Below are 115,343 nucleotides of genomic sequence, written 5' to 3'. Positions count from 1 at the left end.
CGATTCCCTTACGCGGGCCAGAAGTTGGCGGAATGTCAGGTCCGCCCCGGACACGTCGGTGCGCAGGACCAGTGTGTTGACGAAGAAGCCGACCAGGTCGTCGAGTGCGCTGTCCGTGCGCCCGGCGATCGGCGCGCCGAGCGGGATGTCGTCGCCCGCGCCCAGCCGGCGCAGCAGCGCGGCCGTGGCTGCCTGGAACACCATGAACATGCTGGTGCCGGTCGTGCCGGAGAGTTCACGGAGTGCCTCGCCCACCTCCGGGGCCAGCTCGCGGCGCACGGTGGCGCCGTGGCCGGTGGGCTCGGCTGGCCGTGGCCGGTCCAACGGCAGGGTCAGTTCCTCGGGCAGCCCGCGCAGGGTCTCGGTCCAGTGGGCGAGCTGCCGGTCGCCGACCTGTTCCAGGAGGGCGGCCTGCCACAGTGTGTAGTCGGCGTACTGCACGGGCAGTGGCGCGAGGCCCGGTGCGCGGCCGGCGGTCCTGGCGGCGTAGGCGGCGTCGAGGTCGGCGAGGAGGGGCCGGTCCGACCACTCGTCGGTGACGATGTGGTGCAGCACGAGGGCGATCACGCAGTTCCCGTCCGCGTCGGCGTCGGGCCGGTCCGCGGGAAGACGGAAGACCGTGGCGCGCAGGGGGAGTTCATGTGCCAGGTCGAAGGGTGCGCGCTGGGCCGCCTCGATCAGTGCGGGCAGTTCGGCCTCCGCGCAGTCGGTCACCGTGAAGGGGACTGGCGCCGCGGCCGCGGGCAGGATGCGCTGATACGGCTCGCCCTCGTGTTCCCCGAGGACCGTGCGGAGCGATTCGTGGCGTGCGGCCACGTCGTGCAGGGCGTCCCGCAGCGCGGCGCGGTCGAGCGTGCCGCGTAGGCGGAAGACGAGGGGGAAGTTGTAGGCGGCCCCGCCGCCGGTGATCCGCTCCACGAGCCACAGCCGGCGCTGGGCGGCGGAGAGCGGGATGCGTCCGGGCCGGTCGACGACGGGAGTGACGGCAGGGCGGCGCGCGGGGCGTCCGCCGTCCGAGCGCAGGGCGAGCTGTTCGGGGGTGGGGGCCTCGAAGAGGTCACGGATCGCGAGTTCGGCGCCCAGTTCGGTACGGGCCCGGCTGATCAGCCGGGTGGCGAGCAGGGAGTGTCCGCCCAGGTCGAAGAAGCTGTCCTCGGCGCCCGCTTCCGGCAGGCCGAGCACCTCGGCGAAGAGCCGGCAGAGCACCTCCTCCCGCGGGGTGCGCGGGCCCCGGCCGGTCCCGGGGGCGACGGCCGGTTCGGCCTCGGGCAGCGCGCGGGCGTCGAGCTTGCCGTTGTCGTTCATGGGGAGCCGGTCGAGGGTGACGAAGGCGGCCGGGACCATGTAGTCGGGCAGCCGGGTCCTCAGATCCTCACGCACGCCTCTGATCAGGCTGTCCCTGTCGCGGGCCGCGGTGGGCGAGTTGGCGTACGGGGGCTCGCCGCCGCCCGGCCGATAGAGCCCAGCGGTCACCCGGGCCGGCTGTCCTTCCGTTTCCTCGCGCAGGAACACCGCTTCGTAGTGGCCGAGTTCGGAGGACCAGGTGGTGAGCACCCGGTAGCCCAGGGAGGCCCCGAGCGCGTGCAGTTCCTCCGGGTCCACTCCCCCGCCGGAATCGATGCGCGGGACGGGCCGGCCCTCGTCCAGGGCCCGTCGCGCGGCCAGTTCCCCGGCGGTACGGGCGTCGGGCACCTCGGTGACACGAAGCCGTTCCGGCCGCTGTCCGCACAGCCGCGCTTCGAGGCCGCCGGACGACCAGGGCAGCTCGGGGACCGTGGTGACGTCGAGCGGGTCGGCGCCCTCGCGGTAGAGGACGGCGTCGTAACGGTGCCGGGAGAGCTCGTTGTGGTGGTGACCACGTTTGGTGCGCAGGTCGACGCCGTGGCCGAGGCCCGTGAAGTAGTCGGGGTCGACGAGGAGTTCCTTCTCCAGCCGCAGCCCGCGCTCGGCGGCCTTGCGGACGGTCTCCGGGTCGGTGTCCCCCGCCGCCCGGGTGAGCTGGACCGCGGTGTGGAAGGTCCGGGCGAGCCGGGGGTTGCGTACGTCTCCGACGAACAGCGCGCCGCCCGTCCGCAGCAGCCGCATGGCGCCCTCGATGACCTCGGTGAGGTAGTCGACGTCCGGGAAGTACTGGATGACGGAGTTGATGACGACGGTGTCGAAGTAGTCCTCGGGCAGACCGGTGGTGTCGTGCGCGGGACGGCAGCGCAGTTCGACCTTGGCGGCCAGTGCGGGATCCTGGCGCAGGTCCTCGCGGAGCTTGCGGATCACGGGCGCGGCGAAGTCGGTCGCCCAGTAAGCCTCGGTCCGGGGGGCCAGCCGCGACAGCAGCAGGCCGGAGCCGACGCCGATCTCCAGGACGCGGCGCGGGCGCAGCGACCGGATGCGGGCGACGGTCTGTTCGCGCCACTCGCTCATCTCCTCGAAGGGGATGGGCTGTCCGTCGTAGCTGCTGTCCCAGCCCGCGTAGTCCTCGGTGAGGACGGCGGTGCTGATCCGCTCGTACTCGTCGGCGTACACGTCCTGCCATTCGCCGACGTGCTCCCGGGCCGCCGACCGCCGTTCCTCGTCGCTGCGTTCGGCGGGCACGACATAGCCGATCAGGCGCCGGGTGCCGGGGGCGGAGGGGTCGTCGCGGGCGACGACGGCGGCCTGGGCGACCCGGGGGTGCTGGACGAGGGCGGTCTCGATCTCGCCCAGCTCCACGCGGTAGCCGCGGATCTTGACCTGGTCGTCGGTGCGGCCGAGGAAGTCGAGGTTGCCTGCGGGGTCGCGGCGTACGAGGTCGCCGGTGCGGTACATGCGCTCGCCGGGTTCCCCGAACGGGTCGGCGACGAAACGCTCCCCGGTCAGGGCCGGCCGGTCGAGATAGCCACGGGCCAGTCCGATCCCGGCGATGTACAGCTCTCCCGGCACGCCCTCGGGAACCGGCCGCAGCCAGGCGTCCAGGATGTGCGCGCGGGTGCCGCGGATCGGACGGCCGACCGTCGGGGTGGCGCTGTCGCGGGTGCCGCCGCCGAGGGTGTTGATGGTGTACTCGGTGGGACCGTAGAGGTTGTAGCCGTAGGTGCCCTCGGTGTCCCGGAGCCGGTTCCAGACCGACTCGGAGACCGCCTCGCCGCCGAGCAGCACGAGAGGCGGCCGGTGGCCCTCCAGCAGGCCTTCCTCCATGAGGAGATGGGCGTAGGTGGGGGTGACGTTCACGACGTCCACGCGGTGCGTCTCGCAGTAGGCGACGAGGGCTTCGGCGTCACGCCGCAACTCCTCGTCACAGATGTGCACTTCGTGGCCCTCGACCAGCCAGAGCAGTTCCTCCCAGGACATGTCGAAGGCGAAGGACACCGTGTGCGCGATGCGCAGCCGCCGGCCGCCGGCCGCGGCGACGGCGGGGGCGAAGATCTCCTTCTGATGGTTGAGCTGCATGTTCGTCAGGCCGCGGTAGGGCGTGACGACGCCCTTGGGGCGCCCGGTGGATCCGGAGGTGTAGATGACGTACGCGGGATGTTCCGGACTGAACCGCCGCCTGGTGAAGTCGCCGGGCAGCGCGTCGAGTTCGGCGGCGACCGCGGGATCGTCCAGCAGGACGCGGACCGCGTCGGGCGCGGCGCCCGTCAGCCGGGCGGAGACCGCGCCGGTGGTGAGCAGCAGGGCGGGACGGGCGTCGTCGAGCATCGTGACGAGCCGGTCGTCCGGGTGGTCCAGCTCCAGCGGGAGGTACGCGGCGCCCGTGCGCAGGACGGCGAACAGGGCGATGACCATGTCCGGCGAGCGCGGCAGCCCGAGGGCGACGACCCGCTCCGGCGCGGCGCCGCGGGCCAGCAGGAGCCCGGCCGTCCTGTTGATCCGTGCGTCGAGTTCGGCGTAGGTGAGGGTGGTGCCGCCGAAGACCAGGGCGGTGGCGTCCGGGGTCGCCGCGGCCTGGACGGCGAGCAGGTCGGCGATGGTGTCCTCGGGTGCGGGGACCCGGCCGACGGCCCGTTCACGGGCCAGTGCCCGGTGCTCGGCCGGCAGCAGTCCGTCCAGACCTCCCACCCGGGCGGTCAGGTCGCCGCCGAGCCGCTCCAGCAGCAGGACGAACCGGTCGAGGAGTGCCTGGGCCCGCGGACGGGCGACGGCGTCGGGCCGGTGGGCCAGCATCACCTGGATGCGCCGCCCCGGGGTGACGACGAGGTTGACCGGATAGTGGGTGGCGTCGACGTTGGCGACGGCGCGGGCGCCGTGCCGGTCGGCGAGTTCGGCGAGCCGCTCCTCGGTGTCGCTGTTGCGCAGCACGAAGAGGGTGTCGAAGAGCCGTCGGTGGCCGGTCTCGGCCTGGAGGACACCCAGGCCGAGGTACTCGTACGGCATCACCGCGAGCCGTTCGCGCTGGACCCGGCGCAGCAGGTCGAGGACGGACTCGGCCGGGTCGTAGGCGATGCGGGCGGGGACCGTGTTGAGGAACAGGCCGATGACGTGCTCGATGTCGGGCACCTCGCTCGGGCGGCCCGCGACGGTGGTGCCGAAGACGACGTCGGTGCGACCGGTCGCGCCGGCCAGGGTGAGGCCCCAGGCCGCGGTGAGCACCGAGTTGAGGGTCAGGCCGTGCCGTCGTGCGCGGTTCCGGAGCCGCTCCCCCAGCTCGGCCGGGAGGATCGCGTCGAGGCGCTCCGGGATGTCCGGCTCCAGCCCCCGGTCGGCGGCGGCGAGGAGCGTGGGCTCGTCGAGGCCGGAGAGCGCGGTGCGCCAGGCGCCGGTGGCGACGTCGGTGTCCTGCGCCTCCAGCCAGGTCAGGTAGTCGCGGTACGAACCGGGTGACGGCAGAACGGCCGGGTCGCCCGCGGACTCGTACAGGGCGAAGAGCTGGTCGAGGAAGGTCCACGCGGACCAGCCGTCCCACAGCAGCAGATGACGGCCCACGACGAGTCGGTCACCACGCTCCGGGCCCAGCCGGACGACGAGCATGCGGAAGAGGAGCGGGCGGGTCAGCACGAAGCGACGTGTGCGCTCCGCCTCCGTCAACTCGTCGAGCCGTACGTTCTGTTCGTCCGCGGTGAGGGCGGACAGGTCGATCTCTTCGACCGGGATCCGCGGGTCCCGGACGATGAACTGCACGGGCCGGCGCAGGCCGTCGCTGGTGAATCCGGCGCGCAGGCCCGGGTTGCGGTCCAGGAGCACCCGTACGGCGGTGCGCAGCCGGTCGGTGTCGAGCGGCGTGCTGAGGTCGAAGGACTCGTGGACGGTGTAGACGTCCAGGGCGCCGTCGTCGTAGGTCGAGTGGAAGAACAGCCCTTCCTGAAGGGGGGCGAGGGGCCAGATGTCCTCGACCGGACCGGGGCTGAGCCGGTGGACCCGCTCGGTCTCCTCGGCGGTGAGGGCGAAGGCGGAGCGCGGCGCGGCGGGCGGGTCGGCACGGTGAGCGGTCGCGGCGAGTGCCGCGGGGGTGCGGTGCTCGAAGACGTCGCGGGGGTTCAGCTCCAGCCCGGCCCGGCGGGCGCGGCTCGCGACACCGATCGAGGAGATGCTGTCGCCGCCCAGCAGGAAGAAGTCGTCGTCGACGCCGACCTCGTCGAGCTTCAGGACAGCGGCGAAGATCTCGGTGAGGGCCAGTTCACGCGGGTCGCGGGGGGCGCGGGCCTCGGCGCGGACGGCCCGCGGGGCGGGCAGGGCGGTCCGGTCGAGCTTCCCGCTGGGCGTCAGCGGCAGGCTGTCCAGGACGACGCAGGCGCCGGGCACCATGGGGGCGGGCAGCAGGTCGGCGAGTGCGGTCAGCAGTCCGGCCGGCTCCGGCGTCGCCCCGCGGGCGGGCACGACGTAGGCGACGAGGGCGTTGTCCAGTACGGTGACGGCGGCCTGCGCGACGGCCGCCTGCCCGGTCAACGCTGCCTCGATCTCACCGAGTTCGACGCGGTTGCCGCGGATCTTCACCTGGCGGTCGGTGCGCCCCAGGTACTCGACGACGCCGTCGGTACGGCGGCTGACCAGGTCGCCGGTGCGGTACATGCGCTCGCCGGGGCCGCCGTACGGGTCCGCCACGAAGCGTTCGGCGGTCAGCGCGGCGCGGGCGTGGTAGCCGCGGGCCAGCTGGACGCCGGTCAGATACAGCTCGCCGGGCACCCCTTCGGGCACCGGGCGCAGGCAGGTGTCGAGGACGCGCAGTCCGGTGTTCCAGACCGGCCGGCCGATGGGAACGGTGGTGCCTGATGTGCCGTCGTACGGGTGGTGGGTGACGTCGACGGCGGCCTCGGTGGGTCCGTACAGGTTGTGCAGCGGTACACCGGTCAGCTCGTGCCAGCGGGCGGCCGCCCTGCCGGGCAGCGCCTCGCCGCTGCTGAACACGCGGCGCAGGGAGGCGGCCCAGGTGGGATCGGAGGTGATCTCCTCGGACTGGAGGAAGGCCTCCAGCATCGACGGCACGAAGTGCAGTGTCGTGACGCGCTGTGCGCGGATCAGTCCGGCGAGATGGGCCGGGTCGCGGTGGCCGTCGGGGCGGGCGAGCACGACGGCGGCGCCCTCGCACAGCGCCCAGAAGAACTCCCAGACGCTGACGTCGAAACTGGCCGGGGTCTTCTGCAGGACCCGGTCGTCGCCCGTCAGGCCGTACTGGCCCTGCATCCACCGGAGCCGGTTGACGATGGCCCGATGGGTGACGACGACCCCCTTGGGCCGGCCGGTCGAACCGGAGGTGTAGATCAGGTAGGCCGGGTCGTCGGGCCGGGCCGGGGTCGTCGCCGCGCCGGGACCGGTCTCCTCGGGAGTGTCCACGAGCAGGGTGGTGAGTCCCGGGAGCGACGGCAGACGGGCGGCCGTGCCGGTGGTGGTGACGACGGTCGTCGTACCGGAGTCGGCGAGCATGTGGGTCACCCGGTCGGCGGGGTAGTCCACGTCGACCGGAAGATAGGCGGCTCCGGACTTCAGGACGCCCAGGAGGGCCGTCATGAGCTCGGCGGAGCGGGGCACCGCGACCGCGACGACCTCGCCCGGTCCCGTTCCCCGGGCCGCCAGTCGCCGCGCCAGCACGGACGCCCGTGCGTCGAGTTCGCGATAGGAGAGCGTTCCCTCGGGGTGGACGACGGCGAGGGCGTCCGGGGTGCGGGCGGCCTGGTCCTCGAAGGCCGCGGCCAGGGTGGTCTCCGGTGTCCGCACACGCGCGCCTGCCGGATGCGCGTCGGCCAGCTCCTCCGCCGAGAGCAGTTCCAGGGCGGCGACGGACCGGCCGGGGTCGGTGGCCATGGCGTGCAGGATCCGGGTGAGCCGGTCGGCGATCAGGCGTACGGCCTCGCCGTCGAGCCGTCGGGCGTGGTGCTTGAGCCGCAGATCGAGGCGTCGGCCCGGCTTCACGACGAGCGCGAGCGGGTAGTGGACGGCGTCATGGAACGCGTGGCCGGTGAGACGGAGCGTGCCGGAGGGGTCGGTGAGGCCGGTGGCGGCCGGGTAGTTCTCGAAGACGACCAGGGTGTCGAAGAGTTCACCGCCGCCCGCGGGTACGGCGAGGCGCTGGAGCTCGGCCAGACCGAGGTGCTGGTGGTCGAGCAGCCGTGCCTGTTCGTCCTGGAGCCGCCGGAGCAGCTCGCCGAGCGTCTCCGCCGACTGCCAACGGAAGCGGGTGGGCAGGGTGTTGATGAAGAGGCCGACCATCGACTCGATGCCCTCGACCTCGGCGTCCCGGCCGGAGACGGTGGTGCCGAACACCACGTCGTGACGGCCGGTGAGCCGGCCGGTCAGCAGACCCCAGGCGGTCTGCACGACGGTGCCGAGCGTGACACCCAGGTCCCGGGCGCGCGCGGACAGCCGAGCGGTGACCTGTTCGGAGAGCTCCACGCGGACCTGCGCGGGCTCGATCGGCCGTCCGTCGGCGGGTGTCGCGACCAGCCGGGTCGGCTCCTCGATCCCGGCGAGGGCGGTGCGCCAGGCGTCCCTGGCGGCCTCCCGGTCGGCTCCGGCGAGTGCGCGCAGATAGGCGCGGTACGGCGCGACCTCGGGCAGCGGAGCCGGCGCGTCCCCGTAGGAGGACATCAGTTCCCGGTGCAGGACCGGCAACGACCAGCCGTCGGCGACGATGTGGTGGAACGTCAGCAGCAGCCGGCTGTGGCCGTCGCCGAGGCATATCAGGGCGCATCGCAGCAGGGGCGGTGCGGCGAGGTCGAAGCGGCGGGCCCGCTCCTCGTCGGCCACGGCGTCGGCGAGCGACGCTCCGGTCCGCGGGTCCTGGCTTGAGAGGTCGATCTCGCGCCACGGCAGTTCCACGCCGGCCGCCACGATCTGCACCGGCCTGCCGTCGGCGAGCGGCCGGAAGCAGGACCGCAGGGGTGCGTGCCGGTCCAGGACGCGCTGGGCGGCCCGGCGCAGGGCTGCGGCGTCCACCGGTCCGGAGAGTTCGAGGGCCTGTTGCACGACGTAGGCGTCGCGGTCGGCGCCGTCCACGAGGGAGTGGAAGTAGAAGCCCTCCTGGAGGGGGCTCAGAGGCGTCAGGTCCTCCACGGTGAGGGGGTGATCGCCCTGGAGTCCAGTGCGTTCGGCCTCGGTGAGGCGCGGCAGCGGGCCGTCGTCCTCGGTACCGGCCGGGTGGGTCCGCTCGACGGCGGCCCGGGCGAGCTCGGCGACCGTGCGGTCCCGGAACACGTCCCGGGAGGTGAGACGCAGGCCTGCCCTGCGGGCACGCACCAGGAGCTGGATGGCGGTGATGCTGTCGCCGCCGAGGGCGAAGAAGTCGTCGTCGACGGTGACCGAGCGCAGACCCAGGACCTCCGCGTAGGCGACGCACAGCAACTCCTCGCGGGTGTCGCGCGGCGGCCGGCCGGAGCTGAGGGCGCCGTAGTCGGGCGCGGGAAGCGCGGCGGCGTCGAGCTTTCCGCTGGGGGTGACCGGGAGGCGGTCGAGCGGCACGAGGGCGGCGGGGAGCATGTACTCCGGGAGCTTCTCGCCCGCGTACGAACGCAGGCGCCTCATCAGGGAGTTCACGTCCCGGAAGGGTGCCGGGCGGTTGGCGTGCGGGACGGTGCCGTTCCTCTGGTACAGCTCCGCGTACGGGATGTCGCCGCGAGTGAACAGCACGTCGAGACCACCGTCGTCGGCGGGTCCGTTCCATGTGACGGCGACCCGGTGCCCGTGGCGGGCCCCGAGCGCGTGGAACGTCTCCGGGTCCGGGGCTCCGGCGGGTGACGCGGTGCGGCTGCTGTCCTCCAGCGTCTCCAGCGCGGCCAGGTCCTCCGCGAGCCGGGCGTTGGGCACACCGGTGACCCGGAGCGGAGCGGTGTCGTCGGCGAGTTGGTCGCCGAGGGCGTCCAGACCGCCCAGCGCGGTCCAGGACATGGTGCGCACCGGGTCTCCGGCCGGGGCGCGGGTGCCGGTCGGCCTGCGGAGCACCACGTCGTACCGGTAGCGGGTCAGCTCGTTGTGGTGGGCGCCGCGCTTGACGCGGATGTCGGCGTCGAAGCCGTCGAGGGCGGCGAAGAAGTCGGGGTCGAGGAGCAGTTCGCCCTCCCAGGCCACCGACCGCTCCACGGCGGTCCGCAGGGCCTGCTTGTCCTGCGGGTCGGCGGCCCGGCGGGTCTCCACGGCGGCGCGCAGGCAGCGCAGCAGACGGGCGTTGCGCACGTCGCCGACGAAGATGCTGCCGCCCGGGGCGAGCAGTTCACCGGCGGCGCGGAGCACCTCGGCGAGGTAGTCGGCGCTGGGGAAGTACTGGGCCACGGAGTTGAGGACGACGGTGTCGAAGTGGTGCCGGGGCAGGCCGGAGGTGTCGTGGGCCGGCCGGGCATCGAGGCGGACCCGGTCGGCGAGGCCGTCCACGCTCTCCACCTGGGTGCGCAGGGCACGGACGGCCTCCTCGGAAAGGTCGGTGCCCCAGTACTCCTCGCATCCGGGCGCGACACGGGAGAGGATCAGGCCGCTGCCGACGCCGATCTCCAGGACGCGGCGCGGGGCCAGTTCGCCGATGCGGGCGATCGTGGCCTCCCGCCACTCCCTCATCTCCTGGACGGGGAGGGGCAGGCCGTCGTACATGCTGTTCCAGCCGGCGAAGTTCTCGCGGAATCCCGCGGATCCGCCGCTGTCGCCCTCGGCGTCGTCGCGGCGCCCCTCGGTTCCCACGGCGGAGTAGAGCAGTTCGTGGAGGTCCTTCCAGGCCTGGACCTGTTCGGCCGCCTCCCGTTGCCCCTCTCCCGGCTCCGCCGTCAGCGCGGGGACGACGTAGGCGGCCAGCCTGCGGTCACCGGGCCGGTCCTCGCGGATCACTACGGCGGCCTGGTCCACGGCCGGATGCGCGCGCAGCACGGACTCGATCTCGCCGGGTTCGATGCGGAAGCCGCGGATCTTGACCTGGGAGTCGGCCCGGCCGAGGAACTCCAGCCGTCCGTCGGACTTCCACCGCACGAGGTCGCCGGTGCGGTACAGCCGCTCGCCGGGGTTCCCGAAGGGATCGGCGACGAACCGTTCGGCCGTGAGGTCCGGCCGTCCGAGGTAGCCGCGGGCGAGTCCGGCGCCCCCGAGGTACAACTCGCCGGGCACACCGGCCGGTACGGGTTCGAGACGGGCGTCCAGGACATAGGCGCGGGTTCCCGGGTCGGGGACACCGATCGGCACGACGTGGCCGGCGGGGATGTCCGGGTCGCACAGGCCGAGGGTGGAGTTGGTGGTGGCCTCGGTGGGACCGTAGGCGTTGAACATCATCCGGCCGCGTGCGTAACGGCCGACGAGTTCGGGTGAGACCCGCTCGGTGCCGGCCAGCAGTGTGGCGGGCGGCAGTTCGACGTCCTCGGGCAGGGCGGCGAGCAGGGCGGGGGGCAGGATCATGAACGTGATGCCGTGTGCGTGCGCGTAGTCCGCGAGCGGTGCGCCGGGCACCCGCAGTTCGGTGGGCACGACGACGAGCCTGCCGCCGGAGAGCAGGCCTAGGCACAGGTCCCAGAAGGCGACGTCGAAGCTCGGTGACGCGAACTGGAGGACCCTGCTGTGCGGTCCGATGCCGAACCGTTCGGTCTGGGTGGCGACGAGTTTCGCGACACCGGCGTGGGAGAGCACCACGCCCTTGGGACGGCCGGTCGAGCCGGAGGTGTAGATCACATAGGCCGCGCCCGCGACCGGCAGGGGGCCACGGTCGGCGTCGCCCGGGTCGTGTGCGGGCAGACCCGCCAACTCCCTGACGGTGTCGGGCTCGTCGAGGATCACGAGGTGCGTGCCCTCGCCCGGTGGGATGTCGTCCACGACCTCGGAGGTGGTGACGAGACAGACCGGGCGGGCGTCGGCCAGCATGTACGAGACGCGGTCGGCCGGGTAGTCGGTGTCGACCGGGAGATAGGCGGCGCCGGTCTTGAGCACCGCGACCTCGGCGACGATCAGGTCGGCGGAGCGGGGTACGGCGAGGGCCACGACCCGTTCGGGCCCGGCACCGCGGGCGATCAGGGCGTGGGCCAGGCGGTTGGCGCGTGCGTCGAGTTCGGCGTAGGTGAGCCGGGTGTCCGCGAAGACCAGCGCGACGGAGTCGGGGCGCAGTCGGACCTGCTCGGCGAACATCTCCGGCCAGGTGCGCGGGGGGAGGGCGTGCTCGGTGTCGTTCCATCCCTCCAGGACGAGACGGCGCTCCTCGGCGCTCATCAGCTCCAGCTCGCCGACGGCGGCGTGCGGCCGGGCCAGGGCGTCGGCCAGCAGGATCACGTAGTGGTCGGCGATCCGTCGGGCGGTCGCCGTCTCGAAGAGGTCCTGACGGTAGCTCACCCATAGTTCACCCGGAGCGACTTCGAGCACGAGGTCCAGCGGGGGCGCGTCGTCCCGACTGACGGCTCCCAGTGCCGGACCGGACTCCCCGCCGGTCGGGCCGCAGGGCTCCTCGTCGTCCGTGGCGGACGCCGTACCGGGCGCCTGGGAGCGGGCGGTGCCGGACGCGGTACGGCCCGTCGTGCCGCGGTCCGTGCCGGACGGAGTGCGGAACGCCGTGTTGAACAGGAGTCCGCCGCCGCGGGTGGGTTCCGCGCGCAGCCAGGCGGCGAGGGTGCCGAGTTCGGCACGGTGGGCCCTCGCCCCCGCGACGGCCTCGGCCACGCGTCGTACCAGCTCGGTGAATCCGGTGCCGCCGTCCAGCCCGACCCTGACCGGCAGACCGTCGTACCCCACGGTGATGTCGTGCCCACCGCCGTAGCGGTGCAGCAGGCCCACGTACGCGGCTAGCAGGGTCGCCTCGTCGGCCGTCGGGTCCAGTGGGCGGTTCAGGGTCCGCCGCTCCCCCGCCGGCCGTGCCGGGTACGGGAGGTCGACGGGCAGGGCGGCCTCCCGCGGAAGCGGATCGAGGCACCGGCGCCAGAACTCCGCCACTTCGCCCTCGTCGATACCGGATACACGTACTTCGATACCGGACACAGCTGACCGTGCCTTTCGAATGCGCGGAACCGGCTCGGCCGGAGGAACGCGGCCATACTAAGGTAAGGATTACCTAATCAAAAGGTCCTTGTCTCGGAGATCCGGATGGCGCCCACTACGATTAAGGCCTGCCTAACCTAAGGGAGTTGGCCGTTGGAGACCGTAAGGTGAGCGGGGGCAAGCGGATACGCCCCGTCCTTCTCATGACATCGCTGGGCACTGCCCTGGCCGGGCTCTGTCTGCTGTCGATCGCCGTCGGCGCCGCCGGAATCCCACTGGACCAGGTGGTCCGGGCGCTGTTCGGTCACCCGCCCAGCCGCCTCGTGGAGAACATCGTGTGGACGGCGCGCGTTCCGCGCACGGCACTGGGTCTGTCGGCCGGAGCGGCGCTCGGGCTGTCCGGCGCGCTGATGCAGGCGCTGACGCGCAATCCGCTCGCCGACCCCGGAGTGCTCGGGGTCAGCGCCGGAGCCTCCTTCGCCATCGTGCTGGCCGTCGGCGTGCTGGGGCTCGGATCGTTCTACGGATATGTGTGGTTCGCGTTCGCCGGCGCCCTGGCCGCCAGCGTGTTGGTCTACCTCCTCGGCAGGCTGGGGCGATCCGGTCCGACCCCGGTCAAACTCGCGCTCTCCGGAGTCGCGGTGACCTCGTTGCTGTCCTCGCTCACCAGCGCGATCGCCCTCACCGACCCGGACGCGCTGGACCGTTACCGCTTCTGGTCGGCAGGCTCCATGGCCGACCAGGACGGAGCCACCGTACTGCGCATCCTGCCCTTCCTGGCCGTGGGCGGCGCACTGGCCCTGGCCTGTGCGCCGGCCCTCAACAGCCTGGCCCTCGGCGACGACGTGGCGGCCTCACTCGGCCGGCGGCTGGGCCTGGTCCGGCTCCAGGGCGTCGCCGCGATCACCTTGCTCACCGGCGCGGCCGTCGCGGTCATCGGGCCCGTCGTCTTCATCGGTCTGGTCGTCCCCCACATCGCCCGCGTCCTCGCCCGGTCGGCGGGACTCGGCCCCGACCACCGCTGGCTGCTCCCCCTGTCGGCCGTGCTCGCCCCCTGCCTGCTGCTCGCCGCGGACATCCTCGGACGGGTCGTCGCCCGGCCCACCGAGGTGCAGGCGGGAGTCGTCGTCGCCTTCATCGGCGGCCCGTTCTTCATCGCCCTGGTGCGCCGCCGGCGGCTGGCGGAGGTGTGACATGACGGACTCCACCACCACGACGAGACCGCCGGGCTCCGCCACGGAGCGGCTGGGTCCGGCCTGGCCACCGCTCCCTTCCGGCTTCCGCGCCTACCGGCTGACGATGCCGCCCGTCTCCGGAGTCCTGCGACCGCGCCTGGTCGTTCTCTGCATGGTCCTCGGCGTCGGCACCTTCCTGCTGTTCTGCTGGGGTCTGACCATCGGCGACTACCCGATCGCCTTCGCCGACGTCGTCCGCGCCCTGGGCGGCTCGGGCGACCCCGGCACCGTGCTGGTCGTCCAGGACCTGCGGCTGCCGCGCGCCCTGGTCGGACTGCTGGCCGGGATCGCGTTCGGCGTCTCCGGCGCGCTCTTCCAGACCATGACCCGCAATCCACTGGCCAGCCCCGACATGATCGGCCTCACCCAGGGAGCGGGCACCGCCGTGGTCGCGGGCATCGTCCTCGGCTGGGACGGCGGCCTCGGCACCCAGTCCCTCGGGCTGTTCGGGGCGCTGGCGACCGCCCTGCTCGTGTATCTGCTGGCCTGGCGGCGGGGCACGACCGGCTACCGGATCATCCTGGTCGGCATCGGCGTCTCCTGGATGTGCGCGAGCGCGACCGACTACCTGATGGCCAAGGGCGGGCGGTTCGAGGCGCAGGCCGCCCTCGGCTGGCTGGTGGGCAACCTCAACGGCCGTACCTGGGGCGAGACACGCCCCCTCGCCGTGGCCCTCGCGGTCCTGCTGCCGACGGCCCTGCTGCTCGGCCGGCTGCTGCGCACCCTCCAGCTCGGCGACGACATCGCCACCGGTCTGGGCACCCGCGTGCAGTCCGTACGGCTCGCCGTGCTGCTCACCGGCGTCGGTCTGATCGCCTTCGCCACCGCCGCGGCGGGCCCCGTCGCCTTCGTCGCGCTGGCCGCCCCACAGATCGCCCAGCGGCTGGCCCGCACCGCCTGGCCCCCGACCGTGGCCTCGGGACTCACCGGCGCCCTCGTGGTCCTCGGCGGCGATCTCATCGCCCGTACGCTCGTCCCCGGCACGGAACTCCCGGTCGGCATCGTCACCGGCGTCCTCGGCGCGCCGATCCTGCTCTGGCTGCTCGTCCGCGCCGACCGCGCGGGCTCAGGAGGTTGATCCCATGTCGGTCGAACCCATGCCGGTCGAACCCTTGCCGAACGGCTCCCTGTCCACCGGTCCCCTGTCCACGGACACCCGGCCGGCCGAACCGCCACCGGCCGGCTCCCCGCCCGTCGTCCCGACCCCGGCCGCCGGTCCGGACCTGCGCGCGAGCGGGCTGCGACTCGCGTACGACAGCCGCCTGGTGGTGGACGGTCTGGACCTGGTCGTCCCGCCGGGCCGCATCACCGCGATCGTCGGTGCCAACGCCTGCGGCAAATCGACCCTGTTGCGGGCCCTCGCCCGGCTGCTCGCCCCCCGGGCGGGCAGCGTCGAGCTGGACGGCCGGACGCTGCACTCCCTGCCTTCCAGGGAACTCGCCCAGCGCCTCGGCATCCTGCCGCAGAGCCCGGTGGCGCCCGAGGGGCTGACCGTCGTGGACCTGGTCAACCGCGGGCGCTCACCGCACCAGACCTGGTGGCGGCAGTGGTCGAGGGCCGACGAGCAGGCCGTGCGGCAGGCACTGGCGGCCACCGGCATGACCGAGCACGCGGACCGCCCGGTCGACGAACTCTCGGGAGGACAGCGGCAGCGTGCCTGGATCGCCATGGCCGTCGCGCAGGGCACCGAGGTGCTGCTCCTCGACGAACCGACGACCTACCTCGACCTGGCGCACCAGATCGACGTGCTCGACCTGGTCACGGACCTCAACCGGCGGGAGGACCGCACGATCGTGATGGTGCTGCACGACCTCAACCAGGCCTGCCGCTACGCCGACCACGTCGTCGCCATGAAGTCAGGACGGATCGCCGCCGAGGGCGCGCCGGCCGAGGTCATCACCGAGAAGACGGTGGCGGACGTCTTCGACCTGAACTGCCGGATCACCACGGACCCGGTCAGCGGGACGCCGTTGGTCATCCCGATGGGGCGGCACCACGGAACGCCGTCCCCGGAGACCGCGGCCCGGACCGCCGACGGAGGCGCCCCGACCACCGGCTGAGGGGCCTGGACCTTCACCTCCTCGCCGCGCCACAAGGTGCACCTGCTCCGGCCCCGGCCCCGGCCCCGGCCCCGGGCACCATGGCGGCGGCCTGACCGGCCCGGCAGTCCGGCGCGGCGGGAGCGGCGACGCGTCCCGGGCGGCCGCACGCGAGACCCCCCGCGCGGCCGCCCCGCCGGACCCGCTCCGTGCGGACGGACCCGGACGGACAACCCGTTCGGACGGACGTCCTCGAACTCGAACTCGAACTCGAACTCGGCTACAGGAGACTCCAGTTGTACGAGTCCTGATCGCCTACACCGCGCCGTCGTCCGGCAGGACCACCGTGCCGGGGGATCCCGCGGCGCCCGTCAGCCCGTCGAGGAGGGCGTGCGGGGTGCGGCCGTCGAGCACCCGGGCCGCCGTCACCCCGGACCGGACGGCCCGCAGCCACGCCTCCATCTTCGGTACCATGCCGCCGCCCAGCCCGGGGAGCAGCACCTCCAACTCCCCCGCGGTGATGCGGTCGACGACCCGGTCGCTCGTCGGCCAGTCCGGGTACAGGCCGGGCACGTCGGTCAGCACGACCAGCGCGTGGGCCCCGAGCGCCGCGGCGACCGCACCGGCCGCGGTGTCCGCGTTGACGTTGTAGACCTGGCCGTCCTCGCCCCGGCCCACCGAGGAGACCACCGGGATGTGGCCGTGTTCCAGCAGGATGCCGAGGACCGCGGTGTGTTCACCCGGGCCACGTCCCCGACGAGTCCGATGTCCACGCGTTCACCGGCCACCTCGGCGTACCGCTTGACGGCGGTGAGGGTACGCGCGTCCTCCCCGCTGAGCCCGACGGCGTGGGGACCGTCCTCGTTGAGCAGCCCGACCAGTTCCTTCTGGACCTTGCCGGAGAGCACCATCCGTACCACGTCCATGGTCTCCGGCGTGGTGACGCGCAGTCCGTTCAGGAACTCGGACCGGAGGCCGAGCCGGTCCGGATGGGCGCCGATCTGCGGCCCGCCGCCGTGCACCACGACCGTCCCGACTCCGGCGCGCCGCAGAGTGAGGACGTCCTGGGCGAAGGCGCGCCGCAGCGGCCCGTCGGTCATGGCGTGGCCGCCGTACTTGACGACCACGGTCCGGCCGCGCAGCGGCCCCAGCGACGGGAGCCGGACGGCCGGTGCGGAGGCGCCGCTCACGGGCGGGCGGTGAGGTAGCCGCCCATGGTCCGGAAGTAGTCGGTCGCCGCGTGCTCGGCACCGTCCTCGGTGCGGACCCGCCGGACCAGCAGCCCGCGCAGCCGGCCGGTCCTCGCCCCGGCACCGGCCACGACGACGATGCCGTCCCCCTCGCGGATGAAGATCCGTCCCGGGGTGCCCCCGTAGCACCCCTGCGACACCGAGGCGTCGACGATGCGGAGGCGTGCGCCGCGATGGTGGGTGAAGGCGTTGGGATAGGGGTCGGACTGGGCGCGCACCAGGCGTTCGAGGTCCTCGGCGGGCCAGCTCCAGTCGATCCTGCTGTCCTCGGGGGACCGCTTGTGGAAGAAGCTCGCGCGGCTGCGGTCCTGCGGTATCCACCGCGCGCGGCCGGAGGCGATCAGGTCGAGGGACTCGGTCACCACCGGCGGGATCAGGTCGACGGTGCGGTGGAACAGATCGGTGACGGTGTCGGTCGCGCCGACCGGCACCGCCCGTTGCAACAGGATGTCGCCCGCGTCCAGTTCGGCGTTCATCCGGTGCGCGGTGACGCCGACCTCCCGCTCTCCGTTGATGAGCGCCCAGATGAGGGGTGAGAAGCCCGCGTAGGCCGGCAGCAGCGAGTCGTGGATGTTGAGCGTGCCGTGCGGGGGGAGTTCGAAGACCTCCGGGGGCAGGACGGTCCGCCAGTTGTTGGCGACGATGATGTCCGGCGCGGATTCCCGCAGTGCGGCGAGGAGTTCGGGGTCGTCGGGCCGGTTGCGCAGGAGCACCCGGATGCCGTGCTTCTCGGCGAGGTCGGCCACGGAGTCGTCCCAGATCTTCTCGTAGGCGTGCTCGCTCCCGGGGTGGGTCACCGCCAGCACCACCTCGTGGTCGGACTCCAGCAGAGCCTGAAGCGTGCGATGCCCCCAGGTCTGATAGCCGAACATGACGACCCGCATAGTCGATCCTCTCTTCGAGACCACCATTGCAAGGTAAGGCTAACCTTATTTACCATCAGGGGTGCCCAAGGGAAGGGAAGTTGCGGTGAACGCACTGCACGACGAACCTGACGCCATCCATGACCTGCTCGGTATCGGTTTCGGACCGTCGAACCTCGCACTGGCCATAGCCGTCGAGGAGCACAACGCCCGAGCCGCCCCCGAGGACCGGCTCCACGCGAGGTTCCTGGAACGACAGCCCTCCTTCGGCTGGCACCGCGGAATGCTGATCGACGACGCGACGATGCAGGTCTCCTTCCTCAAGGACCTGGCCACGATGCGCAACCCCACCAGCGACTTCACCTTCCTGTGCTTCCTGCGGGAACGCGGCAGGCTGGTGGACTTCCTCAACGCGAAGACGCTCTTCCCGTTGCGGATCGAGTTCCACGAGTACTTCGAGTGGGCGGCGGCCCGGCTCGCGCATCTCGCCGAGTACGACGCCGAGGTCGTCTCCGTCGAGCCGGTGACCTCGGACGACGGCGAGGTCCGCTGGTTCGACGTGACCAGTCGCGTGCCCGGCGCACCGGAGCGCACCCGCACCCGCAGGGCCCGCAACATCTCGGTGGCGGTCGGCCTGGAACCCCGTCTGCCGCCGGACACCGCCCTGTCGGACCGCATCTGGCACAACAGCGAACTGGTGCCGCGTGTCGCGCGGTTGACCGGCTCCGGCACCCCGGTCGGCCGCATCCTGGTGCTCGGCGCGGGACAGAGCGGAGCCGAGGTGGTCGACTTCCTGCACCGCTCGTTCCCCGAGACGGAGATCTGCGCGGTCTTCGCCAAGTACGGGTACACCCCCGCCGACGACAGCCCCTTCGCCAACCGGATCTTCGACCCCGACGCGGTCGACGTCTACTTCCGGTCGGCGCCCGAGGTGAAACAGTCGCTGGTCGACTACCACCGGAGCACCAACTACTCGGTGGTCGACATGGATCTGATCGAGTCGCTGTACGCCACCATGTACCGCGAGAAGGTCCTGGGCCGCGAACGCCTGCGGCTGCGCAACGTCTCCCGCATCCGGGACGTACGCACCCTGGAGGACCGCCTGGACGTCACGGTCGAGTACCTCCCCACCGGCGAACGTGAGGCGATCTCCTGCGACCTGCTCGTCCACGCGACCGGCTATCGCCCCAGAGACCTGGACGCGCTGCTGGGCAGGGCCGCGAAGCTCTGTCTGCGGGACCACAACGACGCCCTGCTCGTCGGTCGTGACCACCGGGCCGAGTCCTCACCCGAGGTGACGGCCGGCATCTATGTGCAGGGCGCGACGGAGCACACGCACGGGCTGACCTCGACCCTGCTGTCCACCACCGCCGTACGGTCCGGCGAGATCCTCGACTCCCTGCTCACCCGGCGCGCGGACGACACGGCGTCCACGACGTCCGGCCGCACGTGAACTTCCCTATGAGTCAGTTCCGTTGATGCACACGGGACGGCGCGCCGTCCGCGTGCCGTCCTGCCGAACCGGACGGGAACCGGGCAGGAACCGGGCAGGAACCGGATCGGCATCCGGCGGCGCACGCGGCCGGCACCGGGGGTTGATCCCTTCCGCGCCCAATACCGCACCGGACAGCCATACTTAAGGTAGCCTCACCTAAGTTTGTTTCGCCAGGTCCCGGAGGGGTGGGATGAGTCCTTCGTATCCGTCGGGACGCGACGTGCTGCGCGAGTCCGTCGGCGGTCAGCGCGGGCGCGTCGCGCTCAGCGCGCTCCTGGGCTCAGGACACCAGATCGGCGAGGCACTGGTACCCGCGCTGATCGGCATCGTGATCGACCACGCCGTCACGAGGTCGGACACCGGCGCCCTCGTCCTGTGGCTCGGAGTGCTCGCCGTGGTCTACGTGGGTCTCGCCCTGAGCTTCCGGTTCGGCGCCCGGTCCGGTGAACTGGCCGCCGTCCAGGCCGAACACACCCTGCGCGTCGCCCTCGTACGACGCGTCCTGCATCCCGGTGGCGGCGCCGAGGAGGGCCGGCTGCCCGGAGCCCTCGCCAACATCGCGACCGAGGACGCCAGACGGGTCGGCGCCCTGAGCATGGCGCTGATGTCCGGGATCTCGGCGCTGGTCGGCATCGCCACCTGCGCCGTCGTCCTGCTGCGCACCTCGGTCACCCTCGGGCTGGTCGTCCTCCTGGGCACTCCCGTACTGCTGTGGCTGGGACACCTGCTGAGCAAGCCGCTGGAGACCCGCAGCGAGGCCGAGCAGGAACGGGCGGCGCACGCCTCGGCCGTCGCCGCCGACCTGGTGACCGGACTGCGTGTCCTCAAGGGCATCGGCGGCGAGTCGACCGCCATCGCCCGCTACCGCACCACCAGCGACGACTCGCTGCGCGCGACCCTGCGCGCCGCTCGCGCACAGGCCTTCCAGAGCGGGATGGTGCTCGCGCTGACCGGCTGTCTGATCGCCGCCGTCGCCCTGGTCGGCGGCCGGCTCGCCGCTCAAGGCAGCATCACACTCGGCCAGTTGGTCTCGGCGGTCGGTCTCGCCCTGTTCCTGCTCGGCCCCCTCGAAGTCCTCGCCTGGGTCAACGCCGAGCTCGCTCAGGGCCGCGCCTCGGCCGCCCGGATCGCGGAGGTGCTCGCCACGGCTCCCGCGGTCACGGCGGGCGGTTCCCCGCTGCCGCGTCCGGTGCGCGGCGCCGTCCGACTGCGGGCCCTCAGCCACGGCGGGCTGCACGACCTGGACCTCGACATCGCCCCCGGCGAACTGCTCGGTGTCGTGGCCACCGATCCGGCGGACGCCGCCGACCTGCTGCGCTGCCTCTCCCGGCAGTCCGACCCCGACGCCGGGTCGGTCGACCTGGACGGTGTGCCCCTGCGTGATCTGGACCCCGCCGAGATCCGCGCCGCGATCCTCGTCGCCGAGCACGACGCGGACCTCTTCGAGGGCACCGTCCACGGGAACGTCACCGCCGCGGCCGGTTCCCGCGACCCGGAACCGGCGATGGCCGCCGCCGGGGTCGCCCAGGTCACCGGGACGCTGCCCGACGGCGCCGACACGGCGGTCAGCGAGCGAGGCCGCTCGCTCTCCGGCGGTCAGCGCCAACGCGTGGCGCTGGCACGCGCGTTGGCGGCGGACCGGCCCGTGCTCGTGGTCCACGAACCGACCACCGCGGTCGACGCGGTGACGGAGGCCCTGATCGCCACGGGCATCCGCGAGATCCGCAAGGGCCGCACCACGGTGCTCCTGACGACCAGTCCCGCACTGCTGTCCGCCACCGACCGGGTGCTGCTCATCCACGCCGGCCGGGCCGTCGACACGGCCCCGCACGACGACCTGGTACGCCGCCACGAGACCTATCGGACGGCGGTGCTGGCATGAGCGACCCGTCGGCGAACCCGAGTGAGGAGACCATGACCGTCCGTGCGCTGCTGCCCACCGCGACACCGGCCCGGACCCGCGCGGCCGTCCGCGAACTGGTCGGAAAGCAGCGGTGGCTGACTCTCGGAGGCTTCGCCACGATGGTCGCCGCGACCGCTGCCGGACTGCTGCTCCAGCCACTGCTGGGGCACATGGTGGACGTGGTCGCCGATCGCCGGCCGGCCGGGGACCTCACCCTCCCGGCCGTGCTGCTGGTCGTGGTCGCGCTCGCCCAGGGCGGCGCCACCGCGCTCGGGCTCTCCCTGGTCTCCCGGCTCGGTGAGACCGTACTGGCGCGGCTGCGCGAGCGGTTCGTGGACCGTGCCATCCGGTTGCCGGTGGAGCAGGTCGAGAAGGCCGGGACGGGCGACCTCTCGGCCCGTGTCACCCGCGACGTCTCGGTGGTCGGCGAGGCCGTACGCTCCGCCCTGCCCGAACTGGCCCGCTCCCTGCTCGCCATCGTCCTCACGCTCGGGGCGATGGCCACGCTCGACTGGCGCTTCCTGCTCGCCGCTCTGGTCGCGGTCCCCGTCCAGGCACACACCGCCCGCTGGTACGTGCGCAACGCCGTTCCCCTGTACGCCCGTCAGCGGATCGTCACCGGGGAGCAGCAGCAGCAACTGCTGGACACCATCTCGGGCGCGAGCACCGTCCGCTCCTTCCGGCTGGAGGACCAGCACACCGCCCGGGTCACCGAACGCTCCTCGGCCGCGGTCGAGTTGACGATGCGCGGGGTGGAACTGGTACTGCGGTTCTACAACCGGCTGCATGTCGCCGAATACACCGGCCTCGCCGCGGTCCTGGTCACCGGATTCCTGCTGGTGCGCGGCGGATCGGTCTCCGTCGGCACCGCCACGGCCGCGGCCCTCTACTTCCACAGTCTGTTCACGCCAGTGAACTCCGCGCTGGTCCTGCTCGACGACGCACAGTCGGCGGCCGCCGCGCTCGCCCGGCTGGTCGGGGTGGCCGAACAGCCCTCCGCGGCACCGGACTCCCGGACCCCCGCCCGAGCTCCGCTCGACGCGGCCCCGGACCCTGCCCCGGCCCCGGCCTCCGGCACGGTCGACGTGCACGGCGTCCACCACGCGTACGAGCCCGGCAGGCCCGTGCTCCACGACATACACCTCACGCTGCGGGCCGGGGAGCGGGTGGCCCTGGTCGGGCCGAGCGGGGCGGGCAAGACCACGCTCGCCAAACTGATCGCCGGCGTCCACCGGCCGACGTCCGGCTCGGTTCGGCCGGCCGGCCCCGCCGCGTCCGCCACCGGTCTTCCGGTCGCCCTGATCACCCAGGAGACGCACGTCTTCGCCGGGCCGCTCGCCGAGGACCTGCGCCTGGCGCGGGCCGCGGCCTCCGACGACGAGCTGCGCACGGCCCTGGCCGTGGTCGACGCGCTCGACTGGGTCGAGACGCTCCCCGACGGGCTCGGCACGGTCGTGGGCGAGGGCGGGCACCGCCTGACACCCGCTCAGGTCCAGCAACTCGCCCTGGCCCGGCTGGTGCTGGCCGACCCTCCGGTGGCCGTCCTCGACGAGGCAACCGCCGAGGCCGGCAGCGCCGGTGCCCGGCTCCTGGAGAAGGCCGCCGCCCGGGCCGTCGAGGGCCGCACCGCCCTCGTCGTCGCCCACCGCCTCACCCAGGCCGCCGCCGCGGACCGGATCGTCGTCATGGAGGACGGCCGGATCGTGGAGAGCGGCACCCACGCCGAACTGTGCCCGGCGGACGGGACGTACGCCACGCTCTGGCGGGCGTGGTCCGGCACGCGCGCGCCGGCCGACCAGCCCTCTCGCACCGCCACCGCCACCGCCACCGCCCCAACCATGAAGGACCACTGATGCTCGGCTCTCTCAGAGGCACACGGCTCGCCGCGGCGCTCGCCTCCGTACTGATGCTCTTCGTCACCGTCGCGGCCTGCGGCTCCTCAGGGAGTTCGGGGGCCGGGCCCGAGAAGCCCACGGCCGCGAACAAGGCCTTCCCCGTGACCATCGCGCACAAGTACGGCAGCACCACCGTCAAGGCGGAACCGCAGCGGATCGTCACGGTCGGTCTGACCGACCAGGACTCCGTCCTCGCCCTCGGCAAGGTTCCCGTCGGCACCACCGAGTGGCTCGGCGGCTACAAGGGCGCCATCGGGCCTTGGGCCGCCGCCGGTCTGGGCGGCGCGAAGGTGCCGACCGTGCTCAAGGACACCGGTACCGGCCCGCAGACCGAGAAGATCGCGGCGCTCCGTCCGGATCTGATCCTCGCGGTCTACGGCGGTCTCACCAAGACGCAGTACGAGACGCTGTCGAAGTTCGCCCCGGTGGTGGCCCAGCCGAAGGAGTACAACGACTTCGGGGTCCCGTGGCAGCAGCAGACCGAGATCATCGGCAAGGCGCTCGGCCAGGAGGCGAAGGCCAAGTCCCTGGTGGACGGCGTCGAGAAGGACTTCAAGGCGGCGACCGAGAAGAATCCGGAGTTCGCCGGGTCGACCGGCGTCGTGGCGACCCCGTACGAGGGCATCTTCGTCTTCGGCAGCCAGGACCCGCGTTCGCGCGTCCTGACCGACCTCGGTTTCACCCTGCCGACCGACCTGGACAAGGTCATCGGTGACGAGTTCGGTGCCAACATCAGCAAGGAACGCACCGACCTGCTGGACACCGACGCCGTCGTGTGGATCGCCTCCGACCCCGCGAAGGACGAGGCCAAGCTGCACAAGGACGCGCTGTACGGCGATCTCGAGGTGGCCCGTCAACACCGCGAGGTCTACCTCAAGGAGACCAGCGACTACGGCAACTCGGTCTCCTTCGTGACGGTCCTGAGCCTGCCGTACATGCTCGAACGGCTGGTGCCGCAGCTCGCCGCCGCCGTGGACGGCGACCCGGCGACGAAGGTGCCCGCCCCGGCGTCCTGAGCCCACCGCGCCCGTAGCGGACCGTGGCCGCCGTCGGAGCGTGACCGGTGCCAGGGCCTGGCCGGGGCCGGAGCGTGACCGGGGCCGGGGCCTGACCCGGGGCGGGAAGACGGGTGACCCGTGCTCCCGCCCCCGGCCGCTCCCGCTTCCCCTTCCGCTTCCCACGGGTGAAGGCACCCACGGGAAGATCGGCGCGCGGGCTCAGTTGCCGGCCAGGGCGGCGGCCCGCGCTCCGACCACGACGGCGGCCGGCGCGTCCTCCCGGCGCGCGGCGAGCCGGTCCAGCAGGTACTGGAGGGCCAGGCAGCCCACGACCCAGCCGATCAGCGCGCACAGCGACCCGGTGAGGTGCGCGTTGTCGAAGTACGCGGCGTCGCGCAGCGCGCGGATCGCGGCCGATGGCGCCAGGAGCTCGGCCAGCGGGGAGAGCCAGGCGGGCAGATAGGTGGCGGGCAGGATGCCTCCGGAGGTGGCGTTGCCCAGGATGAGCAGCAGTACGGAGGCGACCGGCATGCCGAGCGGCCCGAAGAGCCGCAGCAGGACTCCGGTGGCGGCGGCGGTCGCCCACGCGAGCAGCCCCACCACGACGGCCACGGTCAGGAAGGAGGCGGGCAGCGCGCCGAACCCGGAGTGCGCGATGAGGGCCACCGTCACACCGGAGGCGGCGGCGAAGACCAGCATCGACGCCGACCGGGCCGCGAGCGGCAGGCGCGGGGCGATCTGGTAGGAGGAGACGGCGAAGAGGAAGCCCGCGAGGACGACGCCGAACGAGGCGTAGAAGGCCGAGAGGCCCCGTGCGTCCCCGGCCGCCAGCGGGCGCACATCGCTCACGGGGACCGGGTGGCCGACCGCCTTGGTGGCGGCCGTGGCGAGGCTGGAGACGACGGAGGGGCCCTGCGCGCCGGCGGCCAGCAGACGCGTGCCGTGGGCGTCCTTGACCAGCGCGGCCGGCACCTCGTCGTGGACGATGGCGTGACGGGCGGCGGCCGCGTCCGCGTACCGGTGGAAGGTGTAGGCGTCCGGCGCCGCGCTGTTGAGCGCGAGTTCCGTGCGCGCGGCCACCGTGTCGGACGCGGCGATGCCGAGCGGCTGGTGACGTGCGCTGGGGGCGTGGAAGGCGGCCAGATAGACCGCGACGAATATCGTCCCGATCGCCAGCGCGGTGACGACGGGTACGAGCATCGCCTTACGGACTCCGGCGGCGGCCGCGAGCACCGGGGCCGGGATGCCCGGCTCGGTGTCGTCCAGCGCGTGACGGCCGTGCGCGGGGCGATGGCGGTCCGGATGCGCGGCCGGGTCGTACGGGGTGCCGTCGGGTGAGGCGACGGCGGGGAGTTCCGAACTGGGCTGCATGAGGAGAGGGCTCTCTGGGTGTCCGCGGCGTACGCGGAAGGTGATCCCGGTCGGGAACGCGACCGGTGGTCGGGAGGAGTGCGGGATGGAGTCGCCAGCGGGGTGGAGTCGCTTGCGGGTTCGGCCGTGTCGCGGCTCCCGCTCCGGCGGCGGGGCTGACGGTCTCGGCCAGGACGATCCGTGACGGTCCCGGTCAGGACAGTTCGTGACGGTCCCGTTCGCGACGATCCGTGACCGTCCCGATCAGGACGGTCCGTGTCCGGCCGCAGGGGTGTGCCGGTGCGACGCACTCGCCAGGGGCGAACGGGATGCCGCCCGCACCAAGGGCGTGTGCGCCGGCGTCCGGCGGCCCGCCGAGCGAGCGGCGCCGGTGTCAGCGCCGGGGCGACGGCGCCGGCCCGCACGGGGACCGACCGGTGCCCCGGCGTACCCACGCGACGACCCGTGCGCCGGTCACCTCCGTGGCGTCCCGGCGGCTGGTCGCCACCGCCCCGCCCTTGCAACGTGCCAGCTGCACGGTCGTCACCGCTTCTCATCTCTCGCGACAGGTCTGGAGTGCCGCGAGTGACACCGTCGGCGCCCGCGACGCGCACCGGCCCGCGGTACGGGGACACCCCGCGCCGAAAGGCGCACGCACACGGCGTGGCGCCCGAGCCGACCTGATCGACGGTACACTAAACGCAGAAAATCCTGCACTTGTTGTGCTGTGGCCCCCGCCACTGCCGTAATCTCGAACCGTCCGCCGGCTCGGACCACGGAGGGCCGGTCCACGCGGAACCGGTACACGCGGAGCCGTCCACACCGCACCGACCAGAAGGCGACGGGCCCCCGGTGACTCGCAGCGCAGCGCACGAAGACGGCCGACCGCGGTTGCGGGCGGACGCCGCGCGCAACCGTGCCCAGATCCTGGACGCCGCGCGTGCCGCCTTCCGAGAGCTCGGCACGGCCGCTCCCCTGGACGAGATCGCCCGCCGCGCCGGGGTGAACATCGCCACGCTGTACCGGCGTTTCGCCGACCGTGACGCCCTCATCCGCCAGGTCGTCGTGGACGGCTTCGCGCTGGTCCTCCGCACCGTGCGCCGGGCGCTGGAGGCCGCGCCCCGTGACCCGCTGGCCGCCATCGGGGAGTTCCTGCTCACGCTGGTCGAGGAGCGGGAGATGCTCGTCCTGCCCCTGATCGGCGGGCCGGTCACCGACGATCCCGAGGCGGCGGCCCTGCAGCGGGAGATCGTGGCCGCCCTGGAGGCGCTGCTGGCCACGGCCCGCGCCCAGGGGGTGATCCGCGCGGACGCCACCGCGGTGGACCTGATCGCCACCGGAGCGCTCTCCTGCCGCCCGCTCCCCCACCTCCCGGCCGACCAGGCCAGCGCGCTCGCCGCCCGTCACGTACGCATCTTCCTCGACGGCCTGCGGCCGGACGGTGCCCGGCCGCTCCCGCCTGCCCCCACGAACGAGGACCTCACCGTCCACCTGCACCCCGTGAAAGGCCACGGACGGCGGACCGGCCCCGGCGAGGTGTGACCGTACGGGGACGGCTCACGTCCCTCAGTCCGTCGCCTGCGGCTCCTCGTAGGGGATGCGCGAGAGGTGCAGGACCTCGCCGAGCGTCCCCCACTCGTCGCCGCCGAGCTTGGTCAGCGGCCGAAGCCGTGCGGAAGCGGGCCGCCGGCCGGCCATGAACTCCTCGTGGACCGCCATGTGGAGCACCCGCCCGAAGACCACCGTGGAGTTCCCGAGCCGCAGCGTCGTGTGCGAACGGCACTCCAGGACGACCGGGGAGGCGGCGACCCTGGGCGGCCGCACATGCAGGCTGGGTTCGCGTTCGATGCCCGCGTAGCCGAACTCGCTCACGCTCCGCGGGAAGTCCGTGGCGGTGGCGTTGATCTGGTGGAGCAGGGGCTCGGAGGCGAAGTTGACGACGAACTCCCCGGTGTCCTCGACATTCCGCAGCGAGTCCTTGCGGCCGATCGAGGTGAACTGCAGGATCGCCGGATCGGTGCTGGCGATGGTGAAGAAGGAGTGCGGTGCGAGGTTCTCCGTGGCCCCGTCCGGTGTGACGGTGGAGATCCACGCGATCGGACGAGGCACCACGACGGAGGTCATGAGCCCGTAGAAGGACGTCCTGTCCATGGCCTCTGGATCGAAGTCGACGCGCATGGCCTCACCTTCCACGGACGGTGCGGCGGGTGAGGCGTTCGACACGCGGGCCCCCGGAGCGTCTCACCGGCGCCCGGCCGCGCACGCTCGGCGCGCCGGCCGTTCCGCGTCGCTGGGGCGCCGGACGCACGGGTGGTCCGGCACCGCACCGGCGGGCAGCCCCCGCGGGGTCAGAGCGAGGTCATGACGTGCTTGACGCGGGTGTAGTCCTCGAAGCCGTAGGCGGACAGGTCCTTGCCGTAGCCGGACTTCTTGAAGCCGCCGTGCGGCATCTCGGCGACGAGGGCCATGTGGGTGTTGATCCAGACACAGCCGAAGTCGAGGTTCCTGGACATCCGCATCGCCCGTGCGTGGTCCTTGGTCCACACCGAGGAGGCCAGGGCGTAGTCGACTCCGTTGGCGTACCGCACGGCCTGCGCCTCGTCGGTGAACGACTGCACGGTCATGACCGGTCCGAAGACCTCGTTCTGCACGATCTCGTCGTCCTGCCGCAGACCGGAGACCACCGTCGGGGCGTAGAAGTAGCCCTTCTCTCCGACCCGGTGTCCGCCCGCCTCCACCCGGGCGTGCTCGGGCAGGCGCTCGATGAAGCCGCTGACCTGCGCGAACTGGCCCGCGTTGTTGAGCGGTCCGTACAGGACGTCCTCGTCGTCCGGCCGCCCGGTCCTGGTGGCGGCCGCGGCCGCGGCGAGGGCCGCCACGAACTCGTCGTGGACCGACTCGTGGACGAGGACGCGGGTCGCGGCGGTGCAGTCCTGACCGGCGTTGAAGAAGCCGCCGACCACCAGGTCCTCGACCGCCTTGGCCAGGTCCGCGTCCTCGAAGACCACCGCGGGCGCCTTGCCGCCCAGTTCCAGGTGGACCCGCTTGAGGTCCTTCGCGGCACTCCGCGCCACCTGGACGCCGGCGCGTACCGAGCCGGTGATGGATGCCATCGCCGGCGTCGGGTGCTCCACCATGAGCCGGCCCGTGTCGCGGTCGCCGCAGACCACGTTGAAGATCCCTCGCGGCAGGTCCAGCTCCTCCAGGACACCGCCGATGATCCCGGCGAGCAGCGCCGTGGAGGCCGGGGTGGTGTCCGAGGGCTTGAGGACGACGGCGTTGCCCGCGGCGAGCGCCGGAGCGAACTTCCACACCGCCATCAGCAGGGGGTAGTTCCACGGTGCGACCTGGGCACAGACACCGACCGGCTCGCGACGGATCATGGAGGTCATGCCCTCCATGTACTCGCCGGCCGAGCGGCCCTCGAGCATGCGCGCGGCGCCCGCGAAGAAGCGGACCTGGTCGATGGCGGGGACGATCTCCTCGCTGCGGGTGAGGTGGAGCGGCTTGCCGGTGTCGCGGCTCTCGGCGGCGACGAGTTCGTCCGCCCGCGCCTCCATGGTGTCAGCGATCCTCAGCAGCACGCGCTGGCGCACCGACGGTGTCGTGTCGCGCCAGACCGGGAACGCCGCGGCCGCCGCGGCCATCGCCGCGTCGACGTCCGCCGCCCCCGAGAGCGGCGAGGTCGCGTACACGTCTCCGGTGGTGGGGTCCACCACGTCGAGCGTGCGGCCGTCGGAGGCGTCGGTGAAGGCACCGTCGATGTAGTTGCGGAACGTGGTGCTCATGGAACGTCTCTCCCGGTCAGGCGGTGGTACGTGCGGACAGGTGCTCGTGGACGGCGGTCCAGCCACCGGTGCCGGCGCGGGTGAAGACGATGGTCTCCCGCTCGTGGAGCGTCTCCTCCCCCGCATGCGTGGCGACCCGTGTCGCCACGTCGTGGCTGAAGACGGCCGTGTCCCCGAAGTCCTGGACCAGCCGGCCGGACGAGACACAGCCGAGGACGCGGAAACCGTCCTCTTCCACCCATCGCTGCCAGAGCGCGCGGTAGTCGGCCGCCGAGCCGAGCCGTTCCGGGGTGGTGTGGAAGACGAAGGTCGCGTCCGGGGCGAAGGCGCCGAAGTAGTCGTCGAGCCGGCCCTCGGCGAACGCCGCGACGAGCGCGTCCGCGGCGGCCCGGACTTCCTGGACGGTGGTGGTGCTCATGGTCAGCTCCTGGTCACGGGCGTACGGCGGGGGCGCGACGCGCGGGGCCGGTCACGGGGATGCGGTGGCGGTCCGGCCTCCGCGTCCCGGTCGCGGGTCTCGATTCAGGTGACCGAGGCCGCCACGGGCACTCCGCCCTCCGTGCACGGGCGGGGCGGTCCCAGCAGTCTGTGCCGCCGGACGATCACCGACAATTGTGTCCGCCACGGAGATGTAGCGTTGCTGTTGTGGCTGCCGACAAACTCACGGTCGAGGACCTGCTCTCCTACCCGGCGCTCCAGCTCTCCGTGAAGGCCGGTCGGGGCGGCCTGGGCCGTTCCGTGTCCTGGGCGCACGCCAGCGAGCTCGCCGATCCGACACCCTGGCTCCTGGGCGCGGAGGTGATCATGACGGCGGGTCTCGCGGTCCCCGGCACCGCGGCCGGACAGCGCGCCTATCTGGAGCGGCTGGACGACGCCGGGGTGTCCGCCCTCGCCCTCTCGGCGCAGCTGCACATGCCCCCGCTTCACGACGCCTTCTTCCAGGCGGCGGAGGAGCGCGGTTTCCCGGTTCTCGAGGTGCCGCTCGCCGTTCCCTTCATCGCGGTCTCGCAGGAGGTGGCCGCCTCGGTCCAGGAGGACGCCCGGCACCGGCTGGGGGCGCAGCTGCAGGTCTTCGGCTCGCTGCGCTGGCTGGTCGCGGAGGATCTGGACACACCGGCGCTGCTGCGCCGCCTCGAAGGTCTGTCGGGATACGACGTGTACCTCTGCACGCCCCAGGGACGTCCGCTGCTGCCGGGCGTCCCCACGCCGGACCCCGGGGTGCTGCCCGCCTCCGTCGACGCTCCGCCGACGATCCCCGGCGGGTTCGTGCTGCCGGTTCCCGCGCCGGGCGGTCCGGCGGGCTTCCTGGTCGCCCACGAGCGGCGGGGCGCCCAGCCCGCGGGGCTCGCCGTCGTCCAGCACATCGCCACGGTGGCGGCACTGCGGCTGGCGATGGTGCGCAACGAACGCGAGACGCTGCGCCGTGAGGGCGCGGAGACGCTGGCCGAGCTGTTGCAGGAGGTGCTGGACCCGGAGGCGGCCCGGCGCCGGCTGGCACGGCACGCGATCGAGGGCGACGCGGTCCTGCTTGTGGTCCGCCGCACCACCGACGAGGCGCTGCTGCGCTGCCTGGAGAACCGTCCCCATCTGCTGCTGACCCGGGGTGAGGACCGCTATGTGCTGGGGGCGCCGGAGCTGTCGGAGGCGGTCGGCGGACTGCCGGACGTGGCGGCCGGGATGAGCCGCCCCTTCGCGCCCGGTGCCGCGCTGAGGGTCGCCCAGCGCGAGGCGCTCTGGGCGGTCTCGAAGGCCGCCGAGTCGGGCCGGTCCGTCGTCCGCTACGGCGACGACTCGACGGGCCGCTGGCTGCCCGACGACCCCGCCGTCCTGACCGCGCTGGTCGAGCATGTGCTGGGGGAGGTCCTGCGCTACGACGCGGCCCACGACGCGCAGTTGCTGGTCTCCGCCCGCACCTGGATGGAGCGCGACCGGCGCACCGAGACGGCCGCGGCGGCGCTGCACATCCACCCCAACACGCTCTCCTACCGCCTGCGCCGCTTCGGCACGCTCGCCGGCCGCGATCTGACGTCGACGGGGGCGCTGGCGGAGGTCTGGCTGGCCATCCAGGCGGCGGGGACCCTGGGTCTCACCGACTGACGGCTCCGGCGACGGACGGCGGCATGGGCGGAACGGAGCGTAATGGACCGGAACGTACGGGAGGGCGGCGGAGTCCGTCGAGAGATCCTCGGTCGACGGGCTGGCATCGCCAAATGCCCTTTGCCTAGGATGTATTGTCTGTCAAGCCAAGCCACTTGAAGCAGCTTGGAGCTGGGGGAACGATGCAGGCTGGAAAGCAGTTGTCCACGAAGATCGACGCCACGGTACCCACCGCCGCCCGCATGTACGACCACTATCTGGGCGGCAAGGACAACTACGCTGCGGACCGTACGGCCTGCGCCGAGCTGGACAAGGTCGTGCCGAGCACCCGCGTCCTGGCGCTGAACAACCGGCGGTTCCTGCAGCGGGTCGTCGGGACGCTGGCGGCGGACTACGGCATCCGGCAGTTCCTCGACCACGGGTCAGGCCTGCCCACCCAGGACAACGTCCACCAGGTCGCCCAGCGTGTCGATCCGGAGTCGCGGGTCGTGTACGTCGACAACGACCCGATGGTGCTGGTGCACGGCCGGGCGCTGCTGGACCAGAACGACCGCACCACGGTGATCCACGCGGACCTGCGGGACACGGAGAAGATCTTCTCCCACCCGGACACCCAGCGTCTGATCGACTTCTCGCAGCCGGTCGCCGTCCTGTTCAACTCGGTCTTCCACTGCATCCCGGACAGCGAGACCGACGGCCCGCTCGCCGTGGCCCGCAGAGTGGCCGAACGGCTGGTTCCCGACAGCTGCATGGTGATGTGTCAGCTGGTGAGCGAGGACGCGAAGGTCCGGGAGTTCGTCACCGACTTCATGGACAAGGCGACCCAGGGACACTGGGGCAGGGTCCGCGAGGAGAAGGACGTGGCCGAGTGGTTCGCGGACCTGGAGGTCCTGGAGCCGGGTCTGGTCGAGGTGTCCACGTGGCGGCCGGACAGTGAGGTGGCACCCCGTCAACTGACCCAGGAATGGGTGGAGTTCGGCGGCGTCGGACGCCTCAGGTAGGAAAGGCCGTCATCGTCGCGCGTGGGCTCCACCGGCCGAGGCCGGTGGAGCCCACGGCCGTTCAGGAGGCGGAGTACCGGTCGTCGACCGTCTTCTGAAGCAGGGTCAGGGTCTCGCGCGGAGTGAGTGCCTCATCGCCCAGCCGGTCCAGGGCGAGGCGATACTCCTCGGTCTCGTCCCGGTCCTCCAGGAAGTTCGCGCTCCTGATGTGCTCCAGGTAGACGATGTCGGGCAGGTCGAGGCCGCCGAAGCGCAGATAGGTGACCGGAATGGCGGGCGCGGAGGCGTTCGTCACGTCCAGGGGAACGATCTGCAGCGTCACATGCGGACGCTGGGCCATGTCCACCAGGTATTCCAGTTGCCCACGCATCACATCGCGGCTGCCCAGCACGCGCCACAGGACCGACTCGTCGATGACCGCCCACAGTTGGGGGGCGTCCTCGCGCAGCAGCAGTTCGCGGCGGCGCGTGCGCAGTTCCACGCGGCGCTGCACCTCTGCGGCAGGTGCGGTGGGCAGACCCCGTTCCACCACCGCTCTGGTGTAGTCCGGGGTCTGGAGCAGACCGGGAACGTACTGGATCTCGAAGGTCCGGATGGCGGCGGCCGCCTCCTGCAGTCCGACCAGCCGGTCGAACCACTCGGGCATCAGCCGCTTGTCGTAGCGCTGCCACCACCCGGGCTCACCGGCCCGCCGCAGCAGCTGGAGCAGGACCGACGCCTCGTGGCCGTCGGTCTCGTAGTGGTCCAGCAGCGCGCGGACGTCCGCCTCCGTCGGGGGCCGCCGCCCCTTGCCCGCCTCGATGCGCGACAGCTTCGCCGGGCTGAACCCGAGGGCCCGCGCGGCCTGTTCCTGCGAGAGACCGGCGTCCTCACGGATGCCCGCGAGCTGGACGCCGACCAGCATCTTCAGCAGGGTCGGGGCGGGCTCGGTGCGCTGCAGATACGGTTCGAGGCGGGAGGTACGAGGTGACTCGGCGGACATCCTTGCTCCCTGTGGACCGGCAGACGAGAAGAACCATCCTCGCATCATTCGGCCCTCTGTCGCATACTCCCGCAGAAGTGGAACCACGCGGCTCCGCTTCAGACCAGGTGATCGAACTCCCCGTCCTTCGCTCCGGCCAGGAAGGCGGCCAGTTCGGCGGCCGTGTAGATGAGGGCCGGCCCGTCGGGGTCGCGCGAGTTACGCAGCGCCACTCCCCCCTCGTCCAGCGGCGCCACCTCGACGCAGTTGCCCTCGGCGTTGCTGTGCCGGCTCTTGACCCAGCGGACACCCAGCGAACTGGCCCGCGTTCCGTTTCGCACTGATGGCACCGGACTCTCCTCGCTCACGTTCCACCACGGTGTACCCGTCGGCCGTCCCGGGTCGGACCGGTCCCACGCGGTCCTGTTCCAGCCACAACCTCTGCAATTTCCCGTGAAATTGCACGCCGGGCGTCGACAGGATGGATAATAGCCGGGTCGTCAACCGCACCGTTGGCGCACCGGACCTGACGTCGCATCAGGGAGATGTCGTGTCGTTATCCGCACCCCAAGCACCAAGTCCCGCAGGTGGAACGGCCGTGCCGTGGTCGGGTCGGACGGCTCCGGCCGGTTCCCCCGCGGACGGAGCGCCCGCCGGCCTCCCCGGACGGGAGCGCGCCGGAAGGGACGAGCCCAGGGGCCACGTGCCCAGATCCGCGAGCCTGCGCATCACCGAGTCCCCTCAGGGATTCGCCCAGGCACGCGACTTCACCCGTCGCACCCTCGGCGGCTGGGCGCTCGGCGACCGCAGCGACGACGCCGTGCTCGTCGTCACCGAACTGGCCACCAACGCGGTGCTGCACGCGGGTCCTGAGTCCCTCGACGGGCAGTCGGATGTGTGGCTGAGGCTGTCCCTCCGCCGCGCTCACGTCGTGTGCGCCGTCACGGACCAGAGCGACAGTCCTCCCCTGTGTCCCCGTACGGACGACACCATGGAGGTCCACGGCCGCGGACTGCGTATCGTCGAGGCGCTGTCCGAACACTGGGGCTGGACCAGGTCACCCGTGGGCAAGACCGTCTGGGCCATGCTGCAGGCCCCTCCCCGGCAGGCGTCTCCGGCCTGGCAGGACCCGGCATGACGCACGCCACGGCGGCGGAGCGACCCGCCGCTCCTCATCCCCCAACTCCTCACGCGGGAGCGGACATGGAGACAGCTCTCAAGGACCTCGAAGACATCCCCTGGCGCGAGCTCCAGGACTCCACCGGGGTGGCCACCGCCATCCCCTCGCTGCTCACCGCCCTCATGTCGGGCGACGAGGCCACCGCCTTCGCCGCACTCGCGCGTCTGCGGCAGCGCATCTGCCAGTACGGCTTCGTCGTGGACCAGGCCACCGCCGCCACCGTGCCCTTCCTGTGGGAGCTCGCCCAGCTTCCCCAGGTCGCGTGCCGCGTGCAGATCCTCCGGCTGCTGAAGAACATCGCCGACGCCCGGCAGTGGGAGAGCACGGCCATGGCCTATCCCAAACTCCTCAACCGCCGCGAAGACTACGTGGGTTGGGAGCGCGCGGCGCGCCGCGCCGTACGGGACCATCGCGAGAGCATCCCGCGCCTGCTCGCCGAGCCGGACAAGGAAGTCGTCCGGGCGACGAGGGAACTCGCCTCCGCGCTGACCGACTGACGCACCGTCCGGCGGGCCTTCCGCCCGGTCGCCCCACGGGCGGTCGCGGGTCAGGCACCGGCCGTCGGAGACAACAGCGGTGGCGAACCCGGGCCGTGTCAGTGGGCCGAAGCGGTCCCGCCCGTCGATGTGGGCCCCCGTCGGCCGCCGTTGCGCGCACGTCCTCGGCGTCCACGGTCTCTTGCCGAGGACAGCCCCGCGATCGGCCTCCGGCCCACCGACGCCCGTCCCGTCCGGCCACAGCCCGGTGCGCACGGGCACACCGGGGGTTCCCGCTCCGGGGCAGGAACCCCCGGATCGCGCGATGACTCAGGGGACGATGGGCGCGATGTCGGCGGTTCCGTCGTGGTTGTCGTAGAGACAGAAGGTCGTCTTCATCGGGATGTCGAAGACGATGCCTCCCGTCGCCACGCACTGCGCCTTGGTGACGGCCGGCCGGGAGGCGGCGTCGGCGGCGGCCCCGGTGGCCAGGACGAGGCCCAGGGCCCCGAGAGTCGCGGCCACGGCCGCGGCGGCAGAGCGAGAGCGCATGTCTGTCTCCTTCTCCTGTCGGTCCGTACGTCGGCATGATCCGAACGTCGGCAGGAGCAAGCCTGCGGCACCCCTCGCGAGGAATTCCCTAGTGTGGGCGCACACGGGCGACCCGCGTTCCACGCCCCTGGGCGGCGCCGCGTGGTGCACCGGGTCGTCGGTACCCGGTGCACCACGTCATGGCCGGCGGCACGGTGCGCCGCCGGATCGGGTCAGCGCGCGGACGTCGAGGCCATGGCGGCCCGGGCGGCGCCCTCCACCAGCGCGACACCGTCCTTCATCGAGGTACTGCCGTCCGAGAGGACCGCGACGAGGTAGTGGTGTCCGCCGACCACGATCCGTCCCACGCTGTTGACGTCCCAGAGCCCGGTCGTACTGCGCTGCAGCCAGCCGTTCTTCAGAGCCCACCCGGCGTCCGCGGCCGCCGACACACCCCACGCCTGCTCGTCGGCGACACCGGCCATCAGGGCACGGACATAGGTCCGGGACTCCTGGTCCAGCCCGCCGGTCCCCGCGTTCGCGTGCGCAACCGTACCGAACACCGCGCGCAACAGCCGGATCTGGTCACTCGCCGTCGTCCGGGTCAGCCCCCAGCGTGTGCCGGACCCGCCCTCGGTCTCCGTCAGGCCCAGCCGCTTGTTCGCCGCTTCCAGACCCGGTGCCCGGCCGATCTCGCGCCACAGCGCGTTCGCCGCCGCGTTGTCGCTGTCGCGGATCATCGGTTCGGCCTCCGCGCGTTCCGCCGCGGTGAGACGGCGTCCGGCGTCCTGTGCCCGGAGCAGCAGGGCCGCGAGGATGTCGACCTTGATGATGCTCGCCGTGTCGTACGTGACGTCGTGGCCGTACACAGTGGGTCGCCGGCCCGTCCCGTCGAGGTCGAGCACCGCCGCGGTCACCCGTGCCGCCGCCCGGGGCGCGGTCGTCGCCGGGCGGACGGTGTCGGCTCCGGCCTGCGCGGGGGCCCCGCCGAGGGCGGCGGCCGCGGGTGCGGCCTGCGCCGTACCGCTCGCGAGGAGGGCCGTCGACAGGGCGAGGAGCACACCGGCGCCGGCGAGAACGCGACGGCCCCGGTGTCTCGCCCGGGTCCGCGCGGGCTGGTGGGGGCGCGGTCGGTTCGGCATCTTCAAGCGAGCCTCGACAAGTGGTGTGGAAGGGTCACTGAAGAGCGAACATAAACAAATCGCGCACCACGCGGGGTGACCGGGGTCACGGAGTGCGTCTTCCCGGCCGGAATGTGAAAAGAGCCATAGCCGGGGGCCGCCGGATCGGACCCTCGGCGGGACCGGGTTCTCCGCGCGTGGCCCCGAACGCTCCCGGCCCGCGAACGTGGTCTCCGCCCCTGACCCCGTGTTCTCGGTCGACCTGCCTGGCTCGCCACCTGGCGACCCCGGGATTCACCGCCCCGGGTCCCGGCAGCCCTCCGCCCGCGGAAGCCGGCAGGTCCCCGAACCCTCCACCGCGAGAAGCCGCCCGACGCCGGACGCCCCGCCCGCTCAGCCCGGAGGCGACGCCTGGCGCGCTCGGGCCAGTGGCGCGCGTTCTCCGCTGCGGCGGATGGCGATGAGGGCCGCGTCGTCGCCGAAGCGTCCCCCTGCGTGGGCGAGCAGATCGCCCTGCACCCGCTGGAGGAGGGCCTCCGGCGGGTGACCGGCCCACTGGGCGACCCGTTCCGCGAGCGGGTAGAAGACACCCGCACGGTCACGGGCCTCCACCACACCGTCGGTGAACAGCAGCAGGGTGTCGTCGACGGCGAAGGGCAGCACGGCGACCGCGACCTCGCCGGGATCGGTGAGACCGACGCCGAGCGGGGGCGCGGGGACCAGATCCGGGGCGCTCACCGCGTGCCCCCGCTGGAGCAGCAGCGGCGCGAGATGGCCGCAGCTGACCATCCGGACGACGGGTTCGTCGTCCGGGATCTCCAGCAGGAGCGCCGTGACGAAGCGTTCCCCCGCCTCGTCCGTCGGCTCGAAGTCGTCGAGGTATCTGCTGAGGCTCCGCTCCAGGGAGCCGGCCAGCGCGGGCAGGCCGGCGTTCTGGTGCACGGCCTCGCGGAAGGCGCCGAGCAGGAAGGCGGCCTCACCGATGGCCGGCAGGCCCTTGCCGCGTACGTCGCCGATCACGACACGGGTGCCCTGCGGACTGCGGGCTGCCGCGTAGAGGTCGCCGCCGATCTCGGCCTCCTCCTCGGCGGCCAGATAGACGCAGGCGAGCCGCAGTGTGCCGATCCGGCTCGGGAGCGGCCAGAGCAGCACCCTCTGTGCGGCCTCGGCCACCGACCGCACCCGGGCGAGTTCACGGGTGTGCCGGTCGCGGACCACGGACAGGATGACGATCAGCGCCGAGAGCACGGCCAGGGCGAACAGCTGGACCAGCACGTTCCGTGACAGGAGAAGTCCCGAGCGCCAGCCGATGAACGCCTGGGCCGCCACCGCCGCGGCCCCGACACCGCCCGTGACCAGGGGGCCCGCACCCCACGCGGTGATCGCGGGGGCGATGACCAGCAGGGGGCCGAGCACGATGTCGGACGGCGCGACGATGTCGGCGACCGTGATGAGGACGATGAGCGCGACAGGGATCAGCAGCAACAGACGGCTGGTCCGGCCCGCCTGCGCAAAGCCCCGATTCCACGCCGTCATGGTTTCCACAGTGCACCGCGGCGGCCGCTGTCGCGAACCCGAGGATCACCCGCGGCCGACGACGTCTTCCTGACTTCTTACCTGCCGTGACGGCTGGTCGTCCGACGCCACCGCGCGCGGTCGCCGCCGAGGGCTCCGTGCCCGGAACAGGGCGCGCCCCCGGCACGCCTCCTCCTTGCACCGCTCACCGGGATCCGAAGGTAGGAGTCTGGTGAGGGCCGACGGTCCGCGGCGCCCTCTCCGCGGACTTCCCGTCCGCCACGCCTTCCGGCACGGACAGCCGGCACCCGAGACCCGCCGACGGTGATCGCGGCGTCCGTTCCGGAGCTCCGCGCACCACCCCCTTGCGCAATGGTCAAGAATCGTTGACCATTACTCGCATGCCTACCGATGACCTTCCCGCCGGCCTTCCCGAGACGTTCCACGTCACGACGGACGAGCAGTTACGCGCCGTCTCCAGCCTCACGCGCCACCGGATCATGGCCGTCCTCCGCTTCGAGCCCGCGACGATCACGCAGATCGCCGAGCGAGTGGGCCTCGCGAAGGGGAGCTCCAGCTACCACGTACGGCTGCTGGAGCGGGCGGGCCTGGTGAAGGTGGTGCGGACGCGGAAGGTCCGCGGGGTCACCGAGCGGTACTACGCGATGGCCGCGCGGTCGATCGAGCTGCCGGATCCGGGCGAAGGCGGCCCGGACGTGCTCATGCGGCACGCGGTGGCGGACCTGGAGGCTTCGCCGGCGGACGGCACACGGCACGTACGGATGGCGCATCTGCGGCTCACCGAGGAGCAGTTCGCTCAACTGGGCGCACGCCTGGAGGCGTTGGCGGACGAGTACCGGGCGCTGTCCGACCCGTCGCTGCCGGACGCGTCACTCGTCTTCGCCCTGTTCCACCCCACATCGAGCGAGCGGACCGAAGGAGACGCCAGGTGACCTCGGACATCCGGAAGCTGCCGACCGGGTTCGGACGGCTGTGGACCGCTCAGACGATCTCCTCGCTCGGCGACGGGGTCACCCATGCCGCACTGCCGCTGCTCGCGCTGACGCTGACGCGGGACCCGATGGCGCTCGCCGTCGTCGCGGCCGCCGGGACGCTGCCGTGGCTGCTCTTCGGGGTGCTCGGCGGTGCGCTGGTGGACCGCTGGGACCGCCGGCGCACGATGTGGGTCGCGGACACGGCACGTGCGGTGCTGCTCGCAATACCGGCGGTGGCGGCCGCGCTCGACGCCCTGAGCATTCCGCTGCTGGCGGCCGTCGCCTTCCTGCTCGGCCTCGGCGGACTCTTCTTCGACACGGCCGCCACGGCCTATCTGCCGGATCTGCTCCGCCGCGACCCCGCACTCCTCGAACGCGCCAACTCCCGCCTGCGCGGAGCCCAGACCGCCATGTCCGGCTTCGCGGGGCCGCCCGCGGGCAGTGCGCTGCTCGCGCTCGGACGGGCGGTTCCGCTGCTCACCGACGCGGTGTCGTTCCTGTTCTCCGCACTGCTCGTGCGTACGCTGCCCGCCCTGCCCCGGCCCGTGCCGGAGGTCCGCGAGTCACTGCTCCGGCAGGCGCGGGCCGGAGCCTCGTACGTCTTCCGGGACCGGGTGCTGCTCGGGCTCGCACTCCGCCCGGCGGTCGGGAACGTCTCCTTCCTCGCCGTGGAGACCGTCCTCGCCCTCTTCGCGCACGACCGCCTCGGCATCGACACCTACGGCTTCGGCCTGCTCCTCACGGCGGAGGCCACCGGCGGCCTGGTCGGTGCGGGCATCGCCTCCGCCCTCGGCCGACGGCTCGGCACCGGCACCGCGCTGACCTGCACGGCCGCGGTCGAGGGGCTGGCCATCCTGGGCCTGGCCGCTGCTCCGGACCCGTACGTGGCCGGGCTCGCGCTCGCCGTCTGCGGGGCCGGCATGGGCGCCACGATGGTCCTCGCGCCCTCCCTCCGGCAGTCGATCGTCCCGGCCCAGCTCATGGGCCGGGTCGCTTCCACCTCCCGCATGCTGGCCATGTGCGCCGCCCCCGTCGGGGCCTTCCTCGGCGGCTGGCTGGCCACCGCCTACGACATCCGCACCCCGCTCTACGCGGCCGCCGCGCTCCTCCTGGCCATGACGGCCGTCACGGCGTCCATGACCAGCAACCGGCGGGTCGAGGCGGCGCTGCGTGCCGCCGCCCGGACCGAGGGTCCGGACCGGCCCCCGGTCCGGAACCCCGCCCAGGAGAGCGCAGCCGATCTGGTGTGACATCCGGCGTGGAAGCGTCGCCGCGCCCGTCGGCTGCACCGGTGGCGTGCGCGGCCGCACCGTTCGGGACCCGCCCGCCCTCGGACACCGACAGCGGGCGTTCGGCCGCGGTACGGACCTGCGGGGCCGGGACCGACGGAACAACCGCCGCGGCTCAGTGCGTGCGCGCACCTGCGTGATGGCGCCGGAACCGGTGCACGGTACCGCCGACACCGCCTCGGCCGTCACCGCCGCGTCGGCGCACCGTCCGGGACACCTTCATCGGGACCGCGTCATCGGGATCTAGCTCTCACGCCGCCTCATCTGCGCCGACGCCTCGCGCCACGGCGGGAGTTGCCCGCCTCGTCGTCGCGGCGGGCGGACCGGCCGGACCGTTGCCGGGCAGACCGGGGAACGGGACGCGCGCTCCGACTCGCCCACCGTGCGGCGGCCGCGGACGGAAGCCCCTCGGCGACGTGGCCGGGCGGCACCATCCGCCCGCCGAGCGGGTCCCTACGGGCTCACTCCGCTCGACGACGGAACGGAACGCACGCGCGATGCGACGCGTGGCGGGATCAGCCGCCGCTCTTGCGACGGAAGGACCGCTGGCTGGACGCCGGGCCGTGCGCTCCGCGGATCTTCGACGCGTCCGGTTTGCCGTTGCCCCCGGCGCCGTCCGCCTGCATCCCGCGCTTGCGGTCCAGGGCCTCCCGGAACTTGCGCTTCAGGTCGTACTGCCCGTCGTCGTCGGGCGTCAGGGCGGGGCTCTCGGCCTCGGTGGGCTCCGAACCTTCTTGTGGCTGTGACTCGGCAGTCATGCTGACCTCCTGGGTTCGGGCGCTGGAGAGTACAGCTTGTCATGCCGCCGGCGTGCGGACCGCCGTCGCCGACACGGCACCCCGCCAGGCCGGGTGCGCGCCGGTCCGGCGGACCGGCGTCGCGGCGGCAGTGCCTGTCGCCGCGATCGGGCGACACCGGCGCACGGTGTACCGTCGGCCGGCCCGGGCGGGGCAGGGTGCGCGCTGCCGCGCGGCAGCGGGGACCGCGGCGCGAGGGCTCCCGGATGCACCAGGTCGAACGGAAGGGACCCGGTGACCGCCGCCCGCGGCGCGGACAGGCACGGAGGGCCCCGCGCCCCGCCGCCTGATCCGCACGGAAGTCCTTAACACGGAGGGTTCCCGCGCGTGACCCGGGGAGGTGTGTGCCATCGGGGAACGAGGAGATGTGAGGATGTCTTCATGAGCGACAACGTCTACTTCGACATCACCATCAACGACGAGCCCGCGGGCCGCATCGTCTTCAAGCTGTTCGACACGGAGGTCCCCAAGACCGCGCGGAACTTCCGCGAGCTGGCCACCGGCGTGCACGGCTTCGGTTACGAGGGTTCGAGCTTCCACCGGGTCATCCCGGAGTTCATGCTGCAGGGCGGCGACTTCACCCGGGGCGACGGCACCGGCGGCAAGAGCATCTACGGCGAGAAGTTCGCCGACGAGAACTTCCAGCTCAAGCACACCAAGCCCGGTCAGCTGTCGATGGCGAACGCGGGACCGAACACCAACGGTTCGCAGTTCTTCATCACCACCATCGTGACCGACTGGCTGGACAACAAGCACGTCGTCTTCGGCGAGGTCGTCGAGGGCATGGACATCGTCAAGCAGGTCGAGGCCCTCGGTTCCCGCAACGGTGCCACCAAGGCGAAGATCACCATCGCCAAGTCCGGTGTCGTCGGCGCCTGACGCCCCCTTCCCCGCCGTCTCCCCCGAGCCAGCCCGGGACGGCTCGTCCGTCCCACCCGGACGCCGGACTCGGGGGAGCCCGCACATCGGCGAACACCTCCGCCGGCCCGTGATCAAGCCGGACCGGCGGCCCGGGGCCCGGCGTGCCGGGGCCTTCCGGCGCGCCCGCCCCCGGCAGGGCTCGCGGAGGCGCGGCACCGGGCCTCAGGGCTCGATCGGATGGCCTCCGTCGCCGTCCACGACGACACGGTCCTCGCCTGGCTCCTCGGCTCGTTCGACCATCGTGACGTCCACCTGCCCGTCGCCCGTCGTGTCGAACTGGTAGAGGTCGGCCTTGCCGTCTCCCGTGGTGTCGGTCATCCACACATCGGGCTTGCCGTCACCGTTGGTGTCGGCGCTGAGGACGACATGGTGCTCGTCCCCCCGGGTCTCGATCGTCTCCGCCTGGTCCTCACCGTTGTTCATAGCGGCCGGTTGCCCTCGCGCGCCGGTCCGAAACAGCCCCCGACGGAACGCGTCCGCGCCGGAACACGGATCTCGGCCCGCCGCTGACACCGACGTCCGCGCAGGCACCCACGCAGTCCGCCGCCGCGCACTCAGGAATTGAAACCGTTCAATCGGCGACCTCATCAGGCACACGGCAACCACCGCAAGCGCGTTCCACGGTGACGATGCGTCAAGAAAGTCCCTGCACACTCATTGACCCTCACCTCGCGCACCCCTACGTTCACCTACGGCAACCGATGTGAATCGATTCATCATTCCTACGTGAGGGGTCGTAGTGATCAGTAGGAGGAACATCCTGGCGGGCGCGGTGGCCACGGTGGGTGCCATGGCCACCGGAGCCGGACCGGCCGTGGCCGCACCGTCCGGGTCCGCCGCCGCGGGGGTCCGGCGCGGCGCCCCGCGCATCACCGCGCCGACCGTCGAGTACGTTCAGCACCCCTTGGGCCTCGACGCGCAACACCCCCGGCTGAGCTGGCCGGTGACCTCGGACGGGCCGGGCACGCGTCAGAGCGCGTACCAGATCCGCGTCGCCTCGAGCGCCTCGCGTCTGTCGCACCCGGATGTCTGGGACAGCGGGAAGGTGACCTCCGGCGACTCCGTGCTCGTCCCCTACGCGGGCCCTCGACTCGCGCCGCGGACACGGTACTTCTGGACCGTGCGCGTCTGGGGTGCCGACGGCGGTGTCTCCGGCTGGAGCGAGCCGTCCTGGTGGGAGACCGGTCTCATGGACGCGGCGCAGTGGTCCGCCGAGTGGATCTCCGCTCCCCCGGCCCTCACCGACGCGCCGTCCCTCGAAGGCAGCGCCTGGATCTGGTTCCCCGAGGGCGAACCGGCCAACAGCGCCCCGGCGGCGACCCGTTGGTTCCGCCGGACTGTCGATCTCCCGGCCGGGATCACCGCGGCGACCTTGGCCATCACGGCGGACAACGTCTACGCCGTCTCCGTGAACGGGACCGAGGTGGCCCGGACCGACCTGGCGACGGACAACGAGGGCTGGCGCCGTCCGGCCGTCGTCGACGTCCTCGCCCAGGTGCGGTCCGGCACGAACGTCCTCGCGGTAGCGGCGACCAACGCGAGCGAGGGGCCGGCCGGTCTGGTGGCGGTCCTCACCCTGCACACCGCGTCCGGCGAGCAGCGGGTGCTCACCGACGCCTCCTGGAAGTCGACGGACAAGGAGCCCGCCGGAACCTGGCGCGAGACCGGTTTCGACGACAGCGCCTGGCCGGCGGCCAAGGAGGCCGCCGCGTGGGGCGCCGGACCATGGGGCAGGGTCGTTCCCGCGTCGTATGCCGCCAACCAGCTGCGGCACGAGTTCGCGCTGCCTCGCAAGAAGGTCTCCCGCGCGCGCCTCTACGCCACCGCTCTCGGCCTGTACGAGGCCCACCTCAACGGCCGCCGCGTGGGCCGGGATCATCTCGCTCCCGGCTGGACCGACTACCGCCGACGCGTCCAGTACCAGGCGTACGACGTCACGTCGCTGGTGCGCTCGGGCGGCAACGCCCTCGGTGTGTACGTGGCGCCCGGCTGGTACGCGGGCAACGTCGGTATGTTCGGGCCTCACCAGTACGGTGAACGGCCCGCACTGCTCGCCCAGTTGGAGGTCGAGTACACCGACGGCACGAGTGAGCGGATCACTTCGGGACCGGACTGGCGGGCCGCCTCCGGGCCGATCGTCGCCGCGGACCTGCTGGGCGGCGAGACGTACGACGCGCGCAAGGAGACCCCCGGCTGGACCTCCCCCGGCTTCGACGACCGGGCCTGGCTCGCCGTGCGCGGCGCGGGCGACGCCGCTCCCGCCCGGATCGTGGCGCAGGCGGACGGCCCGGTGCGGGTGGCCGAGGAACTCCCGGTCAGGAAGGTGACCCAGCCCCGGCCGGGCGTCTTCGTCCTCGACCTGGGCCAGAACATGGTCGGTTCCGTGCGGCTGCGGGTCTCCGGCAGGGCGGGCACGACGGTACGGCTGCGGCACGCCGAGGTCCTCAACCCGGACGGCACCCTCTACACCGCGAACCTGCGTACGGCCGCGGCGACCGACACGTACACGCTCAAGGGCGGCGGCGAGGAGACGTTCGAGCCCCGGTTCACCTTCCACGGCTTCCGCTACGTCGAACTGACCGGCTTTCCCGGCACCCCCTCGGCGAAGGCGGTGACCGGGCGCGTCATGCACACGTCCGCCCCCTTCACCTTCGAGTTCGAGACGAACGTCCCGATGCTCAACCAGCTGCACAGCAACATCACCTGGGGACAGCGCGGCAACTTCCTCTCCGTCCCGACGGACACCCCCGCGCGCGACGAACGGCTGGGCTGGACCGGCGACATCAACGTCTTCGCACCGACGGCGGCCTACACGATGGAGTCGGCCCGCTTCCTCGCCAAGTGGCTCGTGGACCTGCGTGACGCGCAGACCGCGGACGGCGCGTTCACGGACGTGGCCCCCATGGTCGGCACGGTGGGCAACGGCGTCGCCGGCTGGGGTGACGCGGGGGTCACGGTCCCCTGGTCCCTGTACCAGGCCTACGGGGACGGGCAGGTGCTGCGGGACGCGTGGCCGTCCGTCCAGTCCTGGCTGAAGTACCTGGAGAAGAACAGCTCCGGGCTGCTGCGGCCCGCCGGCGGCTACGGAGACTGGCTGAACGTCGAGGACGAGACGCCCAAGGACGTCATCGCCACCGCGTACTTCGCGCACAGCGCCGACCTCGCGTCGCGGATCGCCCAGGAGATCGGCGAGGACGCCGCGCCCTGGCTCGACCTGTTCGGCCGGATACGCGAGGCGTTCCGGAACGCCTATGTGACCGCCGACGGCCGGGTGAAGGGGGACACGCAGACCGCGTACGTCCTCTCCCTGTCCATGAACCTGCTCCCGGACGCGCTGAGAAAGGCCGCGGCCGATCGTCTCGTCGCCCTGATCGAGGCGAAGGACTGGCATCTGTCGACGGGCTTCCTCGGTACGCCCCGGCTCCTGCCCGTCCTCACCGACACCGGGCACACCGACGTCGCCTACCGGCTGTTGCAGCAGCGCACCTTCCCCAGTTGGGGCTACCAGATCGACAAGGGCTCCACGACGATGTGGGAACGCTGGGACTCGATCAAGCCCGACGGGAGTTTCCAGACACCCGACATGAACTCCTTCAACCACTACGCCTACGGCTCGGTGGGTGAGTGGATGTACACGAACATCGCGGGCATCTCGGCGGGCAAGCCCGGCTACCGGGAGATCGTCGTACGGCCGCGTCCCGGTGGTGACGTCACCTCCGCCCGCGCCACGTTCACCTCGGTCTACGGGCCGATCTCCACACAGTGGCGCACACGCTCCGGCCGCTTCGCCCTGACCTGTGACGTGCCTCCGAACACCACGGCGGAGGTGTGGATCCCCACGGCTGACCCGAGGGCGGTGACCCACGACCACGGCACCTTCCTGCGTGAGGAGGACGGCTGCGCGGTCTACCGGGTCGGTTCCGGCACCCATCGCTTCAGCGCGTAGCGTCTGCCCGGCCCGCGCCAGGTGCGCGGGCCGGGCTCCGGCCGCCCGCTCCCCGCCCCCTCGTTCCCCTCCTCACCCCCCCACGACCACGGGGTGAATCGGTACGAGGAGGAGGACCCCGGGGGTCGAGTAGCCGTCCACGGCGAGGACAAATAGCCTGGGACCAGGCGGTCCGACCCGTCGGGACGCCGTGTGCGCCACGTGGGGGATGCCTTCCGTCAGGAGTCCACCGTGATGTCCACGCTCCGCTCTCGCACCGCCCGCGCGCTCGCCGCGGGCGCCCTGTCCGCCGCTCTGCTGTCGGCGGGCACCGCCGGCGCCCTCGCCGCCGGGCCCACCGGTGTCCCGCACGCCGGTCTCACCGCGGCCGGCGCCACGCGGGCCGCACCGTCCGACAAGGGATCGATCACCATCAAGGCCGGAAAGACGGAGGTGAAGGCGGGAGAGTCGGTCACCTTCACCGGACGCTCCAAGGGCTTGAAGATCAACACCAAGGTGACGCTCCAGCACAAGAAGGACGACAAGTGGAACTCGCTGAAGGCGAGCACCACGATCAAGAACGGCAGCTCCTACATCCTGGACGCCAAGCTCCACACGAAGGGCAAGGAGCAACTGCGCGTCAAGGCGGACAAGACCGTGTCACCGGCCGTCACGGTCACCGTGAAGTAGCCCGGTCCGTCACGCCGTTCGCGTCGCCGCCTCTCCCCACCGTCCGGCGCGGTGCGCGGCACCGGACCGCGGGCCGGCCCGGCCCTCGCACGGCTCACCGCCGCCCGGCCGCACCGGTCCCGCGCGAGCCGGTGGGCCACAGGGGACCACGCGTCCCCGGTCGGCGGGCCGTCGCGCCGAAGTCCTGCGTCCAGTAGCTCCCCGGGCGGGCGAGGCCGACGCCGATCTCCCGGAACGCACAGGTCAGAATGTTGCGTCGGTGGCCGGGGCTGGCCATCCAGGCGGCCATGACCGAGGCGGCGGTGGGATATCCGTACGCGACGTTCTCGCCGTACGCGCTCCAGTCGTACCCGGCACGCGCGATCCGTCGGCCCGGCCCGGAACCGTCGGAGCCCCGGTGCGACATGTTCCGGTGGTCCGACATGTCCGCGCTGTGGTCCCGAGCGGCCTTCGAGAGCTTCGCGTTCAGGCTCACCGGGGAGCAACCCGCCCTGTGGCGGGCCCGGTTGACAAGGGCCACCACGTGCGCCTCGGCCACGGACACCCGTACCGCCGTGCCCGCGGGGGCCGCCGGGTGAGCCGAGGACACGGTCCCGGTCCCCGGTGTCTCCGGACGCGCCAGGGCCGCGGACGGTGTCGCCAGTACACTCGCGGCGATCACGGTGATGACCGCCGTCCAATGGCGGGGCCTCCTGCGGTGCTTCCTCAAGCGGACCTCTCCGGGTGTCACGGGGTGTCCCCGGTGCGGCCGACCCGATATCGGCACCGGGGCCGAACTGCGCGGACACCGGACGGGGCGGGCTGGTCGGAACCCGTGCGCGTGGGGGACGACGGACATCGCCCCTACCCGTCCCGGTGGTGCGCGACGACGCCTCGGCCGGGTGCGCGGGCGCGCGGACCCGGCTCGCCGGAGCGTGCCCCGACCGGTTCGCTCTCAGGACGCCCTGTCCGCGCCACGAGGCGCGCGTTTCCCTAAGGGTCGCCAACCGGGCCGGGTCACCAGGCGGTTGAGGGATCATGGAGCGGGGAGACTTCTACAGCACTGTAGATTTGGGCTGCGCCGTCCGGTACGCCGTATCGCGCGGCGTCCGCCACCGAGAGAGAGCAGACCTGATGTTCGGCATGAGCGAACTGACCGTGATCCTGCTGGTCGTCGTCGTGGTCCTCGGGATCAGGAAGCTGCCCGAGCTGACCCGGTCCGCGGGAAGGGCCGCCCGGATCTTCAAGAGCGAGTCCCGGGCCCTGAAGGACCAGAGGACGACCGACGGCGCGGCGGGGCCGGGACGGGTCGTGCGGGGCACCGTCGTGGACGGGGAGGCACCGCGACCGCGGCCCTGACGTGCACGGGGTGAGGCGCCGGCACCGCGAAGTGCGCGCGGCCCGGCGACCGGCGGCGGGGCGCGCGGGCCGTTACACGCGCGCCCGCACCGTCAGGACGGACGACGCCCCGGCGCGGGCGACGCCAGGGGCCGGGGTGAAGTCCCCGCAGCGCGCGGCGTCACCCCGGCCCCGGCACGGCGCTTCTCAGACGTTGACGCCGAAGTCCGCGGCGATCCCGGCCAGACCGGAGGCGTACCCCTGGCCCACGGCACGGAACTTCCACTCGGCACCGTTGCGGTACAGCTCGCCGAAGACCATCGCGGTCTCCGTCGAGGCGTCCTCGGACAGGTCGTAGCGGGCCAGTTCGGCACCGCCGGTCTGGTTGACAACCCGGATGAAGGCGTTGCGGATCTGTCCGAAGCTCTGCCCACGGGCCTCGGCGTCGTGGATCGACACGGGGAAGACGATCCTGTCGACGTCGGCGGGTACGGCGGCGAGGTTCACCTTGACGCTCTCGTCGTCCCCCTCGCCCTCACCGGTCAGGTTGTCGCCGGTGTGCTCGACCGAACCGTCGGGGCTCTTCAGGTTGTTGTAGAACACGAAGTGCTGGTCCGAGACGACCTTGCCCGACGCGTTCAGCAGGAGCGCGGAGGCGTCCAGGTCGAAGTCGGCGCCGGTGGTGGTCCGGACGTCCCAGCCCAGGCCCACCAGCACCGCGGTCAGACCCGGCGCCTCCTTGCTCAGCGAGACGTTGCCGCCCTTGCCCAGGGAAACACCCATGGCCGATCCCTCCACGTAGTCGGTCGGTTCGGGTCCGTCGAATGGACCTGTTCAGAATCTACAACACTGTAGAAATCAAGGCGGGGGTGGTGCGGGCCGGCATCGTCACCGTGCCGCGCCCCCGAAGGCCGAGGTGGCGGCCGGAGGGTGAACGCCGGACCGCTCCGGAGCGTAACTCCAGGGCAGCTGCGTAGAGTTCGAGGCCCACGTGGCCGGACGGTCGTGACAGCGTGGCATCCGAGCGGGCGATCGGGCCGGAGGTGGTCGGGGTGGGACAGCGGGGCGTACAGCGATCGGGAGGTCCGCGCACCGGGCGACCGCGAACCCTGCTGTGGGTCGCGGGAGTCCTGTCGGCGATACTCCTGGGCGTCGCGGGCGTAGGCGCGTGGGTCTACCAGGATCTCGACGGCAACATCCACGCGGCGGACCTCGACAACAAGCTCGGGGAGGGCCGGCCCGCGAATCTCAGTCCGGGCTCCAAGAACATCCTGCTCGTCGGTTCGGACACCCGCGCGGGCGGCAACGCCAAGTACGGCAAGGGCCTCACGACCATGCAGTCGGACACCCTGATGGTGCTGCACATCGCCGCCGACCGGAAATGGGCCACCGCCGTCTCCTTCCCCCGCGACTCCTGGGTGCGGATCCCCGCCTGCGACAAGGGTGACGGCAGTACGTCCACCGCGCACCGCTTCAAGATCAACGAAGCGTTCGCGATCGGCGGGAGCACCGGGAAGGTCGCCGACGCCGCCGCCTGCACCATCAGAACGGTCGAGCGGAACACCGGGCTGCGCATCGACCACTTCATGTCCATCGACTTCCAGGGCTTCAAGGGCATGGTCAACGCCCTGCAGGGAATCGAGGTCTGCCCGAAGACGCCCATCCACGACACCAAGGCCCATCTCGACCTGAGGGCCGGCTGCCAGACCGTCAAGGACGAGAAGGCGCTCGGCTACGTCCGCGCCCGCTACAGCGTCGGCGACGGCTCGGACCTCGGACGCATCGGCCGCCAGCAGGAGTTCATGCAGGCCCTCGGCGAGAAGGCCCGGTCGAAGCTCACCAGTCCGAGTTCCCTGTACGGCTTCCTGCAGTCCGCGACCAAGTCGCTCACCACGGACCGGGACCTGGCGGGCATCAAACCCCTCTACGGTCTGGCTTCCCAGGTCAAGGGCATCCCGAGCGACCGTCTCGCCTTCCTCACCGTGCCGAACTACCCGCGCGAGGCCGACGCGCCCACCGACAAGGCCAACGTCGTGTGGCAATACCCGCAGGCCGCCGACCTGTTCACCGCGCTGGCCAAGGACCACGAAGTCCGCAAGAAGCAACTGCAGAGCAGGGCAGAGGACTTGGTGTACGCCTCCTCCGTCCGCGTCCGGGTGCTGAACGGCACCGGCATCGGCGGACGGGCCGCGGCCGTCGCGGAGCAGCTCCGCGAGTTGGGCTTCACCGTCGTCGCCACCGGCAACGCGCCCTCCCCCGTCCGCACCACGACGGTCCGCCACCCGCGCGAACTCGCCCGGCAGGCCGCCGTGCTCACCTCCCGGCTCCCCGGCGTCTCCGCCGAACAGGACGACACTGCGACCGGCGGCGCGGTGACCCTGTCGGTCGGCCCGGATCTCGAGCTCGACGGCGTGCGATAGCGGGTACGCGCGGGGCGGGACGGTCGCACGACGGCTGACCCGCGCCGCACGGGAGCGGGCGCACCCGGCGCGGCAGTGGGTCTACGCAGCGCGGGACCAGCCCGCCCCCGCGCGACGAACGGGGCGCGGTCGAGCGGAGTCGCGGGGCGAGCCGGGCCACGGGTCGAACGGGGTCGCGGGAGGCGGCTCGCCCCCTGTCCCGCCCGCTCGTGCGGGCGGCGCCTCCGTCAGCCCCCGACGTAGGCCGCGAGGTGCTCGCCGGTGACCGTGGAACGGGCGGCGACCAGATCCGCGGGGGTGCCTTCGAAGACGACGCGTCCGCCGTCGTGACCGGCGCCGGGGCCCAGGTCGATGATCCAGTCGGCGTGCGCCATCACCGCCTGGTGGTGTTCGACGACGATGACCGACTTCCCCGAGTCGACGAGCCGGTCGAGCAGGCCGAGCAGCTGTTCCACGTCGGCGAGATGAAGGCCGGCGGTCGGCTCGTCGAGGACGTACACGCCGCCCTTGTCGGCCATGTGCGTGGCCAGCTTGAGCCGCTGCCGTTCGCCGCCGGACAGGGTGGTGAGCGGCTGGCCGAGGGTGAGATAGCCGAGCCCGACGTCGGCGAGGCGCCCGAGGACGCGCTGCGCGGCCGGCGTGCTCGCCTCGCCGGTGCCGAAGAACTCCTGGGCCTCGCTCACCGACATCGCGAGGACCTCGCTGATGTCGCGGCCACCGAGCCGGTACTCCAGCACCGACGAATCGAACCGCTTGCCCTCGCACTCCTCGCAGGTGGAGGTGACTCCGGCCATCATCGCCAGGTCGGTGTAGATGACCCCGGCCCCGTTGCACTGGGGGCACGCCCCTTCGGAGTTGGCGCTGAACAGGGCCGGCTTCACGCCGTTGGCCTTGGCGAAGGCCTTGCGGATCGGGTCGAGCAGTCCGGTGTACGTCGCCGGGTTGCTCCGCCGCGAGCCGCGGATCGCGCTCTGGTCGACCGACACCACGCCCTCACCGGCGGGGATCGACCCGTGCACGAGCGAACTCTTGCCGGACCCGGCGACGCCCGTGACGACGGTGAGCACCCCGAGCGGGATGTCGACGTCGACGTCGTGCAGGTTGTGCGTCGACGCGCCACGGATCTCCAGCGCTCCGGTCGGCTCGCGCACGGTGTCCTTGACGCGGGCCCGGTCGTCGAAATGCCGTCCGGTGACGGTGTCGCCCTTGCGCAGGCCCTCGACGGTGCCCTCGAAGCAGACGGTGCCGCCCCCCGTACCGGCGCCGGGCCCGAGGTCGACGACGTGGTCGGCGATCGCGATCACCTCGGGCTTGTGCTCCACGACGAGCACCGTGTTGCCCTTGTCCCGCAGCCGCAGCAGGAGGCCGTTCATGCGCTGGATGTCGTGCGGGTGCAGGCCGGTGGTGGGCTCGTCGAAGACGTACGTGACATCGGTGAGCGAGGAACCGAGGTGACGGATCATCTTGACGCGCTGCGCCTCGCCGCCGGACAGCGTTCCCGAGGGACGGTCGAGCGAGAGGTAGCCGAGGCCGATCTCGTCGAACGAGTCGAGGGTGTGCACCAGCGCGGCCAGCAGCGGCGCGACGGAGGGCTCGGCCAGACCCCGCGCCCACTCGGCGAGGTCGCTGATCTGCAGGGCGCAGGCGTCGGCGATGCTGATCCCGCCGATCTTCGAGGAGCGGGCGGTCTCGCTCAGCCGTGTGCCGTCGCACTCCGGACAGACGGTGAACGTCATCGCCCGCTCCACGAACGCGCGGACGTGCGGCTGGAGCGCGTCGACGTCCTTGGAGAGCATCGACTTCTGGATCTTCGGAATCAGCCCCTCGTACGTCAGGTTGATGCCGTCGACCTTGATCTTGGTCGGCTCCTTGTGCAGGAGGTCGTGGAGCTCCTTCTTGGTGTACTTGCGGATCGGCTTGTCCGGGTCGAAGAAGCCCGAGCCCTTGAAGATGCGGCCGTACCAGCCGTCCATGCTGTAACCGGGGACGGTGAGGGCACCCTCGGAGAGCGACTTGCTGTCGTCGTACAGCTGGGAGAGGTCGATGTCGGTGACCGTGCCGCGTCCCTCACAGCGCGGGCACATGCCGCCGAGGCGGTTGAAGGTCGCCTTGACCGTCTTCTTGGCGCCCCGCTCCACCGTGATCGCGCCGCTCGCCCGGACCGAGGGGACGTTGAAGGCGAACGCGCCCGGCGAGCCGATGTGCGGCTGCCCGAGCCGGCTGAACAGGATGCGGAGCATCGCGTTGGCGTCGGTGGCGGTGCCGACCGTGGAGCGCGGGTCGGCGCCCATGCGCTGCTGGTCCACGATGATCGCGGTGGTCAGGCCTTCGAGGACGTCGACCTCGGGGCGCGCCAGCGTCGGCATGAAGCCCTGCACGAAGGAGCTGTACGTCTCGTTGATCAGCCGCTGCGACTCCGCGGCGATGGTGCCGAAGACCAGGGAGCTCTTGCCCGAGCCGGAGACCCCGGTGAACACGGTCAGGCGACGCTTCGGGATCTCGACACTGACGTCCTTGAGGTTGTTCACACGCGCGCCGAGCACGCGGATCAGGTCGTGGCTGTCGGCACCGTGCGGCGCCGGCGACTGCGTGCCCGTCCTCGTGGCCTTGCTCATCGTGTCTCCCTCTGTCGCGCGGGACCCGTGCTCGCGGTCCCGTCCGGCGTCGCCCGGCTCGATCCAACCATCTACCGGCCCCGCGTCCCGGTGTGCTCCCGTGCGGTCCACGGGCTCCGGGCCCCGGCCGCTCCGGGGACCGTCAGGGCGCCCGTGCGGTGACCCTCCTGCGGTGCCTCGCGCCCGAGGAGGTCCGAACGGAGGGGGCCGTCCATGGCCGACACGTTAGCCGCGGCGCGCGGCCCGGGGCTTCTCGATTCCTGATCGATCCGGTCGGAGACCGAGCCGGGAGGTCAGCCCCGCGGACCGCCGCCGACGATCCGGTTCCACAGCGACCGCGTGGCACCGAAGCCGCTCTCGTGGACCCAGACGTGCGTGCACGACGGGCACTGCAGGTGGAGCAGGCTGCCGGTGTTGGTCAGCAGGTAGCGCCAGTGCTCGGAGCAGGTCCGCCGCTGCGCGCACGGCTCGCATCCGCGGCTGTCGTCGCAGTTCGGACAGGCCACCCACGCCCGGCGTCCACGGTCCGCCTGCGGGTCAAGCGGCAGCATGACCGCCGCCTCGGCGGGGCAGTACACCGGCCGCGACGAGTTCGTCGTACACCCGCTGCTGCTCCTGGTCGAGACCGGAGTAGAGGAGGTCGTACGCCGCCTCCTCCCCGCTCAGCGCCTCCACCGGACTCCAGTCCGCGCCGAGGGCGTCCAGGACGTGGGCCTGCCGGAGCACCTCCTGCGAGGTGAGGTCGACGGAGAAGTCCACGAGCCCGGCGTCCTCGGACCGTGCGCCCTCCGGCCGGGGCCGGCCGGCGGCCTCGTCCGGGCCGTGCGGATGTGGGGGGTTATGTGAAGCCATGCCAGAGAACTTAGGTTTGCCTTTCTTGTCGGGGCAAGGGGAGGTGGGAGAAGTCACAGCGGGCCTGTGACGTTGCCGACATCACGCGTCACCCACGGCGACGGCCGGTCGGCGCGACGCGCGCCGGCCGCGGCGACGACGGGCGCCCCGCCGCTCCCCATCCACGGCGATCCCGGCCGAAAGAGGATCATACCGGGCGACACCACCGCCTTCCCGGACAAGCGGACCCGCGGCGGCTCCCCGTTCCCGGCGCCGCGGCGACTTCCGGATCCCGGCCGCCGCGCGGCCCGGATCGCCCACCCGGCGCGGACGGCCCCGCCCGCGTGAGGCCGGTCGGGCGCCTGACCTGCCGTCAGGACCGGGCGGCGCGCGCCTTCTTCCGGTCTCCGGGGCGGCCCGCGGACCCCGCTGCGGCGTTCCGGCCACTCCGTCCCCGACGCTCACCGGGCCCCGGGGCACCCGGCATTGTCCGACGCGCACGGGTTCCCGTGCCGGAGAACCGGCCGAACGGCCAAAAGATATGAGAAGAGTGCTAGGTCACAGCCGTGCCCTCTGCTGCACCTTTGTAGGTCTGCCCTAGCATCCGAGCATGACGGTCCTGCCTGACGACGAGTTTTCGCTGGCCGCCGAGTTTCCTGACGCGACTCATGAGCAGTGGCAGCGCCTCGTGGCAGGCGTCCTGCGCAAGTCGGGCAAGGAAGTCTCGGGCTCAGCGGCCGAAGACGCCCTGTCCACCCCGGTGGAGGACGGGCTCACGACCCGTCCCCTGTACACCGCGCTCGACTCCGCCCCCGATCCCGGCTTCCCCGGCTTCGCACCCTTCGTACGCGGGGGCCGTGCCGAGGGCAACACCACCGGCGGCTGGGACGTACGGCAGCGGCACGCGGCGGTGGCGGACGGCGCGGTGCTCGCGGATCTGGAGAACGGCGTCACCTCGCTCTGGCTGCTCGTCGGCGAGAGCGGCATCCCGGTGTCGTCGCTCCCGAGCGTCCTGGACGGCGTCTATCTCGATCTGGCGCCCGTCGTCCTGGACGCGGGGCACGAAACCGAGTCCGCGGCCCGGGAGTTGCTGGCGCTGTACGAGAAGCGCGGCGTGGCGGCAGGTGACGTGCGCGGAAACCTCGGCGCCGACCCGCTGGGCCACGAGGCCCGTACGGGACGGCCCTACGGATTCGCGCCGGTGACGGAGCTCGCGCGACGCTGCGCCGCGGAGCACCCGGGGCTGCGGGCGCTCACCGTGGACGCCCTGCCGTACCACGAGGCCGGCGGCTCCGCCGCGCAGGAGCTGGGCTGCTCACTCGCCACCGGCGTCGCCTACCTGCGGGAGCTGACCACGGCCGGAGTGCCCGTCGAACTCGCCGCCGGGCAGATGGAGTTCCGCTACGCGGCCACCGCCGACCAGTTCCTCACCATCGCCAAGCTGCGGGCCGCCCGCAGGCTCTGGGCGCGCGTCGCGGAGGTCTGCGGGGCCCCCGGCGCGCAGCTCCAGCACGCCGTGACCTCGCCGGTGATGATGTCGCGGCGCGACCCGTGGGTGAACATGCTGCGCACGACGGTCGCCACGCTGGCCGCCGGGGTCGGCGGCGCCGAGGCGGTCACCGTCCTCCCCTTCGACGACGCGCTCGGCGCGCCGGACGCGTTCGCGCGGCGCATCGCCCGCAACACCTCGACGATCCTGGTCGAGGAATCGCACCTGGCCCGGGTCATCGACCCGGCGGGCGGGTCCTGGTACGTGGAGAAGCTCACCGACGAACTGGCCCACGCCGGCTGGGAGTTCTTCCAGCAGATCGAGCGAGCGGGCGGCCAGGCGGCCGGGCTGCGTTCGGGCCGGATCGGCGAGGAGCTGGCCGCGACCTGGGCCGCGCGCAGCACGAAGCTCGCCCGACGGCGCGAACCCATCACCGGGGTCAGTGAGTTCCCGCATCTCGCCGAGCGCCTCGTGGAACGCGAACCGGCGCCCGCACCGCCGTCCGGGGGTCTGCCCCGGGTGCGGCGCGACGAGGCGTACGAGGTACTGCGCGCCCGCTCCGACGCCCATCTCGCCGCCACCGGCGCCCGGCCGCGGATCTTCCTGGCCACGCTGGGCCCGGCCGCCGCCCACACCGCCCGGGCGACCTTCGCCTCGAACCTCTTCCAGGCGGGCGGCATCGAGCCGGTCACCGGGGAGCCCACTGCCGAGGCGTTCCGCGCCGCCGGTGCCACCGAGGTCTGTCTGTGCTCCAGCGACGCGCTGTACGAGGAACAGGCCGAAGCGGCGGCCGCGATGCTCAGATCGGCGGGCGCGCGGCAGGTGTTCCTCGCCGGGCGCCCCGGGCAGTACACCGATGTCGACGCGTACGTGTTCGCGGGCTGCGACGCCGTGGACGTACTGACCACCACCCTCGACCGCATGGGAGTGTCCTGATGGGAATCCCCGACTTCACCGGGATCGAACTGGGGACGCCCACCGCCGAGGGCGGTGCCGACGAGTGGCGCGCCGCCGTCAAGGGGGCGTCCGGAGGCGACGACCTGCTCTGGGAGACGCCCGAGGCCATCGCGGTCAAGCCGCTGTACACCGGCCGTGACCTGGAGGGCCTGGACTTCCTCGGCACCTACCCGGGCATCGCGCCGTATCTGCGCGGCCCCTACCCGACGATGTACGTGAACCAGCCCTGGACGATCCGCCAGTACGCGGGCTTCTCCACCGCCGAGGAGTCCAACGCGTTCTACCGGCGCAATCTGGCGGCCGGTCAGAAGGGCCTCTCCGTCGCCTTCGACCTGCCGACCCACCGCGGCTACGACAGCGACCACCCGCGGGTGACCGGTGACGTCGGCATGGCGGGTGTCGCCATCGACTCCATCTACGACATGCGGCAGCTCTTCGACGGCATTCCGCTGGACAGGATGACGGTGTCGATGACGATGAACGGCGCGGTGCTGCCCGTGCTGGCGCTGTACATCGTGGCCGCCGAGGAACAGGGTGTCCCGCCGGAGAAGCTGGCCGGGACCATCCAGAACGACATCCTCAAGGAGTTCATGGTCCGCAACACCTACATCTATCCGCCGAAGCCGTCGATGCGGATCATCTCCGACATCTTCGCCTTCACCTCCCAGCGGATGCCGCGCTACAACTCCATCTCCATCTCCGGGTACCACATCCAGGAGGCGGGCGCGACGGCCGACCTGGAGCTGGCCTACACCCTCGCGGACGGCGTGGAGTACCTGCGGGCCGGGCAGGAGGCGGGTCTGGACGTGGACGCGTTCGCGCCCCGGCTCTCGTTCTTCTGGGCGATCGGCATGAACTTCTTCATGGAGATCGCCAAGATGCGGGCGGCCCGGCTGCTGTGGGCCAAGCTGGTCAAGCAGTTCGACCCGAAGAACGCCAAGTCCCTCTCCCTGCGCACGCATTCGCAGACCTCCGGCTGGTCGCTCACCGCGCAGGACGTGTTCAACAACGTGACGCGCACCTGTGTCGAGGCGATGGCGGCCACCCAGGGCCACACCCAGTCGCTGCACACCAACGCCCTCGACGAGGCGCTCGCCCTGCCCACCGACTTCTCGGCACGGATCGCCCGCAACACCCAGCTGCTGATCCAGCAGGAGTCGGGCACCACGCGGGTGATCGACCCGTGGGGCGGCAGCGCGTACGTGGAGAAGCTGACCTACGACCTGGCGCGCCGCGCCTGGCAGCACATCCAGGAGGTCGAGGCGGCGGGCGGCATGGCGCAGGCCATCGACGCGGGCATCCCGAAGCTCCGGGTGGAGGAGGCCGCTGCCCGCACCCAGGCCCGGATCGACTCGGGCCGTCAGCCGGTCATCGGCGTCAACAAGTACCGGGTCGACAGCGACGAGCAGATCGACGTCCTCAAGGTCGACAACTCCTCCGTACGGACCCAGCAGATCGAGAAGCTGCGGCGGCTGCGCGCGGAGCGCGACGAGGCCGCGTGCCAGGACTCGCTGCGGGCGCTGACGGCGGCGGCCGCCGGCACCGGCAACCTGCTGGAGCTGGCGGTGAACGCGGCCCGCGCCAAGGCGACCGTCGGGGAGATCTCCGACGCCCTGGAGAAGGTGTACGGGCGGCACGCGAGCCAGATCCGTACGATCTCGGGTGTGTACCGCAACGAAGCAGGCGAGTCGCCTTCCGTGGATCGCACCCGCACGCGGGTGGACGCCTTCGAGGAGTCCGAGGGCCGACGGCCGCGCATCCTGGTGGCCAAGATGGGCCAGGACGGCCATGACCGCGGACAGAAGGTCATCGCCACCGCCTTCGCCGACCTCGGCTTCGACGTGGACGTCGGCCCGCTGTTCCAGACCCCGGCCGAGGTCGCGCGGCAGGCCGTGGAGGCCGACGTGCACATCGTCGGGGTGTCCTCGCTGGCGGCCGGGCACCTCACCCTGGTCCCGGCGCTGCGCGAGCAGCTCGCCGAGGAGGGGCGCGAGGACATCATGATCGTGGTGGGCGGGGTGATTCCCCCGCAGGACGTACCGACCCTCCTGGAGATGGGCGCGGCGGCCGTCTTCCCGCCGGGAACGGTGATCCCGGACGCGGCGTACGACCTGGTGGAGCGGCTGGCCACCGGTCTCGGACACGGCTGAGGGCCATGGCGATCGACCTGGACTCCTATGTGAAGGGCGTACTCGACGGGAAGCGCGCGTACATCGCGCGGGCCATCACTCTCGTCGAGTCCACCCGGGCCGACCACCGGTCCCTGGCACAGGCCCTGCTCACCGAGTTGTTGCCGCGCGGCGGCAACGCCCGGCGCATCGGCATCACCGGGGTGCCCGGGGTGGGCAAGTCGACCTTCATCGACGCGCTCGGCACCCTGCTCACCTCGCTGGGCCACCGGGTCGCGGTGCTCGCCGTGGACCCGTCGTCGACCCGTACGGGCGGTTCGATCCTGGGTGACAAGACCCGGATGGAGCGCCTGGCGGTGGACCCCGCCGCTTTCGTGCGGCCTTCCCCCACCGCCGGCACGCTCGGCGGCGTGGCGAAGGCGACGCGCGAGTCGATGGTCGTGATGGAGGCGGCCGGCTACGACGTGATCCTGGTCGAGACGGTGGGCGTCGGCCAGTCGGAGACGGCGGTGGCGAACATGGTCGACTCCTTCCTGCTGCTCACGCTGGCCCGCACCGGCGACCAGCTGCAGGGCATCAAGAAGGGCGTCCTGGAGCTCGCGGACGTGATCACCGTCAACAAGGCGGACGGCCCGCACGAGCGTGACGCGCGGTCCGCGGCACGGGAGTTGGCGGGCGCCCTCCGGCTGATGCACCCGGTGGACGCGGCCTGGACGCCGCCCGTGCTGAGTTGCAGCGCCCGCGAGTCGACCGGTCTGGACACCGTCTGGGAACGGCTCGAACAGCACCGCGCGCTGCTCGAGTCGACCGGCCGCCTCGCCGCCAAGCGCCGCGACCAGCAGGTCGACTGGACGTGGACGATGGTCCGTGACGAGCTCCTCGGCCGCCTGCACGCGGATCCCGCGGTACGGGCCCTCACGCCCTCCCTGGAACAGCAGGTACGGGACGGGGAGTTGACGGCCACGCTGGCCGCCGAACGCATCCTGGGCGCCTTCGGCGGCGCGACGGACTGACCCGGCTCGGCAGCACTCCGCCCGTGTCCGACGGACCCCGGTGCCGTATCCCTACGACGGACCCCGGTGCCGTATCCGTGTATCCGTACGTCGGACCCCGGCACCGTGTCCGTACGAAGGCCACGGTGCACGCCCGCGCCGTCCTCCGGCGCGCCCGGGCGGAGCACGTCCGGTGTCCCATGTCACCGTCCGCGATGTGAGCCGCTCCCGCCGCGGGAGCGCGTCGCCCTCTAGGCTGGCCCGTGCAGCTGGTTCGCCCCGTCCGCCAGGCGGGATGCGTCGTAAGAGGGAACCCGGTGGAAATCCGGGACTGCCCCGCAGCGGTGAGCGGGAACGACCGCCGTCATACGCACTGGGCCCGACCGGGCCCGGGAAGCGACGGCCAGTAGGTGGACTCCCTCCGGGGAGGCCGTGCCCGCGAGTCCGAAGACCTGCCCGTTGCCCGCACGCGACCGCTCGCGCGCGGACATCCCGGTGACCTCGTGGGCGGGTCGGCGTACATACCGGCGGACAGCCCTGCCTCCTGGTGCGGGCGGTCTCCGTCCGGTTCGTCATCCCTTCGCGCGCACGTCCCGTCCCCGGGATCTCAGGAGACATCTCGCGAAGGAGATATCCGTGACAGCCAAGCCCGCGACCGCGGCGGCACGCGCCACCGTGTACGGCTACCCCCGCCAAGGTCCCGACCGTGAGCTGAAGAAGGCCGTGGAGGGCTGCTGGAAGGGCCGGACCACGGCCGACGCCCTCCGGGAGACCGCCGCCGGTCTGCGCCGCTCGAACTGGCGGCACCTGACGGAATCCGGCATCCACGAGGTGCCCACCGGCGACTTCTCGTACTACGACCACGTCCTAGACACCACGGTCATGGTCGGCGCGATCCCCGAGCGGCACCGCAAGGCCGTCGAAGCCGACCCCCTCGACGGGTACTTCGCGATGGCGCGCGGCACCCAGGACGTGGCGCCGCTGGAGATGACCAAGTGGTTCGACACCAATTACCACTACCTGGTCCCGGAGTTGGGGCCGGACACGGTGTTCAGGACCGACTCCGCCCAGCAGGTCGGGCAGCTTCGGGAGGCGGTCGCCCTGGGGCTCGCGGCCCGGCCCGTCCTCGTCGGCCCGGTCACCTATCTCCTGCTCGCCAAGCCCGCGCCCGGTGTCGACCCGGACTTCGAGCCGCTCACCCTGCTGGACCGGCTGCTGCCCGTGTACGCCGAGGTGCTCGCCGACCTGCGCGCGGCGGGGGCCGAGTGGGTTCAACTCGACGAGCCCGCCCTGGTCCAGGACCGCACCGCGGCCGAACTCGACGCCGCCGCACGCGCGTACCGCGGCCTCGGCGCGTCGGACGACCGTCCGAAGCTGCTGCTCGCCTCGTACTTCGACCGGCTCGGCGACGCACTGCCCGTCCTGGCCAGGACCCCCGTGGACGGCCTGGCACTGGACTTCACCGGCGCGGCCGCCGCCAACCTCGACGCCCTGGCCGCGGTGGGCGGGCTCCCCGGAAAGCGTCTGGTCGCCGGGGTGGTCGACGGCCGCAACATCTGGGTCAACGATCTGGCGAAGTCCCTCGGCACCCTGGGCACCCTGCTCGGGCTCGCCGACCGGGTGGACGTCTCCGCCTCCTGCTCACTCCTGCACGTCCCGCTCGACGCGTCCGTGGAACGGGACATCGACCCCCAGATCCTGCGCTGGCTCGCCTTCGCCCGCCAGAAGACGGCGGAGATCGCCCTCCTCGCCAGGGGCCTCGCCCGGGGCACCGGCGCCATCGCCGCCGAACTGGCCGCCAACCGGGCCGACCTCGCCTCCCGCGCCGCCTCCGTGATCACCCATGACGGCGCCGTACGGGCCAGGGCGGCCGCGGTCACCGACGCCGACGGCCACCGCTCCCTGCCGTACGCCGAGCGGGCCGCCGCCCAGCGCGCCCGACTCGGTCTTCCGCTGCTGCCGACCACCACGATCGGTTCCTTCCCGCAGACCACCGAGTTGCGCACGGCCCGCGCCGAACTGCGCGGCCGGCGGCTCGACACCGACGGGTACGAGGAGCGGGTCAGGAACGAGATCCGGCAGGTGATCTCCTTCCAGGAGGAGGCCGGTCTCGACGTCTTCGTGCACGGCGAGGCCGAACGCAACGACATGGTCCAGTACTTCGCCGAACAGCTCACGGGCTACCTCGCCACGCGGCACGGGTGGGTCCAGTCGTACGGCACCCGTCACGTCCGTCCGCCGATCCTGGCCGGCGACGTCTCCCGGCCCGAACCGATGACCGTGCGCTGGACGACGTACGCGCAGTCGCTCACCACCAAGCCGGTCAAGGGCATGCTCACCGGCCCGGTGACCATGCTCGCGTGGTCCTTCGTCCGTGACGACCAGCCGCTCGGCGACACCGCCCGCCAGGTCGCGCTCGCCCTGCGCGACGAGGTCCAGGACCTGGAAGCCGCGGGTACCCCGGTCATCCAGGTCGACGAACCCGCGCTGCGCGAGACCCTGCCCCTGCGCGCGGCCGACCGGCCCGCCTACCTGGAATGGGCCACCGAGGCCTTCCGGCTGACCACCGGCGGCGTACGGCCGGACACCCAGATCCACACCCACATGTGCTACGCCGAGTTCGGCGACATCGTGCGGGCCATCGACGACCTCGACGCGGACGTGATCAGTCTGGAGGCCGCCCGCTCGCACATGCAGGTCGCCCGCGAACTCGCCGCCCACGGCTACCCCCGCGAGGCCGGACCCGGCGTGTACGACATCCACTCGCCCCGCGTCCCGAGCGCGGCCGAGTCGGCCGGACTGCTGCGTACGGGGCTCCGGGCCATCCCCGCCGAGCGGCTGTGGGTCAACCCCGACTGCGGCCTGAAGACCCGCGCCTGGCCCGAAGTGCGGGCCGCGCTGGAGAACTTGGTGGCGGCGGCCCGTGAAGTCCGCGGCGATCTGACGCCGACGGACTCCTGAGGCCGGGGCGGCCGGCACGGGCCGGGCCGCGGTCCGCGCCGGCCGCCCTCCACCCGCGTCGGCCGTCGCCCGCGATCTCCGTCCTCAACGGTGGTCCCGCGCGCCGGTGTTGAGGGCGCGGGACCACTCCTCGACGGTGGTGACCTCTCCGCGCCGGGCGAAAACGGAGTTCACGAGGGTGTCGTGGAGCGCGGTGTCGGGGTCGGCGCAGGCGTCGGACAGGACGGTGACCCGGTAGTCGAGGTCGGCCGCCTGAAGGGCGGTGGACAGGACGACCCCGCCGGTCGCGATGCCGGCCAGGACAAGGTGATCGATGTCCTGGGCGGCCAGGATCTGCCGGAGGTCGTTGCCCGCGAAGGCACTGACGCGGTTCTTGTGGACGACGATCTCGCCGTCCACGGGAGCGGCATCGGGGTGGAGGGCGCCGCCGGGGTCGTCCGCGGTGAAGAGCGCGGGCGGGAGCGAGCCGAAGACCTTGTTGCGGGGATGGGCGTCGAGGTGGCCGGGGCGCAGCCGGAGGGCCACGTGGACGACGGGGACGCCCGCGGCACGCGCCGCGCCGAGTGCGGCCACGGCGCGCGGCAGGTAGTCGTCGGGCAGGTGGGCGAGGTGGTTGAGCTGAAGGTCCAGGGCGAGGAGGGCCGTGCGGGGCATGGTCTGCGCTTTCGTTCGGGTGCGCCGGGACGTGTTCGCGGCCACCGGTGGTCTATGCGGTCCGCGGTGCCTCGGCCGGGGTGTCCCGGTCCGCCGCCGCGCGGCCGAGCGTGCGGTCGAGGACGGTCAGGAGGAGGTAGACCACACCGGCGCCGAGCATGACCCAGGCCAGGTGGTGCATGCCGCCGGTGTCCGCGCGCCGTCCGAAGGAGGCGGCCGTCGTGGCGGAGGCGACCATCGAACCGACGTAGGCGAAGGTGCGCAGCAGGCCCGCCGAGGAGGCGGTGCGCTCGGGATCCGCCTGGAAGTAGACGGAGTTCTGCAGGGCCAGGCTGTTCAGTCCCTGCGGGACACCGAAGACGAGGGCGACGAGCACCAGCGTCCACACGGGGCTGTCCCCGGTGAGCGTCAGCATCACCACGCAGGCGACGATCTGTCCGACCCCGCCCACGAGCAGTTTGCCGCGCACGCCCTGGCGGCGTCCCGAGAGGAGCGAGACGCCGATGGCCACCAGGAACATGGGGATCTGCGCCAGCCCGGCGTGGAGGGGCGACAGTCCGAAGCCCTCCTCCGTCCACTGGGTGAAGCCGTAGAGGAAGGCGTAGGAGACGGTGTAGGCGACCAGCGCACGCCCGTACGTGGCGAGCAGCGGGGTGTTGCCGCCCAGGACCCGCAGGTCGATGAAGGGGGTGGCGGCCCGCAGCTCCCACGCGGCGAAGGCCGCGCTCGCGGCGAGGGCGGTCACCGGCAGATACCAGTCGCGCAGGTGCAGGTTCATCAGGAACAGCAGCAGCGACACCAGCGTCACGGCGAACAGGGCCATGCCGGGCAGGTCGAGCCGGGCCGCGAGGCGGCCACGCTGCGGGGACTCGCCGGTGCCCGCCTCCCTCGGCAGCCGGAGCAGACCCAGCAGGACGGCCGCGGCGGCCAGCGGTACGTTCAGCGCGAAGGTGGCGCGCCAGCCGCCGAGACCGATCAGGAGACCGCCGAGCAGCGGGCCGATCACGGCGATGGTCTGGTTGGTCACCGCCAGGGCGGTGAGCACCCCGCCGGGACTGTCCTTCCCGGTGCGCCTGGCCTCGCTGAGCAGCAGCGCCATCGCCGCGGGATATCCCGCGCAGGTTCCGAATCCGAGCAGGACCCGGGAGGCGATCAGTACGCCCAGGTCCGGGGCCAGCGTGCCGACGACGCCGGCGACCCCGACGAGGCTCGTACTGACGAGGAAGAGCCTGCGCGGCCCGAAGACGTCGATGAGCCGGCCGACGACGGGCTGTCCGAGGGCGGTGGCCAGATAGAGGGCGGAGACCAGCCAGGCGGTCTGCGAGGGCGGCGCCCCCAGGGCGTCGCCGATGGGTATGAGCGAGACGGCGATGATGGTCGAGTTGACCGGGTTGAGGACCGAGCCGAGCATCATCGGCGGCAGCAGCCGCCGGTCGAAGCCCGCCGGCGCCTCCGTGCCCCGGTCCTCCGTCTTCTGTTCAGTCATGCGTGAGTCGCTCCAGTACCGTCATTGCGGCCATCACGGTTCGCCGTTCCTCTTCCGTGCACCGTTCCTGCAGCCGGCCGGCGAGCCATTCCTGCCGGACCTGTCGCCCTTCGTCCACGCGCCGGTACCCCTCCTCGGTCAACGCGATCAGCAGACGGCGCCGGTCGTCGGGGTCGGGCCGCCGCTCCACCAGTCCGAGGACGGCCAGCGAGGCGACCGTCGTCGTCATCGACTGATGCCGTACCCCCTCGGCCGCGGCGAGCTCACTGGCCGTGACGCCGCGCTCGCCCGCGAGACGGGTGAGGACGGACGCCTGCCCCAGCGTGATGTCCTCGGCCTCCGCGGCGTTCAGGATGCGGCGCCGCAGGCGGCTGATGACCGTACGGACCTGTCGCGAGGCCTGAACCGCCGATGGCGACAGACGCGGGCTCTCCTTCATGCGCTCCACACTAGAACCCGCAGCTTTAGTTGTACAGTTTTGACTGCACAAACCGCTTCCGCCTTCGCTCGAAGAGGCCACCTGACGTCCGAGATGCGTCGCGATCCCGGGAGGCGGAGAGTTGAGACATGTCACAGCCATTGGTGCCACCGGGCGAAACCCCTCCGGCCGAGGGTTCGACCGCCGAGGCACATCAGGAACGACCGGACGGCGGGGTGTGGGAACACCCCCTGTGGTGGCTCGGGCTGATCGTCATCGGGTCGATCATCGTGGCGGCCTATTTCGCCGCTCGCATCATCGGTTACTGACGTCACCGGGACCCGTCCCGTTTCGAGCGCCCTCCTTCCGCGCGGGCGCTCCGGGACGTGCCGCCTTCACGCCCGACGGCTCTCGGCAAGGCCTGTCGGCGGCTCACGCCCGCGACGGCGGGAGCGTCACACGGGTCCCGTGAAGATTCGGTTCTCCCTTCCCCACCAAAAGCGCACTGGCTAGGCTCACCGCGCGCACAGGGCGCGAGCGGGCGGGGTGGGGGACATGGCGGAGGGTTTCACCGACGATTCCAGAAAGGCCCCGAACCCGGGGCTGCAGGCCGTCGCGGCGGTGGTGCTGGTCGCCGCCGTGGTGGGCGGCGTATGGAAGCTGGGGGGAGGGTTCCGGCAGCAGTCCGGAGACGGCGGGCAGGCCGCGTGCTCGCGCTCGGACGACTCCCTCCCGGCCAAGTACGTGTCCGGGGCCCGGCTCTGCGAGGCGCTGAACCGGCCCGACCTGCCGACGCTCCTCGGAACGCCCGAGGACCGCGCGGTGGCCGCCTGGGGCAGCGGGAACTGGGTCACCCTCGCGGGCGGCGGGAAGATCGCGTCACCCGAGGCGACGGTCACCCTCAAGACGTACTCCGTGAAGGTCGAGGCCTCCTACGACCGGCTCCCGGTCGCGGAGGCGGCCCGCCTCCTCGGCGGGGACGCGCAGCGGACGACGCTGTCCGGACACCCCGCGGTCCTCTACTCGGACCGGACGTTCTCGCTCGGCTTCGACGGCAGCAGGGCCACCACCGGCCCCGGCAGTGCCGCCCGCTGCCTCCTCGTCGCCCGGGACGCGAAGGACGGGGGCGGTTCCTTCGAGGTCACCGTCTGGCGTCAGGACACGGGCCTGCCCGACGACGCGGCACTGCGGCGCGTCGCCGAACGGGTCCTGCCGTCGGTACCGGGGTGGACCGGAGCCTGACCCCGCGGACGACGCAGCGGTCGGAGCGGGGCCGGGCCACCGCGACAGACCGTGGCAGGCGTCGGCTCCGTGGCGGGCGCCTTCTCCTTGGCGGGCGGTCTTCGCCCGCCTGCCGACGCGCGGACCTCATCAGAGCCGCGCGAACGTCACCCATTCCGCGCGGAGTTCATCCGTGCCGCGCGAACGTCACCCGTGCCGCGCGGAGTTCACTCGCGCCGCGCCGTCCGCGCCCATGGACCACGGTCGGCCGCACCGTGCGCTCCTCGACCGTGGACGACGGTCCGCCGAGACGCTCGCGAAAAAGTCCGCGCGGCACCCAACGGCCCCGCACCACAATCCAAGTGACGCCCCGTCGGCTCCGGTGGGCGGCGGACGCGCCCCTGGGTCCGGCCACCCTCAGCCGTGGGGCCGGGCACCCGGGCCGGGCAGGACCGTGACCTCTCTCGGAGTGAGCGCGACGTGTTCCTCGGCGCACTCCACCACGACCCGCACCGGTGCCGCGCACTCGCTGTGCCGGATGTCGAGCACCGGGCCCCCGGGGTCGGCGACGTACACCTCGCCCCACTGCCGGAGCGCCACCAGGACGGGCCAGAGGTCCCGGCCCTTCCGGGTCAGCCGGTACTCGTGCCGCGTGCGGCTGCCCGCTTCCCGGTAGGGCTCGGTCCGCAGGACCTCGGCCGCGACCAGCTTGCGGAGCCGGGCGGCCAGTACCGCTTCCGAAAGCCCCACATGGCGGCGGAAGTCGTCGAACCGGCGCACGCCGTTGAAGGCGTCGCGCAGGATCAGCAGCGTCCACTTCTCGCCCACCAGGTCGAGCGTGCGCTGCACCGTGCAGTTCTCCGTGCTCACCTCGAGCCACTCCATAGAGCCATCATAGGCGAGCTGGCTTCGTCGTTGACAGTCAGCCGACGCCACGGCTAGCTTCGACTGACGTAGTCAGATGAGGAGAGCACGCATGGGCCGGTCACGTACGTACGAGTGGGAAGACCCGTCGGTCTCGGCATCCGAGGTCGGACGCGCCAGTGGGCTCGACTTCCTGCGCGCGCTGATCGCCGGCCGGATCCCCGGTCCGCCCATCGGCGCCACGATCGGGTTCGTGCTCGAAGAGGTCGACCACGGACACGCGGTGTTCTCGCTGGAACCGGGTGAGGAGCACTACAACCCCATCGGCAGCGTGCACGGGGGGATCTACGCGACCCTGCTCGACTCCGCTGCGGGTTGCGCCGTCCAGACCACGCTTCCGCAGGGCATGGCCTACACCTCGCTCGACCTGACCGTGAAGTTCCTGCGTCCGGTCACGGTGGACACGGGCAAGGTCCGCGCCGTGGGCAAGGTCCTGAACGGCGGGCGCCGTACCGCGCTGGCCCAGGCCGAGCTGTTCGACTCCGCCGACCGGCTGCTCGCGCACGCCACCAGCAGCTGCCTGCTGTTCCCGGCGCCGACGGCCTGATCGGGGCTGGGGCGACGGGACCTTTCGTCGCCGTAGGGCTTGCACCCCTCGCGGGGGCGTCGCTCCGACGTCCCCGGCTGCCGTCATGGCGCCGTGCCGCACGGGGGTTCACCCAAGGGACGGAGCATGTTCCGGCCGGGACCCCGCGGACGACCGGATGTTCCGGCGGGCGCCGGCCGGTTCCTTCGTCATGTGTCGGCGCTCCGCGCCGGGACCGCCCGTGCCCGCGGAGTCTGCACTCCGCGGGCACGAACGGTCCGCCCTGCCGATGATCAGGCGGGGGTGATGTTCTCGGCCTGGGGGCCCTTCTGGCCCTGGGTCACGTCGAACGTGACGGCCTGGCCCTCCTGGAGCTCACGGAAGCCACTCGAGTTGATGTTCGAGTAGTGCGCGAAGACGTCGGGGCCGCCGCCGTCCTGCGCGATGAAGCCGAAGCCCTTTTCCGAGTTGAACCACTTCACGGTTCCGGTGGCCATGTCAATGCCTCTCAGTCGATTTCGGATCCGCACCGCGCGGATCCGGAGGTGATCGCCCTGGTCCTCAGGCACTGCACAGCAAAAAGCCCGCACCGGAGCGCGGGCAGGTACTGCGAACCACGACATCTGCGAGCGACGCTACACGGCGAATCCGCCGACCACCAGAGAGCAACGGCCATCAGGAGACGGAGCCGCCTCCGAGGCGGCACGGCAAAGGCCCGCAGTTCGGGCCGTTTCACACCGGGGAGTGACGGCCGAACGACGGTCGGACCGCGCCTCCGTACGAGACGTCACCACGCTTTCCGCACCACCGGCCGGGTGAGTGAACCGGAACCGTCCGGACGCGGACGCACTCCACGGCCGGTGCACCCGGGTGCTTCACCCAACCGGCGGCGGCCCTGCGGGGACGCCGCGGCGCGCCGGCCGCGCCCCCTCCGCGACCCGAGGGGGCACTCGTCCGCCCAGGAGACCTCAGGAGGGTGCGCCGGTCAGGATCTCCACCTTGCCGGTGTCCAGCGAGTAGTAGGCGCCGACCACGGCGAGGACGCCCTTCTTCACGAGCGGTGCGAGGTCCTTGTTGGAGCGCAGATCGTCCGCGGTCAGCTTGACCTGGGCGCGGGCCATGGTCTCGACCGGGTCGGACCCGCGGTCCCGGGCCGTCCGCTCGTACGCCGGACGCAGCGCCTCTACGATCGCCTGCAGCTTGCCCGGCAATGGTTTGCTGTCGCGAATCGACTTGTACGCGGCCGCGACCGCGCCGCACCGCTGGTGTCCGAGGACGACGACGAGCGGGGTCCCACTCGTCATGGGTCCGTACTCGACCGACCCGATGACCACCGGGCCGACCGCCTCCCCGCCCGTGCGCATCACGTAGAGGTCGCCCAGTCCGGTGTCGAAGAGCAGCTCGGGCGGCACCCGGGAGTCGATGCACGACAGGACCGAACCGAAGGGCACCTGCTCCTGGGCGACGAGTTCCCGCCGGTCGGGGTCGCGGTCGGGGTGCTCGAGATGCCCGCTCACCCAGCGCTTGTTGCCGTCCATGAGCCGCGTGAAGGCCTCGGCGGGCGTCTTCGGCCGCGGTGTCGGTGACGCGCCGGCCGTCGCCGGAGCACTGGTGGGCGGCGTCGACGGCGCACTCGGCGTCGGCGTCGGCGTCGGCGGTGTCCCGGCGGGCGACACCACTGAATCCCTGGGGGAGCATCCCGCGGCCGCGACCGCCGCGACCGTGAAGGCACCGGTGAGAAGCGCTCTGCGCCGCGGCTGTCCCGGCCGGTCCGATTCTCCGTGGTCCCGCGGGTGTTCCGGTCGTCCCGGCTGTTCCTGGCGTCCGTCCCTGTCCATCGTCGTTCCCCTCGTCACCGCTCCTGGACGTCTGCGCGTCCTGACCAGGGCGATTGTTCAGCGCGGCACGTGCGCCCCGGCGGCAGGCGCCAGTGGGCGGGGGCCGCATTGCCACCAACGGCCCACGGATCCGGGCCGGACACGGCCCACCGATCAACGTCGGACACGGCCGTGCGACCCGAGCCGGACACGGCACGGTGATCCAGGTCGGGCACGGCCCGGTGATCCAGGTCGGACGGCGTACGGGTCATCGCCCCGCGCACGCGGCCGGGTCGCGGGGGGGGGGGAGAGAGAGAGTCAGTGCGTACCGATGGGACCGGTCCGGGCCAGCAGCAGGGTGGCGTCGTCGGACGGGGAGGGGGTGCGGCGGGCGGCGACGGCCCGGTCGCACAGCTCCTCCAGGGGCAGCGCCGGGTGGGCCAGGGCGGCGGCGAGGCGGCATATCCCGGACTCGATGTCCTCGGTCGGGAATTCGACCAGTCCGTCGGTGTACAGGGCGATCAGGCTCCCGTCGGGGATCGCGATGCGGACGGACTCGAAGTGCCCGAGACCCAGGCCGATCGGGGCGCCGGACGGGATCTCCGTGACCGTCGCCCGGCCGGCGGGACTCACGACGACGGGCGGGGGGTGACCGGCTCCGGCGATGTCGACGAGTCGCCCGGCCGGGTCGTAGACGATGTACAGGCAGGTCGCGCCCACGCCGGAGACGGTGGCACCCGGGGTGTCCGCGTCCTCCTGGGTCAGGCGGCCGACCGTGCGGTCCAGGCGCGTCAGCAGCTCGACGGGCGGCAGGTCCTGGTCCGCGAGCGTACGCAGCGCGGTGCGCAGCCTGCCCATCGCGGCCGCCGCCTGGATGCCGTGACCGACCACGTCGCCGACGACCAGGGCCACGCGGTCGCCGGGGAGCGCGATCACGTCGTACCAGTCGCCGCCCACCCCGTGGTCCAGGTCGGCGGGCAGATAACGTGAGCTCACCTCCAGGGCCGGTCCTCCGGACAGCCGGGGCGGGAGCAGGTTGCGCTGCAGGGCCAGGGCAGCGATGTGTTCGCGAGTGTAACGATGGGCGTTGTCGAGACTCAGGGCCGCGCGGTCGACGAGTTCCTCCGCGAGGACCAGGTCGTCCTGCTCGAACGGGGCGGGATTGTCGGTCCGGACGAAGACGGCGATTCCGAGGACGACGCCCCTCGCCTTGATCGGCACCATCATCACGGTGTGCATGTCGGTGGTCCGGATGACCCGGGTCCGCTGCGGATCGCACCGCAGCCAGGTGCCGAGGGATCTCCGCAGCATCGGTTCGAGGAAGGACCTGCCCGTCGTCAGTACCGTGGTGAAGGGTGAGGCGGGCGGTACGAAGACGGGCTCCCCGCGGTCCCACAACGACTCGGGGATGCCCTCGTGGATGGACGCCACCCCCGCTCGTCGGAAGACGGGGACGCGTCCGGCGTCCCGCCCGAGCCGTGCCAGGGGTTCCTCGCCGAGGAACACGGAGTCCACCAGGTCCACGGTGACGTAGTCGGCCAGCCGCGGGACGGCGAAGTCGGCCAGTTCCTGCCCGGTCTGCATGACGTCGAGGGTGGTGCCGATCCGGGTGCTGGCCTCACTCAGCAGGGCCAGGCGCTCGCTCGCGAGCCGTCGCCGGGCGTCGGGATGGGGGTCGAACGCGGCGAGCCACCGGGGTGCGCCGTCCCGTGCGGCCAGTCGGGAGATGCGCAGCTCTCCCTCCAGCCGGTGCCCGCGCCGGTGACACAGCTGGGGAGCCCCGGTGGGAGCCAGCAGATCCGCGAACGGACGGCCGAGAACCTCCTCGGGCTCGTAGCCCAGGAGCCGTTGCGCGCCCTGGGTCCATCCCGCGATGGTCCCGTCCGCGTCGACGACCGCCGCCGCCGTGCCCTCCGGCTCGGCCCATTCCGGCGCGACGGGTTCCGGCGCGACAGGTTCCGCCTCGGTGGACTCCGCGTCGGTTGACTCCGGGTCAGGGGACTCCGGCTCGGCCGACACCGTTTCCGCGGGGGTGACCCGCGTGCCGTCGCCTCGGCCCCGCGCGGCTCCCTCGTCGGTGCTCATCGCTGCCTCCCGGTGAGCGGACCGGTCACCGCCCCCCGCGGTGCCGAGCCGGCCGCTGCCGTGACGTCCCGGCCGCGGGGGCCGGGAGGCCGAACTCGGCGCCGGGTAGGCGTTCTTGAGGGAGGTGCGCTCACCGAGGGCCCGCGAGGGTCACGGGATGAGCCCGAGCTGGCGGAGCATGCCGAGCTCGTCGCTGCTGCCCCAGCGTTCGACCATCTTCCCGTCGGCGAACCGGCTGATCTGCATGCCCCGGTAGCTCACCGTCCTGCCGGTCGGGCTGTAGCCCATCAATTCACCGAGATGGGTGCCCGTGATGGTGTACGCGAAGGCGATCTCGTCGTCGGTCGCCATGACGTGTTCGACCTCGATGTGCAGATCGGGGAAGGCCCGTCTCATCGTGGCGAACATCTCCTCGTAGCCCTCGGGTCCGGGGGCCTGGCCCGGGGCGGGGTCGTGGTCCACGGAGGCCGGCGCCACGTATTCGTCCAGCTCGCCGAGATGGTCACTGTTCACCGCTGACCCGAAGTTCTCCAGGACGGCGAAGTTGCTGCTGCGCGACATGACGCGCTCCCTGAGGTCGGGGATCTCGGGCGCACACCTCCCGGGTGTGCGGTCGCATGTTCCTCCTCTCCACGATAGGTCTGGCGGACCCGGGTGGCCTGCTGGACACCGGGGGCCCGCCGCAACGGGAGACCGGGCCCCTGTCGGGTGCGCCGGGGGCGAGGTGACGGACACCCGCCGGTGGGCGCCCCTCCCCCCGGTCCCCCGGGCGGACCCGTCGGTACCCGGCTCAGCCCCCGGACCCCTGCTCCGCCGTGCTCCGGAAGCGGGCGCGGTAGACGGTGGGGGCGACACCGAGGAGGTGCTGGAAGCTGCGCCGCATGGATTCGGCGGAGCCGAAGCCGGAGCGTTCGGCGACGGCGTCCACCGAGTCGTCGCCGCTCGTGAGCAGGGCCTGCGCGGCTTCCACCCGTACCAACTCCACATACCGCCCGGGCGTCATGCCCACCTCCGTGCGGAAGAGCCGGCTCAGATGCCGGGTGCTGACGCCCGCCTGCAGCGCGAGCGCGTCCATGTGATGGGCCTCCGCCGGGTCGGCGGCGATCGCGTCCATGACGCCGCGCAGCGTGGGATGTCCCGAGCGGCGCGGGGTCATCCGGGCGCTGAACTGGGACTGACCGGCCGGGCGGGCCATGAAGACCACGAGTTGCTGGGCGACGGCGCGGGCGAGGTCCGCGCCGTGGTCCGCCTCGACGAGGGCGAGGGCCAGATCGATGCCGGTCGTGACACCCGCCGAGGTCAGGACGGCGCCGTCCTGGACGAACACGGGGTCCGCCTCCACGCGCACCCGGGGGTAGCGCGCGGCGAGTTCGGCCGCGAGGCGCCAGTGGGTCGCGGCCCGGCGGCCGTCCAGGATCCCGGCCTCGGCCAGCAGGAAGGCGCCCGCGCAGACCGACGCGGTGCGCGACGCGCGCGCGGAGAGCGTCGTCACCAGGTCCATCAGAGGACGGTCACCGACCGCCCGCCGCCAGTCGGGGCGGCCGGGCACCACGAGGGTCCCGAGCCGCCCGGGCAGCTCCGCCGCCGCCGTGTCGGCGCTGAGCCGCACCCCGGAGGAGGTGCGGATGTCCCCGCCGGTCTCCGACACGATGCGTACGTCGTAGTCGGCACCGTCCTCGTTCGCCGTGGTGAACACCTCGGCGGGGCCCGCCACGTCGAGCAGCTGCACCCCGTCGAAGGCGAGCACCGCCACCGTGTGCCGCGGACCCGCCGCGCGGATGCGGTCGTCGGCCCTCACTCGGGCCACGGCGAATCCAGGATGGTGCTGACGAAGTCGCCGCGCTCGAAGCCGGGGACGTAGTGCGCGAGGACGTCGGCCTTGACGTTGCCGAAGGTGGTGTCCGGCTTGTTCCGGACGCCTTCGGTGAAGGCCTCGAGGATGCGGTGCTTGAAGTCGGGCCGGGGATGCAGCGCGGTGACGGCCGCGCGGTCCTCGTCGGAGACGCCGTCGTAGCCGATGCCGAGGACGTCGTACTCGACCCCTGCGGTCACCAGGGCGACCTCGGGTTCCATGAACTCCGGTACGCCCGGGGTGGTGTGCAGGGCGATGGCCGTCCAGACCCTGCGGACGCTGTCCTCGGGGACGTCATGCGCGCGCAGGAACCGGCGGGCCTCGTCGGCGCTGTCCACCTCGAACCGGCGGCCGCTGTGACGGAAGCGCTCGGCGAGCCCCAGGTCGTGGAACATGGCCCCGATGTAGAGCAGCTCGGGATCGAAGCTCAGGTCCCGGTTGCGTCCCTGGAGGCTGCCGAACCAGAACACCCGGCGCGAGTGGTGGAAGAGGAGCTCGGTCGAGGTGTCGCGCACCAGCTCGGTCGCTTCGCGCGCCAGGCGCGTGTCGGGCACCGTCACCCCGGCCACTGTGTCCGTACGACTCGCCATCACGTCCGCCTCCTTGTCACCGTCCGCCGGACCGGGCCGGGGACCTTCCGTGTTCCTCCTCAAGGGTCCGCTCGGAGCGCGGGAGCCGCCATGTCGCCGGAGCCATATGTCCCACAGATCCGGACACCGGTCCGGGACGCCACGGCGGTCCGACCTGGAAGACTTTGCATGGCCATGCGTTTCAATGCATACTCTTCCTATGTCTAAGGTCCTCACCTCCCTTCCGGCCGACGAGCGCGTCGGCATCGCCTTCTCCGGCGGTCTCGACACCTCCGTCGCGGTCGCGTGGATGCGCGACAAGGGGGCCGTCCCGTGCACCTACACCGCCGACATCGGCCAGTACGACGAACCCGACATCGCCTCGGTGCCGGGCCGCGCGAAGACCTACGGCGCCGAGATCGCGCGCCTGGTCGACTGCCGTGCCGCACTGGTCGAGGAGGGCCTGGCGGCGCTCACCTGCGGGGCGTTCCACATCCGCTCGGGCGGCCGCGCCTACTTCAACACGACCCCGCTGGGGCGCGCCGTCACCGGCACCCTCCTGGTCCGGGCGATGCTCGAGGACGACGTCCAGATCTGGGGCGACGGCTCGACGTTCAAGGGCAACGACATCGAGCGGTTCTACCGGTACGGGCTGCTCGCCAACCCGCACCTGCGGATCTACAAGCCGTGGCTGGACGCGGACTTCGTGACCGAGCTCGGCGGCCGCAAGGAGATGTCCGAGTGGCTCGTCGCGCACGACCTGCCCTACCGTGACAGCGCCGAGAAGGCGTACTCCACCGACGCCAACATCTGGGGCGCCACGCACGAGGCCAAGACCCTGGAACACCTCGACACCGGCGTGGAGAGCGTGGAGCCCATCATGGGCGTCCGGTTCTGGGACCCCTCGGTCGAGATCGCCACCGAGGACGTCACGATCGGCTTCGACCAGGGCCGCCCGGTGACGATCAACGGTGAGAAGTTCCCCTCCGCGGTGGAGCTGGTGATGGCCGCCAACGCGATCGGCGGCCGGCACGGCATGGGCATGTCGGACCAGATCGAGAACCGGATCATCGAGGCCAAGAGCCGCGGCATCTACGAGGCGCCCGGCATGGCCCTGCTGCACGCGGCCTACGAGCGTCTGGTCAACGCGATCCACAACGAGGACACCGTCGCCCAGTACCACAACGAGGGCCGGCGTCTCGGCCGGCTGATGTACGAGGGCCGCTGGCTGGACCCGCAGGCGCTGATGGTGCGTGAGTCGCTGCAGCGCTGGGTCGGCGCCGCGGTCACCGGCGAGGTGACCCTGCGGCTGCGGCGCGGCGAGGACTACTCGATCCTCGACACCACCGGCCCCGCGTTCAGTTACCACCCGGACAAGCTCTCCATGGAGCGCACCGAGGACTCGGCCTTCGGCCCCGTGGACCGGATCGGCCAGCTCACCATGCGTAACCTCGACATCGCCGACTCGCGCGCCAAGCTGGAGCAGTACGCCGGCCTCGGCCTGATCGGCACCTCGCCCGCGATCGGCGCCGCGCAGGCGGCGGCCACCGGGCTGATCGGCAGCATGCCCGAGGGCGGAGCCGAGGCCATCGCCTCCCGTGGCGAGGTCTCCGAGGACGACGAGATGCTGGACCGCGCCGCGATGGAGTTCGGCACGGACTGACCGGCCCCGGCCGCGCACGGCGTCCCCGGGGAGGCCGCGCGTCAGGGGAAAGGAGGGGGAGACGGACCGCGTCCGTCTCCCCCTCCTCCGTTCCTCCCCACGGGAACCACCGGGCGGCACGCCGGCGAACCGCCCGCCCCTCCGACGGCCCGTCCGCCCACCCCTCCGACGGCCGGTCCGACGCCCTGTTCGACGGCCCGTTCGAAAATCCCTGGCACCTCGCGGCGCGGGACGGCTACGATCCCGGCGATGCCGACTCACTCTGTTCTCAGATTGGGGGCCCCGTCCGCGCAAGGTGAGTGCTGATGCTCACTCACACCGCGAACGGGGACACCCGCCTTTCCCTCTGGCTGCGCGTGCGCGAGTTCGCCGTGCCGCCCTCCATGATCGAGACGTCGACCGCCCGCCGCCTGGCCGGTGACTGGGCGGGAGCGTGTGCCGCCGCGCGTATCGACGTCGACCTCGGCCCGCGTTCGGTGGCACGCACCCACGGCCGGGACCTCGCCACCCAGATCCGGGCCGATCTCCGCCGGCTCGCCCCCGACCTGCTGCGCTGGCACATGCCGAGGATCGCCCCGGACGGGCTGCTGCGCCCCGGGCTGACGCTCGCTCTGGCGCGCTACGACGGTGCCGGACGGGACGGTACGAGCCCGGTGCACCTCGTCGCACGGACCCCGCCGGGCTGGGCGGACGCCGGCCAGCGGATCAGCCTCGCGCTCTGGGACGCCTCCCGCCCCGACGCCGGGGACCGTCGCCACCCCCATCCTCATCCCGACCGGCGGTTCCGGCTCGATCTCCACCGGCACCTGTGGGACGCACGGCGGACGGACGAACTGCGGACGCGTTCCGGTGCCGATCAACTGACAGCCGAAGAAGGCCTCTTGGCGGGTACGGACGCCTTGGCCGGGGTGCCGGGGCTGCACCGGTGCGCCCTCGGCCGATGGGCGGCCGAGGCGGCGATCCTGCTGCGTGCCGAGGGTCCGCCCCACGGCAGCGGCAGTGACGCTGCCGCCGTCTCCGTGCGGATCGGGGCCCGGCACCGGATGGTGCTGCACCTGGCCGGGGACGCGGGCGGCGACGGGCCGCCTCCGGTACGGATCGCGCCCTCGTCCGCTCAGGCCGGCACGTCCACCCTGCCGGTCCTGCCCGACGCGGCGACCTGGGTGCTGCCCGACCTGGACCTGATCCGCGCCGGCGCGATCGAGCTGGACCGGCTGCACCCGCTGGTCGCCTCGGCGCTGGCACCGGGGACACCGGGCCCGTCCGCCGTACGCCCGCCCCCGCCCATGGACCCGCGGGGACAGCCGCACCTCGTCGAATGCCGGGGCTCGCAGCACCGGATCGGCCTGGTCGACGGCGTACTGGCCCCGCTGGACCATGACCCGGACGAGATCCGCCGCGAGGAACTGCTGGCCTCGCTCACCGGCACCCCGCTTCCCTGCCTCCGCGCCATCGACACGGCACACCGCCGTCCGGACTGTCTGGCCGGCGTACGTGAGCGGCTGGACCACGGCGACACCGCGGGGGCCCTGGCCGTCGTCGAAGGTCTGCTCGGCCCCGACGCGCTGCTGCGCGCCGGAGCCCTGCGGGACGAACTGGAGGCGGCGGCGCGGGGGCGGATCACGTACGGCCTCTACCGCGCCGGCCTGATCGGCGACGGACCCGGCACCGGACCCGGGTTCGCCGCCGAACCCGGCTTCGCCACCGCGTCGGGACGCGACGGCGATCGGGTCCGCCGCGGTTCTCGCCGGGCCGGTCCCGGCCGCCCGCACCCGCGCCACGCGACCTTCCGCTGAGCCAGGAGCCCGTCCCTCCGTCCTCCGCCGTGCCCGAGGCCTCTCTCCTCGGCTTCCTCGGCTTCCACGGCTTCCCCGGCTTCCTCCATCACACCCGTCTCCCCACCACTCCTCCGCCCACCCCTCCCCCGTCCCAAAGGTGATCATTCATGCCCGTACCCGCCGTATCCCGCCCCACCGCAACCGGTGCCGTACCGGACCGGCCCGCTCAACTCGATGTCGCCGGAGCGTTGTCGAGCCTGCTGCGCGACACGTCCACCGAACCGCGTCCCGACAGCCGGCTGGAGGCCCTCACGCTGGCCGTGGCCGCCGACCTGCCCATCCTGCTGTGGGGTGAACCCGGGATCGGCAAGACCGCGGCGCTCACCCAGCTCGCGGCGGCCCTCGATCTGCCGTTGACCACGGTGATCGCCAGCGTCCACGAGCCGTCGGACTTCTCGGGGCTGCCCGTCGTCGGCGACGATCCGGCGGAACAGGGGGTGCCCATGGCGCCGCCGGACTGGGCGGTGCGGCTGGTCCGGGCCGGCAGCGGACTGCTGTTCCTGGACGAGCTGTCCACCGCGCCACCGGCCGTGCAGGCCGCCCTGCTCCGCCTCGTCCTCGAACGGCGGATCGGCACGCTGCGGCTCCCGCCCCGGGTCCGTATCGTGGCCGCCGCCAACCCGCGTGCCTCCGCCGCCGACGGCTGGGAACTGAGCCCGCCCCTGGCCAACCGGTTCGTCCATCTTCAGTGGACGCACGACCACGAGGTGGTCGTCCGCGGGCTCGGCGGGACCTGGCCCCGGGCCACGCTCCCGCGGCTCGACCCCGAACGGCTCCCGGAAGCCGTGGAGTTCGCCCGTCGCGCGGTGTGCGGGCTGCTCGCCGCGCGCCCCGGGCTCGTGCACCGCCTGCCCAACGACGAGACACGCAGGGGCGGCCCCTGGCCCTCACCCCGGAGCTGGGAGTCGACCCTGCGTCTGATCGCGTTCGCGACGGCCGCGGGCTCCTCCCGCGAAGTGCTCTCCCTGCTGGTCCGGGGCACCGTGGGGGACGGCCCCGGGCTGGAACTGCTGGCCGCCATCGACCGGATGGACCTCCCGGACCCCGAACTCCTGCTCGCCGACCCGGCGAACGCCGTCCTGCCGGAACGGGGGGATCTGCGCCAGGCCGTGCTCGACGGTGTGGTGGAGGCGGTCCGCGGACGACCGGAGAGGTCACGCTGGGAGGCGGCCTGGGAGCTCCTGGTCCGGGCGGTGGAGACCGGAGCCCCGGACCTGGTGGTCGTGCCCGCGAACACGCTCGCCTCCCTGCGCCGGGAGGACTGGGACGTTCCGCCATCGATCGACAAGCTCGCCGGAGCGGTGTCCCTGTCCCGCCGGGCCGACCGCGCCGCGGCCGCCGTGCCGGTCGGCCGGTGAACGCGTACGGACCGGGCGCGCCCCGGGCGCTGGACCGCGACAAGCTCTTCGCCGCACGGCTGCACGCCGCCCGGGTCCGGCCCTACCTGGCGACGGCGCTCTTCGCCCTGCACACCGTGGAGTCGCGGCAGGTGCCGACGATGGCCGTCGACCGGTACTGGCGCTGCTACGTTTCGCCGTCGTTCGTGGACCGGACGTCGGTGGAGGAGCTGGCCGGGGTGTGGGTGCACGAGGTGTCGCACCTGCTGCGGGACCATCACGGGCGCAGTGACCGGGTCGCGCGGGAGCGTGGTCTGACCGGGCCGGGGGAACGGCTGCGGATGAACATCGCGGCGGACTGCGAGATCAACGACGACGCGTTCGGCGAGGGACTCCTCCGGCCCGAGGGTGCCGTCACCCCCGAGACCCTGGCGCTGCCCGGGGGTGAGCTCATGGAGGACTATCTTCGCCGGTTCCGGCTCGGGCCGCGCACGCAGAGCCTGGTCTGGCTGGACTGCGGCAGCGGCGCCGACGGACTGGACCGGGAATGGGATCTCGGCCCGGACGGAGCGTACGGCCTCAGCGACCAGGAGCGTGACGCCGTCCGGTTCCGCGTGGCGCGGGGCATCACCGGGCGTCCGGGCAACGCCCCCCGGGGATGGCGTCGTTGGGCGGAGGAGGCGTTCCAGCCACCGCAGCCGTGGCGGGAGCTGCTCGGTGCGGCCGTCCGTTCGGCCGCCTCCGGCTCCGGCACGGGCGAGGACTACACGTACGGGCGGCCGTCCCGGCGCTCGGCGGGGCTGCCCGGTGTCGTCCTGCCGAGCCTGCGGCGCAGACCTCCGCGGGTCTCCGTGATCATCGACACGTCCGGGTCGGTCAGCGACGCCGAACTCGGCAGCGCACTCCGGGAGGTGACGGCGATCTGCCGCGCGGTGGGCGGCCGCCGCGACCTCGTCACCGTGCTGCCGTGCGACGCGTCCGCCCGGCTCGTGCACTCGCTCTGCCGGGCCGAGGGCATTCCGCTGGTCGGCGGCGGGGGCACCGACCTGCGGACGGGCTTCGCCCGGGCTCTCCGCCGGGGTCCCCGGCCCGACGTCGTCGTGGTGCTGACGGACGGTCAGACGCCCTGGCCGAGGAACCGGCCGCCGTGCCGGACCGTGGTCGGTCTGTTCCCCCGGCGGCACGACTCCCACTCGTGGGACGAGAACGATCCCGACTACGTCCCGGACTCCCCGCCCGAGTGGGCACGGGTGGTCGTCATCGAGCCGACTCCCGGCGCCGGGTGAGCGGTTGACCACGCCTGTCCCGGAGTCCCGGGGATCCCTGCGTCCTCCGGCCGCGCCCATCTCCCCTCCGTGCCCGTGCCGCGGCCTCGGCGCGAGGGTCGGCGCGGGGCCGCGGGCCGTGAGGGGTCGACGGGCTCAGAGGTCAACGGGCCCTGGTCTCCTCGGCGTCCAGGCCGCGGTCGACGCCGTGGGCGACGACCTTCTGGCCCGGCTCGATCTCCAGCCGACGCCCGTCGAGGCGGACCTCGACCTGGTCCGGCTCGAAGGAGACCATGTCGTCGATGCGGCCGACCTCGCTGTACGCGTCGCGGTACGACCAGGCGGCGCGGTGCGCGGTGCCGATGTCGTAGTAGTCGCACAACCCCTTGTACGGGCAGAAGGTCTGCCCCTCGACGGGACGCAGCAGGCTCTCGTCGATGTCCGTGCGCGGGACGTACCAGCGCGGGGCGAAGCCGGACTCGTAGAGCACGACGGGGCGTTCCGAACGGGCCACCACGGCGTCCGCCGAACGGACCTCCAGCGTGCGGGAAGTGGTGCGGATGTCGATGCGGTGGTACGCGTCCGCCGCGTGACCGAGGACGCGTTCGTCCTCCTCGTAGAAGGCGTCCATCGCCCGCCAGGCGAAGGCGACGCGGTCCTCGAACTCGGCGGCGTACCCGGGCGGGGTGGTGAGCTGCCAGGCGGCGCGTTCGGTGGTCCGGTCGCCCGCTCGCACGGTGAACCACGCGGTGTCGCCGAGATCCTGATGCCGGGTCACCTTGTCGCTCTCGACCAGGGCCCGGGGATCCACGTCCGCGCGAGGGAAGTAGGCGACCGGGTAACGGCCCGGTTCGTGCAGCAGCAGCACGTTCTCGCTGTCGGCGATCCACTCCCCGTTGAACCGCACGCGCATACGGCGGCGCAGGCGCTCGGCGAACAGCAGGCGCCGCGGCAGGGGTTCGGGGGTGAGGAAGTGTCCGATCGCGCTCGTCGAGAGAGGCCCTTGCTGCCAGGACAGTCCCATGGCTCGTTCCTTCCGGGTGCGGGGTGCCGGGGTGGGGTGGGTGGGACGGACACCCATGAGGGCGGGGCCGGCCGGGGCTCGCGCGCCGTTCCGGCCGCCCCGGCCCTGGAGCGTCAGGCGACGACGCGGCCGAGGAAGTCCCGGATGTACTGGGTGATGTTCTCCAGATGGCTCTCCAGGGCGAAGTGCCCGGATTCGAGCAGGTGGACCTCGGCACGGGGCAGGTCCTGCCGGAACGCCTCCGCGCCCGCGGGACCGAAGATCTCGTCGTTGGCGCCCCAGACCGCGAGCACCGGCACCTGGGAGTCGCGGAAGTACTGGTGCACCTTCGGATAGAGGTCCACGTTGGTCGGGTAGTCCCGGAAGAGCCTGAGCTGGATCTCGTCGTTGCCGGGCCGGTCCAGCAGAGCCTGGTCATGCACCCAGTTGTCGGGGCTGACGAGACTCGGGTCGGCGACGCCGTTCAGGTACTGCCACCGGGTGATCTCGGGCGTCAGGGCGCCGCGCATCGGGGCCTCGGTCTCCGGTCCGGGCGCCTCGGCGTAGGCGAACACACCGTCCCAGAACGGTTTGACGAAGCCCTCGACATAGGCGTTGCCGTTCTGGGTGACGATCGCGGTGACGCGGTCGGGGGTCTGCAGCGCCAGACGCCAGCCGATGGGCGCCCCGTAGTCCTGCACGTACATCGCGAACCGGTCGACGCCCAGCTGCTCCAGCAGGTCGGAGGTGACCTGGGTGAGCGCCTCGAAGGTGTAGGGGAAGTCCTGCGGGGAGGGCATCGCCGACTGACCGAAGCCGATGTGGTCGGGGGCGATGACGTGGTAGCGGTCGGCGAGCGCCGGGATCAGGTGGCGGAACATGTGCGAGCTGGTCGGGAAGCCGTGGAGGAGGACCAGGGCCGGCGCCCGCGGGTCGCCCGCCTCCCGGTAGAAGACGTCCAGGCCACCGACGGTGGCCGTGCGGTGATGGACTACGGAAGTCATCTCTCTAACCTCTCACTTCACCTTCAAGGGTTATGCGCTCAGTCGACCATGCTCGCCCTAACCTGTCAACACCGTTTTAACGGTTAGATGCGTGCCGGTCCGCTCTTCGGGGCGGGCGCGAGCCGGACACTCCCCTCCAGCGTCCGCCCGTGAGCGCCCCCGGGCCACCGAGCCGGTACGACCGCTGCCGAAGAACTAAAATCGGCCATGACGCGAGAGGAGCCCCGCGCGAGAAGAGCCGACAGAAATCCGCTCCCGTCCGGCCACCACCCACGCAGGAGTACGCAATGGCGACGCTGCTGTCCGTGAACGTAGGGAAGCCCGAGGACGTCTCGTGGCAGGGAAGGACGGTCCACACGGGCGCGTGGAAGTCACCCGTGCACGGCCGCCGGATGGTGCGCCACCTGAACATCGACGGGGACGGGCAGGGCGATCTCGCGGGGCACGGCGGCGAGAACCGGGCGGTCCTCGTCTACCAGGTGCAGTCCTACCGCTACTGGGAGAAGGAACTGGATCGCCGGGACCTCACCCCCGGCAGCTTCGGGGAGAACTTCACCGTCGACGGGCTCCCCGACGACGAGGTGTGCATCGGCGACCGCTACCGCATCGGCGAGGCGGAGTTCGAGGTCACCCAGCCCCGCGTCACCTGTTACCGCGTCGGAATGCGCCTGGGGGAACCCGCCATGGCCTCCCTCCTGGTCGCCCACCACCGCCCCGGCTTCTACCTGCGCGTCATCACCGAGGGAGAGGTGACGGCGGGCGACGCCATCACCCGCACCCGACGAGGTCCGCAGGCACTCAGCGTCGCCGACACCGACGCGCTGCTCTACCTCCCCGGCCGTGATCCCGCGAAGCTGCGCAGCGCGCTGAGCATCCCCGCCCTGAGCCCCGGGTGGCAGCAGTCGTTCCGCGAACTCTCACAGGGCGAACCGCGGAGACGGGAACCGGGATGGCCCGGCTTCAGGACCCTGCGGGTGGCCCGCAAGGTCGCCGAGACCCCGGGCGTCACCTCGTTCCACCTGGACGCCACCGACAGCACGCCGCTGCCCGAGGCGCTGCCCGGCCAGTACCTGTCCGTCCGGGTCACCCCGGGGAAGGACTCCCCCGCCGTACGGAGCTACTCCCTCTCCTCCGCGCCGGGCGCCGGCACCTACCGCATCAGCGTGAAACGGGAGCCCCACGGCCGGGTCAGCGGATATCTCCACACCTGCCTGCGGCCCGGTGACCTGGTGGACATCGCGAGCCCCCGCGGGACGTTCGTCCTCCAGGAGGGCACCCGCCCGGTCGTCCTCGTCTCCGCCGGGATCGGCGCCACCCCCGTGCTGGCGATGCTGCACGGGCTCGCCGCGGCCCGGGACCCCCGCCCGGTGTGGTGGATCCACACGGCCAGGGACCGCACGCGGCACGTCTTCGCCGCCGAGACCCGGGAACTGCTGGCCCAACTCCCCGACGGCCGCGCGTACATCTCCTACACGGCCGGCGCCGACGACCCCCGGCACGACGACGAGCCGCACATCCGCCACGGCCGGCTCACCGCCCGGTCACTGGCCGACATGGCCGTACCCGCGGACGCCGACGCCTACCTCTGCGGGCCGCCCGCCTTCATGGACGACCTGGGGAGTCATCTGCGCGCGCGGGGGCTGAGTCCCGAGCGGATCCACACCGAGGTGTTCAGCGCACTGCCCGCCGTCAACCCCGGGATCACGGACACGCCCGCGGTGCGGCCGCACCAGCCGGACGGGCCCGCGGCGACCGGCCCGCGCGTCACCTTCGCCCGCAGCGGCATCTCCACCCCCTGGTCACCGGAGCGCGCGTCGCTCCTCGACCTCGCCGAGGCCTGCGACGTCCCCACCCGCTGGTCCTGTCGCACCGGTGTGTGCCACACCTGCGTCACGCCGGTCGTCTCGGGCGACGCCGCCTACACCACCGAGCCCCTCGAACCTCCCGAGGCCGGTACGGTCCTGATCTGCTGCAGTCGCCCCACCACCGAGATCGTCCTCGACCTGTAGGACTCGGGCGTGGTCCGGCCACCGTACGGAGGTACACGACGCGGTCGGCAGCCGGCCGGGCGGCCGCGTCCACAGGCCCCTTGAGCGGGTCACTCCCGGTCACCGGGCACGACATGCGTGCTACCCCGAACGGCCCCATACTCGAAGAACGGCACCACGGCGGCGCACAGATTGACTACCCCCTGGGGAGGTCCTGTGATCATGCTTGCTTTGCTAGCGCCGGGTCTCATGATGGCGTTCCTCTTCGGGATGGACGCCCTCGAGGACCGGCTCGTCCCACGCCCGGTCCCGGTCGACGACGGCGAAGGCTCCCCGGTCCCCGAGGACGTGCCCCCACCCGTGGCCTGACGGCCGCCCACCCGCCCGTACCGGTACGGGCGCGCGACCTCGGTGACGAGGAAAGGACGCGGAACCGGCACCGGCTGCGAGCGGCCGGGAGCAGCGCAGGAATCTGGTCCGCCACCACGCCGAGGCGGCAGGCGGCGGCCAGGGAGGTCGGGTGACGCGGACAGGTCAGCGGCGCAGGACGCCCTCGGCCGCGAACGGTGCGAGGGTCGGACGCCGGACCGGCACGTCGCCGAGCGCGGCGTCGACCGCGGCCAGTACGTCGTCGGAGAGCCGCACACCCGCGGCCGCCGCGTTGGCGTGGACCTGCTCGGGCCGCGAGGCTCCGGTGATCGCCGACGCGACCTCACCGCGGCGCAGCACCCAGGCCAGCGCGAGCGTCGGCAGACTCACACCGGCGCCCTCGGCCACGGGGACGAGCCGCTGCACGGCCTCCAGGGCGGCGTCGTTGAGGACGAGGTCCTTGGAGCCGCTCATCGCGTCGTTGGCGAAACGGCTGTCGGCGGGGAGCGGCCGGCCCGGCTTGTACTTGCCGGTCAGCACTCCCTGGGCCAGGGGGGACCACACGATGTGCGAGATGCCGTCGGCCGCGCACACCGGGAATACCTCCGCCTCGGGCGCCTGCCACAGCATCGAGTACTGCGGCTGCGACGAGACGAACAGCTCCGGCCCCGCGATGTCGACGGCGGTCCGGATCTGCTCGGGGGTCCACTCGCTGAATCCGAGGTAGCGGGCCTTGCCCTGCCGTACGACCTTCTGCAGCGCCTCGACGGTCTCCTCGATCGGCACGGTCACGTCGAAACGGTGTGCCTGGTACAGGTCGACGTGGTCGGTCCGCAGCCGCCGCAACGAGGCGTCGATCTGCTTGCCGATCTGCTCGGCAGAGAGGCCCTGGTCGGTGTCCGACATCTGACCCCAGACCTTGGTCGCCAGGATGTAGGAGTCACGGGGGTGCTGGGAGAGGATCTCGCCCCAGGCCGACTCGGCCGCGCCCCGGCCGTAGACGTTGGCGGTGTCGAAGAAGTTGATGCCCACGTCGAACGCGGCCTCGGTGCAGGCGCGTGTCTGCTCGGCCTGGATGCCTCCGGAGTAGGTGAGCCAGGAGCCGAGGGAGATCTCCGAGACCTCCAGGTCCGAGCTGCCGAGCTTGCGAAAACGCATGACGGTTCCCTTCCGTGGTTCCCCGCGACGGGGTGGACGATCACCATGAAACCGCAGGAACCCAGGGGAAGTGCTCGTGGTCGGCGCGCCGGGGCCGCCTCGGGCCGGGCGTGGCGGTCGGTCGGTCGGTCGGTCGGTCAGGGAGCGTCCGTCAGGTGCGGTCGCCGAGGTCATGCGCCGTGGCCGTCGAGGTCATGCGCCGCGGTCCGCCGGCCGGCACCGACAACTCCCCGGAGCGGGCGGCCCGTCGGCGCGGCCCGTGCACGTCGCGCGGCGGCCGACGGACCCGGTGGCGCTGTCCGGCGCGGAGACGGGATCAGGAGAACTTCTGCGCGGCGGCGCGGCGCTGCCGCTTGCCGAGAGGTGCCTGGGAGAGATCCTCGGCGCTGGAGCGGAGGTTCTTGTACGGATAGCCGCGCTGGGTCAGCCACGCCTTCGCCGCCTCTTCGGCGCGCTCGGTCGCCTCCAGGATGTCCTCCTCCTCTTCGCCCGAGTCCACGAAGCGGAAGGTGAAGGCGGACCGCGCGGCCAGGTCGTAGCTGAGGTGACCCTCCGCGGTGAACGCGGCGCGCAGCACGTCGTGCTCCGCCGCCCGGGCCAGGAGCTCGGCTCGCTGATCGGTGCCGAGGCCGTCGAAGACACCGCGAACGGTGATACGGAAGGTGCGCGTACTCATTCCGCGAGCCTAGCCAGCGACGCCCCGCGGCCTCCACCGCTTTTCCGCGCCCTCGGCGGACGGGCCGGACGCCGTCGCGCGGTGTCGGGCCGGGACGCGGTCGCACCGGATCGGGGACGCGCCGGCGCGCGTTCCGGATGTCCTGCCCGCCCGTGAAGTTCCGGATCCCTCGCCGGGACCGGCGGAACCCTGCCTGGGCGTCACCGGGAGTGAAACGCCTACCCTGCACGGGTGGAGAGGCGGCCGCAGGAGAGAGGGAGCCGGGCATGACAGGCGACCGACGGGGCGCGATCGGTGAGGCACCGCGCACCCCCCACCCCATCCCGCCGGGCCAGCGCAGGGTGCAGGGCCGGCCCGTCTCGCACTACGGCCCGGTTCCCCGGTTCCGCCCGAACGCTGGGACCTGCGGGTCTTCGGCGCCACCGCGGCGGGCGAGGAGCGTTCGTGGTCCTTCGACGACCTCACGGTGCTCCCCCACGTCACGGTCGTCGCCGATCTGCACTGCGCGACGGGACCCACGTCGACGGACCACGAGTGGTACGGGATCGCCGCCGCCACCCTGCTGGACCTGGCGCCTCCGGCTCCCGAGGCCACCCATGTGATGGCCTGGGCGGAGTACGGCTACGGGGCCAACCTGCGCCTCGCCGACTTCACGGCCGGGCAGACCCTCCTGGCCACCCACCACAACGGCGAGCCGCTCACCGCCGAGCACGGCTTCCCGCTGCGCCTGGTCGTTCCGCACCTCTACGGCTACAAGAGCGCCAAGTGGCTGCGCGGCATCGAGTACATGACCCGGGACCGGCGCGGACTCTGGGAGGACCGCGGGTACCACCACCTCGCGGACCCCTGGAAGGAACAGCGCTACTCCCACCAGGAGCAGGAAGGGGACGGCCCGGCCTGACCGGCCACCCGTCGCATCCGCGACATTGGTCGCCTTATCGACTTTGGCGGCCTCCATGGTCTTCATGGTCTCCGCGGCGCCGATCGTCCGCCGTCCGCCATCCGCCGTCCGCCATCCGCCATCCGCCATCCGCCATCCGCCATCCGCCATCCGCCATCCGCCATCCGCCGGACACTGTCCGACGCGCACCGCCGGGCGGCGCGGTCCTGCCGCACGGCGGAGCGCGTCACCAGCTCGGGGTCATGGGGTCATCATCATGGAGGTAGGAACCGCGGCGTCGGGAGAGCACATGGATCTGCGGCAGATGGAGGTCGTGGTCGCGGTGGCCGAGGAGGGCGGCTTCACGGCCGCGGCGCAACGGCTGCACGTGGTGCAGTCCGCCGTGTCGAGCACCGTACGCGCGCTGGAGCGTGAGCTGGGGACGGCGCTGTTCGACCGCACCACCCACCGGGTGTCGCTGACCCCGGCCGGTGAGGCCTTCGTACCGGCGGCCCGGGCGACCCTGCGCTCCGCCGAACAGGCCCGCTCCGCGGTCGACGTGGCCCAGGGACGGCTGCGGGGTCGGGTGACCGTCGGCACGATGCAGGGGGTGTGGGCCGATCTGCACCTCCCGCTGGCCGCACTGCGGGCGGAACATCCGGAGGTGTCGGTCCGGCTGCGGCAGGCGGCGGTGACCGACATCCGTCAGGCGCTGCGCGAGGGCACGGTCGATCTGGCCGTTGTCGCCCTCGACCGCCAGCAGCAGCGCGGGCTGGTCACCCGGCTGCTGTCCCGCGAGGAGATGGTGCTGGTGTCGGCGCCGGAGCGGCCGCTCGCCGGGTCCGGCGCGGGCGGGACGGTCACGCTTGCCGAGGCCGCCCGGCTGCCGATGGTGGAGTTCACCCCCGGCTGGGCGATCCGGCTCTCCGTCGACCGGGCGTTCCGCGCCGCCGCCGTCGAGCGCGAGCCGACCTTCGAGGTCAACGACATCGTGGCGGCGTCCGAGCTGGTCCGTAACGACCTGGGGGTCTGTGTCATGCCCGGTTCGATCGCTTCCCGCTTCCCCGACCTGCGGACGCACCGGTTCGACCGGCACGCGCCGAGCTGGAAGGTGATGGTGGTCCGGCCGCGTGGCGAGGCGTCGCCGGCCGTCGCCGCGCTGCTGCGGCACATGACCTGACCGGGCGCGGAGCCGGGCCCCACCCGTGTACCGGCACGGGTCGGCTCAGTCATCTCTCATCGAGATGACAGACATCTTCGATCATCGTCCCGGAGAGGGAAGCAATGAGGGCGCCCCGGCGCTGAGGCAACCGTGCGAGCGACAAGGAAGCCGCTCCCCCGTCACCCGGTCCGTCCCCGAACCGTCCCTCCGGTTCCCCTTCCCGAGAAGGTGCCCGTGTCCGCATCCCCCGAACTGAAGCGCTCGGACCCGACCTCCACCGGCACGACGGCGCACGGCGTACCCGGATGGCTGGTCGCGCTCTTCGCGGTCGCCTCCGGCATGACGGTGGCCAACCTCTACTACGCCCAGCCGCTGCTGTCCTCGCTCCGAGACGTCTTCCACGTCGGCACGGCGGCCGCCGGCGGCCTCATCACCGTCACCCAGGTCGGCTACGTGCTGGGCATGCTCTTCCTGGTGCCGCTCGGCGACCGGCTGGAGAAGCGCAAGCTGATCACCGTACTGCTGACGATCACCACCTTCGCCCTGGTCGCGGCCGGACTCGCCACGAACTTCCCGATGCTCCTGATCGCGTCGCTGATCAGCGGCGGCACCTCGGTCGTCGCCCAGATCCTGATCCCCTTCGCCGCGAGCCTCGCCCCCGATCACGCCCGCGGCCGGATCGTCGGCCGGGTGATGAGCGGCCTGCTCACCGGCATACTGCTCTCCCGCACCCTGAGCAGTCTGGTCTCCGACGTGGCCGGCTGGCGCGTGGTCTATCTCGGCTCCGCCGTGCTGATGGCCCTGCTGGCCCTCGCGCTGCGCGCCGCCCTGCCGCAACATGCGCCGACCACGACCGTCCCGTACGTCCATGTGCTGCGCTCCACGCTGCAACTGGTGCGCACTCACCCGGTGTTGCTGCGCCGGGGTCTCTACCAGGCGGCGATGTTCGGTGCGTTCAGCGCGTTCTGGACGACCGTGTCCTACGTCCTGACGGGCCCTCACTTCCACTACTCCGCTGTCGGAGTGGGCCTGTTCGCCCTGGTGGGTGCGGCGGGCGCGGCCGTCGCCCCGCTCGCCGGGCACTGGGCCGACCGCGGACACGTCCGTCCGGTGACCGGTCTCGCGTTCGTCGTCGCGGCCGTGGCCTTCGCGGCCGCGGGCTTCGGTCAGGAGTACGTCGCCCTGCTCGCGGTGGCCGCGGTCCTGCTCGACATGGCCGTGCAGACGACCCTGATCCTCGGCCAGCACACCATCTACCAGCTCGACGCGAACGCCCGGGCCCGGCTCAACAGCGCCTTCATCGCCACGTTCTTCGTCGGCGGGGCGCTCGGGTCCCAGTTCGGGTCGATCGCCTACCACGCGGCCGGCTGGACCGCCGTCAGCGTCCTCGGCGCCGCTCTGCCCGCCCTGGCTCTTCTCTACTGGACCACGGAGCGCAGGGCCGCCCGCCGTACCGCCTGATTCCCCCACCACGGCCGTTCGGCCGGCCGTACCGGCCGGACGGCCCCGTGACGCCGCGCACACCGCCTGTGCCGCGTACACCGCCTGTCAGGAACCGGCTTCCTTCCGGAGGAAGTTGCTCACCTGGCAGGCGAGGCTGTCCCCGCCGAGATCGGCGCGGGTCTCGGCGTCGACCAGGCCCTCGGACAGGTCGATGCCGCCCGCCCAGAGGTACCGGTCGGTCCACTCGTCGTCGACCTTCAGCTGGATCTGGATGTCCACCCGGGGCAGCGAGGCGTCCGGCCCCGCGGCGTAGAGGACCGCGGTGGCCCGGCGCAGGGGGTAGACGTCGTAGCCCTCGATGAACTGCGAGTTGCGCCAGTCCAGGAGGGCACTCTCGCCGTCGGAGCCGATACGGATGTCGATCTGACCGTCCTCTAGGTGGATACCGAAGTGTTCGCCGCCCCGGTTCTCGACGGTCACCCGGCAACGGAAGTAGGTCAGCCCTTCGGCCGCGTCGTCGCGTCCCCGCGGCGGCTCCGCCGCCTCCACGCCGTGGACGCGGACGCGCAGGCCGGCATGCTCGTCGTACTCCTGCCAGTCCCCGACCACGTTCGGCTCGTGCACAGTCCACCTCTCCACCTCAGAGAGCTGTTTCCTATCTGTGCTCTCAACTGGGTGTCAAATGCGTCGAACATGCCGTGGCCAGCGTTTTTGCCCTCGTAGATCGGCGATCAAGCCGTGCCCAGCCAGAACCCGCGCCCGGGCCGTCACGGGACATTTCCGTGCGTGCTGCACATCACGTTCCTCAGGCGTCGCGGCGCGCCCTCCGGGCCCGCCCACCGGACGACCCGGGCCGGCGCGCCGGCCCCGTGCCCGGAGGGTCCGGGGGCGCCGGCTCCGACGCGCGCCGAGGTCCGGCCACGGCCGCACCGGCTCCGTGCGGAGGCCGGTGCGGGGGGGGCACGACCGTCAGCGGGAGGCGGGGAAGCCCAGGTCCGGGCCGGCCGCGGTCTCGGCCGGGTCCGGCCAGCGGGTCGTGACGACCTTGCCCCGCGTGTAGAAGTGCACGGCTTCGCTGCCGTACATGCGGTGGTCACCGAAGGCCGAGTCCTTCCAGCCGCCGAAGGAGTGATGGCCCACCGGCACCGGCATCGGCACGTTCACGCCCACCATGCCGACCTCGGCCTCCAGCTGGAAACGGCGGGCGGCGCCTCCGTCGCGGGTGAAGATCGAGCCCGCGTTGCCGTACGGCGAGCCGTTGACGATGTCCATGGCCTCCTCGTAGGTCTCCGCGCGCAGCACGCACAGGACGGGGCCGAAGATCTCGTTCCGGTAGACGTCCGAGTCCGTGCCGACCCGGTCCAGGAGCGTGATGCCCATCCAGTGTCCGTTCTCCCGGCCCGCGACGGTGAAGTCCCTGCCGTCGAGCACCACGTCGGCGCCCTGGGCGGCCGCGCCCGCGACGTGGCGCGCGACGTCGTCGCGGTGTGCCCGGGTGACGAGCGGGCCCATCTCGGACGCCGGGTCGTCGCCCGGGCCGATCCTGACCGCGGTGGCCCGCTCGGCGATCCGGGAGACCAGCGCGTCGCCCGCCGAGCCGACCGCGACCACCACGGAGACCGCCATGCAGCGCTGGCCCGCGGAGCCGAAAGCGGCGGTCACCGCTGCCTCGGCGGCGGCGTCGAGGTCGGCGTCCGGCAGGACCAGCATGTGGTTCTTCGCGCCGCCGAGGGCCTGGACCCGCTTGCCGTTCGCGGCGGCCCGGCCGTAGACGTGGCGGGCGACCGGCGTGGAGCCCACGAACGACACGGCCGCGACGTCCGGGTGGTCGAGCAGCGCGTTCACCGCGGTCTCGTCGCCGTGCACGATGTTGAGCACACCGTCGGGCACGCCGGCCTCGGCCGCGAGCTCCGCGAGCAGCATGGAGGCGGACGGGGCCTTGCTGCTCGGCTTGTGGACGAAGGTGTTCCCGCAGGCGATCGCCATGGGGAACATCCACATGCTGATCATCGCGGGGAAGTTGAACGGTGAGATGCCGACGACCACGCCGAGCGGCTGCCGGACCGACGCCACGTCGACGTGGTCCGACACCTCCGTGGACGTCTCGCCCTTGAGCGCCGTGCCGAGTCCGCAGGCCAGTTCGACGATCTCGAGGCCACGGGCCACCTCGCCGAGGGCGTCCGCGTGGACCTTGCCCTGCTCGGCGGTGATCAGCGCGGCGAGGTCGTCGCGGCGCGCGTTCAGCAGCTCGCGGTAGCGGAAGAGGATCGCGGTCCGCCGCGCGAGGGAGGACGTACGCCACCCGGTGTAGGCCTCCTTCGCCGCGGCGACGGCGGCGTCGACCTCGTCGGCGCCCGCCAGCGCGACCCGCGCGGTGACCTCGCCGGTCGCCGGGTCGGTCACCGGGCCCCAGGTGCCGGAGGCGTTCGGACCATCCCCGTAGGGCTTGCCACCGATCCAATGCGTGACGGTCTTCATCGGCGGGACTCCTTCAATGATGACGGCGATGGGGTGCGAGGTCGCCGTCGATGGACCTCGCGGGCCTCGACGCGGCCGGACGGCCCCACGGTCTCGGCCACGGGCACGTCCCGCCACGCCGGTGGGGCGGGACTGCTCGTTCAGCATCCCTCCGCGCGGGGCCCGCAGCGGCTCCTGAGCCCGTCCGGGCCCGAAGTGCCTCCCTCAGGTCCCGTTCCGTCGTGGCACGGGTCACTCCTGCGCCGGGCGCCGCGTCCCGCCACCCGACGTCGCCCTCGGTGCGACGGGCAGGGGGCAGGCGGGCCTGCCGGTTAAGGCCACGGTGGTGCCGCGTCGTCGGCCGGCGACCGGTGACCGGTGACCGGCGCCAGGAGGAACGGGACACACCGGCCGCCGACGGCGGCGCCGGGCACGACGGGCACGACGGCGCCGGTGGGACGGCCGTTCTCACGGACGCGGATCGGGACGGCGTCCGGGACACCGGCCTTGGGCAGGTCGGTGCGCGCCGGAAGGCGGTGAGGACTCCGGCGACCGCGTCGGCGGGCCGGTCGGTGGGAAGGCGGAAGACGTCGGGGAAGGAGTGCTGACCGACGTAGTCCGGGCTCGCGAGGAAGCGCGTGTCGGCCCGGGCGGCGGGATCGGGCCAGAAGCGTGTCGGCCGGGTCGAAGGTCGGCACGACGCCGAAGCCGGCCGCCAGGGGGTGAAGGAGGGCGCGCCTTGCCGTCCCCCGACCGGTCGCCGGGAGGTCGGTGACGTGCGGCGTCGGTGATCGGTTCGGTGACCGCGTCGGGCTCCGCGACCGGGGAAAGGTGCGGTGCGTCGATCTTGACGGTGTGCGCGTGCGCGCGCTCGGCCAGCTTCGGGTGCTCGCCCGGCGGCAGCACCCGGTCGGCGGTTTCTGCCGCCGTGCGCCGGGCGTCGCGGCCACCGGGGCGCGATGCGTCCGCGGTCCGCCGCGGCGGTGCACGCGGTGTGGCGAGGTGAGGACAAGGCCCGTGGGGCCGTCCGGCTGCGGGCTCGCCGACGGGCTCGGCGACGCGTCCGCGATCGGCCGTCGCTCGCACAACCGTCGCTCGCACAACCGTCGCTCGCACGGTCGTCCGCCGTTTCTTCCGCTGGGCCGCCCTTGCGATGACGGCTGGAATCCGGGCCTGGTGAAGCGTCCGTCAGGGCCCGGCAGGGCGTCGAGGGTGTCGCCTGCGAGCCGACCTGTCGCGGCCGTTGATCCGCAGGTCACCTCTGGGATCGACCCGGTCGCGCGCGGTTCGGCGATGGAGTCGGTTTCACCGCACCTCTGTTGGGCGGAATCGGTCACGATGTTCCGGCAGAGCGACGCGTGAGGAGGAGAGGTCCGACCCGCACCCGGCCGGGTGCCCGGTCCGGCCCGACGGAGTCAGGGCGCGACGACGGTCTCGACCTCGCCGGTGGCCACGTCGTAGAGGAGCCCGGAGACCCGCACCCCTTCGAGCCGTGTCTCGGCGCGCAGTTCGGCCACGTCATGGGCGACGGCCGCGCGCGGATCGCCGATCGCCTGCCCCGCGAGCCCCGCCTCGTCGGTCGCGAAGTAGGGGGTGAGCAGTTCGGGACGGTCCTGCAGCAGGGTGATCCCGCAGTGGGTGTGCTGCAGGACGATCAGCTCCCAGCCGGGACCGAGGTCGCCACCGGCCGCGCGCGTCACCTGGCGCAGCATGACCAGTTCCTCCAGCGTCCGCCGCGTGACCCGGCCGCCCACGTTGCGGATGGCCGCGATGTCTCCCGGCTCGGCGCCCAGGACCGAGGCCGGGTCGACGCGCGGGTCCACGCACCCGATCACGATCGTCTTGAGGTTCGGCATCATGCGCAGGCCTTCGGTGAACCGCGTCGCGGCGAAGTCGGCGTTGCGGTCGGTGAGGGTTTCCACGACACCCATGGCGTACTCCTTCATCAGGTGAGTCCATTTTCTGGACTGACGGAGGTGTACCCTAACAGGGTGAGTCCAGAATCGATACCCACCCCTCGGCAGTGCTCGATGAGCGACGCCCTCGAGATCCTCGGCGACCGCTACTCACTGCCCTTGCTCCGCGAACTGCTCTACGGCTTCCACCGCTTCTCCGACCTGGCCAAGCTCACCGGCGCCCCGCGCACCCTGCTGTCCGGACGTCTGCGCCGGCTCGAGGAAGCCGGGGTCATCGTGCGGCGGCAGTATTCGGAGCGCCCGGCACGTTTCGAGTACCACCTCACCCAGGCCGGAGTGGACCTCGTCCCGGTGATCCTCACGCTGAAGGACTGGGGTGAGCGCCACACCGGCGACCAGGAGCCCAAAGCCGTGTTCCGGCACCACTGCGGCGCCGAACTGCATCCGCTGACGACCTGCGCCGGCTGCCACGAGGAGATCCGCCCCGGAGAGTTCGACGTGGCGGGCGGCACGCACCCGCCGGTACTGCAGGGTTAAGCACTTCCCCCCACCTCGGCCCCGCCACCGGCCTCCGGAAGCCGGAACCGCCGCCCCCCGTACCACCACGCACCCCCGCCCCGCGCACAACGACGCGCGGCAGAAGGGCACTTGGGTGCGGGGGATCGGCATGGACCGCGAAGCGGCCGTCCGCGGCCTCACGCCACGCCCGGACCGCGACCGGCCGGCCCCGCGCCCGGCCGCACCAAGAGGAGGCAACCATGCCGGCTGACACCAGGACCGTCCTGATCTCGGGGGCGACGGGGAACACGGGACGGGCGGCGGTGCGCGCATCGCTCGCGCTGGGGATGAACGTCCGTGCGCTCGTGCACCGCATCGACGAGCGGTCGGACGCCCTGGCGGAGTCGGGGGCGGAGATCGTGACGGGCGACCTGCTGGACATCAACTCCCTCCGCCCCGCGATGGAGGGGACCGCGTACCTCGTGTGCCGGTCCAGCCGCACCTGATCCACACCGCCGTCAACTTCGCCCGGGCGGCGAAGGAGACGGGCGTCGGCACGGTGATCAACCTCTCGCAGCGTTTGAAGGGAACGAGGACGACGGTGCCGGACCGGCGGGGTGTCCCCGGCCGGCCGGGGACACCCCCGGCGAGCCTCGCCCGGCCAGGGCCCGGCGGCGCCCGTTCCACCCGCACACTGAACAGCCCGGACACGCCCACAGCGCCGCACACGTCGAAGGATCCCCATGCATCCCACACTCGCCGCGGACCACGCCCGTCTCGCGGAGTTGCTCCAGTCCGTTCACGCCCTCGCCGCACGGGAGTTGGCCGGTCTGGACGAGCGGCCCGCCTGGCAGCCCCACCCCGCACCGGCGCCGGAACCGCTGCCCGCCGAAGGGTCGGGCACCCAGGGCGCGCTCGACCGGTTCGCCGAGCGATGGGCTCCCGGATTCTCCGGCAGCGCCGGTCCTCGCTACCTGGGATTCGTGACCGGCGGCGCGACGCCTGCCTCGATCGCGGCGGACTGGCTCACCAGCGTCTACGACCAGAACGCGGGTGGCAGCGGCGGCTCCTCCGCGGCCGCGCTCGAGCGCCAGACACTGACCTGGCTGCGCGAACTGTTCGGTCTCGGCGACGCCCACAGCGGGGCCTTCGTCACGGGCTCGACCATGTCGAACACCGTGGGGCTGGCCGTCGCGCGCGAGTGGTTGGGTGAACAGCGCGACGTATCCGTCTCGGAGGACGGAGCGGCCGCGCTCGGTCCGGTCACCGTACTGTCCGGAGCGCCGCACTCGAGCATCACGAAGGCCTCGTCCGTCCTGGGATTCGGCCGCGCCGCCGTGCGCCGGACGCCCCTCCTGCCCGGCAACCGCGAGGCCGTGGACGTCACGGCGCTCGCCCGCGAACTGGCGGAACTGGACGGCCGCCCGGCCGTCGTGGTCGCCAACCTCGGAACCGTCGACACGGTCGACTTCGACGACCTGCGTGCCATCGCCGCCCTGAAGGAGCGCTACGGCTTCTGGCTCCACGCGGACGCCGCCTTCGGCGCCTTCGCCGCGCTGCTCCCCTCGCACGCGCACCTCACCGACGGCCTCGATCTCGCCGACTCCGTCTGCGTGGACCTGCACAAGTGGTTCAACGTCCCTTATGACAACGCCGTCCTGTTCACACGGCGGCAGGACCTCCAGGTCCGGGTTTTCCACAACTCCTCGCCCTACCTGGGCCTTCCCGCCCTGCCCGACCCGGACTTCCTGCATCTGACACCGGAGAACTCCCGTCGGCTGCGCGCCTTGACGGCATGGTTCTCCCTGGTCGCCTACGGGCGCGAGGGCCACCGCGAGATCGTCGCCCGGAACATCGCGGCCGCCGCCGGCCTCGGCGACGCCCTCGCCGAGGTCCCGCATCTGCGCCTGCTCGCGCCCGTCCGGCTCAACGTGGTCTGCTTCACCCTCGCCGGCTCCCCCACCCCGGAGGCCGTCCGAGCAGCCGTCGACGCCGTCGCCGCCACCGGCGAAGCCTTCGTCACGCCCACCTCGTACCGAGGTGTGCCCGCCCTGCGCGCCGCCTTCAGCAACTGGCGCACGACACCGGCGGACACGGAACGGGCGCTCGCGGCGATCACGGAAGCCACCCTGCCCACGGCGTGACCGGTGCCGACGGCGTGAACGGTCCGCACCTGGTGAACGGTGCCCGCTGCGGACCGCCGGATGCTGCGGCTGCGGACACTCAGGCGCACGGAGCGCCTGGCGTCCGGTACGGATCCGGTCGTCACGCGGCCTTGGTCGCGTAAGGGAGTTCGAACAGCGAACGGTGCTCCTCGAGGAAGTCCTGGACCGTCTGGAGAGGCCGGCCGGTGATATGGGCGGCGGTGTCGGTCACGCCCGCCAGCCGGCCTTCCTGCTGGTCGATGGTGACCGCCTCGAAATGCCTCAGCTTGGCCATGTCGTCCGGGATGCCGATCAGTTCCAGGAAGGTCGCGACCGTGACCCGTTCGAACGGCAGCTCCCGGCCCAGCACACGGCTCACCTCGGCCGCGAGTTCTTCGTGGCTGTACTCGACCGGGCCGGTGAGCGTCAGCGCCTGGCCGGCGTGCTCCGCCGGGTCGGTGAACAGCTTGGCGGCGGTCAGGGCGATGTCGTGGCCGGTGATCGGGGCGAAGCGGCTGTCCGCGTCGAAGGGCATGACGTAGCGGCCGTAGCGGATCTGCCCGGAGATGTAGAGCAGCCACTGGGTGAAGAACGTGATCCGCAGGTGGGTGGTGGGCACTCCGGACCAGGTGAAGACCTGCTCGGACAGCCAGTGGTTCTGCGTCGCCTTGCTGCGCGCGTCGGGACGCGACTGGATGTGAGACATGTTCACCACGTACTCCAGATCCTGCTCCTTGGCGGCCTGCGCGAACATCACCGCGGCTTCCACCAGGCCCTCCCCGACCGGGTAGTTGAAGTACGCGCGCCGCACACCCCGCAGGGCCACGCGGACGTCACGGAGGTTGAGGAGGTCACCGATGACGACCTCGGCTCCCCTGTCGCGCAGCCGCTGCGCCCGTTCGTCGTCCGTGCGGACCATCGCCCGCACCTGGAAGCCCTCGTCGATCAGGTGGTCCACCATCGGCCGGCCGGTCTCACCGGCGGCCGTCGTGATCAGAATCGTGGTCATGGTCGCTTCCTCGCCGTGTCCTTGGGGTCCCCGGCCAAATCCCGTGGGATCGCCGGTGGAGGCGCTTCGGTCACGCCCTGCCGCCACGTCGTCGGCCGGTCCGGTCACTGGGTGAATCCCGGCCTGACGAGGCGACCCATCTTAGATTACTACTGTCATCTAAGATGGGCAAACGACACCCCGGCACCCGTCACTTGATAGGCAAGCCGTCACTTGCCTATGGTGAGGTCATGGCGGACGACGTCTTCAAGGCGCTGGCCGACCCCACCCGCCGGCGCATCCTCGACGAGCTGGCGGAACGGAGCGGCCAGTCCCTGTTCGAGATCTGTGCGCGGTTGACGACCAAGCACGGCCTGGGGCTGTCCCGCCAGGGAGTCAGCCAGCACCTCGCCGTACTGGAAGCCGCCGGCCTGGTCCGGACACGCCGCGAGGGCCGTTACAAATTCCACGACCTGAACACCGAACCGCTTGAGCGCATGATGACCCGCTGGCTCAGGCCCGACGCGCCGGAGAACACCCCATGAAGATCAATCTCACCAGCGTCTTCGTCGACGACCAGGACAAGGCGCTGCGCTTCTACACCGAGGTGCTGGGCTTCGTGAAGAAGACCGAGGTCCCACTCGGAGAGCACCGGTGGCTGACCGTCGTGTCGCCCGAGCAGCCCGACGGAACGGAACTCGTCCTCGAACCCGACGGCCACCCCGCGGTCAAGCCGTACACGGAGGCACTGGTCCACGACGGGATCCCCGCCACCTCCTTCGCGGTGGACGACGTGCGTGCCGAGTTCGATCGACTGCGTGGCCTCGGCGTGCACTTCACCCAGGAGCCGGTGGAGATGGGTCCGGTCATCACCGCGGTCCTCGACGACACCTGCGGCAACCTCATCCAGATCGCCCAGTACAAGTAGCGTCCACGGTGCGGGCGGCACGGGGAGCCCGGTGCGCCGCCCCGACCGCGACAGGCCGTGGGGCGCTCCGCGGCCGCCGGCACCGAAGGTCGGTCCCCGGGCACCTCCCTCGATTCCCGATGCCTACGCCAGGGACTCACCGACGGATTCACGGGCCGTCCGCAGGATCTCGTCCGACAACTCGGTGGAGGACGTGGCCCGCGCCAGCAGGATCGCCCCCACCAGGGTGCACGTGGCGAGAAGGCCGTCGTCCTCACCCTCGGCCATCCAGTCCGCGAACCGCCGCACCCCCTCGGCGTAGGTCCGCTGCGAGGTGACGTTCCCCTCGTACGCGGCCTGCGCCAGGGCGCCGGCGAACCCGGCGGACGGACACCCCGTCCCCGGCTCGTCGCGGTGCTCGGGCGAGAGGTACTCCTCCACCATGACCCTGCGCGCGTCGGCCCGGTCGGGATGCCCCGCGTCCAGACCCGCCAGATAGGCGTCCCTGTCGAGGAACGCCCGCTCGGCGGCCTCGGTCACCAACGCCTCCTTCGAGGCGAACTGCTTGTAGAACCCGCCGTGCGTCAGTCCGACCGCCTTCATCAGGTCGGCCACGCTGACGCCCTGGACACCCCGCTCACGAAAGAGCCGCGCCGCCGCGGCGACCACACCGGCCCGGTTCTCCTCGGCCTGAACCCTGGAAACACGGCTCATGCGAGCACCCACCCTTCCGGTTACATGGTGACTGACATCTATAATAGGGCATCCTCGTCACCGGCCTGAACGGTGACATGCGGCGACCTTGACCCTTCGAACAAAACAGACTTTCTTGCGTAAATCCGACCCTCGGTTCTACTCTGGGCCAGACTGAGGCTCAGCACGCCGGAGGCATGCCGGACCGCCGATAGTCGACGGCCCCGCGCGGGGCAGGCGCGACCTGCCACAGCCGGCGTCACCCTGCCTCGCAAGGGCGTTCGCCCCCACCCGAGCGGTCCGTCGGCCGCCCCCGAGCCACGGTGCGGGACGATCGCCGCGGTTCACGTGTCCTGAGGATCGACACAGCGGAGACATAGATGGTGAAACATGCTGGGCAACGTCGTAGGCAGAGTCCGCAAGCGCCGCTCTGAGCACCGCCGGAGCCACCCGGGGACCACTCGCTCCGACGAGGCCGGGGGAGGGCGCGTACGAGCCGACCGTTCTCCGCGCCCCGCCCGCATGACGCAGAACACCACCCCTCCCCGCACGGCGCGATCGGCTCGGATCAGGGCCGCGGGGCACGCCGTGACCGCGAGCCGCTACGGCCCGTTCCTCTTCGCGATCGCCATGATCGCCGCGATCCTGGGCTTCGGCTTCATGCTGCCGACGTCGGAACACCTGGGTTCCCTCATGGCCACGGTTCCCGCGGCGACGGCCGCCCTCGCCGGAGCACGCGTCACCACGGCGGTTGCCGGCCTCTCGTGCGGGGCCTGCGTCCTGCTCGACGGGCATGACGGACTCATCGGCACCTCGACGTTCGTCGTGCATCTCGTGGCGATCGCCCTCGTCTCGCTGTGCGTCATCACCTTCCGCACGCTGCGGGAACGGTCCACCCGGGAACTGCTCGGAGTCCGGGCCGTCGCCGAGGCGGTCCAGCGGGTCCTGATTCGTCCGCTGCCCCCGTCCATCGGTGCGCTGCGCATCCGGGCGGAGTACCGGGCCTCCCACCCCCAGGCCCACGTGGGGGGCGACCTGTACGCGGTCGCCTGCGCCGACGGAACCGTCCGCTTCCTGATCGGCGACGTCAAGGGGAAGGGCCTCGCGGCCGTGGACGACGCGGCCGCACTGCTCGGGGCGTTCCGCAGTTCGGCCCGCCGGACGCGGTCCCTGGCCGAGCTGATGGCCCTCCTCGACGAAGCCGTGCTGGCGCACTTCGAAGAGGTGGCGGTCACCGACCCCGACGCCGCCGAACGCTTCATCACCGCGCTCCTGCTGGAGATTCCCGCCGACGGTTCGTACGTGAGGATGATCAACTGCGGACACCCTCCCCCGTTGCTGGTCGAGAAGGACACGGTCCGGTCCGTTCCGACCGGGCGCCCCGCGCCACCCCTCGGGCTGAACTCCAGCGGCGCACCGGGTTACGTCACGACGGAGCTCCCCCTGGCCGAGGAAGCACTGTTGCTCCTCTACACCGACGGTGTCATCGAGGCGCGCGACCACAAAGGCACCTTCTTCGACCTCGAAGCCCGGATCGCCACGTGGCCGGGCAGGGAGCCCGACGGGTTCCTGCCGTACATCCTCGACGGTCTCAGCGCTCACGTGGGCGGGAACACGCGCCTCGACGACGACGCCGCCATGGTCACGGTCCAACGCCTGCGCAACGGTGCCGTCCGGAGGCAGCACGACGGCAGGGACGAAACGCCGTCCACCCTGAAGGACGGCACCCGGACCACGAGATCGTTCCCGGCCCCGGCCGCTCCCCCACTCCCCGTGACGGACCTGACCGGCGCCCCGGGGACACCGTGACGAACCCGCCCGGTGCCCGGCAGGCGCTGTGACAGGGGTTCTCGTGCCACCATGGACACAGGGGGACCCGGCCTCAGGAACCCTTCCGTAGGGATGCCTCAACTACCGTGCGCCGGGCCGGTCTTCCCCCTCGGCCGCAAACGGGGGGAGACGGCATGACCAGCGACGGACGTGACGGGCTGTTCTTCATCGGATGGCTCCTGACCGGGGCCGGCTACCTGTTCGCCCTGCTGACCGTGCTGTCGATCGGGATCTTCATCCTCCCGATCCCCCTGATCGCCACCGTGGTGCTCGCGACGCGACGCGCGGCCCCGCGCTGCATGCTCGGCCTGGTGTCGAGCGCGAGCCTGCCGCTGTTCCTTCTCACCTACCTCAACCGGAACGGCCCGGGCACTCACTGCACCGCCTCTGCCGGCGGCAGCAGCTGCACCGAGGGGCTGCTCGACCCATGGATCCTTCTGGCCTTCGGCATTGTCGTCCTCGCCGCCGGGATCGCGCTGTTCCGGTTCAGGAGAACGGGTCCCGGCCCGGGTTCCGCGATCCCTCACTGAGGGTGTCCTCTCCGGGACGCCCCGAACCGCGCGGCGGAGCACCATCGTCCGGCTGCGATCCGGTTCTACGCTCTCTGTTCATGGCGACTCCCGATTGCTATGCGTGCGGCCAGGAGGCGGAGTTCGACGACCTCCCGCCACGCGAGCGTGTGGTCCACGACGAACTCTGGCGGGTGGCCCACGCGTTCGGTACGTCGGTACGTGGCTGGCTGGTCCTGCTCCCGCGCCGCCACGTCACCGCGGTTCATGACCTCACCGACGCCGAAGCCGCCTCCCTCGGGGTGTGGCAGGTCAGGCTGTCCCGGGCGCTGCGGGGCGTGACGGGTTGCGGCAAGACCTACGTCGTGCAGTTCGCCGAGGCGGAAGGCTTCGCGCACGTCCACTTCCACCTCGTACCGCGCATGGCCGACCTCCGGCCGGAGCACCGTGGGCCGGGCGTCTTCGAGCTGCTCCGGGGACCGGAGGAGGGCCGGGTGACACCTGGACAGGCGGACCGGGTGGCCCGCTCGCTGCGCGCCGCCCTGCGCCCGGCGCCTCTCCCCGGCGACACGTACCGGCGCGGCCGGGGGCACCGACCGGGGTGAGGAGTCCCTCCGGAGGACGTACGGAAGCGGGCGGCCGGCGCCCGGTCGCGCCCCGGCGGGGTCACGAGCCGGGGCGGCTCACCGGTCCAGGCCGCGGACGAAGTCCGTGACGATACGCGTGTACTCGTCGGGGTGGTCGAGGTTGGGGAAGTGCGCGGCGTCGTCGATCGCGGTCATCCGCCCCCGTGGAGCGGTGCGGGCGACGGACTCGGCCAGGGCTCGCAGCTCGGGAGCGTCCTGCGCGCCGTTGAGCGCCAGCACGGGGACCGCGATGCGGTCGGCGCGGGCGTCGAGGTCCCGCACCGGGATGTGGTGATCGGGTTCGTCGAGCGTGTGCTTGCCGATGGTGCGCAGACGCATCGCCCGCAGCTTGGCGTAGGTCTCGGAGCGGACGGCGTCACGCGGGCGCTCGGGGCCGTGCACCCAGGAGTCGGAGGTGTCCTGCCATCGCTCGATGTCGCCGGCGGCCAGTGCCTCGAACTGCGCGGCCTGGGCCTGCTGAGACCACGGCTCGGTGAACTCGCGGGCGTCGCCACCCCCACCGGAGACGACCAGCGCGCGGACCAGTCCAGGGTGTTCCAGCGCGGTTCCGACCGCGATGGTCGCGCCCATGGAGACACCGACCAGGACCGCGGGGCCGGTGTCCAGGTGGCGAAGGAGGTCCGCGAGGTCGTCGACCTGCCGGAAGGGGCGGCTCGCGTTGGCGGACCGTCCGTGGCCGCGGGCGTCCGGCGCGACGACGCGGAACTCCCGGGCGAGGACCGGTATCTGCGCGTCCCACATGGTGTGGTCGACGTAACCCGCGTGCAGCAGGACGACAGGGCGACCCGTACCGCCGGTGTCGCGGTAGGCGAGCTCGCCGTCGGAGGTGGCGAGGGAGTGGAGGCCGTGCACTGCATTCATGACAACCAAGTTGTCATGAATGCAGTGACATGACAACCCAGTTGTCATCTACCATCGACGGGTGTCTGCTCCGGAAAGCCCGCTGCCCCCCGACGAGGCCGGTTCGCGGTTGATGGAAGTCTTCGCCCTGGTCGGACCGCTCTACCGGCGCGTTCACCGCAAGGTGGAACAGGAGGCCGCCCGGCGGGGCCTGTCCGTGGGGGTGCGCGCGGTGCTCGACCTCCTGCGCGAGCACGGACCGATGACGGTTCCCGACATGGGGCGAGCGCAGTCGATCAGCCGCCAGTTCGTCCAGCGGATGGTCAACGACGCCGCGGCGAACGCCCTGGTGGAGGCCGTCCCGAATCCGGCGCACGCCCGGTCCTCCCTGATCCGGCTGACGGACACCGGCCGCACCGCGATCGAGGCGGTCGTCGCCCAGGAGCACGCGGTACTGCGCACGGCGGCGGCCGACCTCACCACCGGGGACGTGGACACCTGCGTACGAGTCCTCAGCCGGATGCTCACCCTGTTCGACGACGTCGACGTCGTCGGCGACCAGGGCCCGGACCGCACCACCGGGTCACCCGGTCCGAGCCGCACCGCACCCCCGGACGAGGACCCCGCCCAATCGGGCTGACACACCCACCAAGTCCACGAGTTCCACCACGAAGACGCCTCCGAACGGCACACACCGCGTTCGCTCGGCGACTCAAAGTATCCGACGCCTCACGCGACGCTCTCGCCCGTCGGGCACGGCGGATCACCACACCGCGACGGGAGCCACGCTTCGCCTCCGCCGTCCAACGATTCCCTCGCACAACGCCACTTGCCCTGATCACGACCGGGTCACTAGAGTGCGGTTCCGAACCTTTGCTCGGGTGTTCGCTCGTTGGGAGTGACGGCGGAGGGGCACCGCCCGTCGGCGTCTCGGCAGGCGGCTGGAGGAAGAAGGAGCTCGCCTTCGTGGCGTCCCACCGTCGACCCAAGCAGCCGAGCCGCACCCGCGTGACCGTGCTCACCACCGCCGCCGCGGCAGCCGTGGCCCTCAGCGCCAACGCCGCCAACGCCGCGCCCAGCGAGAAGCCGAGCAAGGACCAGGTCAAGGCGAAGGTCGACGCCCTCTACGAGCAGGCGGAGAAGGCCACCGAGAAGCTGGACGGGGCCAAGGAGAAGCAGGACACGCTGGAGAAGCAGATCAGCGCCCTGCAGGACAACGTCGCCCGCGGCCAGGAGGAGCTCAACGAGCTGCGTGACGGCCTGGGTTCGATGGCCAGCGCCCAGTACCGCACCGGCGGCATCGACCCGTCCGTGGCGCTCTTCCTCTCCTCGAACCCGGACGACTACCTGGACAAGGCGTCCGCGATGGACCAGCTGAGCGGTCAGCAGGTCGAGGCGCTGAAGAAGGTCCAGGAGAAGCAGCGCGAACTCGCCCAGCAGCGCCAGGAAGCGTCCGCGAAGCTCAAGGACCTCTCCGACACGCGCGCGGAGCTCAAGAAGAAGAAGCAGGAAGTCCAGGGCAAGCTCGCCTCCGCGCAGAAGCTGCTCAACTCCCTGACGGCCAAGGAGAAGGCGGCGCTGGCCGCGCAGGAGCAGGACCGCGCCACCCGGGCCAGCCAGCGCGTCGACCTCGGCAACTCCAAGGCCGCCTCCGGGCGGGCCGGCGCCGCGTTCGCCGCCGCTCAGAGCGTGATCGGCTCCCCGTACGTCTACGGCGCCACCGGCCCCGGCAGCTTCGACTGCTCCGGCCTCACCTCCTGGGCCTACGCCCAGGCCGGCGTCTCCATCCCGCGCACCTCCGAGGCACAGGCGAACGCGGGCACCCGCATCTACTCGCAGAGTGCCCTGCAGGTCGGCGACCTGGTCATCTTCTACGGGGACTACCACCACGTCGGCCTGTACGCGGGCAACGGCCAGGTGCTGCACGCCCCGCACACCGGCGCGTCCGTCCGCTACGAGGCGATCGGCAACATGCCGTTCCAGTTCGGCGTCCGTATCTGACCGGAAGGCTCGGCCCTCAGGTCTGGCACTGCCTCGTGGACGCGGGGGACCAATTGCTCCACGCGGCGCCGTCGGCCCGAGCGTGCACCCGGATCTCCACCTTCACGGGGCCGCACACCCGGGTGGTGCTTCCTACTTCGACCGGTCCGACCGACTCTCCCGCGCGGACATGGGCGCGACCGCTGCCCACCTTCACCCAGTGGCCGCCGTCGACCACGCGGAAGAAGGCCTCGTAGGCGATGTTCAGCGCTCTCGGCCCGGTGTTGCGGGCGTTGATATGGGCCGTGATCTCCCGGGTCATGACTCTGCCGACGGATCCCCGCTGGGCACTGACGCAGCCGTTGACGACCACCCGGCCGGTCGCCACGCCTCCGCCGCAGGCGATCGCCGCGGCGTGAGCCCCGACGGACATGGCCGGCATGATGAGCGCGACCGCGCTCAGAACCGTTCCGACACGCCTCAACCGCACTGCCTCGTCCCTCCGTCAGGCCTTCTTCCTTGAAGAGACCATGACTCGCCTCGGGGGCGTGGCGGGCGGATACCTCGGACTCTTCACCCTCATGGGTCCCGGTATGCGTTGATATGACTGGCACTCACGCGTTCTTGGGTGTCCGGCCGCCGGACACCAGCACGGTCCCTCAGGTCATCCCGTGGACCACCAGCGTGAACCACACCTTCTTTCCCGTGGTGCCCGGGTCGGGCGGTGCGATGCCCCAGTCGTCGGTGAGCGCGGCCACGATGGCGAGGCCGCGCCCCGACTCCGCCGCCGGGTCCGTCGTACGGGGCCGCGGCGCGACACAGGAGCGGTCGGCGACCGTCACGCGCAGTTCGTGCCCGGTGCGTTCGAGGGTGACCGTGACCGTGTCGGCGGGGTCCGGACTGCCGTGTCCGACCGCGTTGGCGAACAGTTCCCCGGTGGCGAGGACAGCGTTGTCCAGAGGCTCGGGAGGCAGCCGCAGACCGGTGAGACACGCGGCGACCATCGTCCGTACGCAGGCCGCGCGCGAGGCCTGCGCGGGGACCGTGGTCCGCAGGAGACGAGGCGCCACCGCCGGGTCGCCGGACCGGACCGCGCGGTCGGCCGGAGGACCGGACGCCACGGGAGTGCCGCGCGGCGGCTCGTGGCGCGGAGTTCCGGACGCGGTCATCGATCCTCCTCCGCGCGCAGCTCGGGTGGGGGACGTGTGCGGTGGCTGCTCCAGCAGCCAACAGCCCGCGGGCACGGGCCTGCAAGGGGGCAGCGGGGTTGTCCGGTTGCGGGTCCGTAGTGGTGCGGTAGGTATGTTCGAGCACGCCCGGGTGGACAAGGAGGGGCCCAGTGACCGGGCCGGCGCCGCCGGACCAGCCGTTGACGAGATGCGTCCGTCCGTCTCGCCCTTTGCGGACAACTTCCCTGCCCCACCGCCGAGATGGCCAAGATCGCGGAGCGGTAGGCTCGTTGCGCAACACGACGCGAAAGGAAGCTCAGTGGCGCGGGTTGCGGTGATCGGTGGAGGTATCAGCGGGCTGGGGACGGCGCTCATGCTCGGCCGACGGGGCCATCCGGTCACGTTGTTCGAGCAGGACGCGAGACAGGCCGGGGAGGATCTGGACGGGGACTTCTTCCACTGGCACAGGCCTCGTACCCCGCAGGCCGTCCAGCCCCACTCGCTCCTCGCACCGGTGCGCACCGTCCTGCGCGCCGAGGCCCCCGACGTGTACGCGGACCTGTTGACGCGCGGAGCCCGGGAGTACCACGAGTTCGACTGGTTCGGTGAGCACCCGCCGCACCGCGACGGCGACGACGACCTGGTGACCCTGCGCAGCCGCCGCATCGTGCTGGAGGCCGCCCTGACCGCCGCCGTGCGGCGGGAACCCACCGTTGTCGTGCGGCGGGGCTGCAGGGTGCGCGGTCTCACCCTGCGGGAGGGCCGTCCCCCACGGGTCACCGGCGTACGGGTCGGGGCGGAGACCCTCCGGGCGGACCTCGTCGTCGACGCGTCCGGGCGTCGCTCGGCGGTTCCCGACTGGCTGGTCGCGGCCGGTTGCCGCCCGCCGGTGGTCGACAGCCATCGCACCGGGATCGCCTATCTGTGCCGCTGGTACCGCCTGCGGGCGGAGGGTCCGCGTCACCCGGGACGGGTGAAGAACGGTTCGACGGCGGCGTTCGCGCTGGCGGGTGTCTTCCCTTCCGACAACGACACGTTCGCGGTGAGTCTGGTGCTGTCCACAGGGGATCCGACCCGTGGCGCGCTCACCGACCCCGCCGTGTTCGAGGCCGCCGCCCGCCGTTTCCCGGCCACCGCCGCCTGGCTCGCGCTGGACCCCGAGCCGCAGTCGGCCGTCCTGCCGATGGCCGGTCTGGACAACCGCTGGACGGCCCTCGTCGACGACGAAGGTCCTGTCGTCACCGGCCTGGTCAACGCCGGGGACAGCCTCATCCACACCAATCCCACCTTCGGTCATGGCGTGGCCCTCGGCCTGCGCGCCGCCCAGCACCTCGCCGTCCACGCCGACCGGATCGCCGAGGACCCCCTCGCCCATCACACCTGGGCGACGCGGACCCTGCGCCCGTGGTTCGACGCGCAGGTGACCGCCGACCGGGCCGACGAGCGACGTCTCGCCGGGAGTCCGCCACCCCTGGACCGGCGGGCCGCCGCCCGGGCCGTCTGCGCCTTCGAGGACCCCGTCGTCATGAGGGCCCGGGCGCAGGTGCGCCATCTCCTGCTGCCCGCCCAGGACGCGTACGGCACCGACGAGGTGGACCGTCACGTCACCGCCTGGCTCGCCGCGCACCCGGACTTCACGCCGGGTCACGACGGACCGACCCGCGACGAGTGGGAGACGCTCGTCCCGCGCTGAGCGCCTGCCCGGCACCGCGTCGCCGGCCCGCGTCCGCGTCGGACCGCGGGGCACCCACCGTTCAGGGGCCCTGCTCCACAAGGGCGTGGAGTCCGTTCACAAGGGCGGTGGGTCCGGGCCACAGCCCCCGCGTCGGATCGGAACGAGTCGAGTCACGTCGCGTCGGATCGACTCGTATCACGTCGAGTCACGTCACGTCGGATCGATTCATGCCCGTCACGTCGCGTCGCCGCGGCGACCACCCGGCTCCCCCGGCGGCGGACGCGGGACCGGGTCACGCCGACATGGCCTGCTCGCCGTCCCCGGAGTCCTCCGCGCAGGCGACGGCCAGATCGTCGAGCGACAGGTGCAGGGCGTGCGCCAGGGCCGCCACGGTGAAGAAGGCCGGGGTCGGGGCGCGGCCGGTCTCGATCTTGCGGAGGGTCTCGGCGGACACACCGGCCGCCGCCGCCACGTCGACCATGCTGCGGTCGCCGCGGGCCTCGCGCAGCAGCGCGCCGAAGCGCTCTCCGCGCTCCCGCTCCTGAGGGGTCAAGGGAACTCTCACCATACTCGTGATACTAATACCGGTATAAGTATTGGACATCACCGCATCGCGAGGAGTCACGGACCATGGTGGAGATCAAGACCGACACGGCACTGGAGGCCATGCGGGAAGCCGGGCGCGTCGTGGCCGACGCGCTCGCGGCAGCCCGCGCCACCGCGGCCGTGGGCGTACGGCTGCGGGAGCTCGACGAGGCCGCCCGCGCCGTTCTCACCGAGGCCGGCGCGAGCTCGCCGTTCCTCGGCTACCAGCCCTCCTTCGCCCCCGTCCCCTTCCCCGCCGTGATCTGCGCGTCCGTCAACGACGCCGTCGCGCACGGCATCCCCGGCGACTACCGCCTGCGCGACGGCGACCTGGTCAGCGTCGACTGCGGGGCCGAGCTCGACGGCTGGACCGGCGACGCCGCGGTCAGCTTCACCGTCGGCACCCCCCGCCCCGCCGACCTCGAACTGATCGCCGCGACCCAGCAGGCCCTGGACGCGGGCATCGCCGCCGCCACCGTGGGCCACCGGATCGGGGACATCTCCCACGCCATCGCCACGGTCGCGGGCAAGGCGGCCTGCGGCATGCCGGCCGACTTCGGCGGCCACGGCATCGGCCGCCGGATGCACGAGGACCCGCACGTCCCCAATCACGGACGGCCCGGCCGCGGCTTCCCCTTGCGCCACGGCCTCACGCTCGCCCTCGAACCGATGCTCATGGCCGGCGGACGCGACGCCTACTTCACCGACTCCGACGGATGGACCCTGCGCACGATCGACGGCAGCCGGGCCGCTCACATCGAACACACCATCGCAGTCACCGAGGACGGACCCCGCGTCCTCACCCTGCCCTGACCCCGGATCCGCACCCGCCCGGCAGCCGGACTCCTCCGTCGTGCCCGCCGATCACCGGCCGTCGTGCCCGCCGATCACCGGCCGCCGGAGCCACCGGGCACGCCGGGCCCCCGGGTCAGGCCACCGCTCCGAGGACCCCCCGGGACCTGCGCTCGAAGTCCTGCACCAGAGGTTCGTGACGGCGGGGCTCCAGACGTCTGCGGAAGTCGCGCAGTGCCTGGATCGACCGTTCACTGTGCACGGAACTGAGGGTGTCGAGCGCCTCGGTGGCGGTGCCGACCGCTTCGTCGAGCCGGTCCTGCTGCAGATGGGCGGTGGCCAGGACGGACCGGCTGATGGCCTGGCGCCTGCGCCGGTCGGCGTCGGCGCCCAGTGACTCGCTCGCCGTGCGCTCCGCTTCCGCGGCCAGGCCGAGATCACGGAAACAGAGCGCGGACTCGGCCTGGAGGTAGTGATGGTCGAGATAGCGCACCCATACGGATTCCTGGGCGGCCCCCCGGCTCACCGCCAGCTGCCGATCCGCCAGCCCCAGCGCCTCGGACGTCTCCCCCGCGTGCCCCTGGGCCGCGTGACCGCGCGCCGCCATGGCGTACAGCCTCATCAGTCCGAGCGGGCTGCCCGAGCCCTTCGCGGTGGCGACGCCCGCCCGGGCCAGCGCCACCCCCTCGTCGGGGCGGCCGAGGCTGGTCGCCAGATGGGAGAGCCCGGCCAGTATCTGACCCCCCAGGACGCGGTCACCTCCCTCGGCGCACAGGCGCAGCCCCTGGGTCATGTAGCGCTGCGCGAGGCCGTACTCCCCCGCGTCGTACGAGCTCCAGCCGGCCATCGCGGCCAGGCGCGCGGCGGCGGCGTACAACTGGCGCCGCAGGGACGGTGGTGTGCCACGGCGCTGGAGCATGGGCACGACCTCGGTGGAGAGGTAGTGCACGATGCTGGTGCGGACCCCGCCGCCGCCGAAGTGGTTGTCCATCCGGTCGAACATCGAGATCATCGCGTGCACCTGCTCGACCGGACCACCGCCGGCCGGCGACGTGGACCTCGGGTCTTCCCGGTGCTCCGACAGCCACAACAGCCAGTCGCGCTGGGGTCCCGTCAGCGCGGCGGCGACGAACGGGACCGGGCCGAGGAGGCTGCGCCGCGAGATGTCGGTGGATCCCAGTTCGGCCAGGGTGTGCAGGGTCTCCGCCACGTCCTCGCCGTAGCGGAGCGCCCGGCCGGCGACCGGACGCCGCTGTTCGGAGTGGAAGCCGAGTTCGGCGGGCGACAAGGGACGGCCGCACCGCTCGGACAGTACCGCGGCGATCAACCCCGGTGTGGTGCCACGTGGTTGCTGGCCCTGTAACCAGCGGGTGACCGAGGCCTTGTCGTAGTTGGAGTCGATGCCCTGGCGGCGGCCCAGTTCGTTGACCCGCAGGGCGAGCGAGGCGTACGAGCAGCCCGCGTCCCTCAGCGCGGCCGCGAGGGCCTTGTTGGCCCCGGCGGTGGCCTTGGCCGTGCCCCTTGGTCGTCCGTCGGTCACGGTGGCGCTCCAGGTCTCGCGTCACGATCGTCCGTGATGCCGCATCCCCTCCGCCGGACGGTCGACGTGTCGACCGATTCCCTTGTGGAACAGCAGAGTTGAGTAGCCGTCACCGACCTCTCCGCAGCGGGTCACCCGATCACTATGGTCTCCGCCGGGCTGGACACGCAACCGGCCTCTCATCCATTCCCCGCCCGGCTCGCGACACCGGTACGGCCGGCCCCGCGAACCCGCGCCGGTGCCACACCGGTCACAGAGGGACGAGCACCTCACCGCACCGGGCACGCCGACGGCGACCGCACCACTACGCCCGCACAACCGCACAGCCGACGCGCGCACTCCCGCCGTACGGGACGCCCAGGGACACTGGGGACATCGGTCCTCCTGGAGGGAGCGGCATGCGCACCGGCCCCTGTCCCGAGGTGCGGGGATGACCCTCCACCGGGCTCCGCAGCAGCCCCTCCACCCAGCTCTCCGCCTGGCCCTCGCACGGTGCCGCACCCTGGTCGTCGAGGGCCCGGACGGCATCGGCCGGGGCGCCCTGATCGCCGAACTGGCCCGCCAGGGGTTCCTCGTCCGGCGGGCGAGCGGTCCCCTGCACCATGTCGACCCCACCCAGCCGTACCGTGAACTCCTGGCCGCGCCAGGCCGGTTGGCCGTGGACGGGAGCCTGGTGCACGAGCTGGTCTACGGACCGCTGCGCCGCGGTCGCTCCCGGGTGACCTGGATCCAGGCCCTCGACTTCGCCGAGGCGGTGGCCGAACGCGACGGCGCCGTCCTCCATGTGACGGGCGCGAGGGACGACGCCGAGGCCGTGGAGGGGTACGAACGTGCCCTGGGCACCCTCGGGCAGCACGTCCCCGTCATCACCCTCGACGCCCGGAGCGTCGGTCTCCCGGTACGCGGACCCGCCCACACGTCCGCCGGCGACCCGCGACGCCCGCCGGGGAGTTGACGGCCGGCCGGCGTCCCGGAGCACCGGAGGTCAGTCGCCCTGCACCGGGCGGATGTTCTGGTTGACGCGAAAGAGGTTGGCCGGGTCGTAGGCGGCCTTGGTCCGGGCCAGGCGGGGGTGGTTCCCGCGGTAGCCGGCCCGTACCCTCTCCTGCCCTTCGTCCATCATCATGTTCACGTAGGCGCCGCCCGCGGAGTACGGGTGCAGGGCGTCGGAGTACTCGACGCTCCAGTTCCTCACCAGTTCCGCGTTGGCCGGGTCGGAGTCGACGCCCGCGAAGACGGAGGCCCAGCCCGTGTCGCGGTAGCCCCACGCGGTGTCCGTCGGCGCGAGGTCGTGGACGGCGCCGTCGATCGGGTACAGATGCATCCCCGACTTCCAGGTCGGCGGCTCCGCGCCGAACCGGGCGTGCAGCGCGACGGCTTCGGCGGGGATCTCGTCGACGAAGTCCGCGCGCCAGTACCACTGGTCGCCCGGGGGATAGACCGCGTCGAAGGCGGTCTGCAGGACGGGGTGCGGCATGGGCGCCGGTGCGTGCAGCAGCGGCGCGGGCAGCGCGGCGAGCAGGGGCGCCGTCTGCGCCGCCATGCGTGCCGCGTCGTCCCCGACGCGGCACCACATCACGCCGCATATCCTGCGCAGGCGGAGCTCCTCGGGGAACGGCGGGGCGGGCGGGACGGAGCCGAAGAGGAAGAAGCCGTTCAGCTCGCGGGGTGCGTGCGGGATGAAGTCGCGGTAGGCGGTCAGCACCTCGGCCCCGAGTTCGGCGGGCCAGAAGGTGGGACCTGCGACCACGGTGCCCACCTCGTGCAGCCGGAACAGGAACGAGGTGACGACTCCGAAGTTGCCGCCGCCACCCCGGATCGCCCAGTACAGATCGGGGTTCTCGGTGTCGCTCGCCCGCACCCGTTCGCCGCTCGCCAGGACGAGGTCGGCCGCCAGCAGGTTGTCCACGGTCAGTCCGTGGGCGCGGGTGAGATGTCCGAGGCCACCGCCCAGCGTGAGCCCGCCGACTCCGGTCGTGGAGACGATGCCGGCGGGGGTGGCCAGGCCGTACTCGTGGGTGGCGCGGTCGACCTCGCTCCACACGCACCCGCCGCCGACCCGTGCCGTACGGGCCTCGGGGTCGACCTCGACGCCCTTCATCGGCGCGAGGTCGAGGACCATGCCGTCGTCGCAGACCCCCAGTCCCGCGCCGTGGTGGCCCCCGCCGCGCACGGCGAGGACCAGCCCGTGGTCGCGGGCGAAGCCGACCACGGCGGAGACGTCGTCCGGACCGGTGCAGCGCGCCACCAGGGCGGGGCGCCGGTCGATCATCGCGTTGTAGACGGTGCGCGCCCGGTCGTACCCGGGGTCCTCGGGTCCGGTCAGCCGGCCCTCGAATCCGGTCAGCTCCTGTCGCGCCGCCTGTACCGGTGTGACGGTCATGCGCACCCCCGGGTCCGGGGACGGTTGCGGGACCCCGGCGGACGGGGTCGTCGTTCCAGTGTCCCTCCGACGGGTGAGCCGCGCGCGTTCCGCTCCGGTTCCCGCCCGCCTCAGCCGCCGGTGCCCGTCCGGGGGGACCTGGAGAGCAGCAGCAGACTGCGCGCTTCGAGACGTACGTCGGTGTCGGCCTTGCGTTCCCGTTCGTCGGGGAGGGCCGCCGGATCGGCGGTGTCGATCCGTGCCGTCCACCGTTCGCCGTACTCGGTGCCCGGAAGACGGAAGACGACGGGTTCCCAGTAGCTGTTCAGGAGCAGCAGGAAGGAGTCGTCGACCACCGGGCCGCCGTACGGGTCGGGCTCGGCGATCGCGTCACCGTTGAGGAACACGGTGAGGGCGTGCGCGTCGGCGCGCCGCCAGTCCGCGTCCGTCATCTCCCGGGCGTCCGGTCGCAGCCACACCAGATCGGGCAGCGGCTGATCCGCGTGGGTGACCGTGTCACCGAGGAAGAAGCGACGGCGGCGCAGCACGGGGTGGGCGGCGCGCAGGGCGACGGCGCGCCGGGTGAACTCGACGAGTTCGCGCTGCTCGTCGTCCAGCCGCCAGTCGATCCAGGAGAGTTCGTTGTCCTGGCAGTAGGCGTTGTTGTTGCCCTGCTGGGTGCGGCCCAGTTCGTCGCCGTGCGCGAGCATCGGGATGCCCTGGGAGAGCAGCAGGGTGGCGAGGAGGTTGCGCTGCTGGCGGGCCCGGAGTTCGAGGATCGCCTCGTCGTCGGTGGGACCCTCGGCACCGCAGTTCCAGGAACGGTTGACGCTCTCGCCGTCCCGGTTGCCCTCGCCGTTGGCCTCGTTGTGCTTGTCGTCGTACGAGACCAGGTCGCGCAGGGTGAAGCCGTCGTGCGCGGTGACGAAGTTGATTCCCGCGCGCGGCCGGCGCCGGTCGTGCTGGTAGAGGTCGGCGGAACCGGTGAGGCGGGAGGCGAACTCGCCGAGCGTGTGCTCGCCGGAGCGCCAGAAGTCCCGGACGGCGTCCCGGTACTTGCCGTTCCACTCGGACCACAGGGGCGGGAAGTTGCCGACCTGGTATCCGCCGTCGCCGAGGTCCCAGGGCTCGGCGATCAGTTTCACCCGGCCGACCACCGGGTCCTGCTGGATGAGGTCGAAGAACGCCGAGAGGCGGTCCACGTCGTGGAACTGCCGGGCGAGGGTGGCGGCGAGGTCGAAGCGGAAGCCGTCGACGTGCATCTCCGTCACCCAGTACCGCAGCGAGTCCATGATCAGCTGAAGGACGTTCGGGTGCCTCGTCAGCAGGCTGTTCCCGGTACCGGTGGTGTCGTAGTAGTGCGCCGCGTCCCCCTCCACCAGGCGGTAGTAGGAGGCGTTGTCGATGCCGCGGAAGGAGAGCGTGGGGCCGTTCTCGTTGCCCTCGGCGGTGTGGTTGTAGACGACGTCGAGGATGACTTCCAGGCCCGCCGAGTGCAGCGCCTTGACCATCGACTTGAACTCGGTGACCTGTTCTCCGCGGGTGCCGCTCGCGGCGTAGGCGTGGTGCGGCGCGAAGAAGCCGATCGTGTTGTAGCCCCAGTAGTTGGACAGACCCCGGTCGCGCAGGAACCCGTCCTGGGTGAACTGGTGCACCGGCATCAGCTCGACCGCGGTCACGCCCAGCGACGTCAGGTGCCCGACGACCGCCGGATGGGCCAGTCCCGCGTAGGTACCGCGCAGTTCCACGGGGACCTCGGGGTGGGTCCGGGTCAGGCCGCGCACATGGGCTTCGTAGATCACCGTCTCGGCGTACGGCCGCAGCGGCGGGCGGTCCTCACCCCAGTCGAAGGCAGGGTCGGTCACCACACCCAGCATGGTGTGCCCGGCGCTGTCCGCGGGATCGGGCCCGTCGGCGGCGCGCTCGTAGAGCGAGGCGTGGTTGTCGATCTGTCCGTCGACCGCTGTCGCGTACGGGTCGAGCAGCAGCTTCGCCGGGTTGCAGCGGTGTCCGGCCGCCGGGTCCCACGGTCCGTGGACCCGGTAGCCGTACCGCGTGCCCGGCCCGGCATCGGGCAGTCGGCAGTGCCACACGTAGCCGTCGACCTCGGTCATGGT

Annotated in this window: 90 protein-coding genes, 3 pseudogenes and 1 riboswitch (2 of these 94 only partly in view); of the genes and pseudogenes, 48 read left to right on the top strand and 45 right to left on the bottom strand. The window is 72.3% G+C overall.

Features of this window, described 5'->3' with window-relative positions; translation table 11 throughout:
- Nucleotides 1–12,330: the 5' portion of a non-ribosomal peptide synthase/polyketide synthase gene (locus tag OG776_RS38390; protein WP_329323381.1), read on the bottom strand. 9,915 nt of this gene lie to the left of the window's left edge; only the first 12,330 of its 22,245 coding nucleotides appear in the window; it begins with the start codon at nt 12,328–12,330; the stop codon falls past the left edge of the window.
- Nucleotides 12,331–12,533: 203 nt separating this feature from the next.
- Here OG776_RS38390 and OG776_RS38385 point away from each other — a divergent pair, with 203 nt between their 5' ends.
- From OG776_RS38385 to OG776_RS38375, 3 genes are all read left to right on the top strand, one after another.
- Complete coding sequence (locus OG776_RS38385; protein WP_329323380.1) at nt 12,534–13,523, top strand: FecCD family ABC transporter permease; 990 nt, start codon at nt 12,534–12,536, stop codon at nt 13,521–13,523.
- A 106-nt stretch (nt 13,524–13,629) separates the two neighbouring features.
- Entirely contained in the window at nt 13,630–14,643 is a 1,014-nt protein-coding gene (locus OG776_RS38380) for a FecCD family ABC transporter permease (RefSeq protein ID WP_261994364.1), read from the top strand.
- A 4-nt stretch (nt 14,644–14,647) separates the two neighbouring features.
- Nucleotides 14,648–15,625 carry an ABC transporter ATP-binding protein gene (locus OG776_RS38375; RefSeq protein ID WP_329323379.1) on the top strand — a complete coding sequence of 326 codons (978 nt, stop codon included), beginning with the start codon at nt 14,648–14,650 and terminating at the stop codon, nt 15,623–15,625.
- A gap of 294 nt (nt 15,626–15,919) precedes the next feature.
- Here the strand turns inward: OG776_RS38375 and argB are convergent.
- Nucleotides 15,920–16,704, bottom strand: a pseudogene (argB, locus tag OG776_RS38370) (acetylglutamate kinase).
- Between the two features lie 86 nt (nt 16,705–16,790).
- Entirely contained in the window at nt 16,791–17,738 is a 948-nt protein-coding gene (locus OG776_RS38365) for a methionyl-tRNA formyltransferase (RefSeq protein WP_329323377.1), read from the bottom strand.
- Nucleotides 17,739–17,823: 85 nt separating this feature from the next.
- On the opposite strand from OG776_RS38365, the gene OG776_RS38360 reads away from it, so the two are divergent.
- From OG776_RS38360 to OG776_RS38345, 4 genes are all read left to right on the top strand, one after another.
- A complete protein-coding gene (locus tag OG776_RS38360) occupies nt 17,824–19,170 on the top strand; it encodes a lysine N(6)-hydroxylase/L-ornithine N(5)-oxygenase family protein (protein ID WP_329323376.1) in 1,347 nt (448 codons plus the stop codon).
- A 232-nt stretch (nt 19,171–19,402) separates the two neighbouring features.
- Nucleotides 19,403–21,094 (top strand): ABC transporter ATP-binding protein, encoded by a 1,692-nt coding sequence (locus OG776_RS38355; RefSeq protein ID WP_329323375.1) that lies wholly within the window; start codon nt 19,403–19,405, stop codon nt 21,092–21,094.
- The gene (locus tag OG776_RS38350; protein WP_329326600.1) at nt 21,091–22,968 is read left to right on the top strand and encodes an ABC transporter ATP-binding protein; all 1,878 of its coding nucleotides are present in this window, start codon (nt 21,091–21,093) and stop codon (nt 22,966–22,968) included. The genes OG776_RS38355 and OG776_RS38350 overlap by 4 nt, the downstream gene beginning before the upstream one ends.
- Nucleotides 22,968–24,026: an iron-siderophore ABC transporter substrate-binding protein gene (locus OG776_RS38345; RefSeq protein WP_329323372.1), complete on the top strand. Its 1,059-nt coding sequence runs from the start codon at nt 22,968–22,970 to the stop codon at nt 24,024–24,026. The genes OG776_RS38350 and OG776_RS38345 overlap by 1 nt, the downstream gene beginning before the upstream one ends.
- A gap of 201 nt (nt 24,027–24,227) precedes the next feature.
- Here OG776_RS38345 and OG776_RS38340 read toward each other — a convergent pair whose 3' ends face one another.
- Nucleotides 24,228–25,379, bottom strand: coding sequence for an ABC transporter permease (locus OG776_RS38340; RefSeq protein WP_148009815.1), 1,152 nt, complete (start codon nt 25,377–25,379; stop codon nt 24,228–24,230).
- A gap of 831 nt (nt 25,380–26,210) precedes the next feature.
- On the opposite strand from OG776_RS38340, the gene OG776_RS38335 reads away from it, so the two are divergent.
- Nucleotides 26,211–26,900 carry a TetR/AcrR family transcriptional regulator gene (locus OG776_RS38335; RefSeq protein WP_148009814.1) on the top strand — a complete coding sequence of 230 codons (690 nt, stop codon included), beginning with the start codon at nt 26,211–26,213 and terminating at the stop codon, nt 26,898–26,900.
- Nucleotides 26,901–26,924: 24 nt separating this feature from the next.
- Here OG776_RS38335 and OG776_RS38330 read toward each other — a convergent pair whose 3' ends face one another.
- The 3 genes from OG776_RS38330 to OG776_RS38320 all read right to left on the bottom strand — a co-directional run bounded on the left by OG776_RS38330 (nt 26,925) and on the right by OG776_RS38320 (nt 29,564).
- On the bottom strand, nt 26,925–27,536 hold the full coding sequence (locus OG776_RS38330) for a flavin reductase family protein (RefSeq protein WP_329323371.1): 612 nt from the start codon (nt 27,534–27,536) through the stop codon (nt 26,925–26,927).
- Nucleotides 27,537–27,706: 170 nt separating this feature from the next.
- Nucleotides 27,707–29,146, bottom strand: a complete 1,440-nt coding sequence (locus OG776_RS38325; RefSeq protein WP_329323370.1) for a gamma-aminobutyraldehyde dehydrogenase — start codon at nt 29,144–29,146, stop codon at nt 27,707–27,709.
- A 16-nt stretch (nt 29,147–29,162) separates the two neighbouring features.
- The gene (locus tag OG776_RS38320) at nt 29,163–29,564 is read right to left on the bottom strand and encodes a nuclear transport factor 2 family protein (RefSeq protein ID WP_329323369.1); all 402 of its coding nucleotides are present in this window, start codon (nt 29,562–29,564) and stop codon (nt 29,163–29,165) included.
- 227 nt (nt 29,565–29,791) lie between these two features.
- On the opposite strand from OG776_RS38320, the gene OG776_RS38315 reads away from it, so the two are divergent.
- On the top strand, nt 29,792–31,243 hold the full coding sequence (locus OG776_RS38315; protein ID WP_329323368.1) for a PucR family transcriptional regulator: 1,452 nt from the start codon (nt 29,792–29,794) through the stop codon (nt 31,241–31,243).
- 182 nt (nt 31,244–31,425) lie between these two features.
- The gene (locus OG776_RS38310) at nt 31,426–32,244 is read left to right on the top strand and encodes an SAM-dependent methyltransferase (protein ID WP_329323367.1); all 819 of its coding nucleotides are present in this window, start codon (nt 31,426–31,428) and stop codon (nt 32,242–32,244) included.
- A 61-nt stretch (nt 32,245–32,305) separates the two neighbouring features.
- Here OG776_RS38310 and OG776_RS38305 read toward each other — a convergent pair whose 3' ends face one another.
- Together OG776_RS38305 and OG776_RS38300 are read right to left on the bottom strand one after the other, a co-directional pair.
- Nucleotides 32,306–33,226, bottom strand: coding sequence for a helix-turn-helix domain-containing protein (locus OG776_RS38305; protein WP_329323366.1), 921 nt, complete (start codon nt 33,224–33,226; stop codon nt 32,306–32,308).
- Nucleotides 33,227–33,324: 98 nt separating this feature from the next.
- The gene (locus OG776_RS38300; RefSeq protein WP_187285659.1) at nt 33,325–33,555 is read right to left on the bottom strand and encodes a DUF397 domain-containing protein; all 231 of its coding nucleotides are present in this window, start codon (nt 33,553–33,555) and stop codon (nt 33,325–33,327) included.
- 353 nt (nt 33,556–33,908) lie between these two features.
- Between OG776_RS38300 and OG776_RS38295 the strand changes: the two genes are divergently transcribed.
- Both OG776_RS38295 and OG776_RS38290 read left to right on the top strand, forming a co-directional pair.
- On the top strand, nt 33,909–34,343 hold the full coding sequence (locus OG776_RS38295) for an ATP-binding protein (protein WP_443077317.1): 435 nt from the start codon (nt 33,909–33,911) through the stop codon (nt 34,341–34,343).
- Between the two features lie 65 nt (nt 34,344–34,408).
- Nucleotides 34,409–34,882 carry a hypothetical protein gene (locus OG776_RS38290; protein ID WP_187285658.1) on the top strand — a complete coding sequence of 158 codons (474 nt, stop codon included), beginning with the start codon at nt 34,409–34,411 and terminating at the stop codon, nt 34,880–34,882.
- 309 nt (nt 34,883–35,191) lie between these two features.
- On the opposite strand, the gene OG776_RS38285 is transcribed toward OG776_RS38290, so the two are convergent.
- The 3 genes from OG776_RS38285 to OG776_RS38275 form a co-directional block, all read right to left on the bottom strand.
- Nucleotides 35,192–35,413, bottom strand: coding sequence for a hypothetical protein (locus OG776_RS38285; RefSeq protein ID WP_148009807.1), 222 nt, complete (start codon nt 35,411–35,413; stop codon nt 35,192–35,194).
- Between the two features lie 212 nt (nt 35,414–35,625).
- On the bottom strand, nt 35,626–36,534 hold the full coding sequence (locus tag OG776_RS38280) for a serine hydrolase (RefSeq protein ID WP_329323362.1): 909 nt from the start codon (nt 36,532–36,534) through the stop codon (nt 35,626–35,628).
- Between the two features lie 372 nt (nt 36,535–36,906).
- Nucleotides 36,907–38,049 carry a PP2C family protein-serine/threonine phosphatase gene (locus OG776_RS38275; RefSeq protein ID WP_148009805.1) on the bottom strand — a complete coding sequence of 381 codons (1,143 nt, stop codon included), beginning with the start codon at nt 38,047–38,049 and terminating at the stop codon, nt 36,907–36,909.
- A gap of 380 nt (nt 38,050–38,429) precedes the next feature.
- Here OG776_RS38275 and OG776_RS38270 point away from each other — a divergent pair, with 380 nt between their 5' ends.
- Both OG776_RS38270 and OG776_RS38265 read left to right on the top strand, forming a co-directional pair.
- Nucleotides 38,430–38,981, top strand: coding sequence for an ArsR/SmtB family transcription factor (locus tag OG776_RS38270; RefSeq protein WP_329323361.1), 552 nt, complete (start codon nt 38,430–38,432; stop codon nt 38,979–38,981).
- A complete protein-coding gene (locus tag OG776_RS38265) occupies nt 38,978–40,273 on the top strand; it encodes an MFS transporter (RefSeq protein ID WP_329323360.1) in 1,296 nt (431 codons plus the stop codon). The genes OG776_RS38270 and OG776_RS38265 overlap by 4 nt, the downstream gene beginning before the upstream one ends.
- A gap of 554 nt (nt 40,274–40,827) precedes the next feature.
- On the opposite strand, the gene OG776_RS38260 is transcribed toward OG776_RS38265, so the two are convergent.
- Entirely contained in the window at nt 40,828–41,070 is a 243-nt protein-coding gene (locus OG776_RS38260; RefSeq protein ID WP_148007280.1) for a DUF5302 domain-containing protein, read from the bottom strand.
- Between the two features lie 420 nt (nt 41,071–41,490).
- Between OG776_RS38260 and OG776_RS38255 the strand changes: the two genes are divergently transcribed.
- Nucleotides 41,491–41,988 (top strand): peptidylprolyl isomerase, encoded by a 498-nt coding sequence (locus OG776_RS38255; protein WP_148007281.1) that lies wholly within the window; start codon nt 41,491–41,493, stop codon nt 41,986–41,988.
- 204 nt (nt 41,989–42,192) lie between these two features.
- Here the strand turns inward: OG776_RS38255 and OG776_RS38250 are convergent, their stop codons facing one another.
- A complete protein-coding gene (locus OG776_RS38250; protein ID WP_148007282.1) occupies nt 42,193–42,453 on the bottom strand; it encodes a hypothetical protein in 261 nt (86 codons plus the stop codon).
- Between the two features lie 316 nt (nt 42,454–42,769).
- Here OG776_RS38250 and OG776_RS38245 point away from each other — a divergent pair, with 316 nt between their 5' ends.
- Both OG776_RS38245 and OG776_RS38240 read left to right on the top strand, forming a co-directional pair.
- A complete protein-coding gene (locus tag OG776_RS38245; protein ID WP_148007283.1) occupies nt 42,770–45,976 on the top strand; it encodes an alpha-L-rhamnosidase in 3,207 nt (1,068 codons plus the stop codon).
- Between the two features lie 234 nt (nt 45,977–46,210).
- On the top strand, nt 46,211–46,645 hold the full coding sequence (locus OG776_RS38240) for a hypothetical protein (protein WP_148010968.1): 435 nt from the start codon (nt 46,211–46,213) through the stop codon (nt 46,643–46,645).
- 94 nt (nt 46,646–46,739) lie between these two features.
- Here the strand turns inward: OG776_RS38240 and OG776_RS38235 are convergent, their stop codons facing one another.
- Entirely contained in the window at nt 46,740–47,234 is a 495-nt protein-coding gene (locus OG776_RS38235) for a CAP domain-containing protein (protein ID WP_410093226.1), read from the bottom strand.
- A 533-nt stretch (nt 47,235–47,767) separates the two neighbouring features.
- Here OG776_RS38235 and OG776_RS38230 point away from each other — a divergent pair.
- On the top strand, nt 47,768–47,983 hold the full coding sequence (locus OG776_RS38230; protein ID WP_315986913.1) for a twin-arginine translocase TatA/TatE family subunit: 216 nt from the start codon (nt 47,768–47,770) through the stop codon (nt 47,981–47,983).
- 186 nt (nt 47,984–48,169) lie between these two features.
- On the opposite strand, the gene OG776_RS38225 is transcribed toward OG776_RS38230, so the two are convergent.
- A complete protein-coding gene (locus OG776_RS38225) occupies nt 48,170–48,745 on the bottom strand; it encodes a TerD family protein (RefSeq protein ID WP_148010965.1) in 576 nt (191 codons plus the stop codon).
- A 269-nt stretch (nt 48,746–49,014) separates the two neighbouring features.
- On the opposite strand from OG776_RS38225, the gene OG776_RS38220 reads away from it, so the two are divergent.
- Nucleotides 49,015–50,382, top strand: coding sequence for an LCP family protein (locus OG776_RS38220; RefSeq protein WP_443077394.1), 1,368 nt, complete (start codon nt 49,015–49,017; stop codon nt 50,380–50,382).
- Nucleotides 50,383–50,609: 227 nt separating this feature from the next.
- On the opposite strand, the gene OG776_RS38215 is transcribed toward OG776_RS38220, so the two are convergent.
- The 3 genes from OG776_RS38215 to OG776_RS38205 all read right to left on the bottom strand — a co-directional run bounded on the left by OG776_RS38215 (nt 50,610) and on the right by OG776_RS38205 (nt 53,849).
- A complete protein-coding gene (locus OG776_RS38215; protein WP_148010964.1) occupies nt 50,610–52,997 on the bottom strand; it encodes an ATP-binding cassette domain-containing protein in 2,388 nt (795 codons plus the stop codon).
- Nucleotides 52,998–53,290: 293 nt separating this feature from the next.
- Complete coding sequence (locus OG776_RS38210; protein WP_148010963.1) at nt 53,291–53,548, bottom strand: hypothetical protein; 258 nt, start codon at nt 53,546–53,548, stop codon at nt 53,291–53,293.
- On the bottom strand, nt 53,535–53,849 hold the full coding sequence (locus OG776_RS38205; protein ID WP_148010962.1) for a DUF6400 family protein: 315 nt from the start codon (nt 53,847–53,849) through the stop codon (nt 53,535–53,537). Before OG776_RS38205 ends, OG776_RS38210 begins: the two co-directional genes overlap by 14 nt.
- A gap of 589 nt (nt 53,850–54,438) precedes the next feature.
- Between OG776_RS38205 and OG776_RS38200 the strand changes: the two genes are divergently transcribed.
- From OG776_RS38200 to metE, 4 genes are all read left to right on the top strand, one after another.
- Nucleotides 54,439–56,253 carry a methylmalonyl-CoA mutase subunit beta gene (locus tag OG776_RS38200; protein WP_329323358.1) on the top strand — a complete coding sequence of 605 codons (1,815 nt, stop codon included), beginning with the start codon at nt 54,439–54,441 and terminating at the stop codon, nt 56,251–56,253.
- Nucleotides 56,253–58,424, top strand: coding sequence for a methylmalonyl-CoA mutase (scpA, locus tag OG776_RS38195; RefSeq protein WP_148010960.1), 2,172 nt, complete (start codon nt 56,253–56,255; stop codon nt 58,422–58,424). The genes OG776_RS38200 and scpA overlap by 1 nt, the downstream gene beginning before the upstream one ends.
- Before the next feature lie 5 nt (nt 58,425–58,429).
- Nucleotides 58,430–59,416, top strand: coding sequence for a methylmalonyl Co-A mutase-associated GTPase MeaB (meaB, locus tag OG776_RS38190; protein ID WP_148010959.1), 987 nt, complete (start codon nt 58,430–58,432; stop codon nt 59,414–59,416).
- A 232-nt stretch (nt 59,417–59,648) separates the two neighbouring features.
- Nucleotides 59,649–59,869, top strand: a riboswitch (cobalamin riboswitch).
- 162 nt (nt 59,870–60,031) lie between these two features.
- A complete protein-coding gene (gene metE / locus OG776_RS38185; RefSeq protein WP_148010958.1) occupies nt 60,032–62,356 on the top strand; it encodes a 5-methyltetrahydropteroyltriglutamate--homocysteine S-methyltransferase in 2,325 nt (774 codons plus the stop codon).
- 84 nt (nt 62,357–62,440) lie between these two features.
- Here metE and OG776_RS38180 read toward each other — a convergent pair whose 3' ends face one another.
- From OG776_RS38180 to OG776_RS38170, 3 genes are read right to left on the bottom strand one after another with little or no spacing between them, the layout of a single operon-like run.
- Nucleotides 62,441–63,010, bottom strand: coding sequence for a cysteine hydrolase family protein (locus OG776_RS38180; RefSeq protein ID WP_148010957.1), 570 nt, complete (start codon nt 63,008–63,010; stop codon nt 62,441–62,443).
- A gap of 52 nt (nt 63,011–63,062) precedes the next feature.
- The gene (locus OG776_RS38175) at nt 63,063–64,496 is read right to left on the bottom strand and encodes an MFS transporter (RefSeq protein ID WP_329323357.1); all 1,434 of its coding nucleotides are present in this window, start codon (nt 64,494–64,496) and stop codon (nt 63,063–63,065) included.
- Nucleotides 64,489–64,935, bottom strand: coding sequence for a MarR family winged helix-turn-helix transcriptional regulator (locus OG776_RS38170; RefSeq protein ID WP_148010956.1), 447 nt, complete (start codon nt 64,933–64,935; stop codon nt 64,489–64,491). The genes OG776_RS38175 and OG776_RS38170 overlap by 8 nt, the downstream gene beginning before the upstream one ends.
- Before the next feature lie 128 nt (nt 64,936–65,063).
- Here OG776_RS38170 and OG776_RS38165 point away from each other — a divergent pair, with 128 nt between their 5' ends.
- Nucleotides 65,064–65,243, top strand: coding sequence for a DUF6480 family protein (locus tag OG776_RS38165; RefSeq protein WP_148010955.1), 180 nt, complete (start codon nt 65,064–65,066; stop codon nt 65,241–65,243).
- 226 nt (nt 65,244–65,469) lie between these two features.
- Nucleotides 65,470–66,156 (top strand): DUF6215 domain-containing protein, encoded by a 687-nt coding sequence (locus OG776_RS38160; RefSeq protein WP_148010954.1) that lies wholly within the window; start codon nt 65,470–65,472, stop codon nt 66,154–66,156.
- A gap of 396 nt (nt 66,157–66,552) precedes the next feature.
- On the opposite strand, the gene OG776_RS38155 is transcribed toward OG776_RS38160, so the two are convergent.
- Nucleotides 66,553–67,020 carry a winged helix-turn-helix transcriptional regulator gene (locus OG776_RS38155; RefSeq protein WP_148009848.1) on the bottom strand — a complete coding sequence of 156 codons (468 nt, stop codon included), beginning with the start codon at nt 67,018–67,020 and terminating at the stop codon, nt 66,553–66,555.
- Between the two features lie 91 nt (nt 67,021–67,111).
- Between OG776_RS38155 and OG776_RS38150 the strand changes: the two genes are divergently transcribed.
- On the top strand, nt 67,112–67,606 hold the full coding sequence (locus OG776_RS38150) for a PaaI family thioesterase (RefSeq protein ID WP_148009847.1): 495 nt from the start codon (nt 67,112–67,114) through the stop codon (nt 67,604–67,606).
- A 272-nt stretch (nt 67,607–67,878) separates the two neighbouring features.
- Here OG776_RS38150 and OG776_RS38145 read toward each other — a convergent pair whose 3' ends face one another.
- The 6 genes from OG776_RS38145 to OG776_RS38120 form a co-directional block, all read right to left on the bottom strand.
- On the bottom strand, nt 67,879–68,082 hold the full coding sequence (locus OG776_RS38145) for a cold-shock protein (protein WP_148009846.1): 204 nt from the start codon (nt 68,080–68,082) through the stop codon (nt 67,879–67,881).
- A gap of 471 nt (nt 68,083–68,553) precedes the next feature.
- Nucleotides 68,554–69,123 (bottom strand): carbonic anhydrase, encoded by a 570-nt coding sequence (locus OG776_RS38140; RefSeq protein ID WP_148009845.1) that lies wholly within the window; start codon nt 69,121–69,123, stop codon nt 68,554–68,556.
- A gap of 597 nt (nt 69,124–69,720) precedes the next feature.
- Complete coding sequence (locus OG776_RS38135; RefSeq protein WP_329323355.1) at nt 69,721–71,487, bottom strand: SpoIIE family protein phosphatase; 1,767 nt, start codon at nt 71,485–71,487, stop codon at nt 69,721–69,723.
- 150 nt (nt 71,488–71,637) lie between these two features.
- Nucleotides 71,638–72,048, bottom strand: a complete 411-nt coding sequence (locus OG776_RS38130) for an ester cyclase (protein ID WP_148014898.1) — start codon at nt 72,046–72,048, stop codon at nt 71,638–71,640.
- Nucleotides 72,049–72,277: 229 nt separating this feature from the next.
- Nucleotides 72,278–73,294, bottom strand: coding sequence for a GlxA family transcriptional regulator (locus OG776_RS38125; RefSeq protein WP_261995034.1), 1,017 nt, complete (start codon nt 73,292–73,294; stop codon nt 72,278–72,280).
- A complete protein-coding gene (locus OG776_RS38120; protein WP_148014302.1) occupies nt 73,282–73,929 on the bottom strand; it encodes an HD domain-containing protein in 648 nt (215 codons plus the stop codon). Before OG776_RS38120 ends, OG776_RS38125 begins: the two co-directional genes overlap by 13 nt.
- A gap of 199 nt (nt 73,930–74,128) precedes the next feature.
- Between OG776_RS38120 and argG the strand changes: the two genes are divergently transcribed.
- The 4 genes from argG (at nt 74,129) to OG776_RS38100 (ending at nt 80,032) form a co-directional block, all read left to right on the top strand.
- Nucleotides 74,129–75,571 carry an argininosuccinate synthase gene (gene argG, locus OG776_RS38115; RefSeq protein ID WP_148014301.1) on the top strand — a complete coding sequence of 481 codons (1,443 nt, stop codon included), beginning with the start codon at nt 74,129–74,131 and terminating at the stop codon, nt 75,569–75,571.
- Between the two features lie 305 nt (nt 75,572–75,876).
- Complete coding sequence (locus tag OG776_RS38110) at nt 75,877–77,367, top strand: hypothetical protein (protein WP_329323354.1); 1,491 nt, start codon at nt 75,877–75,879, stop codon at nt 77,365–77,367.
- 149 nt (nt 77,368–77,516) lie between these two features.
- Nucleotides 77,517–78,767 (top strand): AAA family ATPase, encoded by a 1,251-nt coding sequence (locus tag OG776_RS38105; protein ID WP_148012933.1) that lies wholly within the window; start codon nt 77,517–77,519, stop codon nt 78,765–78,767.
- Nucleotides 78,764–80,032 (top strand): vWA domain-containing protein, encoded by a 1,269-nt coding sequence (locus OG776_RS38100; protein ID WP_222723863.1) that lies wholly within the window; start codon nt 78,764–78,766, stop codon nt 80,030–80,032. Before OG776_RS38105 ends, OG776_RS38100 begins: the two co-directional genes overlap by 4 nt.
- 142 nt (nt 80,033–80,174) lie before the next feature.
- Here the strand turns inward: OG776_RS38100 and OG776_RS38095 are convergent, their stop codons facing one another.
- Together OG776_RS38095 and OG776_RS38090 are read right to left on the bottom strand one after the other, a co-directional pair.
- The gene (locus OG776_RS38095) at nt 80,175–81,035 is read right to left on the bottom strand and encodes a DUF427 domain-containing protein (RefSeq protein WP_148012932.1); all 861 of its coding nucleotides are present in this window, start codon (nt 81,033–81,035) and stop codon (nt 80,175–80,177) included.
- Between the two features lie 113 nt (nt 81,036–81,148).
- Entirely contained in the window at nt 81,149–82,018 is an 870-nt protein-coding gene (locus OG776_RS38090; protein ID WP_148012931.1) for an alpha/beta fold hydrolase, read from the bottom strand.
- 287 nt (nt 82,019–82,305) lie between these two features.
- Here OG776_RS38090 and OG776_RS38085 point away from each other — a divergent pair, with 287 nt between their 5' ends.
- Entirely contained in the window at nt 82,306–84,027 is a 1,722-nt protein-coding gene (locus OG776_RS38085; protein ID WP_329323353.1) for an MOSC and FAD-binding oxidoreductase domain-containing protein, read from the top strand.
- A 201-nt stretch (nt 84,028–84,228) separates the two neighbouring features.
- On the top strand, nt 84,229–84,375 hold the full coding sequence (locus tag OG776_RS38080) for a hypothetical protein (RefSeq protein WP_329323352.1): 147 nt from the start codon (nt 84,229–84,231) through the stop codon (nt 84,373–84,375).
- A gap of 165 nt (nt 84,376–84,540) precedes the next feature.
- Here OG776_RS38080 and OG776_RS38075 read toward each other — a convergent pair whose 3' ends face one another.
- Together OG776_RS38075 and OG776_RS38070 are read right to left on the bottom strand one after the other, a co-directional pair.
- Nucleotides 84,541–85,533 (bottom strand): aldo/keto reductase family protein, encoded by a 993-nt coding sequence (locus tag OG776_RS38075; RefSeq protein WP_148014951.1) that lies wholly within the window; start codon nt 85,531–85,533, stop codon nt 84,541–84,543.
- 316 nt (nt 85,534–85,849) lie between these two features.
- Nucleotides 85,850–86,209: a DUF6204 family protein gene (locus OG776_RS38070; RefSeq protein WP_329323351.1), complete on the bottom strand. Its 360-nt coding sequence runs from the start codon at nt 86,207–86,209 to the stop codon at nt 85,850–85,852.
- 266 nt (nt 86,210–86,475) lie between these two features.
- Between OG776_RS38070 and OG776_RS38065 the strand changes: the two are divergent.
- From OG776_RS38065 to OG776_RS38055, 3 genes and pseudogenes are all read left to right on the top strand, one after another.
- Nucleotides 86,476–87,110 (top strand): annotated as a pseudogene (locus tag OG776_RS38065) (molybdopterin-dependent oxidoreductase).
- A gap of 256 nt (nt 87,111–87,366) precedes the next feature.
- Nucleotides 87,367–88,269, top strand: coding sequence for a LysR family transcriptional regulator (locus tag OG776_RS38060; RefSeq protein WP_261995121.1), 903 nt, complete (start codon nt 87,367–87,369; stop codon nt 88,267–88,269).
- 216 nt (nt 88,270–88,485) lie between these two features.
- Nucleotides 88,486–89,712 carry an MFS transporter gene (locus OG776_RS38055; protein ID WP_261995120.1) on the top strand — a complete coding sequence of 409 codons (1,227 nt, stop codon included), beginning with the start codon at nt 88,486–88,488 and terminating at the stop codon, nt 89,710–89,712.
- 87 nt (nt 89,713–89,799) lie between these two features.
- Here OG776_RS38055 and OG776_RS38050 read toward each other — a convergent pair whose 3' ends face one another.
- The 3 genes from OG776_RS38050 to OG776_RS38040 form a co-directional block, all read right to left on the bottom strand.
- Nucleotides 89,800–90,318 carry a hypothetical protein gene (locus OG776_RS38050; RefSeq protein ID WP_148014948.1) on the bottom strand — a complete coding sequence of 173 codons (519 nt, stop codon included), beginning with the start codon at nt 90,316–90,318 and terminating at the stop codon, nt 89,800–89,802.
- 345 nt (nt 90,319–90,663) lie between these two features.
- Nucleotides 90,664–92,172: a CoA-acylating methylmalonate-semialdehyde dehydrogenase gene (locus OG776_RS38045; RefSeq protein ID WP_329323350.1), complete on the bottom strand. Its 1,509-nt coding sequence runs from the start codon at nt 92,170–92,172 to the stop codon at nt 90,664–90,666.
- A 1,394-nt stretch (nt 92,173–93,566) separates the two neighbouring features.
- Nucleotides 93,567–94,082, bottom strand: a complete 516-nt coding sequence (locus OG776_RS38040) for a carbonic anhydrase (RefSeq protein WP_148014946.1) — start codon at nt 94,080–94,082, stop codon at nt 93,567–93,569.
- A gap of 60 nt (nt 94,083–94,142) precedes the next feature.
- Here OG776_RS38040 and OG776_RS38035 point away from each other — a divergent pair, with 60 nt between their 5' ends.
- The 3 genes from OG776_RS38035 to OG776_RS38025 all read left to right on the top strand — a co-directional run bounded on the left by OG776_RS38035 (nt 94,143) and on the right by OG776_RS38025 (nt 96,709).
- Nucleotides 94,143–94,604 carry a winged helix-turn-helix transcriptional regulator gene (locus OG776_RS38035; protein WP_222723904.1) on the top strand — a complete coding sequence of 154 codons (462 nt, stop codon included), beginning with the start codon at nt 94,143–94,145 and terminating at the stop codon, nt 94,602–94,604.
- A 221-nt stretch (nt 94,605–94,825) separates the two neighbouring features.
- Complete coding sequence (locus tag OG776_RS38030) at nt 94,826–95,071, top strand: SDR family oxidoreductase (protein WP_222723879.1); 246 nt, start codon at nt 94,826–94,828, stop codon at nt 95,069–95,071.
- Nucleotides 95,072–95,308: 237 nt separating this feature from the next.
- On the top strand, nt 95,309–96,709 hold the full coding sequence (locus OG776_RS38025) for a pyridoxal phosphate-dependent decarboxylase family protein (protein ID WP_148014470.1): 1,401 nt from the start codon (nt 95,309–95,311) through the stop codon (nt 96,707–96,709).
- 121 nt (nt 96,710–96,830) lie between these two features.
- Here OG776_RS38025 and OG776_RS38020 read toward each other — a convergent pair whose 3' ends face one another.
- A complete protein-coding gene (locus OG776_RS38020; protein ID WP_148014471.1) occupies nt 96,831–97,718 on the bottom strand; it encodes an NmrA family NAD(P)-binding protein in 888 nt (295 codons plus the stop codon).
- A 230-nt stretch (nt 97,719–97,948) separates the two neighbouring features.
- On the opposite strand from OG776_RS38020, the gene OG776_RS38015 reads away from it, so the two are divergent.
- Together OG776_RS38015 and OG776_RS38010 are read left to right on the top strand one after the other, a co-directional pair.
- Nucleotides 97,949–98,242, top strand: a complete 294-nt coding sequence (locus tag OG776_RS38015) for an ArsR/SmtB family transcription factor (protein ID WP_148014472.1) — start codon at nt 97,949–97,951, stop codon at nt 98,240–98,242.
- On the top strand, nt 98,239–98,625 hold the full coding sequence (locus OG776_RS38010) for a VOC family protein (RefSeq protein WP_148014473.1): 387 nt from the start codon (nt 98,239–98,241) through the stop codon (nt 98,623–98,625). Before OG776_RS38015 ends, OG776_RS38010 begins: the two co-directional genes overlap by 4 nt.
- 123 nt (nt 98,626–98,748) lie before the next feature.
- Here OG776_RS38010 and OG776_RS38005 read toward each other — a convergent pair whose 3' ends face one another.
- Entirely contained in the window at nt 98,749–99,318 is a 570-nt protein-coding gene (locus tag OG776_RS38005; protein WP_148014474.1) for a TetR/AcrR family transcriptional regulator, read from the bottom strand.
- A gap of 567 nt (nt 99,319–99,885) precedes the next feature.
- Between OG776_RS38005 and OG776_RS38000 the strand changes: the two genes are divergently transcribed.
- The 3 genes from OG776_RS38000 (at nt 99,886) to OG776_RS37990 (ending at nt 102,241) form a co-directional block, all read left to right on the top strand.
- Nucleotides 99,886–101,106 (top strand): PP2C family protein-serine/threonine phosphatase, encoded by a 1,221-nt coding sequence (locus OG776_RS38000; RefSeq protein WP_329323348.1) that lies wholly within the window; start codon nt 99,886–99,888, stop codon nt 101,104–101,106.
- Nucleotides 101,107–101,261: 155 nt separating this feature from the next.
- Nucleotides 101,262–101,657 carry a hypothetical protein gene (locus OG776_RS37995; RefSeq protein WP_148014476.1) on the top strand — a complete coding sequence of 132 codons (396 nt, stop codon included), beginning with the start codon at nt 101,262–101,264 and terminating at the stop codon, nt 101,655–101,657.
- 80 nt (nt 101,658–101,737) lie between these two features.
- Nucleotides 101,738–102,241: an HIT family protein gene (locus OG776_RS37990; protein WP_148014477.1), complete on the top strand. Its 504-nt coding sequence runs from the start codon at nt 101,738–101,740 to the stop codon at nt 102,239–102,241.
- Nucleotides 102,242–102,319: 78 nt separating this feature from the next.
- Here the strand turns inward: OG776_RS37990 and OG776_RS37985 are convergent, their stop codons facing one another.
- A complete protein-coding gene (locus OG776_RS37985) occupies nt 102,320–103,144 on the bottom strand; it encodes an alpha/beta fold hydrolase (protein ID WP_148014478.1) in 825 nt (274 codons plus the stop codon).
- 112 nt (nt 103,145–103,256) lie between these two features.
- On the opposite strand from OG776_RS37985, the pseudogene OG776_RS37980 reads away from it, so the two are divergent.
- Nucleotides 103,257–103,673: pseudogene (locus tag OG776_RS37980) on the top strand (MarR family winged helix-turn-helix transcriptional regulator); the annotation flags it as partial.
- Nucleotides 103,674–104,089: 416 nt separating this feature from the next.
- Entirely contained in the window at nt 104,090–105,124 is a 1,035-nt protein-coding gene (locus OG776_RS37975) for a C40 family peptidase (protein WP_329323347.1), read from the top strand.
- Nucleotides 105,125–105,140: 16 nt separating this feature from the next.
- On the opposite strand, the gene OG776_RS37970 is transcribed toward OG776_RS37975, so the two are convergent.
- A complete protein-coding gene (locus OG776_RS37970; RefSeq protein ID WP_261995053.1) occupies nt 105,141–105,536 on the bottom strand; it encodes a hypothetical protein in 396 nt (131 codons plus the stop codon).
- Nucleotides 105,537–105,762: 226 nt separating this feature from the next.
- Nucleotides 105,763–106,272: an ATP-binding protein gene (locus tag OG776_RS37965; RefSeq protein WP_148014481.1), complete on the bottom strand. Its 510-nt coding sequence runs from the start codon at nt 106,270–106,272 to the stop codon at nt 105,763–105,765.
- 319 nt (nt 106,273–106,591) lie between these two features.
- Here OG776_RS37965 and OG776_RS37960 point away from each other — a divergent pair, with 319 nt between their 5' ends.
- Entirely contained in the window at nt 106,592–107,965 is a 1,374-nt protein-coding gene (locus tag OG776_RS37960) for an FAD-dependent oxidoreductase (RefSeq protein WP_329323346.1), read from the top strand.
- 274 nt (nt 107,966–108,239) lie between these two features.
- On the opposite strand, the gene OG776_RS37955 is transcribed toward OG776_RS37960, so the two are convergent.
- On the bottom strand, nt 108,240–108,515 hold the full coding sequence (locus OG776_RS37955) for a helix-turn-helix domain-containing protein (RefSeq protein ID WP_148014483.1): 276 nt from the start codon (nt 108,513–108,515) through the stop codon (nt 108,240–108,242).
- A gap of 62 nt (nt 108,516–108,577) precedes the next feature.
- Between OG776_RS37955 and map the strand changes: the two genes are divergently transcribed.
- A complete protein-coding gene (gene map, locus OG776_RS37950) occupies nt 108,578–109,345 on the top strand; it encodes a type I methionyl aminopeptidase (protein WP_148014484.1) in 768 nt (255 codons plus the stop codon).
- Nucleotides 109,346–109,460: 115 nt separating this feature from the next.
- On the opposite strand, the gene OG776_RS37945 is transcribed toward map, so the two are convergent.
- Nucleotides 109,461–110,864 carry a hypothetical protein gene (locus OG776_RS37945; RefSeq protein WP_329323344.1) on the bottom strand — a complete coding sequence of 468 codons (1,404 nt, stop codon included), beginning with the start codon at nt 110,862–110,864 and terminating at the stop codon, nt 109,461–109,463.
- 430 nt (nt 110,865–111,294) lie between these two features.
- Between OG776_RS37945 and OG776_RS37940 the strand changes: the two genes are divergently transcribed.
- Nucleotides 111,295–111,819, top strand: coding sequence for a hypothetical protein (locus OG776_RS37940; RefSeq protein ID WP_329323343.1), 525 nt, complete (start codon nt 111,295–111,297; stop codon nt 111,817–111,819).
- A 30-nt stretch (nt 111,820–111,849) separates the two neighbouring features.
- On the opposite strand, the gene OG776_RS37935 is transcribed toward OG776_RS37940, so the two are convergent.
- Together OG776_RS37935 and glgX are read right to left on the bottom strand one after the other, a co-directional pair.
- Complete coding sequence (locus tag OG776_RS37935; protein ID WP_329326599.1) at nt 111,850–113,247, bottom strand: FAD-binding oxidoreductase; 1,398 nt, start codon at nt 113,245–113,247, stop codon at nt 111,850–111,852.
- A 110-nt stretch (nt 113,248–113,357) separates the two neighbouring features.
- Nucleotides 113,358–115,343: the 3' portion of a glycogen debranching protein GlgX gene (gene glgX, locus OG776_RS37930; RefSeq protein ID WP_148014488.1), read on the bottom strand. The gene runs 138 nt beyond the window's last position; 1,986 of the gene's 2,124 nt are visible here — the last part of the coding sequence; its start codon lies off the right edge, out of view; it ends in the stop codon at nt 113,358–113,360.

The organism is Streptomyces sp. NBC_01689, from assembly GCF_036250675.1.
Lineage (GTDB): Bacteria > Actinomycetota > Actinomycetes > Streptomycetales > Streptomycetaceae > Streptomyces.
Note: the sequence above shows the minus strand (reverse complement) of the source record. Positions and strands in the feature narration are given on the sequence as shown.

What these genes read in the sequence shown, in the direction of transcription:
- OG776_RS38385 (WP_329323380.1), top strand. Translation starts at nt 12,534, where the DNA reads ATGACATCGCTGGGCACTGCCCTGGCCGGGCTCTGTCTGCTGTCGATC.
- OG776_RS38380 (WP_261994364.1), top strand. Translation starts at nt 13,630, where the DNA reads ATGCCGCCCGTCTCCGGAGTCCTGCGACCGCGCCTGGTCGTTCTCTGC.
- OG776_RS38375 (WP_329323379.1), top strand. Translation starts at nt 14,648, where the DNA reads ATGTCGGTCGAACCCATGCCGGTCGAACCCTTGCCGAACGGCTCCCTG.
- OG776_RS38365 (WP_329323377.1), bottom strand. Translation starts at nt 17,738, where the DNA reads ATGCGGGTCGTCATGTTCGGCTATCAGACCTGGGGGCATCGCACGCTT.
- OG776_RS38355 (WP_329323375.1), top strand. Translation starts at nt 19,403, where the DNA reads ATGAGTCCTTCGTATCCGTCGGGACGCGACGTGCTGCGCGAGTCCGTC.
- OG776_RS38350 (WP_329326600.1), top strand. Translation starts at nt 21,091, where the DNA reads ATGAGCGACCCGTCGGCGAACCCGAGTGAGGAGACCATGACCGTCCGT.
- OG776_RS38345 (WP_329323372.1), top strand. Translation starts at nt 22,968, where the DNA reads ATGCTCGGCTCTCTCAGAGGCACACGGCTCGCCGCGGCGCTCGCCTCC.
- OG776_RS38340 (WP_148009815.1), bottom strand. Translation starts at nt 25,379, where the DNA reads ATGCAGCCCAGTTCGGAACTCCCCGCCGTCGCCTCACCCGACGGCACC.
- OG776_RS38330 (WP_329323371.1), bottom strand. Translation starts at nt 27,536, where the DNA reads ATGCGCGTCGACTTCGATCCAGAGGCCATGGACAGGACGTCCTTCTAC.
- OG776_RS38325 (WP_329323370.1), bottom strand. Translation starts at nt 29,146, where the DNA reads ATGAGCACCACGTTCCGCAACTACATCGACGGTGCCTTCACCGACGCC.
- OG776_RS38320 (WP_329323369.1), bottom strand. Translation starts at nt 29,564, where the DNA reads ATGAGCACCACCACCGTCCAGGAAGTCCGGGCCGCCGCGGACGCGCTC.
- OG776_RS38310 (WP_329323367.1), top strand. Translation starts at nt 31,426, where the DNA reads ATGCAGGCTGGAAAGCAGTTGTCCACGAAGATCGACGCCACGGTACCC.
- OG776_RS38305 (WP_329323366.1), bottom strand. Translation starts at nt 33,226, where the DNA reads ATGTCCGCCGAGTCACCTCGTACCTCCCGCCTCGAACCGTATCTGCAG.
- OG776_RS38290 (WP_187285658.1), top strand. Translation starts at nt 34,409, where the DNA reads ATGGAGACAGCTCTCAAGGACCTCGAAGACATCCCCTGGCGCGAGCTC.
- OG776_RS38285 (WP_148009807.1), bottom strand. Translation starts at nt 35,413, where the DNA reads ATGCGCTCTCGCTCTGCCGCCGCGGCCGTGGCCGCGACTCTCGGGGCC.
- OG776_RS38280 (WP_329323362.1), bottom strand. Translation starts at nt 36,534, where the DNA reads ATGCCGAACCGACCGCGCCCCCACCAGCCCGCGCGGACCCGGGCGAGA.
- OG776_RS38275 (WP_148009805.1), bottom strand. Translation starts at nt 38,049, where the DNA reads ATGACGGCGTGGAATCGGGGCTTTGCGCAGGCGGGCCGGACCAGCCGT.
- OG776_RS38270 (WP_329323361.1), top strand. Translation starts at nt 38,430, where the DNA reads ATGCCTACCGATGACCTTCCCGCCGGCCTTCCCGAGACGTTCCACGTC.
- OG776_RS38260 (WP_148007280.1), bottom strand. Translation starts at nt 41,070, where the DNA reads ATGACTGCCGAGTCACAGCCACAAGAAGGTTCGGAGCCCACCGAGGCC.
- OG776_RS38255 (WP_148007281.1), top strand. Translation starts at nt 41,491, where the DNA reads ATGAGCGACAACGTCTACTTCGACATCACCATCAACGACGAGCCCGCG.
- OG776_RS38250 (WP_148007282.1), bottom strand. Translation starts at nt 42,453, where the DNA reads ATGAACAACGGTGAGGACCAGGCGGAGACGATCGAGACCCGGGGGGAC.
- OG776_RS38240 (WP_148010968.1), top strand. Translation starts at nt 46,211, where the DNA reads ATGTCCACGCTCCGCTCTCGCACCGCCCGCGCGCTCGCCGCGGGCGCC.
- OG776_RS38230 (WP_315986913.1), top strand. Translation starts at nt 47,768, where the DNA reads ATGAGCGAACTGACCGTGATCCTGCTGGTCGTCGTCGTGGTCCTCGGG.
- OG776_RS38225 (WP_148010965.1), bottom strand. Translation starts at nt 48,745, where the DNA reads ATGGGTGTTTCCCTGGGCAAGGGCGGCAACGTCTCGCTGAGCAAGGAG.
- OG776_RS38215 (WP_148010964.1), bottom strand. Translation starts at nt 52,997, where the DNA reads ATGAGCAAGGCCACGAGGACGGGCACGCAGTCGCCGGCGCCGCACGGT.
- OG776_RS38210 (WP_148010963.1), bottom strand. Translation starts at nt 53,548, where the DNA reads ATGCTGCCGCTTGACCCGCAGGCGGACCGTGGACGCCGGGCGTGGGTG.
- OG776_RS38205 (WP_148010962.1), bottom strand. Translation starts at nt 53,849, where the DNA reads ATGGCTTCACATAACCCCCCACATCCGCACGGCCCGGACGAGGCCGCC.
- OG776_RS38200 (WP_329323358.1), top strand. Translation starts at nt 54,439, where the DNA reads ATGACGGTCCTGCCTGACGACGAGTTTTCGCTGGCCGCCGAGTTTCCT.
- scpA (WP_148010960.1), top strand. Translation starts at nt 56,253, where the DNA reads ATGGGAATCCCCGACTTCACCGGGATCGAACTGGGGACGCCCACCGCC.
- meaB (WP_148010959.1), top strand. Translation starts at nt 58,430, where the DNA reads ATGGCGATCGACCTGGACTCCTATGTGAAGGGCGTACTCGACGGGAAG.
- OG776_RS38180 (WP_148010957.1), bottom strand. Translation starts at nt 63,010, where the DNA reads ATGCCCCGCACGGCCCTCCTCGCCCTGGACCTTCAGCTCAACCACCTC.
- OG776_RS38175 (WP_329323357.1), bottom strand. Translation starts at nt 64,496, where the DNA reads ATGACTGAACAGAAGACGGAGGACCGGGGCACGGAGGCGCCGGCGGGC.
- OG776_RS38170 (WP_148010956.1), bottom strand. Translation starts at nt 64,935, where the DNA reads ATGAAGGAGAGCCCGCGTCTGTCGCCATCGGCGGTTCAGGCCTCGCGA.
- OG776_RS38165 (WP_148010955.1), top strand. Translation starts at nt 65,064, where the DNA reads ATGTCACAGCCATTGGTGCCACCGGGCGAAACCCCTCCGGCCGAGGGT.
- OG776_RS38160 (WP_148010954.1), top strand. Translation starts at nt 65,470, where the DNA reads ATGGCGGAGGGTTTCACCGACGATTCCAGAAAGGCCCCGAACCCGGGG.
- OG776_RS38155 (WP_148009848.1), bottom strand. Translation starts at nt 67,020, where the DNA reads ATGGAGTGGCTCGAGGTGAGCACGGAGAACTGCACGGTGCAGCGCACG.
- OG776_RS38150 (WP_148009847.1), top strand. Translation starts at nt 67,112, where the DNA reads ATGGGCCGGTCACGTACGTACGAGTGGGAAGACCCGTCGGTCTCGGCA.
- OG776_RS38145 (WP_148009846.1), bottom strand. Translation starts at nt 68,082, where the DNA reads ATGGCCACCGGAACCGTGAAGTGGTTCAACTCGGAAAAGGGCTTCGGC.
- OG776_RS38140 (WP_148009845.1), bottom strand. Translation starts at nt 69,123, where the DNA reads ATGGACGGCAACAAGCGCTGGGTGAGCGGGCATCTCGAGCACCCCGAC.
- OG776_RS38135 (WP_329323355.1), bottom strand. Translation starts at nt 71,487, where the DNA reads ATGAGCACCGACGAGGGAGCCGCGCGGGGCCGAGGCGACGGCACGCGG.
- OG776_RS38130 (WP_148014898.1), bottom strand. Translation starts at nt 72,048, where the DNA reads ATGTCGCGCAGCAGCAACTTCGCCGTCCTGGAGAACTTCGGGTCAGCG.
- OG776_RS38120 (WP_148014302.1), bottom strand. Translation starts at nt 73,929, where the DNA reads ATGGCGAGTCGTACGGACACAGTGGCCGGGGTGACGGTGCCCGACACG.
- argG (WP_148014301.1), top strand. Translation starts at nt 74,129, where the DNA reads ATGTCTAAGGTCCTCACCTCCCTTCCGGCCGACGAGCGCGTCGGCATC.
- OG776_RS38110 (WP_329323354.1), top strand. Translation starts at nt 75,877, where the DNA reads ATGCTCACTCACACCGCGAACGGGGACACCCGCCTTTCCCTCTGGCTG.
- OG776_RS38105 (WP_148012933.1), top strand. Translation starts at nt 77,517, where the DNA reads ATGCCCGTACCCGCCGTATCCCGCCCCACCGCAACCGGTGCCGTACCG.
- OG776_RS38095 (WP_148012932.1), bottom strand. Translation starts at nt 81,035, where the DNA reads ATGGGACTGTCCTGGCAGCAAGGGCCTCTCTCGACGAGCGCGATCGGA.
- OG776_RS38090 (WP_148012931.1), bottom strand. Translation starts at nt 82,018, where the DNA reads ATGACTTCCGTAGTCCATCACCGCACGGCCACCGTCGGTGGCCTGGAC.
- OG776_RS38085 (WP_329323353.1), top strand. Translation starts at nt 82,306, where the DNA reads ATGGCGACGCTGCTGTCCGTGAACGTAGGGAAGCCCGAGGACGTCTCG.
- OG776_RS38080 (WP_329323352.1), top strand. Translation starts at nt 84,229, where the DNA reads ATGCTTGCTTTGCTAGCGCCGGGTCTCATGATGGCGTTCCTCTTCGGG.
- OG776_RS38075 (WP_148014951.1), bottom strand. Translation starts at nt 85,533, where the DNA reads ATGCGTTTTCGCAAGCTCGGCAGCTCGGACCTGGAGGTCTCGGAGATC.
- OG776_RS38070 (WP_329323351.1), bottom strand. Translation starts at nt 86,209, where the DNA reads ATGAGTACGCGCACCTTCCGTATCACCGTTCGCGGTGTCTTCGACGGC.
- OG776_RS38060 (WP_261995121.1), top strand. Translation starts at nt 87,367, where the DNA reads ATGGAGGTAGGAACCGCGGCGTCGGGAGAGCACATGGATCTGCGGCAG.
- OG776_RS38045 (WP_329323350.1), bottom strand. Translation starts at nt 92,172, where the DNA reads ATGAAGACCGTCACGCATTGGATCGGTGGCAAGCCCTACGGGGATGGT.
- OG776_RS38040 (WP_148014946.1), bottom strand. Translation starts at nt 94,082, where the DNA reads ATGGGTGTCGTGGAAACCCTCACCGACCGCAACGCCGACTTCGCCGCG.
- OG776_RS38030 (WP_222723879.1), top strand. Translation starts at nt 94,826, where the DNA reads ATGCCGGCTGACACCAGGACCGTCCTGATCTCGGGGGCGACGGGGAAC.
- OG776_RS38025 (WP_148014470.1), top strand. Translation starts at nt 95,309, where the DNA reads ATGCATCCCACACTCGCCGCGGACCACGCCCGTCTCGCGGAGTTGCTC.
- OG776_RS38020 (WP_148014471.1), bottom strand. Translation starts at nt 97,718, where the DNA reads ATGACCACGATTCTGATCACGACGGCCGCCGGTGAGACCGGCCGGCCG.
- OG776_RS38015 (WP_148014472.1), top strand. Translation starts at nt 97,949, where the DNA reads ATGGCGGACGACGTCTTCAAGGCGCTGGCCGACCCCACCCGCCGGCGC.
- OG776_RS38010 (WP_148014473.1), top strand. Translation starts at nt 98,239, where the DNA reads ATGAAGATCAATCTCACCAGCGTCTTCGTCGACGACCAGGACAAGGCG.
- OG776_RS38005 (WP_148014474.1), bottom strand. Translation starts at nt 99,318, where the DNA reads ATGAGCCGTGTTTCCAGGGTTCAGGCCGAGGAGAACCGGGCCGGTGTG.
- OG776_RS37995 (WP_148014476.1), top strand. Translation starts at nt 101,262, where the DNA reads ATGACCAGCGACGGACGTGACGGGCTGTTCTTCATCGGATGGCTCCTG.
- OG776_RS37990 (WP_148014477.1), top strand. Translation starts at nt 101,738, where the DNA reads ATGGCGACTCCCGATTGCTATGCGTGCGGCCAGGAGGCGGAGTTCGAC.
- OG776_RS37985 (WP_148014478.1), bottom strand. Translation starts at nt 103,144, where the DNA reads ATGAATGCAGTGCACGGCCTCCACTCCCTCGCCACCTCCGACGGCGAG.
- OG776_RS37970 (WP_261995053.1), bottom strand. Translation starts at nt 105,536, where the DNA reads ATGTCCGTCGGGGCTCACGCCGCGGCGATCGCCTGCGGCGGAGGCGTG.
- OG776_RS37965 (WP_148014481.1), bottom strand. Translation starts at nt 106,272, where the DNA reads ATGACCGCGTCCGGAACTCCGCGCCACGAGCCGCCGCGCGGCACTCCC.
- OG776_RS37955 (WP_148014483.1), bottom strand. Translation starts at nt 108,515, where the DNA reads ATGGTGAGAGTTCCCTTGACCCCTCAGGAGCGGGAGCGCGGAGAGCGC.
- map (WP_148014484.1), top strand. Translation starts at nt 108,578, where the DNA reads ATGGTGGAGATCAAGACCGACACGGCACTGGAGGCCATGCGGGAAGCC.
- OG776_RS37940 (WP_329323343.1), top strand. Translation starts at nt 111,295, where the DNA reads ATGACCCTCCACCGGGCTCCGCAGCAGCCCCTCCACCCAGCTCTCCGC.
- OG776_RS37935 (WP_329326599.1), bottom strand. Translation starts at nt 113,247, where the DNA reads ATGACCGTCACACCGGTACAGGCGGCGCGACAGGAGCTGACCGGATTC.